The sequence below is a fragment of the Campylobacter sp. CNRCH_2013_0898h genome (assembly GCF_025772965.1).
In the GTDB taxonomy this organism is placed as follows: Bacteria; Campylobacterota; Campylobacteria; order Campylobacterales; family Campylobacteraceae; genus Campylobacter_D; species Campylobacter_D lari_D.
Genome location: NZ_JAKMTD010000003.1, coordinates 57672 through 173014 on the forward strand (window position 1 = coordinate 57672; position 115343 = coordinate 173014).

At 29.1% G+C, this 115343-nt stretch carries 123 protein-coding genes, 1 tRNA gene and 1 other RNA gene (2 of these 125 cut by a window edge); 68 read left to right on the plus strand and 57 right to left on the minus strand.

From position 1 onward, the window contains the following. From L8X50_RS02245 to L8X50_RS02265, 5 genes are all read left to right on the plus strand, one after another. Nucleotides 1-677, plus strand: partial view of a TlyA family RNA methyltransferase gene (locus tag L8X50_RS02245; RefSeq protein WP_263660285.1) — the 3' portion only. It extends 46 nt beyond the left edge of the window; 677 of the gene's 723 nt are visible here — the last part of the coding sequence; the start codon falls outside the window, past its left edge; its stop codon occupies nt 675-677. Beyond that, nucleotides 643-1494: a bifunctional riboflavin kinase/FAD synthetase gene (locus L8X50_RS02250; RefSeq protein WP_263660286.1), complete on the plus strand. Its 852-nt coding sequence runs from the start codon at nt 643-645 to the stop codon at nt 1492-1494. Before L8X50_RS02245 ends, L8X50_RS02250 begins: the two co-directional genes overlap by 35 nt. Then, entirely contained in the window at nt 1484-2188 is a 705-nt protein-coding gene (cmoA, locus tag L8X50_RS02255; RefSeq protein ID WP_220566673.1) for a carboxy-S-adenosyl-L-methionine synthase CmoA, read from the plus strand. The genes L8X50_RS02250 and cmoA overlap by 11 nt, the downstream gene beginning before the upstream one ends. Nucleotides 2189-2377: 189 nt before the next feature. After that, complete coding sequence (locus tag L8X50_RS02260) at nt 2378-6499, plus strand: hypothetical protein (protein ID WP_263660287.1); 4122 nt, start codon at nt 2378-2380, stop codon at nt 6497-6499. A gap of 219 nt (nt 6500-6718) precedes the next feature. Then, complete coding sequence (locus L8X50_RS02265; RefSeq protein ID WP_263660288.1) at nt 6719-8482, plus strand: tetratricopeptide repeat protein; 1764 nt, start codon at nt 6719-6721, stop codon at nt 8480-8482. A gap of 7 nt (nt 8483-8489) precedes the next feature. On the opposite strand, the gene ychF is transcribed toward L8X50_RS02265, so the two are convergent. Genes ychF through rpiB form a run of 6 tightly spaced genes read right to left on the minus strand, consistent with a single transcriptional unit; the run spans nt 8490 to nt 12932 of the window. Continuing rightward, nucleotides 8490-9590 carry a redox-regulated ATPase YchF gene (ychF, locus tag L8X50_RS02270; RefSeq protein WP_263660289.1) on the minus strand — a complete coding sequence of 367 codons (1101 nt, stop codon included), beginning with the start codon at nt 9588-9590 and terminating at the stop codon, nt 8490-8492. Next, complete coding sequence (locus tag L8X50_RS02275) at nt 9587-11038, minus strand: leucyl aminopeptidase (RefSeq protein WP_263660290.1); 1452 nt, start codon at nt 11036-11038, stop codon at nt 9587-9589. The genes ychF and L8X50_RS02275 overlap by 4 nt, the downstream gene beginning before the upstream one ends. Next, nucleotides 11035-11628 carry a DedA family protein gene (locus L8X50_RS02280; RefSeq protein ID WP_220567318.1) on the minus strand — a complete coding sequence of 198 codons (594 nt, stop codon included), beginning with the start codon at nt 11626-11628 and terminating at the stop codon, nt 11035-11037. The genes L8X50_RS02275 and L8X50_RS02280 overlap by 4 nt, the downstream gene beginning before the upstream one ends. 1 nt (nt 11629) lies before the next feature. Further along, entirely contained in the window at nt 11630-12166 is a 537-nt protein-coding gene (gene apt / locus L8X50_RS02285; protein ID WP_263660353.1) for an adenine phosphoribosyltransferase, read from the minus strand. Next, a complete protein-coding gene (locus tag L8X50_RS02290) occupies nt 12166-12498 on the minus strand; it encodes a hypothetical protein (RefSeq protein ID WP_133318965.1) in 333 nt (110 codons plus the stop codon). Before L8X50_RS02290 ends, apt begins: the two co-directional genes overlap by 1 nt. After that, nucleotides 12495-12932, minus strand: coding sequence for a ribose 5-phosphate isomerase B (rpiB, locus tag L8X50_RS02295; RefSeq protein ID WP_263660291.1), 438 nt, complete (start codon nt 12930-12932; stop codon nt 12495-12497). Before rpiB ends, L8X50_RS02290 begins: the two co-directional genes overlap by 4 nt. A 143-nt stretch (nt 12933-13075) precedes the next feature. Here rpiB and L8X50_RS02300 point away from each other — a divergent pair, with 143 nt between their 5' ends. Both L8X50_RS02300 and L8X50_RS02305 read left to right on the plus strand, forming a co-directional pair. Continuing rightward, entirely contained in the window at nt 13076-13627 is a 552-nt protein-coding gene (locus tag L8X50_RS02300) for a CheB methylesterase domain-containing protein (RefSeq protein ID WP_133318963.1), read from the plus strand. Nucleotides 13628-13638: 11 nt separating this feature from the next. Beyond that, nucleotides 13639-14421 (plus strand): CheR family methyltransferase, encoded by a 783-nt coding sequence (locus tag L8X50_RS02305; RefSeq protein WP_133318962.1) that lies wholly within the window; start codon nt 13639-13641, stop codon nt 14419-14421. Here L8X50_RS02305 and L8X50_RS02310 read toward each other — a convergent pair. Continuing rightward, entirely contained in the window at nt 14418-15611 is a 1194-nt protein-coding gene (locus tag L8X50_RS02310; RefSeq protein ID WP_263660292.1) for an MFS transporter, read from the minus strand. The two genes, L8X50_RS02305 and L8X50_RS02310, sit on opposite strands and share 4 nt — an antisense overlap. A 105-nt stretch (nt 15612-15716) precedes the next feature. Between L8X50_RS02310 and L8X50_RS02315 the strand changes: the two genes are divergently transcribed. From L8X50_RS02315 to mog, 18 genes are all read left to right on the plus strand, one after another. Continuing rightward, nucleotides 15717-16763 (plus strand): dehypoxanthine futalosine cyclase, encoded by a 1047-nt coding sequence (locus tag L8X50_RS02315; RefSeq protein WP_133318960.1) that lies wholly within the window; start codon nt 15717-15719, stop codon nt 16761-16763. After that, nucleotides 16763-17983, plus strand: a complete 1221-nt coding sequence (locus L8X50_RS02320) for a M16 family metallopeptidase (protein WP_263660293.1) — start codon at nt 16763-16765, stop codon at nt 17981-17983. Before L8X50_RS02315 ends, L8X50_RS02320 begins: the two co-directional genes overlap by 1 nt. Continuing rightward, entirely contained in the window at nt 17973-19796 is a 1824-nt protein-coding gene (recG, locus tag L8X50_RS02325; protein ID WP_263660294.1) for an ATP-dependent DNA helicase RecG, read from the plus strand. Before L8X50_RS02320 ends, recG begins: the two co-directional genes overlap by 11 nt. Next, nucleotides 19789-20391, plus strand: a complete 603-nt coding sequence (locus L8X50_RS02330) for a Crp/Fnr family transcriptional regulator (protein WP_263660295.1) — start codon at nt 19789-19791, stop codon at nt 20389-20391. Before recG ends, L8X50_RS02330 begins: the two co-directional genes overlap by 8 nt. 44 nt (nt 20392-20435) lie before the next feature. After that, on the plus strand, nt 20436-21083 hold the full coding sequence (locus L8X50_RS02335; protein ID WP_263660296.1) for an amino acid ABC transporter permease: 648 nt from the start codon (nt 20436-20438) through the stop codon (nt 21081-21083). Next, nucleotides 21076-21735: an amino acid ABC transporter permease gene (locus L8X50_RS02340; RefSeq protein ID WP_263660297.1), complete on the plus strand. Its 660-nt coding sequence runs from the start codon at nt 21076-21078 to the stop codon at nt 21733-21735. The genes L8X50_RS02335 and L8X50_RS02340 overlap by 8 nt, the downstream gene beginning before the upstream one ends. 1 nt (nt 21736) lies before the next feature. Further along, complete coding sequence (locus L8X50_RS02345) at nt 21737-22474, plus strand: amino acid ABC transporter ATP-binding protein (protein WP_133318954.1); 738 nt, start codon at nt 21737-21739, stop codon at nt 22472-22474. 108 nt (nt 22475-22582) lie between these two features. Then, entirely contained in the window at nt 22583-23380 is a 798-nt protein-coding gene (locus tag L8X50_RS02350) for a cysteine ABC transporter substrate-binding protein (RefSeq protein WP_375154872.1), read from the plus strand. A gap of 2 nt (nt 23381-23382) precedes the next feature. Then, nucleotides 23383-24597 (plus strand): MFS transporter, encoded by a 1215-nt coding sequence (locus L8X50_RS02355; protein ID WP_263660298.1) that lies wholly within the window; start codon nt 23383-23385, stop codon nt 24595-24597. Nucleotides 24598-24671: 74 nt separating this feature from the next. Then, nucleotides 24672-25184 (plus strand): hemerythrin domain-containing protein, encoded by a 513-nt coding sequence (locus tag L8X50_RS02360; protein WP_263660299.1) that lies wholly within the window; start codon nt 24672-24674, stop codon nt 25182-25184. Between the two features lie 16 nt (nt 25185-25200). Continuing rightward, complete coding sequence (locus L8X50_RS02365) at nt 25201-25386, plus strand: hypothetical protein (RefSeq protein ID WP_263660300.1); 186 nt, start codon at nt 25201-25203, stop codon at nt 25384-25386. Then, nucleotides 25370-25573 carry a hypothetical protein gene (locus tag L8X50_RS02370; protein WP_263660301.1) on the plus strand — a complete coding sequence of 68 codons (204 nt, stop codon included), beginning with the start codon at nt 25370-25372 and terminating at the stop codon, nt 25571-25573. The genes L8X50_RS02365 and L8X50_RS02370 overlap by 17 nt, the downstream gene beginning before the upstream one ends. A gap of 913 nt (nt 25574-26486) precedes the next feature. Continuing rightward, a complete protein-coding gene (locus tag L8X50_RS02375) occupies nt 26487-27893 on the plus strand; it encodes a COG3400 family protein (RefSeq protein WP_263660302.1) in 1407 nt (468 codons plus the stop codon). Between the two features lie 7 nt (nt 27894-27900). Then, nucleotides 27901-28959 carry a 3-dehydroquinate synthase gene (aroB, locus tag L8X50_RS02380; RefSeq protein WP_263660303.1) on the plus strand — a complete coding sequence of 353 codons (1059 nt, stop codon included), beginning with the start codon at nt 27901-27903 and terminating at the stop codon, nt 28957-28959. Further along, nucleotides 28956-30485 carry a mechanosensitive ion channel family protein gene (locus L8X50_RS02385; protein ID WP_263660304.1) on the plus strand — a complete coding sequence of 510 codons (1530 nt, stop codon included), beginning with the start codon at nt 28956-28958 and terminating at the stop codon, nt 30483-30485. Before aroB ends, L8X50_RS02385 begins: the two co-directional genes overlap by 4 nt. Then, the gene (gene mtaB / locus L8X50_RS02390) at nt 30482-31738 is read left to right on the plus strand and encodes a tRNA (N(6)-L-threonylcarbamoyladenosine(37)-C(2))-methylthiotransferase MtaB (RefSeq protein WP_263660305.1); all 1257 of its coding nucleotides are present in this window, start codon (nt 30482-30484) and stop codon (nt 31736-31738) included. Before L8X50_RS02385 ends, mtaB begins: the two co-directional genes overlap by 4 nt. Then, entirely contained in the window at nt 31728-33326 is a 1599-nt protein-coding gene (locus L8X50_RS02395; protein ID WP_220566232.1) for an AAA family ATPase, read from the plus strand. Before mtaB ends, L8X50_RS02395 begins: the two co-directional genes overlap by 11 nt. A 2-nt stretch (nt 33327-33328) precedes the next feature. Next, nucleotides 33329-33856: a molybdopterin adenylyltransferase gene (gene mog / locus L8X50_RS02400; protein ID WP_039618174.1), complete on the plus strand. Its 528-nt coding sequence runs from the start codon at nt 33329-33331 to the stop codon at nt 33854-33856. Nucleotides 33857-33868: 12 nt separating this feature from the next. Here the strand turns inward: mog and L8X50_RS02405 are convergent, their stop codons facing one another. Genes L8X50_RS02405 through L8X50_RS02450 form a run of 10 tightly spaced genes read right to left on the minus strand, consistent with a single transcriptional unit; the run spans nt 33869 to nt 41573 of the window. Next, nucleotides 33869-34246 carry a rhodanese-like domain-containing protein gene (locus L8X50_RS02405; RefSeq protein WP_263660306.1) on the minus strand — a complete coding sequence of 126 codons (378 nt, stop codon included), beginning with the start codon at nt 34244-34246 and terminating at the stop codon, nt 33869-33871. Next, nucleotides 34246-34581 (minus strand): rhodanese-like domain-containing protein, encoded by a 336-nt coding sequence (locus L8X50_RS02410; protein WP_263660307.1) that lies wholly within the window; start codon nt 34579-34581, stop codon nt 34246-34248. Before L8X50_RS02410 ends, L8X50_RS02405 begins: the two co-directional genes overlap by 1 nt. Continuing rightward, nucleotides 34578-36407: a molecular chaperone HtpG gene (gene htpG / locus L8X50_RS02415; RefSeq protein ID WP_263660308.1), complete on the minus strand. Its 1830-nt coding sequence runs from the start codon at nt 36405-36407 to the stop codon at nt 34578-34580. The genes L8X50_RS02410 and htpG overlap by 4 nt, the downstream gene beginning before the upstream one ends. Nucleotides 36408-36418: 11 nt before the next feature. Next, nucleotides 36419-36787 carry a fluoride efflux transporter CrcB gene (crcB, locus tag L8X50_RS02420; RefSeq protein ID WP_220566236.1) on the minus strand — a complete coding sequence of 123 codons (369 nt, stop codon included), beginning with the start codon at nt 36785-36787 and terminating at the stop codon, nt 36419-36421. Further along, entirely contained in the window at nt 36784-37473 is a 690-nt protein-coding gene (locus tag L8X50_RS02425) for a lysophospholipid acyltransferase family protein (RefSeq protein ID WP_263660309.1), read from the minus strand. Before L8X50_RS02425 ends, crcB begins: the two co-directional genes overlap by 4 nt. Beyond that, nucleotides 37451-38656, minus strand: coding sequence for a hypothetical protein (locus tag L8X50_RS02430; protein WP_263660310.1), 1206 nt, complete (start codon nt 38654-38656; stop codon nt 37451-37453). The genes L8X50_RS02425 and L8X50_RS02430 overlap by 23 nt, the downstream gene beginning before the upstream one ends. Next, nucleotides 38650-39300, minus strand: coding sequence for a phosphoribosylformylglycinamidine synthase subunit PurQ (purQ, locus tag L8X50_RS02435; protein WP_263660311.1), 651 nt, complete (start codon nt 39298-39300; stop codon nt 38650-38652). Before purQ ends, L8X50_RS02430 begins: the two co-directional genes overlap by 7 nt. Continuing rightward, nucleotides 39297-39533, minus strand: coding sequence for a phosphoribosylformylglycinamidine synthase subunit PurS (gene purS / locus L8X50_RS02440; RefSeq protein ID WP_263660312.1), 237 nt, complete (start codon nt 39531-39533; stop codon nt 39297-39299). Before purS ends, purQ begins: the two co-directional genes overlap by 4 nt. An 8-nt stretch (nt 39534-39541) precedes the next feature. After that, a complete protein-coding gene (gene purC / locus L8X50_RS02445; protein ID WP_133318981.1) occupies nt 39542-40249 on the minus strand; it encodes a phosphoribosylaminoimidazolesuccinocarboxamide synthase in 708 nt (235 codons plus the stop codon). 7 nt (nt 40250-40256) lie between these two features. Further along, complete coding sequence (locus L8X50_RS02450; RefSeq protein WP_318529583.1) at nt 40257-41573, minus strand: S41 family peptidase; 1317 nt, start codon at nt 41571-41573, stop codon at nt 40257-40259. 206 nt (nt 41574-41779) lie between these two features. Between L8X50_RS02450 and L8X50_RS02455 the strand changes: the two genes are divergently transcribed. The 5 genes from L8X50_RS02455 (at nt 41780) to L8X50_RS02475 (ending at nt 48608) form a co-directional block, all read left to right on the plus strand. Beyond that, a complete protein-coding gene (locus L8X50_RS02455; RefSeq protein WP_263660313.1) occupies nt 41780-44353 on the plus strand; it encodes an ATP-dependent Clp protease ATP-binding subunit in 2574 nt (857 codons plus the stop codon). Nucleotides 44354-44512: 159 nt separating this feature from the next. Beyond that, complete coding sequence (locus tag L8X50_RS02460; RefSeq protein ID WP_133318935.1) at nt 44513-45652, plus strand: hydrogenase small subunit; 1140 nt, start codon at nt 44513-44515, stop codon at nt 45650-45652. Nucleotides 45653-45654: 2 nt separating this feature from the next. After that, nucleotides 45655-47370, plus strand: a complete 1716-nt coding sequence (locus L8X50_RS02465; protein WP_263660314.1) for a nickel-dependent hydrogenase large subunit — start codon at nt 45655-45657, stop codon at nt 47368-47370. 15 nt (nt 47371-47385) lie between these two features. After that, nucleotides 47386-48078, plus strand: a complete 693-nt coding sequence (gene cybH, locus L8X50_RS02470; RefSeq protein WP_258107368.1) for a Ni/Fe-hydrogenase, b-type cytochrome subunit — start codon at nt 47386-47388, stop codon at nt 48076-48078. Then, the gene (locus tag L8X50_RS02475) at nt 48075-48608 is read left to right on the plus strand and encodes a HyaD/HybD family hydrogenase maturation endopeptidase (protein ID WP_258107367.1); all 534 of its coding nucleotides are present in this window, start codon (nt 48075-48077) and stop codon (nt 48606-48608) included. Before cybH ends, L8X50_RS02475 begins: the two co-directional genes overlap by 4 nt. Nucleotides 48609-48630: 22 nt before the next feature. Here the strand turns inward: L8X50_RS02475 and L8X50_RS02480 are convergent, their stop codons facing one another. Further along, nucleotides 48631-49053 carry a PepSY-like domain-containing protein gene (locus tag L8X50_RS02480; protein WP_133318931.1) on the minus strand — a complete coding sequence of 141 codons (423 nt, stop codon included), beginning with the start codon at nt 49051-49053 and terminating at the stop codon, nt 48631-48633. A gap of 126 nt (nt 49054-49179) precedes the next feature. On the opposite strand from L8X50_RS02480, the gene gltX reads away from it, so the two are divergent. The 3 genes from gltX to L8X50_RS02495 are packed head-to-tail and all read left to right on the plus strand — an operon-like array spanning nt 49180 to nt 52402. Then, a complete protein-coding gene (gene gltX / locus L8X50_RS02485) occupies nt 49180-50475 on the plus strand; it encodes a glutamate--tRNA ligase (protein ID WP_133318930.1) in 1296 nt (431 codons plus the stop codon). Nucleotide 50476: 1 nt separating this feature from the next. Further along, nucleotides 50477-50764 (plus strand): YggT family protein, encoded by a 288-nt coding sequence (locus L8X50_RS02490; RefSeq protein ID WP_012661430.1) that lies wholly within the window; start codon nt 50477-50479, stop codon nt 50762-50764. Continuing rightward, nucleotides 50765-52402 (plus strand): lytic transglycosylase domain-containing protein, encoded by a 1638-nt coding sequence (locus tag L8X50_RS02495; RefSeq protein ID WP_263660315.1) that lies wholly within the window; start codon nt 50765-50767, stop codon nt 52400-52402. It begins immediately after the preceding gene. Here L8X50_RS02495 and L8X50_RS02500 read toward each other — a convergent pair. Continuing rightward, nucleotides 52290-52784, minus strand: a complete 495-nt coding sequence (locus tag L8X50_RS02500) for a hypothetical protein (RefSeq protein WP_263660316.1) — start codon at nt 52782-52784, stop codon at nt 52290-52292. The genes L8X50_RS02495 and L8X50_RS02500 overlap by 113 nt on opposite strands. 87 nt (nt 52785-52871) lie before the next feature. On the opposite strand from L8X50_RS02500, the gene mobB reads away from it, so the two are divergent. The 6 genes from mobB (at nt 52872) to L8X50_RS02530 (ending at nt 58050) form a co-directional block, all read left to right on the plus strand. Further along, a complete protein-coding gene (gene mobB / locus L8X50_RS02505; RefSeq protein ID WP_263660317.1) occupies nt 52872-53351 on the plus strand; it encodes a molybdopterin-guanine dinucleotide biosynthesis protein B in 480 nt (159 codons plus the stop codon). Between the two features lie 9 nt (nt 53352-53360). Then, nucleotides 53361-54209 carry a class 1 fructose-bisphosphatase gene (locus L8X50_RS02510; RefSeq protein ID WP_263660318.1) on the plus strand — a complete coding sequence of 283 codons (849 nt, stop codon included), beginning with the start codon at nt 53361-53363 and terminating at the stop codon, nt 54207-54209. Beyond that, complete coding sequence (locus tag L8X50_RS02515; protein WP_263660319.1) at nt 54209-54403, plus strand: hypothetical protein; 195 nt, start codon at nt 54209-54211, stop codon at nt 54401-54403. The genes L8X50_RS02510 and L8X50_RS02515 overlap by 1 nt, the downstream gene beginning before the upstream one ends. 12 nt (nt 54404-54415) lie before the next feature. Next, nucleotides 54416-56302, plus strand: coding sequence for a methionine--tRNA ligase (gene metG, locus L8X50_RS02520; protein WP_263660320.1), 1887 nt, complete (start codon nt 54416-54418; stop codon nt 56300-56302). Then, the gene (locus L8X50_RS02525; protein WP_263660321.1) at nt 56303-57244 is read left to right on the plus strand and encodes a hypothetical protein; all 942 of its coding nucleotides are present in this window, start codon (nt 56303-56305) and stop codon (nt 57242-57244) included. 62 nt (nt 57245-57306) lie between these two features. After that, nucleotides 57307-58050: a substrate-binding domain-containing protein gene (locus L8X50_RS02530; protein ID WP_263660322.1), complete on the plus strand. Its 744-nt coding sequence runs from the start codon at nt 57307-57309 to the stop codon at nt 58048-58050. Nucleotides 58051-58091: 41 nt separating this feature from the next. On the opposite strand, the gene L8X50_RS02535 is transcribed toward L8X50_RS02530, so the two are convergent. Together L8X50_RS02535 and queC are read right to left on the minus strand one after the other, a co-directional pair. Continuing rightward, entirely contained in the window at nt 58092-58664 is a 573-nt protein-coding gene (locus L8X50_RS02535) for a YceI family protein (RefSeq protein ID WP_133318921.1), read from the minus strand. A gap of 62 nt (nt 58665-58726) precedes the next feature. Continuing rightward, entirely contained in the window at nt 58727-59392 is a 666-nt protein-coding gene (gene queC, locus L8X50_RS02540; protein WP_263660323.1) for a 7-cyano-7-deazaguanine synthase QueC, read from the minus strand. Nucleotides 59393-59444: 52 nt separating this feature from the next. Between queC and ybeY the strand changes: the two genes are divergently transcribed. Beyond that, nucleotides 59445-59855, plus strand: coding sequence for an rRNA maturation RNase YbeY (gene ybeY / locus L8X50_RS02545; RefSeq protein ID WP_220566256.1), 411 nt, complete (start codon nt 59445-59447; stop codon nt 59853-59855). A gap of 284 nt (nt 59856-60139) precedes the next feature. Here ybeY and L8X50_RS02550 read toward each other — a convergent pair whose 3' ends face one another. Next, nucleotides 60140-60550 (minus strand): PepSY-like domain-containing protein, encoded by a 411-nt coding sequence (locus tag L8X50_RS02550; protein ID WP_133318918.1) that lies wholly within the window; start codon nt 60548-60550, stop codon nt 60140-60142. 113 nt (nt 60551-60663) lie between these two features. On the opposite strand from L8X50_RS02550, the gene L8X50_RS02555 reads away from it, so the two are divergent. Beyond that, on the plus strand, nt 60664-61194 hold the full coding sequence (locus tag L8X50_RS02555) for a rhomboid family intramembrane serine protease (RefSeq protein ID WP_133318917.1): 531 nt from the start codon (nt 60664-60666) through the stop codon (nt 61192-61194). Next, nucleotides 61191-61682: a SixA phosphatase family protein gene (locus L8X50_RS02560; protein ID WP_133318916.1), complete on the plus strand. Its 492-nt coding sequence runs from the start codon at nt 61191-61193 to the stop codon at nt 61680-61682. Before L8X50_RS02555 ends, L8X50_RS02560 begins: the two co-directional genes overlap by 4 nt. 422 nt (nt 61683-62104) lie before the next feature. Here the strand turns inward: L8X50_RS02560 and L8X50_RS02565 are convergent, their stop codons facing one another. Next, the gene (locus L8X50_RS02565; RefSeq protein ID WP_133318915.1) at nt 62105-62305 is read right to left on the minus strand and encodes a molybdenum cofactor biosynthesis protein; all 201 of its coding nucleotides are present in this window, start codon (nt 62303-62305) and stop codon (nt 62105-62107) included. 93 nt (nt 62306-62398) lie between these two features. On the opposite strand from L8X50_RS02565, the gene L8X50_RS02570 reads away from it, so the two are divergent. Together L8X50_RS02570 and L8X50_RS02575 are read left to right on the plus strand one after the other, a co-directional pair. Further along, nucleotides 62399-63082 carry an aspartate/glutamate racemase family protein gene (locus L8X50_RS02570; protein ID WP_263659688.1) on the plus strand — a complete coding sequence of 228 codons (684 nt, stop codon included), beginning with the start codon at nt 62399-62401 and terminating at the stop codon, nt 63080-63082. Next, nucleotides 63082-64149 (plus strand): tyrosine-type recombinase/integrase, encoded by a 1068-nt coding sequence (locus L8X50_RS02575; protein WP_263659689.1) that lies wholly within the window; start codon nt 63082-63084, stop codon nt 64147-64149. The genes L8X50_RS02570 and L8X50_RS02575 overlap by 1 nt, the downstream gene beginning before the upstream one ends. A 34-nt stretch (nt 64150-64183) precedes the next feature. On the opposite strand, the gene L8X50_RS02580 is transcribed toward L8X50_RS02575, so the two are convergent. After that, the gene (locus L8X50_RS02580; protein WP_263660324.1) at nt 64184-65041 is read right to left on the minus strand and encodes a DMT family transporter; all 858 of its coding nucleotides are present in this window, start codon (nt 65039-65041) and stop codon (nt 64184-64186) included. Between the two features lie 84 nt (nt 65042-65125). On the opposite strand from L8X50_RS02580, the gene murA reads away from it, so the two are divergent. Together murA and L8X50_RS02590 are read left to right on the plus strand one after the other, a co-directional pair. Next, nucleotides 65126-66382, plus strand: coding sequence for a UDP-N-acetylglucosamine 1-carboxyvinyltransferase (gene murA / locus L8X50_RS02585; RefSeq protein ID WP_263660325.1), 1257 nt, complete (start codon nt 65126-65128; stop codon nt 66380-66382). Beyond that, nucleotides 66379-67539 (plus strand): molybdopterin molybdotransferase MoeA, encoded by a 1161-nt coding sequence (locus L8X50_RS02590; protein WP_263660326.1) that lies wholly within the window; start codon nt 66379-66381, stop codon nt 67537-67539. The genes murA and L8X50_RS02590 overlap by 4 nt, the downstream gene beginning before the upstream one ends. Before the next feature lie 30 nt (nt 67540-67569). Here the strand turns inward: L8X50_RS02590 and L8X50_RS02595 are convergent, their stop codons facing one another. Continuing rightward, complete coding sequence (locus L8X50_RS02595; protein ID WP_263660327.1) at nt 67570-67866, minus strand: hypothetical protein; 297 nt, start codon at nt 67864-67866, stop codon at nt 67570-67572. Nucleotides 67867-67974: 108 nt separating this feature from the next. On the opposite strand from L8X50_RS02595, the gene L8X50_RS02600 reads away from it, so the two are divergent. The 9 genes from L8X50_RS02600 (at nt 67975) to L8X50_RS02640 (ending at nt 75091) form a co-directional block, all read left to right on the plus strand. After that, nucleotides 67975-68049, plus strand: a tRNA-Gly gene (locus tag L8X50_RS02600). Nucleotides 68050-68121: 72 nt separating this feature from the next. Beyond that, nucleotides 68122-68790 (plus strand): flagellar basal body P-ring formation chaperone FlgA, encoded by a 669-nt coding sequence (gene flgA / locus L8X50_RS02605; RefSeq protein WP_263660329.1) that lies wholly within the window; start codon nt 68122-68124, stop codon nt 68788-68790. Beyond that, on the plus strand, nt 68787-69365 hold the full coding sequence (locus tag L8X50_RS02610; RefSeq protein ID WP_263660330.1) for a UbiX family flavin prenyltransferase: 579 nt from the start codon (nt 68787-68789) through the stop codon (nt 69363-69365). The genes flgA and L8X50_RS02610 overlap by 4 nt, the downstream gene beginning before the upstream one ends. Beyond that, entirely contained in the window at nt 69362-69844 is a 483-nt protein-coding gene (gene coaD / locus L8X50_RS02615; protein WP_263660331.1) for a pantetheine-phosphate adenylyltransferase, read from the plus strand. The genes L8X50_RS02610 and coaD overlap by 4 nt, the downstream gene beginning before the upstream one ends. Further along, nucleotides 69835-70419 carry a dTMP kinase gene (tmk, locus tag L8X50_RS02620; protein ID WP_263660332.1) on the plus strand — a complete coding sequence of 195 codons (585 nt, stop codon included), beginning with the start codon at nt 69835-69837 and terminating at the stop codon, nt 70417-70419. The genes coaD and tmk overlap by 10 nt, the downstream gene beginning before the upstream one ends. Continuing rightward, nucleotides 70412-71638, plus strand: coding sequence for a histidine--tRNA ligase (hisS, locus tag L8X50_RS02625; protein ID WP_263660333.1), 1227 nt, complete (start codon nt 70412-70414; stop codon nt 71636-71638). The genes tmk and hisS overlap by 8 nt, the downstream gene beginning before the upstream one ends. After that, complete coding sequence (speA, locus tag L8X50_RS02630) at nt 71635-73464, plus strand: biosynthetic arginine decarboxylase (protein WP_263660334.1); 1830 nt, start codon at nt 71635-71637, stop codon at nt 73462-73464. The genes hisS and speA overlap by 4 nt, the downstream gene beginning before the upstream one ends. After that, nucleotides 73461-74063 carry a serine O-acetyltransferase gene (cysE, locus tag L8X50_RS02635; protein ID WP_263660335.1) on the plus strand — a complete coding sequence of 201 codons (603 nt, stop codon included), beginning with the start codon at nt 73461-73463 and terminating at the stop codon, nt 74061-74063. Before speA ends, cysE begins: the two co-directional genes overlap by 4 nt. Next, complete coding sequence (locus L8X50_RS02640; RefSeq protein ID WP_263660336.1) at nt 74060-75091, plus strand: UDP-N-acetylglucosamine--N-acetylmuramyl-(pentapeptide) pyrophosphoryl-undecaprenol N-acetylglucosamine transferase; 1032 nt, start codon at nt 74060-74062, stop codon at nt 75089-75091. Before cysE ends, L8X50_RS02640 begins: the two co-directional genes overlap by 4 nt. Here the strand turns inward: L8X50_RS02640 and L8X50_RS02645 are convergent. From L8X50_RS02645 to L8X50_RS02665, 5 genes are read right to left on the minus strand one after another with little or no spacing between them, the layout of a single operon-like run. Continuing rightward, nucleotides 75084-75701: a YggS family pyridoxal phosphate-dependent enzyme gene (locus L8X50_RS02645; protein WP_263660337.1), complete on the minus strand. Its 618-nt coding sequence runs from the start codon at nt 75699-75701 to the stop codon at nt 75084-75086. The two genes, L8X50_RS02640 and L8X50_RS02645, sit on opposite strands and share 8 nt — an antisense overlap. Nucleotides 75702-75707: 6 nt before the next feature. Continuing rightward, the gene (locus tag L8X50_RS02650) at nt 75708-76955 is read right to left on the minus strand and encodes an RNA polymerase factor sigma-54 (protein WP_133318902.1); all 1248 of its coding nucleotides are present in this window, start codon (nt 76953-76955) and stop codon (nt 75708-75710) included. After that, entirely contained in the window at nt 76955-77680 is a 726-nt protein-coding gene (gene lptB, locus L8X50_RS02655) for an LPS export ABC transporter ATP-binding protein (RefSeq protein WP_039618272.1), read from the minus strand. The genes L8X50_RS02650 and lptB overlap by 1 nt, the downstream gene beginning before the upstream one ends. Further along, nucleotides 77673-78080, minus strand: a complete 408-nt coding sequence (gene tsaE / locus L8X50_RS02660) for a tRNA (adenosine(37)-N6)-threonylcarbamoyltransferase complex ATPase subunit type 1 TsaE (protein WP_133318901.1) — start codon at nt 78078-78080, stop codon at nt 77673-77675. Before tsaE ends, lptB begins: the two co-directional genes overlap by 8 nt. Next, a complete protein-coding gene (locus tag L8X50_RS02665) occupies nt 78077-78325 on the minus strand; it encodes an RNA-binding S4 domain-containing protein (protein WP_066007995.1) in 249 nt (82 codons plus the stop codon). Before L8X50_RS02665 ends, tsaE begins: the two co-directional genes overlap by 4 nt. 115 nt (nt 78326-78440) lie before the next feature. Between L8X50_RS02665 and L8X50_RS02670 the strand changes: the two genes are divergently transcribed. From L8X50_RS02670 to rnpB, 8 genes are all read left to right on the plus strand, one after another. Then, a complete protein-coding gene (locus L8X50_RS02670; RefSeq protein ID WP_220566376.1) occupies nt 78441-79661 on the plus strand; it encodes an argininosuccinate synthase in 1221 nt (406 codons plus the stop codon). Nucleotides 79662-79672: 11 nt separating this feature from the next. Continuing rightward, on the plus strand, nt 79673-80116 hold the full coding sequence (gene rplI / locus L8X50_RS02675; RefSeq protein ID WP_039618280.1) for a 50S ribosomal protein L9: 444 nt from the start codon (nt 79673-79675) through the stop codon (nt 80114-80116). Continuing rightward, nucleotides 80116-80658, plus strand: coding sequence for an ATP-dependent protease subunit HslV (hslV, locus tag L8X50_RS02680; RefSeq protein ID WP_133318899.1), 543 nt, complete (start codon nt 80116-80118; stop codon nt 80656-80658). Before rplI ends, hslV begins: the two co-directional genes overlap by 1 nt. Next, nucleotides 80655-81974: an ATP-dependent protease ATPase subunit HslU gene (hslU, locus tag L8X50_RS02685; protein WP_263660338.1), complete on the plus strand. Its 1320-nt coding sequence runs from the start codon at nt 80655-80657 to the stop codon at nt 81972-81974. Before hslV ends, hslU begins: the two co-directional genes overlap by 4 nt. Continuing rightward, nucleotides 81971-82843 (plus strand): GTPase Era, encoded by an 873-nt coding sequence (gene era / locus L8X50_RS02690; protein ID WP_263660339.1) that lies wholly within the window; start codon nt 81971-81973, stop codon nt 82841-82843. The genes hslU and era overlap by 4 nt, the downstream gene beginning before the upstream one ends. Beyond that, the gene (locus L8X50_RS02695; protein WP_263660340.1) at nt 82833-83843 is read left to right on the plus strand and encodes a hypothetical protein; all 1011 of its coding nucleotides are present in this window, start codon (nt 82833-82835) and stop codon (nt 83841-83843) included. Before era ends, L8X50_RS02695 begins: the two co-directional genes overlap by 11 nt. Further along, nucleotides 83806-84345, plus strand: coding sequence for a hypothetical protein (locus L8X50_RS02700; protein ID WP_263659840.1), 540 nt, complete (start codon nt 83806-83808; stop codon nt 84343-84345). The genes L8X50_RS02695 and L8X50_RS02700 overlap by 38 nt, the downstream gene beginning before the upstream one ends. A gap of 26 nt (nt 84346-84371) precedes the next feature. Further along, an RNA gene (rnpB, locus tag L8X50_RS02705) (RNase P RNA component class A) lies at nt 84372-84693 on the plus strand. Here the strand turns inward: rnpB and L8X50_RS02710 are convergent. From L8X50_RS02710 to L8X50_RS02790, 17 genes are all read right to left on the minus strand, one after another. Further along, nucleotides 84688-84903: a hypothetical protein gene (locus tag L8X50_RS02710; RefSeq protein ID WP_263659841.1), complete on the minus strand. Its 216-nt coding sequence runs from the start codon at nt 84901-84903 to the stop codon at nt 84688-84690. The genes rnpB and L8X50_RS02710 overlap by 6 nt on opposite strands. After that, nucleotides 84900-85271, minus strand: coding sequence for a flagellar export chaperone FliS (gene fliS / locus L8X50_RS02715; protein ID WP_133318893.1), 372 nt, complete (start codon nt 85269-85271; stop codon nt 84900-84902). Before fliS ends, L8X50_RS02710 begins: the two co-directional genes overlap by 4 nt. A gap of 18 nt (nt 85272-85289) precedes the next feature. After that, nucleotides 85290-87590: a flagellar filament capping protein FliD gene (gene fliD, locus L8X50_RS02720; RefSeq protein WP_263659842.1), complete on the minus strand. Its 2301-nt coding sequence runs from the start codon at nt 87588-87590 to the stop codon at nt 85290-85292. 2 nt (nt 87591-87592) lie between these two features. After that, nucleotides 87593-87934, minus strand: coding sequence for a FlaG family protein (locus L8X50_RS02725; RefSeq protein ID WP_133318891.1), 342 nt, complete (start codon nt 87932-87934; stop codon nt 87593-87595). Nucleotides 87935-88053: 119 nt separating this feature from the next. Then, on the minus strand, nt 88054-89847 hold the full coding sequence (locus tag L8X50_RS02730) for a menaquinone biosynthesis decarboxylase (protein ID WP_263659843.1): 1794 nt from the start codon (nt 89845-89847) through the stop codon (nt 88054-88056). Then, nucleotides 89848-90774, minus strand: a complete 927-nt coding sequence (hemC, locus tag L8X50_RS02735) for a hydroxymethylbilane synthase (protein ID WP_263659844.1) — start codon at nt 90772-90774, stop codon at nt 89848-89850. It lies immediately after the preceding gene. Next, a complete protein-coding gene (locus L8X50_RS02740) occupies nt 90765-91160 on the minus strand; it encodes an FxsA family protein (RefSeq protein ID WP_133318888.1) in 396 nt (131 codons plus the stop codon). Before L8X50_RS02740 ends, hemC begins: the two co-directional genes overlap by 10 nt. After that, a complete protein-coding gene (locus tag L8X50_RS02745; RefSeq protein ID WP_263659863.1) occupies nt 91157-92857 on the minus strand; it encodes a proline--tRNA ligase in 1701 nt (566 codons plus the stop codon). Before L8X50_RS02745 ends, L8X50_RS02740 begins: the two co-directional genes overlap by 4 nt. Next, nucleotides 92844-94151 carry a glutamyl-tRNA reductase gene (gene hemA, locus L8X50_RS02750; RefSeq protein WP_263659845.1) on the minus strand — a complete coding sequence of 436 codons (1308 nt, stop codon included), beginning with the start codon at nt 94149-94151 and terminating at the stop codon, nt 92844-92846. The genes L8X50_RS02745 and hemA overlap by 14 nt, the downstream gene beginning before the upstream one ends. Then, nucleotides 94151-95044 carry a polyprenyl synthetase family protein gene (locus L8X50_RS02755; protein ID WP_263659846.1) on the minus strand — a complete coding sequence of 298 codons (894 nt, stop codon included), beginning with the start codon at nt 95042-95044 and terminating at the stop codon, nt 94151-94153. Before L8X50_RS02755 ends, hemA begins: the two co-directional genes overlap by 1 nt. A gap of 47 nt (nt 95045-95091) precedes the next feature. After that, a complete protein-coding gene (locus L8X50_RS02760) occupies nt 95092-95499 on the minus strand; it encodes an exporting protein (protein ID WP_133318977.1) in 408 nt (135 codons plus the stop codon). Nucleotides 95500-95528: 29 nt separating this feature from the next. Further along, complete coding sequence (locus tag L8X50_RS02765) at nt 95529-95792, minus strand: DUF2018 family protein (protein ID WP_258107334.1); 264 nt, start codon at nt 95790-95792, stop codon at nt 95529-95531. 2 nt (nt 95793-95794) lie between these two features. Beyond that, nucleotides 95795-96421: an HAD family hydrolase gene (locus L8X50_RS02770; RefSeq protein ID WP_263659848.1), complete on the minus strand. Its 627-nt coding sequence runs from the start codon at nt 96419-96421 to the stop codon at nt 95795-95797. Beyond that, nucleotides 96418-96750 (minus strand): hypothetical protein, encoded by a 333-nt coding sequence (locus tag L8X50_RS02775; protein ID WP_258107332.1) that lies wholly within the window; start codon nt 96748-96750, stop codon nt 96418-96420. Before L8X50_RS02775 ends, L8X50_RS02770 begins: the two co-directional genes overlap by 4 nt. Further along, nucleotides 96747-98372, minus strand: a complete 1626-nt coding sequence (locus tag L8X50_RS02780) for a cation:proton antiporter (protein WP_263659849.1) — start codon at nt 98370-98372, stop codon at nt 96747-96749. The genes L8X50_RS02775 and L8X50_RS02780 overlap by 4 nt, the downstream gene beginning before the upstream one ends. A gap of 25 nt (nt 98373-98397) precedes the next feature. Next, a complete protein-coding gene (locus L8X50_RS02785) occupies nt 98398-98772 on the minus strand; it encodes a heat shock protein transcriptional repressor HspR (protein WP_039668403.1) in 375 nt (124 codons plus the stop codon). Between the two features lie 12 nt (nt 98773-98784). Then, entirely contained in the window at nt 98785-99657 is an 873-nt protein-coding gene (locus L8X50_RS02790) for a J domain-containing protein (protein ID WP_263659850.1), read from the minus strand. A 152-nt stretch (nt 99658-99809) separates the two neighbouring features. Between L8X50_RS02790 and L8X50_RS02795 the strand changes: the two genes are divergently transcribed. From L8X50_RS02795 to tpx, 5 genes are read left to right on the plus strand one after another with little or no spacing between them, the layout of a single operon-like run. Then, nucleotides 99810-101225, plus strand: a complete 1416-nt coding sequence (locus tag L8X50_RS02795) for a DegQ family serine endoprotease (protein WP_133318880.1) — start codon at nt 99810-99812, stop codon at nt 101223-101225. Between the two features lie 12 nt (nt 101226-101237). Continuing rightward, nucleotides 101238-101912: a response regulator transcription factor gene (locus L8X50_RS02800; RefSeq protein ID WP_039626094.1), complete on the plus strand. Its 675-nt coding sequence runs from the start codon at nt 101238-101240 to the stop codon at nt 101910-101912. Then, nucleotides 101909-103150 carry an ArsS family sensor histidine kinase gene (locus L8X50_RS02805; RefSeq protein WP_263659851.1) on the plus strand — a complete coding sequence of 414 codons (1242 nt, stop codon included), beginning with the start codon at nt 101909-101911 and terminating at the stop codon, nt 103148-103150. The genes L8X50_RS02800 and L8X50_RS02805 overlap by 4 nt, the downstream gene beginning before the upstream one ends. Nucleotides 103151-103157: 7 nt before the next feature. After that, complete coding sequence (locus L8X50_RS02810) at nt 103158-105179, plus strand: ATP-dependent helicase (RefSeq protein ID WP_263659852.1); 2022 nt, start codon at nt 103158-103160, stop codon at nt 105177-105179. Nucleotides 105180-105239: 60 nt separating this feature from the next. Then, nucleotides 105240-105764 (plus strand): thiol peroxidase, encoded by a 525-nt coding sequence (gene tpx, locus L8X50_RS02815; RefSeq protein ID WP_263659853.1) that lies wholly within the window; start codon nt 105240-105242, stop codon nt 105762-105764. A 58-nt stretch (nt 105765-105822) separates the two neighbouring features. Here tpx and msrA read toward each other — a convergent pair whose 3' ends face one another. From msrA to L8X50_RS02865, 10 genes are all read right to left on the minus strand, one after another. Next, complete coding sequence (gene msrA, locus L8X50_RS02820) at nt 105823-106323, minus strand: peptide-methionine (S)-S-oxide reductase MsrA (protein ID WP_263660342.1); 501 nt, start codon at nt 106321-106323, stop codon at nt 105823-105825. Beyond that, the gene (locus tag L8X50_RS02825; protein ID WP_263660343.1) at nt 106313-106678 is read right to left on the minus strand and encodes a hydrogenase maturation nickel metallochaperone HypA; all 366 of its coding nucleotides are present in this window, start codon (nt 106676-106678) and stop codon (nt 106313-106315) included. Before L8X50_RS02825 ends, msrA begins: the two co-directional genes overlap by 11 nt. After that, complete coding sequence (hypE, locus tag L8X50_RS02830) at nt 106678-107649, minus strand: hydrogenase expression/formation protein HypE (protein WP_263660344.1); 972 nt, start codon at nt 107647-107649, stop codon at nt 106678-106680. The genes L8X50_RS02825 and hypE overlap by 1 nt, the downstream gene beginning before the upstream one ends. A gap of 1 nt (nt 107650) precedes the next feature. After that, on the minus strand, nt 107651-108742 hold the full coding sequence (hypD, locus tag L8X50_RS02835) for a hydrogenase formation protein HypD (protein ID WP_263660345.1): 1092 nt from the start codon (nt 108740-108742) through the stop codon (nt 107651-107653). Further along, nucleotides 108729-109010 carry a HypC/HybG/HupF family hydrogenase formation chaperone gene (locus L8X50_RS02840; protein WP_012661500.1) on the minus strand — a complete coding sequence of 94 codons (282 nt, stop codon included), beginning with the start codon at nt 109008-109010 and terminating at the stop codon, nt 108729-108731. The genes hypD and L8X50_RS02840 overlap by 14 nt, the downstream gene beginning before the upstream one ends. After that, nucleotides 109010-109744 carry a hydrogenase nickel incorporation protein HypB gene (gene hypB, locus L8X50_RS02845; protein WP_263660346.1) on the minus strand — a complete coding sequence of 245 codons (735 nt, stop codon included), beginning with the start codon at nt 109742-109744 and terminating at the stop codon, nt 109010-109012. The genes L8X50_RS02840 and hypB overlap by 1 nt, the downstream gene beginning before the upstream one ends. A gap of 63 nt (nt 109745-109807) precedes the next feature. Beyond that, nucleotides 109808-112006: a carbamoyltransferase HypF gene (hypF, locus tag L8X50_RS02850; RefSeq protein ID WP_263660347.1), complete on the minus strand. Its 2199-nt coding sequence runs from the start codon at nt 112004-112006 to the stop codon at nt 109808-109810. Continuing rightward, nucleotides 111987-113501, minus strand: coding sequence for a hypothetical protein (locus L8X50_RS02855; protein WP_263660348.1), 1515 nt, complete (start codon nt 113499-113501; stop codon nt 111987-111989). The genes hypF and L8X50_RS02855 overlap by 20 nt, the downstream gene beginning before the upstream one ends. Before the next feature lie 76 nt (nt 113502-113577). Next, a complete protein-coding gene (locus L8X50_RS02860) occupies nt 113578-114243 on the minus strand; it encodes a M48 family metallopeptidase (RefSeq protein WP_263660349.1) in 666 nt (221 codons plus the stop codon). Beyond that, nucleotides 114219-115343: the 3' portion of an MATE family efflux transporter gene (locus L8X50_RS02865; protein WP_263659861.1), read on the minus strand. The gene runs 192 nt beyond the window's last position; 1125 of the gene's 1317 nt are visible here — the last part of the coding sequence; the start codon falls outside the window, past its right edge; the stop codon is at nt 114219-114221. The genes L8X50_RS02860 and L8X50_RS02865 overlap by 25 nt, the downstream gene beginning before the upstream one ends.

A 115343-nucleotide genomic window follows, 5' to 3' on the forward strand; every position in this document is an offset into this window, starting at 1 on the left:
ATAAAGCTTGCGAGCTTATAGAAAACAAGCAAATTTTACTCAATGGCGAGTTTAAAAAAACCTCTTTTAAAATCACTTGCCAAAATCCTTTAGAAGATGAGAGTTTAAAACTCACGCTTTTAGAAGAGCTTTTTGTAAGCAGGGCTGCTTTTAAGCTCAAGCATTTTTTACAAGAGCATACATTTACCATCAAAGATAAAATTTGTTTAGATATAGGCTCATCGACTGGAGGCTTTGTACAAATTTTACATCAAAACAAGGCTAAACATATTACAGCTTTAGATGTGGGTTCTAACCAACTTCATGAGAGCTTAAGAAATTTAGAAAATATCCAAATTTGCGAAAATACTGATTTGCGTGAGTTTAAAAGTGAAATTTTATATGATGTTATCACTTGTGATGTGAGTTTTATCTCTTTAACGCATTTGATTTATCATATAGATAAACTTGCTAAAGATCTTATCATCTTACTTTTTAAACCTCAATTTGAAGTAGGTAAAAATGCTAAACGCGATAAAAATGGAGTAGTAAAAGATGCCAAAGCTATTAAAACTGCCAAAGAAAGCTTTGAAAAAACTTGTGCAAAGCTTGGCTGGATCTTACAAGTAAGTCAAGAGTCGCACTTAAAAGGAAAAGAAGGTAATGTTGAGTTTTTCTACGCCTATAGAAAAAACTAAAATCACAAATTTAGCCATAGGGCGTTTTGATGGTATGCATTTGGGGCATTTTGAGCTTTTTAAGCATTTAGATGAAAACGGAGCTTTGTTTATCATCACTAAAGAGGAAAAAGAAGCCCTAACGCCTAAGGATTTTAGAGTAAATTTAGTTGATTTTCCTATGATTTTTTGTGATTTTGATAAAATCAAAAACTATAAAGGCGAGGATTTTTTAAAGCTTTTAAAGCAAGAATTTCCCAAGCTAGAAAAAATCATCGTAGGTTATGATTTTAAATTTGGTAAAGAAAGAAAATGCAGTGCCAAAGACATACAAAGCCTTTGTGGTATAAACACCATCATCGTAGATGAGTTTAAAATTCAAAATAAAAGTGTTCATACAAGTATGATTAAAACCTTACTTAAAGAAGCTAAAGTTAAAGAAGCTAAAAATTTTCTAGGTAGGTTTTATACTATACAAGCAAATATCATCAAAGGCCAAGGTATAGGTGCTAAAGAGCTTTTTGCAACTTTAAATTTATATGCAAAAGACTTCTTTTTACCCAAAGATGGCGTATATGCGACTTTAGTAAAGATTGAAAATAAAAGCTATCATAGTGTAAGTTTTATAGGCATAAGATCTACTGATGAAAATTTTGCTTTAGAAACGCATATTTTAGATGAAAATTTCACAAACACAAAAGCAATTTCAGTTGAGTTAAGTTTTATTGACTATATAAGAGCTAATGAGAAATTTAACGACTTAGCCTTATTAAAAGCACAAATTAGTAAAGATATTGACAAAGCAAAAGAAATTTTAGGAAGATTAAATGAAAGATGAAATTTTTAAAAAACCCTTAGAAAAACAATTTGAATTTGATAAAAGCGTAGCAAGTGTTTTTGATGATATGGTGTCAAGATCTGTGCCTTTTTATACGCAAAATTTAAAACTCATAGTCGAACTTATTGATCATTTTGCACCACAAAATGCGAGAATTTGTGATCTTGGTTGCTCTACGGCTAGTTTATTGCTTGCACTTTATGAAAAAAGAAAAGATTTTCTTTTAAGCGGGGTTGATGAAGCTAATGCTATGTTAGAGATCGCCAAAAACAAATGTCAAGCCTTTGGAGCTAGGGTAGAATTTCATCAAAAAAATTTAGATGATTTTGAGTTTTTTAAAAATGATGTTTTTATAGCTACTTATACTTTGCAGTTTATCCGCCCACCTAAAAGACAAGAATTAGTTGATAAAATCTATCAAAACTTAAAAGAAAATGGTATATTTGTGCTTAGTGAAAAAATTCTTTATGAAGATGTAAAAATAGCTAAAAAAATGATACAAATTTATGAGCAATATAAACTAGAGCAAGGTTATAGTAAGCTAGAAATTTCAAGCAAACGAGAAGCCTTAGAAAATGTCCTCATTCCTTATACTCAAAATGAAAACATAGCTATGCTTAAAAAGGCAGGATTTTCTAAAGTAGAAAGTGTTTTTAAATGGGTAAATTTTGAAACTTTCATAGCTTTTAAATGATAAATTTAATAGCTAAATTTTTAAATCGCTTTGTATAATTTTTTATAATTGTTAAAAATATTTATTATTTATAAATTAATAATTATTTATATATTTTAAAATAATTTATTATATAGTGTGATAATAAGTGATATTTTACTAAAAAAAGAGGTGTAATAATGTCTTATTATCGATATGGGGGGGGGTATAATGAATTCCTCTCTAGAAAGATTAAATACAAAGGAAAATTTTAATTATTCTAATACCCAAAGAATTAAAAATATTTTTTTATCTTTGGCAACTATATCTTTTTTAGCAATATGTGCTAATTCTAGTGTTGTTATAAGCGATCCATCTTCTTCTGGTTCTATAGAAATCTCTAAAGCAAGAAAAACAAGAGCTATAGATGATTGTGCAGTAAATAATGGCTGTACTATTATAGAAAGCAATAGCAATAGCGTAACTATATCAAACGCTCAAACAGCGATTATAAAAGAAGGAATAGCTGTTGGTGATGGCAATGGTTATGTTGGGGTAAATATTAATGATGTAAAAGACGGGAAAGTAAATTTAATCAATAATGGAACTATTATAACTCCTTGGGATACAGCTGGAGTAGCAGGTATTGTAAGTAATAATTCCAATATAGGAAGTATTGTTAATAATGGAATGTTTATAAAAGGTGTATGGGCAGGTAGTGATATAATTGCAGACAAAAGCACTATAGATAATATTACTAATAATACCACAATGCAATCGTGGGGTGATAATATAAGACTTAACAGAGGAACTAAAGTAGCTAGTATAATAAACAATGGAACTATGAATGCTTCTTGGAGTAATTGGTATTCTGGTGAAAATATAGTATTACTTGGTAATGATGAAGTAGCTAATATAATCAACTATGGAACTATGCAAGCAATTGGAAATGCCAATATAGTTCTTAGAAAGAATACAAAAGTAGATACTTTTGAAAATTACGGTTTAATGAAAGGTAGTGAAAGTGGCATTGAAGTAGAGAGTTCAAATATGAATACCTTGATTAACTCAGGAACCATACTAGGAATTAATGATACTGGTATTAGTTTTAATAATGCTATAGGTGGCACCCTTACTAATAAAGGAACTATAATAGGTAACAATAAGGGTATAAGTCTTAACACTAATACAACAATAGATACTTTTGAAAATAAAAACTTTATACAAGGCAATCAATACGGCATCAGGTTAGAAAATCAATCAACTTTAACCAATCTTAATAATACAGGAACCATACAAGGAAAACAAGCTGGTATTAGTTTTGATAGTGCTACAGGTGGCACCCTTACTAATGCAGGAAGCATAATAGGCAGTACTAACGGAATAAATCTTAACGCTAATGCAAAAATAAATACTCTCATTAATCAAAAAACCATACAAGGTGCTACTGCTATTGGAGTTAATAATAGCACTATTGTAGATTTTAAAAATTATGGAAGTATTATATCTACTACAGGTCCTAGTATATCTTTAATAAATTCAACTATGTCAAATTTTACTAATATAGCTGGTATTAATTCACAAAAAGAAATTCTCAATTTAAATGATTCAACTATAAAATCTTTTGTTAATTCAGGAGTATTAAATAGCCAAACATCTTCTATAAGTTTAAAAAACTCCACTCTAGAAAATCTAAGCAACTCAGGAACCATACGAGGAAAAGAAGCTGGTATTAGTTTTGAGAATGCTATAGGTGGCACCCTTACTAATACAGGAAGTATAATAGGAAGAGATAATACTTCTAACGGAATAAATATAAAAGGCACTTCTAAAGTAGATTCTATAATATCAACTAGTTCTAATGCTTTAATAGCAGGAGTTAATGCTGGTATTAATAATGAAGGAACTATAGGTAAAAATGATACTTCTAACGCAATCACTTTAAAACAAGGTACTATAACAGCATTGCAATGGAATAATGAACAAATAAATACCACAGGCAATGCTTTAATCAATAATGGAACTATACAAGGAAATATTTTTTTAACTGATAATGCTAAAATAATTGGAACATTAAAAAACACAAAAACTATTACAGGTGGCATTACCTTAAATAATTCCAATATAGCAAACATTAATAATGAAAAAACTTCTAATATACAAGGTAGCATAGAATTAAATTCTAATTCTCAAATAAACACAATTTCTAATGAAGGGACTATAAACAAAGATATTAAGCTAAATCAATCAACTATAGCAAACATCAATAATGCAGGAACTATAACTAATGGTATAAACTTAAGTAATAAAAGTGCTATAGGGGATATCACTAATAGTGGCAATGTAAATTCTATAACTTTAGCTAATAGTGGAATAACTAATATCACTAATAACAATCAAGCAAATTCTATAACTTTAGCTAATAATTCTTTTATTACTTCATTAAAAAACACAAAAACTATTACAGGTAGCATAGAATTAAATTCTAATTCTCAAATAAACACAATTTCTAATGAAGGGACTATAAACAAAGATATTAAGCTAAATCAATCAACTATAGCAAACATCAATAATGCAGGAACTATAACTAATGGTATAAACTTAAGTAATAAAAGTGCTATAGGGGATATAATAAATAATTCAACCATAGGTAAAGAAGCTACAATTTACAGTATGTCTAATGATCAAGTTTATGGTATTAAAAACCATGGTAATATTGGCCAAGTAAATAATAATGCGGTTATTTTCAATGGTATATATAATGCTAATTCTATAACTTCGTTATTAAATAATGGCAATATTTATAGTGGTATTAAAAATACTGGAACTATAGAATCTTTAGTTAATACTAAAAAAGCAATAATTCATGATGATATTGAAAATGATGGCACAATGAAATTAACTAATTATGGAACAATAGGAGGAATTACTAATAGCAATTCTTTCACTCTGATTAATGGTTATGTTCAAGGTTCTGGAAAACATGCAAAATATATTAGTGGTGTTTTAAATAAGAATAAAAATGGATACCATATTGAAAATAATGGCAAAGGTGTTTTTAGTATCAATAGTTGGTATTTTGATGCGCCTGAATTTTTAAATAAAGAAGATAGATTAAAAAATTCGGTTGTATTAGGTGGTAATAATCTTGGTGGTATTAAAGTAGATGAAGTTTATATTAATACTGCAAATTTAGATACTAAAAAAATATATGATAGTAATACTTTTTTTATTGATGAAAAAGGTAATAGTATAGGAAATAATACTAATGATGATAAAGGCATTGATGCAAAAAATATCCATAGTCTAACAGATATTTATTATTTTATGAATGTTCCTTCGGAAAAAGGAAAATATAGAGTTAGTGTAGATATTAATGAGTTAAGTGGTAAAACTTTAGCTAAATCTATGGTATATTCTGCAAGATTAAGAAGCATTAATGTGTCTAATTTGTTAAGAAATGCTGCTGGATTGAATTTGCAATCTGATTTATCTAAAAATAATCGTAAATATCTTGATTCAAATACAACATATTATTTTTTAAATCCATATTATAATCACTCTTCAGCTAAAATTGGAAAAAGTGTAGGGCAATTAAGAATGGATACTGCAGGTTTGATTGGTGGTTCATTTAAGCAATTGCCAAAAGATTATGGTGTTATAGGTTTTTATCTAGGTCATGAGGATAGCTCTAAAAAACAAAACACACAAAGATTAAATTTTGATGATAAAACATATTATGGTGGTTTAACTTATTATAATGTATTAAAAAGAAAAGGATTAGATGAATACTATTTTAGTGCATATTCAAAATTTGATTATACCAAGACAAATATAGAAAAGTCTTATAAAAATAATCCTGCTAGTTCTAAAGCAAATACATTAGTATATGGATATGGCGCTGAGGCAAAAATAGGTGCTAATTATTATAATGCTATAGATGTAGCTAGAGTATCTCCAGAAATTGGACTAAGTTATTATGGTATGAGTAGTAAGAATTTTAGTTTAAATCACTTAGGTGGAACAAAAGAACATTATTTGGCAGGTCAATTTAACTTTGTTGATGCAAGTGCAGCTTTAAAATGGTATAAGCCATGGACTGATAAGTTTAAATCTAATATAACCATAGGATCTATAGTAAATTTATATACTGATGCAAGAGGTAAGTTGAAATTAGATGAAAATACATTAACAGCCGATGTTATTACTTCCAAATACTATGGATTTGGGCAATTTGGATTATCTTATGCTCTTAATAAACATTCTGATATATCATTAAATTATGCGGGTGTGTTTACATTTGATAATACCACTTCTCATACTATGTTTTTAAAACTAGGTTTATGGTGGTAAGTATTTTTACATATCAACTAAAATAGTTGATATGTAATTTTAATTCCCTAGAGCTTACTTGAAATAATGCTAAACAACAAATTTATTTTCGCCTCCTTTAAAAATATTAGTAAGCTCGAACTAAATCATAATAATACAAGTATATAATTGTTATGATTTAGTTTTTAGTAAGTTCTAGGGAATTAAAAAATATATTAATGTAATATCATAGAGGAAATAATGTTAGATAAAATAATATATCATTATTATAATAATAACCATCAAAAGTGTTTAGAATGTAGTGAAGAATATTTGGAGCAAGATCCTAAAAATGCTTTAGAATATGCGATGATGGCTTCTTTTAAAATAGGAGATTATGGTAAAACTTTACATTATGCAAGACAAATTTTTAATTTATATCCTACTAGTTTTAATGGACTAATGCTTGCAAAAGCACTTTTATATAATGGAAATTTTAATGATGGTATTGGATTACTTGAAGAGCTTTTACAAAGACAATGTTTTTTAAAAGATGAGCTTAATTTGGAACTTGCTTTTGCTTATCAAAATACAGGAAGCCTAGAAGAGGCAGAAAAACTGTATAAGCTTGCTTTAGAAAAAGATATGTATAATCTTGATTTGTGGAAAAATTACGCTGAGCTTTATTTTAAAACAAATTTCCAAAAGGCACTTGAAGTACATAATGAACTTTGTGATTTTACACAAATTATGATAGCAAAATTACAAAGTGGGGAGTTAGTAGAAAAAAATTTTACAAATAGTATTAATTTACAAGATAGATTACAAGAGAAAACCCAAGAAAACTTGACTATAGTTAAAATTCATGAGTTTTTAAATACACAAATTTTACCACAAAAAGCATATTTGCTTTTTAAGCTTTTGAGATTGCAAGAGTCATTAGAATTATTTTCGAATTTATGTGAGTATAATCAAAATAATGCTCAATTTTGGCAAAATTATGCAAAAGTATTAGAATTAAGTTCTAATTACCAAGGTGCTTATAATGCATACCAAAAAGCCTTGAGTTTACATCCGCATGCAACTTATCAATTTGATTTGGCATATTTGTTAATGCGTATGGGAGAAAGTGATAATTTTGAAGAAGGTAAAAGAGTATATGAGAGCAGACTTTTTTATGCCCATAATGAAACTTTTTCACCTTATCATTATAATAAAACCATACAAGCCTTTAATAAAGATGGAGTACAGGCTTTTAAAGATAAAGAAATTTTAGTTTTTTGTGAGCAAGGTTTTGGTGATACTATCATGTATGCTAGATGTTTGGAAAAACTTTGTCAAATTGCCTCTAAGGTTTTGTTTGCTCCGCAAAGCGCTATGTATAAAATGTTTAAAAATCAACTCAAAGAGCTTAATAAACAAAATAATTTTTTTTCTAATTTGAAAATTTTAAAAGATTTTCCGAGTGAGTTTGATTATGCTATGCCGATTTGCTCTTTACCTTTGCTTTGTGATATTAAATTAGATGAAATTTCTAAGTTAAGAACGCCTATTATTGCTTTAGAAAAACCAAATAATAAAATTAAAAAAATAGGAATTTTTTGGTTTACTCCTAATGCTATAAATACTGATTTATTGAGAAATGTAGATTTTATATTTTTGTATAATGCATTAAAAGATTTATGTTGTGAGATTATTTCTTTTCAAGTAGATGGGGTAAATAATGTTAATCTACCTCAAGAAATTGAAAATAGGGGAGTAAAGCTAAAAAATTGGAATGATACTTTAGATAACTTAAAAGATATTGATTGTATTGTAAGTATAGATAGTGCTATTGCGCATTTAGCCTTAGCTTTAGATATACCTACAATAGTACTTTTAGCACCTAGGTTTGATTGGCGTTGGGGTAAATTTGAAAATCCTAAAAGTTATTTTTGGCCTAAAGCGAATTTACTTACTTTTTCTAATGAATATGATACTAAGGATAAATTGCAAAGCTTAATTAAAAAACAAATCAATGTTTGATAAATTATCAAACATTGAATCTAAAATGCATTACATCGCCATCTTGTACGATATAATCTTTCCCTTCAAGGCGTAGTTTTCCTGCTTCTTTAGCACCACTTTCGCCTTTGCAAGCGATATAATCCTCATAAGAAATTACTTCAGCTTTGATAAAACCTTTTTCAAAGTCATTATGGATCACGCTTGCTGCTTTTGGTGCTTTCCAACCTCTTTGTATAGTCCATGATCTAACTTCTACTTGACCTGCTGTAAAATAGCTAATCAAGTTTAGCTTTGAAAATGCTGTGCGTATAACTACTTCAAGCCCGCTACTTTCTATACCTAAAGATTTTAAAAATTCATAATTTTCTTCATCGCTTAAAGCTATCATTTCTTCTTCTATTTTAGAGCAAAGTTTGATTACTTCATGGCCTGATTTTGCTGCAAATTCTTTAAGATATTTTACAAATTCATTATCTTCTAAAAGTGAATTCTCATCTACATTTGCTCCATATATTACTTCTTTAGCTGAAAGCAATCTTAGTTCTTTTATAAGAGCATGATAGATTTCATTTTTATTAGCAAAAGAACTTGCACTATTATTTTGATTTAAATGCTCTAAAAGTTCATTAGCTAAAGCTAAACTTTCTTTTGCACCTTTTTCATTGGCCTTTGCACCTTTAGTGAGTTTTTCTATTTTTTTGCTAAGTTGTTCTATATCTGCTAGTATAAGTTCTGTTTCTATGATTTGCACATCACGCACAGGATCAACACTACCTGCAACATGGGTAATATTTTCATCATCAAAACAACGCACAATATGTAAAATCATCTCTGTTTCGCGTATGTTAGATAAAAATTTATTACCCAAGCCCTCGCCTTTGCTAGCTCCTGCTACTAAGCCTGCTATATCAACAAATTCTATATTTGAGCGTATAATTTTTTGTGGATTAACAATTTTTGCTAGTTCTTTTAAGCGATGATCAGGCACAGGTACCACTGCTTTGTTTGGTTCTATGGTGCAAAATGGATAGTTTGCACTTTCAGCATTTTGTGCTCTTGTTAGAGCGTTAAAAGTGGTAGATTTTCCAACATTTGGAAGTCCTACTATACCAACTGATAAACTCATTTTTGTTTCCTTGAAAGATAAAGTAAATATGAAAGGCACATTCTAACACCTGCTCCGGTTGCACCAAAACAGTGATAACCCCAAGCTTTTTCTAAATAAGCTGGTCCTGCAATGTCTAAATGTAGCCATTTGTCTTTGTATTCTTCTCTAATGAAAGAATTTAAAAATAATCCCGCAGTAATGGCCCCGCCATAACGACTTGAAGAGGTATTACTAACATCTGCTATGTTTGATTTTATAAGCTCTTTTAAGTGCGGATTAAAATGTAAAATAGTAGCTAAATCTCCACTTTTTTTACTTATTTTATAAAATTCATTTTGCAAATCTTCATTATTTCCCATGATGGCACTTGTGTATTCTCCAAGTCCTACCACGCAAGCTCCAGTTAAAGTAGCAAGATCTATTAATAAATCAGGTTTTAGATCTTGAGCAAGTGAAAGACAATCTGCTAAAACTAATCTTCCTTCTGCGTCGGTATTTCTAACCTCTATACTCACACCTTCTCTTGAAATAAGCACATCATCAGGCTTGTAAGCATTTCCGCCTATCATGTTTTCAGTAGCGCCAATGATAGAATGAACTTCTATATCAAGGTTTAACTCGCTTGCACCTTTAATAATAGCCATTGCAGCCGCACCGCCGCTTTTATCTGATTTCATCGTTAGCATGTAATCAGCAGGTTTTAAACTAAGTCCACCACTATCATAAGTTAGCCCTTTACCTACAAACACTACTTTCATTTTTGGATTTTGTGGTTTATAAGAAAGATGAATGAGTTTTGGGGGATGAATTGAAGCACGATTTACTGCTAAAAATGCTTGCATTTTTTCTTGCTCTAAGAAATCGCTTTCATAAATTTTACATGAAATATTAGAATTATTTTGGCTCAGTTTAAGCGCATCTTCGGCCATTTTGGCAGGAGTGTAAATTTGTGGGATTTCATTAACGATATTTTTTGCAAAATCACAAGCATTTGAAAAAATTTGACCATAGTTTATACCTATGCAAGCTTCTTCTAGGTTGTATGTTTTATTATTAATTTCATCTTTTGCAATGAAGATATTTTCTAATTTGCTTGGTGCTTTTTCTTTTTTGTATTTGTTAAATTCATAAGCACCAAAAGTAAATCCTTGAATCATAGCATTAAAGCTATTTACTACACATTTTCCTATGACACTTTTTGTTTTTACGCTTTGAATTTCAAGTTTTTTTAAAGCTTTGTATGCATTTGCAAAAGCAAGCCTTATATCTTCATATTCTAAGCTTTTAAGTTCACTATAAAGAATTTTATTTTGCATATCTATGCAAATTCCTTCACCTTTATAGCTTGAAAGCTTGAAAAGTTCTTGACTTTGAGTGTATTTTTCTATTTTTTTATCTTGTATTAAAATGATTTCAAAATCAGCATTTATAGAGCCGATATTTTCTTCTATAAAATTAAAAGTCATTTGCGAGTCCTTTTTGTAAGTATTGATTTTTCTATTTGTTTCATTCCTAAAAATAAAGCTAATAAAAAGCCAGCAATAATTGGTACTGCAAAATACCAATGATTTCCAGCCCATTCTACTGCAAGCCAAATTTCTTTTCCAAAAAACCATGCAAGTAAAATAGTTATAGCAGCCCAAGCCCACGCACTAATAAGATTAATAAACGCAAATTTTTTAGCACTATAGCGAGTTAATCCTATACTCATAGGTATAATAGTTCTAAAACCATACATATATCTTTGTATGAAGATAATAGGCCAACCAAAACGCTGTAAAAGTAAATGTGCTATGGCAAATTTACGCCTTTGGGTGCGAAGTTTTTTCTGAATGTATTTTTTGTTATATCTTCCTATATAAAAGTATATTTGATCGCCTACAAAGCCACCTAAGCCTGCTATAAAGATAATAAGTCCTAAATTTACATGGCCTTCATGTGCAAAAATACCTGCTAAAATAAGTGCAAGTTCTCCTTCAAGTATGCACCATAAAAACACAATAATATAAGCCCAATTTTTATAATCATACAAAAGTTGTTTTAAAAATTCTTCCATTTTATACCTCTAAAACACTATAAACAGAAGTTAATTTAGCTAATTCTTTAGCACCATCTAGATCTTTTAACTCTAGTAAAAAACAAGCTTCAACACATTTTGCATTGAGTTTTTCTATAAGTTTCACAGCAGCGATAGCTGTGCCACCCGTAGCGATAAGATCATCTATAAGTAAAACATTTGCTTTTTGATTATTAAAAGCATCGATATGAATTTCTATAGTATCACTGCCATATTCTAAACTATAAGATTCTTGTAAGCATTTTGAAGGTAGCTTTCCAGGTTTTCTTATGGGTACAAAAGGAAGTCTTAATCTAGCGCTCAAGGCAGCTCCAAAAATAAAACCTCTACTTTCTATACCAACGATATAATCAAGCTTTGTGTTTTGATATTTTTCAACTAAATGATCCATTAAAAACGCAAATGCTTCTTTGTTGTTTAATAAAGTAGTAATATCTCTAAAAACAATCCCTTCTTTTGGAAAGTCCTTAATAGCTCTAATGCTATCTAGTAAATATTTTTTATCTAGCTCTTTTATCATAATAATGCCTCTATTTTTGCTTCTAATTCTTTGATTCTTTGTCTTAGTTTTTCATTTTCAATACGATATTGTGAATTTCTTGTTCTAAGAGAGGTTAAATCTGCTTTGCTTTTGTTTAATTCTTCAGTTAAAATATCAATATTACCCAAACTTCTTTGAAGTTGTACTTGTAGTTTTCTAATAACAATTTCAGTATCATCAAGGTTGTTTTTTATAAATTCTTTTGCCACTTTTTCTTTATGAAGCAGGGTTTTATAATAAAGTAGCATAATAGTCATATAAATACTAATACAAATTAATACAGTTAATACAAGCCAACTTAAGATCATAATCTTTCCTCTATTTTGCTAATTCTTGTGCAATGTCTTCCGCCGCTAAAAGAAGTGTTGATAAAATTTGAGATAATTTCAAAAGCCATATCAACCCCTATTAATCTAGCTCCTAGCGCTAAAACATTTGCGTCATTGTGTTCTCTTGAAAGTTTAGCACTTAAAGATTCATTACACAAAGCACAGCGTATATTTTTATGACGATTTGCTGCTATACTCATACCAATTCCTGATCCGCATACTAAAATTCCAAAACTTTTTTCATTTATTTTAGAGCTTAATAAATGTGCATAATCAGGATAATCACAACGATCCTCACTAAAAGGACCTAAGTCTTCAAAAGTAATATTTTTTTCTTGTAAAAATTTAGTAATTTCTTGCTTTAAAATAAAACCAGCATGATCACTTGCAATATAAATTTTTTCTCTTAACATTTAACATTCACTTTATCATTTTTGAAATTTAAAGTATTAATTTTATCATATTTAATTAAAATTTTTCTTTCTTATATATAATTATTTTTTTATGTTTTCAAATATTTATTTGATATAATAACAATAATTATTTAAGGTAAAAAATGAAGCTTATACTAATTGGTTCTTCAACAGGTGGCCCAAGCCAACTAAAGTTTTTACTAAATGATGTAGAATTGAAAGATTGTGCAGTAGTGATTGCTCAGCATATGAATCCTGCGTTTATTCCTTCTTTTGTAAATCAATTTAACAAAGAAGCATTAAGCGAGGTGATTATACCAAGTGATAAGGAAGTTTTGAAAAATAAAATTTATATTTGTCAAAGAAATATGATTTTAAGTGGCAACAATACCTTAACATTAAATACTACAGACGAAACTAGTAGTTTTAATCCAGGGATTGATGTGCTATTTAATTCTGCTGTTAATCTTTGCAAATATCATAAAATTTTAGCTTTGATTATGACAGGAATGGGCGATGATGGTGCTAAGTCTTTGTTTGAACTTTATAAAGCAGGAGTAAGGTGTTTGTGCGAAAATGAGGCAGATTCTATAGTATATGGTATGCCAAAAAAAGCTAGAGATACTAATCCAAATTTAAAACCTATGAGTTTAATAGAACTCAAAAAAGAAATAACAAATTTCATCAAATCGTAGGACAAAAAAAGATGATAAAGATTACAGAAAATGAAATGAATGATTTTGTAAAAATCGTAGAGCAAATAAGTGGAAATAACTTAAATGCGAAAAAGGATATATTATCTATTAAACTTCCTAAATTTTTACAAGAATTAGGCTTGAGCAGTCTTAGTGAATTAAATGAAAAAGTGCAGTTTCAAAGAAATTTAAAACAAGAAACTATGGATTTTATTACAGTTTGTGAGACTTATTTTTTTAGAGAATTAGAGCAATTAAAAGATGTGATTTTTTATATAAAATCTCTTGATCGCCCTGTAAATGTGCTTTGTGCTCCATGTTCAAGCGGCGAAGAAGTGTATTCTTTAGCTATTTTAGCAAGTGAGAATTTTGTTAAAGGTATGAATATAGTTGGTATAGATATTAATAAAAAAATGATAGATAAATGCAATGAAATGATTTATTCAGAGCGTTCAGTATCTAGATTAAACACTATGCAAAAAACGCGTTATTTTGATGTAAAAGATAGAATGTATCATCTTAAAAAAGAAACCCTAGCTTGCAGATGCCGTTTTGATCTTTGTAATGTCTTTGATGATTCTTTATTTAAATTTGGAAAATTTGATGTAATTTTTTCAAGAAATATGATGATATATTTTGATCAAGATTTTAAAATAAGACTTATGGAGCGTTTTTATAGGATATTGAATAAAGAAGGTAGAATTTACCCAGGAAAGTCAGATCTTGTGCCTGAAACAGCTTATTTTGAAAAAAACTTTTCAGCAGGTGGAGTTTATTATTCTAAGGTGGATTAATTATATTTTTTATTAAACCACCACCAATAAATTGCTGCAAAGATAAAACATACTCCTAAGCCAAAAGTAAAATGACTTAGTTTTATTCCATAAAATTCAAATAAATATCCTGTTGAAAAAGCAATGATTGCACTAAAGGTTAAATATACCATATCATTGTAAGCAATCACTCTGCCATAATATCTTTTGTCGCAATTATTTTGTAAAAGTGTATAGGTATAGCTCCATAAAGATGAAGTGCAAAAACCAGCCATTACCAAGCCTACAAAAGCAAGATAAAAGTTAAATTGCAAGCAAGCCCAAAGCATTATACCTACACCTTGCGCTAAGTATAAATATACCAAAGTGTTTTTATTAATATAAGGACTAAGCACATAAGGGCCTATAAGTAAAGATATGGCTCTTATGGCATTAGAAAGCCCTATGGCTAGAGGTATGGAAATAACTTTTGCGTATTCATATTCTGCTAAAAGAGTGATTAAAACATCATAAGCAGTTATCCCTACAACCCCATGAAGTAAAATCAAATGAATGATTTTTTTATTATTAAATACATAAACTAAGCCTTCTTTGATTAATATAAAAAGATTATTTTGTGTGGTATTTTTTTCATTAGGTAAAATCAAAGTTTTGAGTATAAGCATAGCACAAAATAGCATTAAAGTATCAGCTATAAAGGCTGGCTTTACTCCAAAAAGATCTATAAAAAGCCCTGCTGCACCCATACCCAAAGCATATGATACAGCCCATATGATACTATGAAGCTCATTGCCTAGTTTTAATTCTTGTGGGGTTAAAATTTTAGGTAAAACCGACATTTCTGTTTGAAAATACATACTTGCAACTGCCATACGAACAAAGGTTAAAAAGTATAACAACCAAAGCATGGCTAAAGAATTTACAAAAATTAACATAAAAATAGAAATCATCTCAATGCTAATCATTGTTAGCAATAAATTTTTAGGTTTAAATCTATCCACTATAACTCCATTTATAGGTGCAAGTATAATAGAAGGTAAAAAAACAAAAATAGCTGAAAAACCTATGATATTTGCAGGTGCACCGAGTTCTTTAGTTAAAAGAGTAAAAACACCTACTTGAGAAAACCACGCACCAAAATAACTTATAAATTGTACTATTGCTAAAAGGCGAAAAGTTTTATTATTTTTAAGTAAAGACCTATAAGTCATGAGTATCCTATGAATATATGAAATTAAAGGGCTTGATTATATCGTCTTTAAGATTATTTTACATTTAAATGTTATAATAATCCTTTTTTATAAAAAGGTTTAAGAATGAGTAGATTAAGTAAAAAAGAAGCGTTAAATTTGCTCCAAAATGCACCTTTATATGAACTAGGTGCAATGGCTTATGAAAGAAAATTAGAGCTTCATCCTGAAAAAATAACTACTTTTGTGGTAGATAGAAATATAAATTATACAAATATTTGCTGTATTGATTGTGATTTTTGTGCTTTTTGCAGAAAAGAAAAAGATGATGATTCCTATATTTTAAAATATGAAGAAATAGGGCAAAAAATAGAAGAATTACAAGCTATAGGCGGAACGCAAATTTTATTTCAAGGCGGGGTGCATCCAAAACTTAAAATAGAATGGTATGAAGATTTGCTTTCTTATATAAAAACTAATTATCCAACTATTACCGTGCATGGTTTTTCAGCAGTAGAGATAGCTTATATAGCAAGAGTTTCTAAAATTTCTATAGAAGAGGTTTTAAAAAGATTACAAGTCAAAGGACTTTTTTCTATACCTGGAGCGGGTGCTGAAGTATTAAGCGATAGGGTGAGAGATATTATAGCACCACACAAATGTGACACAGCTACTTGGCTTAGGGTACATGAGAGTGCGCATAATATAGGTATGAAAAGTACTGCTACAATGATGTTTGGTACGGTTGAAAATGATGAGGAGATCATCGAACATTTTGATCATTTAAGAAATTTGCAAGATAAAACAAATGGCTTTAGAGCTTTTATTTTATGGTCATTTCAAAGTGAAAATACTCCTTTAATCAAAAAACACCCTGAAATCATCAAGCAAAGCTCTAATAGATATTTAAGATTGCTAGCTTTGGCAAGATTATATTTGGATAATTTTAAAAATTTACAAAGTTCATGGGTAACGCAAGGCTCTTTAATAGGCCAACTTGCTTTAAAATTTGGTGCAAATGATTTAGGTTCAACTATGATGGAAGAAAATGTTGTAGCCGCAGCTGGTGCAAAATACAGAATGAATCAAGAACAAATGATAGAACTTATTAAAGATATAGGGGAATTACCTGCCAAACGCGATACAGCTTATAATATTTTAGAAAGGTTTTAATGTTAAATTTAGACTTTAATGAAACTAAAATAGACATAATATATGAGTATGAAAATGAGCTTCCTGTAGTATTTTTTAAGCTCATTTTTAAAAATAGTGGAAAAATAGCAGAAAAACACAATAGAGGTTGTGCAAGTATGCTTGCTAGGCTTTTAAATGAAGGAAGTAATGATGAGTTTTTTAAAAGCTTAGAATACCGTGCTATAGAGCTTTATGCTAAGGCTAGTTTTGAACATTTTCAAATTAGTATTAAATGCTTGAAAGAACATTTTGATTTTGCTTTAGAAAAATTACAAGAATTATTTTTAAATGTGCGTTTTGATGAAAAAATCTTACAAAGATTAAAAACTTTAGCTTTGGGTGAACTTGCAAGTTTAAATACTGATTATGATTATCAAGCAAAAAGACTTTTGAATAAGAATGTTTTTAAAGATGAAATTTTTGCTAGTGGTCTTGATGGGACTAAAGAAAGCATAGAAAAGATTAGTTTAAAAGAATTACAAGATTTTATGAGTGAAAATTTAGTACTTGATAATGCTTTATTTGTTTTTGGTGGAGATATTAAAGAAGATGAAGTAAAGATTAAAGTAGAAAAAATTTGCCAAATTCTAAAAAGAAATGCCCCAAATCAAAACAAAAGCTACAAGCTCGTTGATGAGAGTATAGAAGTAAGTGAGCAAAAAAGCACTGAGCAAGCTTATATATACTTTTGCTCTCCATTTAATATACAAATTAATGATGAGAAAATGTATTTAGCTAAACTTGCTTTGTTTATTTTAGGTCAAGGTGGTTTTGGTTCGCGTTTGATGGAAGAAGTGCGTGTAAAAAGAGGCTTGGCGTATTCAGCATATGCTATGCTTGATGTAAATTTAAATTATAGTAGAGTTTTTGGGTATTTGCAAACTAAAAATGAAAGTTCTAATGAGGCTAAAGCTTTAGTTAAGGAAGTTTTTGAAAATTTTGTCCAAAATGGAGTCAATGAAAAAGAATTTCAACTAGCTAAACAATTTTTAGTAGGCTCTATGCCTTTAAGGTATGAAAACTTGGCTAAAAGACTAGATATAATGCTAAATGAATATTTGCATGGTTTAAAACTTGGAAATTTAAAAGAAGAAATGCAAAAGATTAAAAACACTACTTTAAATGAGTTAAATGACTTTATCAAAGCACATAGTGAAATTACCAAAGTGAGTTTTGCAAGCATAGAAAATGAAAGTTGAAGAAAAGGATTTAAAACTACTTCATGCTTTAGGGGTTAAAAATTGTATCGATTTGGCTTTGATTTTACCTAAAAAATTTGATGATTTTAGAATTTCAAAGTTTCCAAAAGATACATTTTGCACTCAAAATGTAAAAATTATTAGCACACAAAATCATCACTCCCAGCTTTTTATGCTTTGTGAGTGTTTAGAATGGGGTATAAAAGCAAATATAGTGATCTTTCATCCTAATAAGTGGCATTTTAAAATTTTTAAACATAATGCTTTGGTTTGTATCCATGCAAAGATGAATTTTTTTAATGGAATTTGGCAGTTTATAAACCCAAAAATAGTAAAAAACATAGGTCAAATAGTCCCTAAATACCAAATTAGTTCTATTAAAGATGAAAGCATAAAAAAACTTATTTTAAAATATGTCAATGAAGCTAACTTAAAAGCGCTAAATTTAGAACAAAAATACATTAATTTACTTTTAAATTTACACAATTATGATGATTTAACTCTTTATGAAAATTTTAATGCCATAGTTAAAGATTTAAAATATATAGAAATTTTTAATCATTTAAGGCGTTTAAAGGGTAAAAAAATATCACAAAATGCTTATAAAATAGAACTTTTTGATATAAGCTCTTGGCTTAAGGGTTTAGAATTTAACCCTACAAATGATCAGCTTTTAGCGATAGAAGATATTAAAAAAGACTTACAAAGTAAAGTTGCAAAAAGGCGTGTGGTAATGGGTGATGTGGGTTGTGGTAAGACTTTGGTTATACTTGCTGCAAGTTTGCTAGTGTATCCTAAAAAGGCCATTTTAATGGCTCCAACTAGTATATTAGCAGAGCAAATTTATCATGAAGCAAAAAGACTTTTGCCTGATTTTGTTAATGTATTGCTTTTAAAAGGTGGAAAAAAAGATAAAGATTTAGCAAAATTAAAAGAACAAGCCCATTTTATCATAGGTACACATGCGCTCATTCATCAAGAAGAATTTGAAGCAGTTTTAGTGATGATAGATGAGCAACACCGTTTTGGTTCTAATCAAAGACAAAAAATAAGTGAGCTTAGCAAAAACTCTCAATATGCTCCGCATATCGTGCAATTTTCTGCTACACCCATACCAAGAACACTTTCTATGATACAAAGTGAGCTTGTAAATTTTAGTTTTATTAAACAAATGCCTTTTAAAAAAGACATTAATACTTTTTGTATACAAGATAAAGATTTTAAATATTTGCTTAAAAAAATCGATGATGAGCTAGCTAAAAATCATCAAGTAATCATCATTTATCCTTTGGTAAATGAAAGTGAAAATATAGATTATTTATCACTAGAACAAGCACAAGGATACTGGATAAACAAATACAAAAATGTTTATGTAACCCATGGAAAAGATAAAAATAAAGATCAAATTTTGCAAGAATTTAGAGAAAAAGGCACGATTTTGCTTTCTACAACGGTGGTTGAAGTGGGGATTTCTTTACCAAGACTTAGTGTGATTGTTATTGTTGGAGCTGAAAGACTTGGGCTTGCTACCTTACATCAGCTTCGAGGTAGGGTGGGTAGAGTAGGGCTTGAGAGTTTTTGTTATTTATATACTAAGCAAAAAGAAATTCCAAGTCGTTTGCTTGAATTTGTTAAAACTTTAGATGGATTTAAAATAGCTGAGCTTGATTTAAAAAACAGACTAAGCGGGGATTTACTAGATGGTAGAGTACAACATGGCAATCATTTTAAATTTTTTGATTTTGCAGATGATGAAGAATTAGTTTTAAAAGCAAAAGAAAGTATCAAAAATATGGAAAAAGAAAATGGATAAACACTTTGAAATTTTAATTTCTAAAGGAAAGAAAAAACATTTTAACAAAGGGAATATTTTATTTTTTCAAGGTGAAAAAGCAAATAAAATTTACATTTTACTAAGTGGAAAAGTGCGTATATATAAGGTGAATGCAAAAGGTTTTGAGCTAACACTACACACTCTAACTCCGGTAAATTTTATAGCTGAAATGCCTGTGTTTGAGGGTATTGATTACCCAGCCAATGCAATTTGTGAGCAAGATTGTGAAATTAGTGTTTTTGATTTTAATGAATTTAAAAAATTATGCTTAGAAAATGGAGAATTTAGTTTTTTACTTTTGACTTCTTTAATCGGTAAAATTCGAATTTTAGAAAATTTTATCAGACAAAAATCTTTGGATTTAAAGTCAAGATTAGTCAGCTTTTTACTAGAAAATGAAGAAAAGCTACAAAATTTAAAACAAAAAGAAATCGCTGTGATTTTAAATTTACCCCCAGAATCTTTATCGCGTTTTTTAAAAGAATTAAAACAAAATGAGCTTATTTGCACAAATAAAGGTAAAATAGTAATTTTAAATAAAGAAAAAATGCAAAATTTAATTAAGTCTTTTTAAGTCTTATTTGTTACAATATTATATTTTAAAGTATGGATGGTTTCATGGATTTTGATTTTTTAGTCAAGTTTAGCCCTATGTTTATACAAGCTTCTTGGCTTACATTAAAACTTGCTATTTATGGGGTGTTTTTTTCATTTTTAGTAGGTTTATTTTGTGTGGGAGTAAGTTATTTTAAATTTTCCTTTTTAAACACAATTTGTAAAATTTATATAGAATTTTCAAGAAACACACCTTTGCTAATCCAACTTTTCTTTTTATATTATGCTTTACCTGAGTTTGGGATACACCTTAGTTCTTTTGCTTGTGCTGTGATAGGACTTAGTTTTTTAGGTGGTTCTTATATGGCTGAGAGTTTAAGAGCGGGTATGGAAGCGGTTAAAAAACAACAATATGAATCAGGACTTTCTTTGGGTTTGAGTAAATGGCAAAATTTCCGTTATATTATTATGCCTCAAGCTTTGGGTATAGCTATGCCAAGCATTAGTGCAAATATCATTTTTTTACTTAAAGAAACTTCAGTAGTAAGCATTATTGCTTTAGCAGATTTAGTATATGTGGCTAAAGATCTTATAGGGCTTTATTATAAAAGTAACGAAGCATTATTTGCTTTGGTGCTTTGTTATTTGATCTTGATTTTACCTTTATCTTTAGTGTTAAACCGTATAGAAAAAAGGTTAAATTATGTTTGAAATTTTAAATCAAGATACCTTTTTTAGACTAGCGCAAGGTTTAAAGGTTACTTTAGAGCTTTCATTGATTAGCGTTTTGATTTCACTCATAGGAGGAGTATTTTTTGGAATTTTAATGCATTCTAAAAACAAATTCCTTTATGTTTTTTGTCGTTTTATGCTTGAGTTTGTGCGTATTATGCCTTTGATTGTTTGGCTTTTTATAGTGCATTTTGGCTTGGCGAAATGGTTTGGATGGCATTTGAGTGCTTTGGGTTCAAGTATTATTGTTTTTAGTATTTGGGGTGTGTTTGAGATGATGGATTTGGTTAGATCATCTTTAGCAAGTATACCAAGACATCAGTATGAGTCAGGACTTTCACTAGGTTTTAATAAATTTGAAGTTTATCTTTTTATCATTATACCTTTATCTTTGAGAAGATTATTACCAATGAGTATTAATCTTTTTACAAGAATTATTAAAAGCACTTCAGTGATTTATCTAATCGGTGGTATAGAGCTTATTAAAGTAGGTCAACAAGTGATTGAGCTTAATTTATTTCAAAATTCTTATGCGGCTTTTGTGATTTATGGTTTGATTTTATTGATTTATTTTATACTTTGTTATCCTTTGTCAGTATATTCAAAGTTTTTAGAGAAAAAATGGAGCTAATATGAGCATTTTAAAAATACAAAATTTACAAAAATATTATGATGATCATCATGTTTTAAAAGATATTAATTTAGAAGTAAATCAAAAAGAAGTAGTAGTTATACTAGGTCCAAGTGGTTGTGGGAAATCTACACTTTTAAGATGTATTAATGGCTTAGAAGAAATGGCTGATGGAGCTATTTTAGTAGATGATGAGAAAATTGATAAAAATTATAAAAAATGGACTCAAATTCGTCAAAAAATAGGTATGGTGTTTCAATCTTATGAGCTTTTTGATCATTTAAATGTTGAGCAAAATATACTTTTAGGACCTTTAAAGGTGCAAAAAAGAAAAAAAGAAGAGGTTTTAGAAGAAGCAAAATACTGGCTTGATAGAGTAGGACTTTTGCATAAAATAAAAGCTTATCCTAAAGAATTAAGCGGTGGACAAAAGCAACGCATAGCCATAGTTAGAAGTCTTTGTATGAACCCTGAAATCATGCTTTTTGATGAAGTTACAGCAGCGCTTGATCCTGAAATCGTGCGTGAAGTTTTAGATGTGATTTTAAATTTGGCAAAAGATGGTATGACTATGCTTATAGTTACACATGAAATGGGTTTTGCAAGAGCAGTTGCTGATAAAATAGTTTTTATGGATGATGGTAAAATAGTAGAAATTTCAAATCCTGATGAATTTTTTGAAAATCCAAAGACAGATCGTGCGAAAAAATTTCTCAATTTGTTTGATTTTCATCGTTAATTTTATTTTTTTAAAATATTTATTTAAAAAAATAATATAAGGTTTAAAAATTTAAATTTTTAATCATAAGGATAAAACATGAAAAAAATTTTTCTTTTATCATTTTTGATGGCACTTTTTTTTAGTGCATGCTCAAATTCAAGCTCTAATGAAAATTCCATAGAGAAAATCAAACAGCAAGGTGTAATCCGTATAGGTGTATTTGGTGATAAACCTCCATTTGGCTACCTAGATGCACAAGGGAAAAATCAAGGTTATGATGTATATTTTGCTAAACGCATAGCAAAAGAGCTTTTAGGAGATGAGTCTAAAGTGCAATTTGTACTTGTTGAAGCAGCAAATAGAGTAGAATTTTTAGAATCAAATAAAGTAGATTTAATCTTAGCAAATTTTACAAAAACCCCAGAAAGAGAAGCTGTGGTTGATTTTGCATTACCTTATATGAAAGTTGCTCTTGGGGTGGTGGCTCCTAAAGGGTCAGATATTGAAACTTTAGATGATTTAAAAAATAAAACTTTAATTTTAAATAAAGGCACAACAGCTGATGCGTATTTTACAAAAAATATGCCAGATATTAAAACGATTAAATTTGATCAAAATACAGAAACTTTTGCAGCTTTAATTGGTAAAAGAGGTGATGCGTTAAGTCATGATAATGCATTGCTTTTTGCCTGGGCTAAAGAAAATCCAAATTTTGAAGTAGTGATTAAAGAACTTGGAAATCATGATGTTATAGCTCCTGCTGTAAAAAAAGGTGACGAAGCTATGTTAAATTTTATCAATGATTTGATTTTAAAATTACAAAATGAACAATTTTTCCACAAAGCTTATGATGAAACTTTAAAGCCGTTTTTTAGTGATGATATAAAAGCTGATGATGTAGTAATCGAAGGTGGCAAAATTTAATAATGCAAAAAGCTTTTAAAAATACCATCTATGCTTCTTTAGGTGGTATTTTAGAATTTTATGATTTTGTTTTATTTATCTTCTTTGCAAGTGTTTTTGCAAAAATTTTCTTTCCTCAAAATGATGATTTTTGGCCATTAATCTATACTTATGTAGCCTTTGGGGCAGGGTATTTAGCCAGACCTTTTGGTGCTGTTGTTTTAGCGCATTTTGCAGATATAAAAGGGCGTAAGAATGTTTTTTATATTAGTATGCTTTTAATGGTTGTACCAAGTTTTGTTTTGGCCTTTTTACCTACTTATGAAAGCATAGGGCTTTTGGCTACTTTTATGCTTTTTGTTATTAGGATAGCCCAAGGATTAGCCATAGGAGCTGAAGTTAGTGGTGCTTGGATTTTTGTGAGTGAATTTGTGAGTAAAAAAAGACTTGGTTTGGCACTTGGTTTTATTTCAGCAACTTTGACTTTAGGTTTATTGCTTGGAAATTTAGCGACTTTGACTATATATGCGTATTTTGATAAAGAAGAAGTAGAAAGCTTTGCTTGGAGAATTCCTTTTTTTATAGGAGGATTTTTTGGTATATTGGCTTTATTTTTACGCACGAAATTGAATGAAACACCAGCTTTTAAAAATATAAAAGCAAAAGAAAAAATTTTAAATTTCCCACTTTTGCAGGCTTTAAAAACACATAAAAAAAGTATGTTAATATGCGCTTTACTTACTGTGGTTTTAACAAGTGGGGTGGCTACTTTAATGATACTGCCACAATATTTTGAAAGCTTATTAGGAGTTAGCAAAACTACTGCTTTGTTATATCAAAATTTGGCCATAGTGATGATCATACTAGGAAGTTTAGCACAAGGATATTTAGCAGATTTTTTAGGACATTTTAAAATTTGTTTTATTTTTACTTTGCTTTTTGGAATTTTTGGCATTAGTTTTAGCTTTTATAATGAGTGGTTTTTGTTATTTTATTTGCTTGCTTGTTTTGCACAAGGTATTATAGCTTTTGCTCCTATTTTTATGACTCAAATTTTTACCACAGAGTTAAGATCGAGTGGTCTTTCTTTTGCTTATAATATTTCTTATGCGATTTTGGGTTTTATAACCCCTTTTATTGTTAATTTTGTATATAAGGAGTATTTTTATATTTATATTATTTTTATAATTATTGCTAGTTTGCTAAGTTGTTTTTTAAATAAATTTCTTATTAAATAATTATATATATATTTTTTAATATTTATTTTATAGATAATACTATTATATATACTACAAAATAAGGAATATTATATATGAAAATATGGACTCAAAAATATACCGCTTGGAATAGTATTATTGATATACAACATAAAAGCTTATTTGATTTAGCTAAAGAAATTTATTTTATAAAAAATAATCATGTAAATATTAATGAAGTTAGAATGCTTTCGATTGAATTTTTAAAACAACTTAAAGATCATGCAAAATATGAAGAAAAATATATGAAAAGGATTGCTTACCCATATATCGATATACATATAAAAGAGCATAAAAAAATTATGTCTTCATTAGCTTCTTTAGTTAAAAACACATCAAACATAAATGAATTTAAAACAAAATTTAGTGATTTTATAGATGATAATATTATTAAGCATATTTTAGAGGAAGATATAAAATATGCTAATTTTAAGAAAAAAGAATATGTTCTTTATACTTGTGGATGCTTAAATAAAAAATATAAAATTTCACATAATATGCATCTTAAAATTTTTAATGGTGCTAAGTATGATTGTAAAATTTGTCAGCAAAATATTCGATTGATTTAATCGGCGGCGGGGGTATATGGTAAATAATTTTCCCTCTTGGAGTGATGAATATTATTTAGGCAATGAAAAAATAGATTTACAGCATCAGAGATTTTTTGCTTTAACTTTAGAAGTTTTTAGACTTTCAAATAGACATATTTATAAAACAGAATTAAAAAAAAGTATTAATGGAGTTATTTTCATATATGAAAAATCATTTTGATGATGAAGAGGAATATATGAGAGAAATTAAATATCCATATTTAGATGAGCATATAATAATGCATAAAAATATTGTAAAATCTATGAAAAGTCTATTATATGAGTGTCGTAGTACTAATGAACTTAAAAATGAACTTTATAATAAGTATCATCATGGTTTTTTAATCATTTTAGTATACATGATATGAAAATAAGAGATTATGTTTAAAATTCATCTAATCAAAATTTATCAAAACAAAACGAGATGATAAAAAGCGAAGAAATATTTGAGTATATATGTGATTGTATTGGTGTTATCCATAAAGTGAATTATGATTTATATATGAAAATAAATTATTTAAATATATCTTATAAGTGCAGCAAATGCTCAAAAAAGTTGGAATTAAAATCAAACGCATAGAAAGTTATCTAGTTGATTTTTAAGTTAAATAGTATATCTAACATAGTAGTTTATTAATTCATTATCTTTTTCCGAGGTATGTTGTAGTAGAATTTATAGTTTGAAGCAACATAAACTACCGTCCGCTAAACTATTTTTTTGTTAAATTTATTAAAATTTATATTTTATTGCAATTACTATTTGTATATCAATAGCATTATTTTACAAAAATTTCTCTCTTTTTGATATTTTTATTTCACTTAAATAGTTGATTCTTGTAAGTTTTATTTTTATTTTGTCTTTAAATATTGTTTTTTATAAAAATTGTTTTATTTAAATGATATAATTTTTATTTTTAAATCTTTAAAGTAGTTTTAGGCAAAATGAACTTTTTCTTGTTGATATATTTTAATTTTAAGATGCTAAATTATTTCTAAATTTGTGATAATTTTATCCAAAAAATATATTATACAGTTTTTTAAGTAGATTTTAATTGACATGTGAGAAATATTTTATTATATCTCTTTAACTTTAAAATCCTTTTATAAGCTAAATACTAAAATAAGTATCCATCAATATTAAGATTTTTACTGAATGAAAAATAATAATTTTTGTTAATTTAAAAAGATATATTAGTAGTGGAATATATTTTGAAAAAATAAAAACTTTAAAATATAAACTATAACTTTGCTATAATTATACTTTATATTTTAGAGGTGTGAATGAATAAGATTTTACTACTAGCTGATGGACCTTTTGCGAAAGATTTTTTAAAGAAAATTTATAATAACAAAACCTTCAAAGAGTCTTTGAGTGTTGTGTATTATAATGATGATAGCGTAGACTTAGACTTAGAGAATGAACAAATTTCTTTTTTTAAATTTGATCCTACGAGTTTGATTAAGCTAGAAAATTTATTAAAAGAAAATTTTCATCAAGCTATTATTTATATGCAAGAAGAAGCAGATACATTAGCTTGCTATCAAAATTTAAGAAAATTACATCCAAGATTAAATATAGTTATTATGGATTTGTGGAATAGCCAAATTGATGATAATTTTTGTGAAGTAATTAATATTTATGATACTTTAAGTACAAGATTGACAGGTTGTTTGGATAATATGCCTTCAATGGCACAATTTATAGGGCTTGGACAAGGTGAGATTATGGAAGTTAAAATTCCTGCAGGATCAAGCTTTGCTTATAGGCACATAAGCTCTATTAGCCAAAAACGCTTTAAAATCGTAATGGTTTATAGAAATAATGAATTTATTCTGGCAAGACCTGGGCTTATTTTAATGCCAAATGATAGCATTTTAATCGTAGGTGATCCTAAAGTTTTGCAAAGTGTTTTTACTAATGTTAAAACAAGCTTAGGACGCTTTCCATCGCCTTTTGGAGATAATATACTTTGTATTATAGATATGAAAAAAATGAGTGAGTTTGCTATAGAAAAGCTTATTTTTGCAAGCTTGCTTTTGCATGTAAGAATCAATAGCAAAAAACTTTATTTTAAGGTGATTAATCCTACCTTAACTCCTATGTATTATAAACTTAAATCCTTGCATAAAAATAGCACTGAAGTGATATTTGACTTTGAAAGCACAAATATAAAAAACATTAAACCTTTTGTGGAAAATACTAGTATAGGTTTGCTAGTGGTGGAGGATTATCTTTTTGAAAAAGAAAAAAGTTTTCTTTTTACTTTAAAACTTCCTGTGTTAAAAACAGGTAAAGGGGATTTTGCAGATTTAAAATCTTCTGTAGTTTTAAGTTCAAATTTTGAAGATGTAGAGGGTATTGCTTCTATTATGCTTGATTTTAACAAGCAAATTCAACTAGGCCTTGCCTTGTATTATTATGCTTTAAAATTAAATAAAGCCGAAATTTTTGAATATCATCAGTATTTTGAAAGCCTTTCAAAACTTCATGATGAAAAATTACTTTTGATAGAAGAAAAAGAACATAATCCTATCAATAAATTTTCTTACAAACAAAATATATTGCATTTTGTACCATTTAATGAAAAAATTTTAGGAAACAATTTCAATAAAATTTTAAAAACGGATTTAAATACGATATATTATAAGATGAATAAAAATTATCAATTGTTTATACCATCATTGTGAGAAAATAATGCAAGTTAAGGTAAATTTAGATAAAAATACAAGTTATAATGTCTATATAAATGAGCTAGAAAAATTAAATTTTGATACTAAAGTAGTGATTTTAACTAATGAATTAGTAGCAAAATTACATTTAGATACACTTTTGAAAAAAATTCAAGCTAAAGAACTTTTTGTTATAAAAATCAAAGATGGTGAAGAGTATAAAAATTTACAAACTATAGAATATATCTTAGATCAAATGTGTACCTATAAGCTAGATAGAAAAAGTCTGCTTATAAGCTTTGGTGGTGGGGTGATCTCTGATATGGGTGGTTTTGTAGCAAGTATATATCAAAGAGGGATAGAATTTATCAATATTCCCACAACTTTACTAGCTTGTGTGGATGCAAGTGTGGGTGGTAAAACCGGGGTGAATAATAAATTTGGTAAAAATCTAATAGGCACTTTTTATCAGCCAAAAGCGGTGTATTGTGAGAGTGAGTTTTTAAAAACCTTACCTTCAAGAGAACTAGCTGCAGGTATGGCTGAATTTATCAAAATGGCTGTGGTTTTTGATGAAAAAATTTTATCTTTTTTAGAAAATTTAGACGAGGATAAATTTTTAAACGCTAAATTAGATGATATTATTTTAGCTCAAATCATCCAAAAAAGTATAGAACTTAAAGCTAATGTGGTTTCACAAGATGAAAAAGAAAGTGGCTTAAGAATGCTTTTAAATTATGGTCATACTTTTGCTCATGTTATAGAAAATCAAACAGGATATAAAAAGTACTTACATGGTGAAGCCGTGGCTATAGGTATGAACATGGCAAATATTCTAGCTTTAAATTTGGGGTTATTAAGCGAGCAAGAATGCCAAAGAGTACAAAAATTGCTTGTGAAATTTAAATTACCCATATCTTATAAAATTTCAAATATAGAAGAGTTTTATAATGCCTTTTTCTTAGATAAAAAAACACATTTTCAAAAGATTAATTTTGTTTTAGCTTGTGGTTTAGGAAAAGCTTGTATAAAAAATGATATATCCAAAGAAGATATTTTACACACTTTAGAGGTGTTTGCATGAAAAAAATTATATTGATTTTGCTCTTACCCTTTACATTACTTTTAGCGCAAGATGATATAGAGCATTTAGAACAAAAATTAAATGAATTACATAATAATTTAGCATATAATACTTGGATAATTAAATATAATAATTTTAACATTTACAGAAAAACTCAAGATGAAATTTTGGCTTTAGAAAAAGAAAGTTTAAAAGCTAATGAACGCAATAAAAGTATTATAGAAAGACAAATTTTAATTTTAAAAGAAAGACTAGAGCTTTTAAGTGAGTATAAAAGTGCAAATTTTTCTAAGATGGTTTTGGCACCTGAAGAAGTTGATAAAATAGATAAGCTAACTAATCCTTTAGCTATTATTTCAGCATACTCACATATAAAAAAATTAAGACGCGACAAAGAAGAATATGTCAATCTTTTAAATAGTTTTAAGCAAACTTTAGATGAGCTTATAAAAGAAAATGTTTTAGTAGCTGAAATAGCTAAATTATCTTCTAATAAAGAGCATGATGAATATTTAAAAATATCCAATCAAATGGTTAGAGATTTTTCACAAACTTTGCGTTTTGGAGAAATTTCTTATTCTGTGTATGAGAAAAAAATTCAAGAAGAGATTGAAAAAACAACAGCTTCAATTAAAATTCAGGGTGTAAGAGCTTTCAATATAGTTTTGGCTATTGTTATAGTTGTAGCCATAGCATTTTTACTCAAATTTATAGCTAGAAAATATATAGGTGATAATGATCGCTTTTATACAGCAAATAAAATCATTAATTTTATTAATATCAATGTAATTGTTTTAATCTTGCTTTTTGGATATATTGAAAATATTAGCTATTTAGTTACTGTGCTTGGTTTTGCTTCTGCTGGTTTGGCTATTGCTATGAAAGATATGTTTATGTCTATGCTTGGTTGGTGTGTGATAGTTTTTGGTGGAAGTTTTAGAGTGGGCGATAGGGTGAGAGTTTTTCAAAACAATACACATTATATCGGCGATATAATTGATATTTCGTTTTTAAGAATAACTTTGTATGAAGATATATCTTTACTAACTTATACAGATAATCGAAGAAGTGGTAGGATAATTTTCATACCAAATAACTTTATTTTTACCAATCTTATATCAAATTATACTCATCATGGGATGAAAACAATTTGGGATGGGCTTGATATTACTTTAACTTTTGATTCAAATCATCAAAAAGCCTTAGATATAGTAGAAGAAATCGTTATAAAAGCTTCCAAAGGCTATACAAAAATTGCAAAAGAATCCATGAATAAATTAAGAAATGAATATAGCATTAGAAATCCTAAAGTAGAACCTAGGTTTTTTACATTTTTAGAAGGTTATGGTATGAGAATTTCTGCTTGGTATATGACAAATTCTTATGCGGCCTTGGTTTTAAGAAGTAATATAAGTAAAGAAATTATCAATGAATTTAATAAACATGATGATATAAAAATAGCCTATCCATCACAAAATTTATATGTGGCAAAACATGAATTTATAGAAAATAAGGAAGATATTTGAAAAAAAAGGTATATTTTAAAACTTTTGGTTGTAGAACTAATATTTATGATACGCAATTATTAAAAACTTATATTAAAGATCATATTGTCACACAAAATGAACAAGAAGCTGATGTGATAGTGATAAATTCTTGCACGGTTACAAATGGTGCTGATAGTGGGCTTAGAAGTTATATTAATAGTGTAAAAAAAAATGGAGTTAAGGTTATACTTACAGGCTGTGGTGCTGTAAGCAAGGGAAAGGATTTTTTTGATAAAAAAGAAATTTTTGGAGTTTTAGGAGCTTCTAATAAAGATAAAATTAACGAGTTAATCTCACAAGATAAAGCCTTTTATGAGCTTGGAAATTTACGCTTTATTGATACAAAAATCGTAAGTAATTATGAAAATCACACTAAAGCTTTTGTAAAAATTCAAGAAGGATGTGACTTTGCTTGTAGTTATTGCATAATCCCAAGTGTTAGAGGTAAATCAAGAAGCATGCCAAGCGAGGAAATAATAAAACAAATCAAACTTTTGGCTCAAAATGGTTATAGTGAAGTAGTTTTAACGGGTACTAATATAGGAAGTTATGGTTTAAAAGATAAAACTACACTTGGAAAGTTACTGCAAGAAATAGGCAAGATTAATGGTATAAAAAGAGTAAGACTTGGGAGTTTAGAGCCTGCTCAAATTGATGAGAGTTTTAAAGAAATTTTAGATGAACCTTGGCTTGAAAAGCATTTGCATATTGCTCTGCAACACACTCATGAAAAAATGCTACGCATTATGCGTAGAAGATCACACACGCAAAATGATTTAGCATTGTTTAATGAGTTAAATCAAAAAGGTTTTGCTTTAGGAACAGACTTTATCGTGGCGCATCCTGGGGAAAGTGAGTTGATATGGCAAGAAGCTTTAGAAAATTTCAAACAATTTAAACTCACACATATCCATGCTTTTATTTTCTCACCACGCGATGGAACGCATTCTGCTTCTATGAGTGAGCGAATTAATGGTGATATAGCCAAAGAAAGATTAAATATTTTAAAAGATATAGTCGCACAAAATAATTATGAGTTTAGAAAAAACCAAAAAAATATTTTAGAAATTTTAGTCGAGAGTAAAAAAGATGGTTTTTATGAAGGCTATGATCAATTTTTTAATAAAATCAAAATTACAAGCAAAGAAGATATTGCTAAACAATGGATAAGTATTGAAAAATATGAATGCAAAGAAGATTGTAACTATATAAGGTTAGAGGATGAAAAATAAAAAGATTATCTTAGCTTCATTTTTATTGCTTTGTGTTTTTATATTGATTGCATTTTTAAAAAATCAACCAGATTATATTAGCAAGGCTGCTTATGAAGAGCTTTTAGAACAAAATTTAATCCAAAAGGCTATAGTAGAAAATAATGAAATATTATTAAAAAGCAAAGAAGGAAATTTTTTAATCGCTAAAGATGTAGTGGATTTAAATGCTTTGTGGCAAAAAATTCCCTTAGAATATGCTAAAGATTATGATTTGAGTGAGTTTTTTTTGATATTTATTTTACTTGCTTTTCTCATAAGCTTTTTACTCTTTCTTAATAAAAAAAACAAAGATAGGCAAAATTTACTTTCTTTGGAAAAAAATATTTTAGAAAAAAATGAACAAAATAACACCATACAAGATGTAGTAAGTGAAGTTAAATTTAAAGATGTAGCAGGGGTTGATGAGGCTAAGGTGGAGCTTTTGGAAATCGTTGATTTTTTAAAAAATCCTCAAAAATATAAAGATTTTGGCGTGAAAATGCCAAAAGGCGTTTTGCTAGTAGGCCCTCCTGGAGTAGGTAAAACCTTGATAGCAAAAGCAGTAGCAGGTGAAGCTGGGGTGCCATTTTTTTATCAAAGCGGGGCTAGTTTTGTAGAAATTTATGTAGGTATGGGCGCAAAAAGAGTAAGAGAGCTTTTTTTAAAAGCTAAATCAAAAGCTCCAAGTATTATTTTTATAGATGAAATTGACGCAGTTGGTAAAAGTAGAGGGGATTTTTCCAATGTAGAAAGAGATAATACTCTAAATCAACTTTTAACTCAAATGGATGGATTTGAAGATAATAGTGGTGTTATAGTGATGGCTGCTACAAATAAAATCGATCTTATGGATAATGCGTTATTAAGATCAGGGCGTTTTGATAGAAGAATTTTTATATCTTTGCCTGATTTTAAAGATAGAATGCATATTTTGCAAAATTATATGAAAGAAAAAAAATCTAGCGTAGATTTAGAAAAAATTGCAAAAGCTAGTGTGGGTTTTAGTGGAGCTGCCTTGGAGACTTTAGTTAATGAAGCGGCTATTAATGCTATAAGAAGAAAATCAGATTTAATAGAAGAAAATGATTTTTTTGCAGTGCTTAATAAAGTTTTAATGGGTAAAAAAAAGATTTTTTCTCTAAGCGACAAGGAAAGAAAAATTCAAGCCACATATCAAGCAGCTAAAGCCTTGTGTGCTTTTTATTTTGATGTTAAATTTGAAAAAATTACCCTAATTGAAGATAGGTTTAAAGAATATGAAAATACTATCAAATCAAAATCAGAATTATTAAATAAAATAAAAGTTTTTTTAGCAGGTTCAGTTGCTATGGAGCTTATTTTTAATGAAAGTTACACTAATGCACAAAGTGATCTTTTAAAGGTTAAAGAATTGCTCGTTTTTATGGAAACTTTCGCTATGGCAAATGAGGGTTTATTACAAGAGCAAAAGCAAGAAGTGAAAGAATTTTTAGAATTAATGAAAGAAAAAGTAGTGAGATTAGCTAGTATTCTTTTAGAAAATGAAAAAATAGAAAAACAAGATATAGAAAAAATCATAATGGAGTGAAAATGGTAAAAATAGGAATTTTAGTACTTTCAGATAGAGCAAGTAGCGGAGTTTATGAGGATAAATCCGGAGTAGAGATAGAAAAAATTTTAGATTCTTATATAAAAAATGAAAAAAGCTTTTATTATGAGCTAATTCCTGATGAGTATGATTTAATCATAGAAAAATTAGCTTATTTGGCAGATGAAGTAAAATGTGATTTGATTTTTACTACAGGAGGTACAGGGCCTGCTTTGCGTGATGTGACACCAGAAGCAACACAAGCAGTGTGTGATAAAATGCTTCCAGGTTTTGGGGAGTTAATGCGTGCAAAAAGCTTAGAATATGTGCCAACGGCTATACTTTCAAGACAAAGCGCAGGTATAAAAGGAAAATCATTAATTATTAACTTACCGGGTAATCCAAAAGCTATAAGAGAATGTATTGAGCCTATATTTCCTGCTATTCCTTATTGTGTAGATTTGATAGGTGGAGCTTATATTGAAAATAATGAAGAAGTAATTTCTGTGTTTAGACCAAAGAAAAAATAAGTCTAGTTAGACTTATTTTGAGGTTTCATAACCTTGTGATAAAAGTGCATTCATACCACCTTTTAAATTAGTAACTTCTATGTCATTTTGATCTAGTAAAGCAGAAGCTTTAGCACTTCTTGCTCCACTTCTGCAAACTATAGCGATAGGTTTTTTACTTGAAATCTTTTTAATTTCCTCGACGAAATTTTTATTTATACTGCCATCTTCATTGTAAAAGCTAATTTTAATGGCATTTTTTATAGTACCAGTTTGTACCCATTCACTAGGTTTTCTAACATCAATTACTTGATAATTTTCCAAAATATCCGCATTAATATCGATATTTTTAACTTCTGCTAAAACAAAACTAGCACAAAGCATTAAAGATAAAAGTATTTTTTTTATCATTAATTTTCCTTTTTTGTAGCTTCATAACCTTGTGATAAAAGTGCAACCATGCCACCATCTAAATTAGTGCATTCTATACCTAGAGCATCTTCTATCATCATAGCAGTATGTTTGCTTCTTGAGCCTGTAGCGCACACAAAGGCTATGTTTTTATTTTGATAATCTACTTTTTCTTTAAACTCTTGGATAAAGTTTTCATTCATAAAGCCATTATCATCGCAAAGTGCGATGAGTATAGCTTCTTTTATAACCCCATTTTTCCATTCGCTTGGGGTTCTTACATCTATAATGCAAAATTCGTGCAAAATATCTTTAGAAATAGCTATATTTTTCATTTTTCTAAAGCCTTGGAAACGATTTTGCTTAAGGCATTGTTAAATTCGCTAGGGTTATCTATACCCATACCTTCACTAAGTTTAGCCATATTTAGAAGAATATGTGCCATTTCATTAGCTAAGGTATCATTTTCTTTTAAGGCTTTTAAAATTTCATGATTAGGATTGATTTCAAGTATAGGTTTAACTTGCTGTTCTTGCCCCATTTGTTTAAGAATTTGTTGCATAGCAAAATCAGGTTTATTTTGATCATAAACAATACAACTTGGACTATTTGAAAGTCTTTGGCTAAGTTTTACCTCTTCAACTTCATCTTTTAAAACTTCTTTTATTTTGATGAGTAAGCTTGCAAATTCAGCCTTTTGTTCTTCGCTAGTTTCTTCACTAGCTAGATGGTTAATAGCGCTAAATTTTAAACCTTCAAATTCATTCATCATAGGCATAACTATGGTATCAATTTCCTCATCAAGCAATAAAACATTGATATTTTTTTGTTTATAGCTTTCAAGTAATGGAGAATTTCTTAAAAGTTTTTCATTTTTTCCACTAATATAAAAAATTTCATTTTGACCTTCAGCTAGGTTTTGTTTATACTCTTCAAGATCAATTAATTCTTCTTTGTTTGAGTTTTTAAAGTATAAAAGCTTAGCTATAGCGTCTTTATTTTCGCTAAAACCATATAAACCCTCTTTTAAAACTTTTCCAAAATTTTCATGGAATTTAAGATAATTTTCTTTATCTTTCTCTTTGAATTTTTTAAGTTCAGCTAGGATTTTTTTAACACTTGCTTCTTGAACGCTTTTTAAGATTTTATTTTCTTGTAAGATTTCACGACTAACATTAAGCGGTAAATCTTCTACATCAATAATCCCACGCACAAATCTTAGATAAGTTGGTAATAATTCTTTATCATCATCACTTATAAAAACTCTTTTAACATAAAGTTTTAAACCACTTTTATAATCTACTCTATAAAGATCAAATGGAGCTTGTGCAGGTATAAAGAATAAAGAATTATACTCTATAGAACCTTCGGCTTTTGTGTGGATATAAAGCATAGGTTTGTTTGAATCATGGAAGTTTTGTTCATAAAATCTTTCATAATCCTCAGCTTTTAAACTTGCTTTATTTTGTCTCCATAAGGCACTTGCTGTATTAATTTGAGTGTTTTTTAATTCTTTTTTAGGTTCTTTTTCGCCTTCTTCTAGTGGTAAATATTCTTCTTTTTCCATGAAAATAGGAAATTGTATATGATTTGAATATTTTTCTACTATGCTTTCAATGCGGTATGAGTTTAAAAACTCTTCATCTTTTAAATGCAAGGTTATGCAAGTGCCTTGTTCATCTTTATTTGCATCTTCTATTTCATAACCACTAGCATCAGAAGTCCAAAGATAAGCTTTGTCATCTAATGCTTTTTTGCTTAAAACTTCTATTTTAGAAGCTACCATAAAAGCAGAGTAAAAACCTACACCAAATTGTCCTATAAGTTGAGAGTCTTTTTTGGCATCACCACTTAAGTTCTCTAAAAAGCTTTTTGTGCCACTTTTAGCAATGGTTCCAAGATGATTGATTAAATCGTCTTTATTCATACCTATACCATTATCACTTATAGTTAAGGTTTTTGCTTCTTGATTGAAATTAATTTGAATTTTTGGCTCAAATTTTAAATTTTTATAAGCATCATCACTCACGCTTAAATAACTAAGTTTATCAAGTGCATCACTTGCATTAGAAATAAGCTCTCTTAAAAAAATTTCTTTGTTAGAATACAAAGAATGAATCATAAGTTGTAAAAGTTGATTAACTTCAGTTTGAAATTGCATTTATATCTCCTTTATTTAAAAATTAAAAAACCAATCCATACTGCCAAAAGACAAAGGATAACATTTAAAATAATATTTATAAAAAAGTGAAAATAATCACCATTTTGCAAAAATAACAAATTTTCATAAGAAAAAGTTGAAAAAGTTGTAAAGGCACCCAAAAAACCAGTGCTAATTAAATTTTTAGTAAAAATATGCACACCTTTAGAATTTACATAAGAAAAAAATAAACCTATTAAAAATGATCCTATTATATTGACCATTAATGTCCCATAAGGAAAGTTATGAGGAATGATTTTATTAAAAAAGTTGCTAGTAAGCATTCTGGATATGGCCCCTAAAAAGCCTCCAAAACCTACAGCTAAAATCGTACCAATCAAGCTTGTGACCTTTCGCTATCTAAGATTGTTTGCATTTTTTCTCTAGTTTGCTCAAGCCAATCATCTTTACTTGTATCAACAAGATCCAGAAATACCACTTTTAAAACACCACTATTTGCGCTAAAATTTTGGGTATCTAAAATTTTAGCTGAATCAACAATTACCACAGGCTGGACTTTTAACTTAAGCTTTTCACTTAAAATTTTAGCTCCGACTTTAAATTTTAAAAGTTTTTGTGTTTTAGATCTTGTGCCTTCTGGAAAAATGGCTAAAATTCTATCCTCGTTTAATCTTTCTTTGGCTTCTTTTAAAAGCTTTACTAGGCCTTTTGGACTTCTATCTATACAAATAATTTTTGGTTTTTTAATCAAAGTTTTAAAAACAGGGAGTTCGCCTAGTTCTTTTTTAGCTATCCAAGATATATTTTTTGGGCATAAATCTTCCAAAATAACTATATCTAGCAAGCTTTGATGATTGATTAAAAGCAAATTAGCTTGAGGGTGTATAGAACCTTGGGTTTGAATTTTATAGTTTATTACATATTTTTGCAGTTTTGACCATACTTTTCTGATTTTCCAAATTTTTTCTTGCGATTGCAATAATAAAAAGGCAATACATAAAAATATAATAGATAAAATAAATTCTACCCAAAATATTAAAGCTTTAAATCTTTGATAAATCTTCACTTTTCACCCAGCCTATTTTTCCATTATTAAATAAAATTTTTCTGTATTCATCTCTTGAATCTAACACTTCTACTTCTTGTTTGTATTTCCCAGAATAAAAATGAGTTGAGTTTAGAGTTGGTAAAATTTGTACTTTACTTTCAGCTTTTAATATAGCTTTATATATGTTATTTTGAGCTAAAAAACTTGCTATTAGAGCCAAAATTGCCAAACCTAAAGCCGTATAGCTTTTTTTAAATACAAACCATAAAGCGAAAATACCACACAAGCTCCATAAAAAAACTTGTTTGTAAAAATTAAAATCATTAGTTTTTGGATTTAAATCACTTTGTGTACTTATGCTATCTTCTTTAAGTTCTATTTTTAAGGAAAAATCTTTTAATTCTTTAGAATTTAAATTAAAGTAAGAAAAATCAAAACGCGTTTTACTTTTATCTAAAATAGCATAATAAAATCCACTTTGTTTTTCAAAATCGCCTTTAATAGCCTCTACACCTTGTTTTTGAATATCTTTTATGTTAAAACTTGCTAGATTTGTGTTTTCACCTGCAAGTTCTATAAATAAAATTATACTATCATTATCAAAACTACTCGCTTTTACTTGTTTAACTTCCAAATTGCTTGCAACTATATGTGAGTATTTATTAGAAGGAGCATCGATTTTTTTAAGTTTAATGGGCTTTATAATTAATGATGAGCTTTGAAAAATATGATCATTTCTGCTTAATGAAACGATGATTTTGTTTAAACTAGCATTTAAACTTTTAGCTTCAAACCATAATTTTGTATGATATGAATTAGCCTTTTGTTCCCAAATAGGATTAGGATTTATCCAAAGCATATCATCACTTTTTTCAAAACTCACATTTAAATCAAAACTCACATTAGTTGTGGTAATAACCTCAAGATCTATAGTAAAAGCCTCATCTATATAGGCTTCATCGGTGTATTCTTTTGCGTTTAATACTAAAGAACCTTGAGGGATGAAATTTTCATCATCGATTTTACTTTCATAATTACTCTCATCACTTGGAGCGATGGTTTGATAAATTTGCTTAGCTTGATCATCTAATTGATTGTAATTTTTTTCTAAAGTGTTATAATCTTCAAAAACACTATTTTCTTGAGCATATAAGTTAAAAGTTAGTAAAAAAAGACAAAAAAATTTGAAGGTTTTTAGCAATTTAAAAATCCTTCAAACATTTTAAGTCCTACTTTTGATCCAAGAATATCATCGCACATTCTTTCAGGATGTGGCATTAATCCAAAGACTTTTTTATTTTCATCGCAAATTCCTGCTATATCACTTAAAGATCCATTTGGATTGTTGATATATCTTAGTAAGATCATATCTTTATCTTCTAGCATTTTAATACCATCTTCGCTATTAAAATAATTTCCTTCTCCATGGGCAATAGGTAATTCTATGATATCATTTTTTTGAAAATTTTTCAAAAAAGCATTATTATTTGATACTACTTGCAATGCTTGCATCTTAGAAATAAAACTTAAACTATTGTTATGTTTCATAGCTCCTTTTAAAAGTCCAAGTTCTAATAAAATTTGAAAGCCGTTGCATATACCTAGAACATATCCACCTTTTTGAACATGCTCTTTAAGTGTTTTTATAGCAGGAGCAAGTTTTGCAATAGCAGCACATCTTAAATAATCTCCATAAGAAAAACCTCCAGGTAATACGATTAAATCTGCACTAAAATCTTGTCTTTCATGCCAAATGATTTCAGTTTTTACCCCTAATTTTTCAAAGGCATAAGCTGTATCAAACTCACAATTAGTTCCAGGAAAACGAATAATAGCTACTTTCATAATATTATCTCATAATCTTCTATCACAGTATTTGCAAGTAATTCTTTACACATTAAATCAACTTGTTTAAAAGCTTCTTCTTCATCATCACAAGCTATATCAAAACTAATTTGTTTTGAGGTTTTAACATTTGCAATATTATTAAAATCCAAAGAATGCAAAGCCTTTTCTATGGCTTTGCCTTGAGGATCTAAAACCCCATTTTTGAGTGTGATATTTATAGTTACTTTCATTATTTTTCCTAACTTAAAATTCTTTTTAAGACTTCTTCGTAAGCCATTTTTACATTACCTAAGTCTTGTCTAAAGCGATCTTTGTCTAATTTTTCATTAGTTTTGCTATCCCAAAATCTACAGCTATCAGGACTAATTTCATCAGCTAAGATCATATTTCCTTCATTATCAATACCAAATTCTAATTTAAAGTCAATCAATCTTAAGCCTTTAGATTCAAAGAATTTTACTAGAATAGAATTGATATGTCTTGCGGTATTTTTGATTAATTCTAAATCTTTTTCACTTTTTACTAGATTTAAAATCAAACAATGCTCATCATTGATGATAGGATCACCTAAATCATCATTTTTATAACAAAACTCAACTACAGCAAAAGGTAAAATCGTGCCTTCTTTAATGCCTAATCTTTTTGTTAAAGATCCTGTAGCTACATTTCTAGTAATAACTTCAATGGGTATAATATTACATTTTTTAACAATTTGTTCTTTTTCGCTGATGGTTTCTACTAGATGGGTTTTAATGCCTTCTTTTTCTAAGAGATGAAAAATTTCAGTACTAATTTTACAATTTAATGCACCTTTTCCTGCTTCATTACCCTTTTTTTCTGCATTAAAAGCTGTTAAATCATCTTTAAATTCTGTGATGAGTAAATTCTCATCATCAGTTTTAAACATTTTTTTACCTTTTCCTTCATATAAAAGATCTAATTTCATAGCCATTTTACTCTCCTTTTGTAATGTTTAAAATTTTAATTGCATCTATTGCGGTTTTTAGTTGTATGTCATTATTAATTTGTTCTTTGGTAATGATATTTTTATCTTCTTTGTTGTCTTTTTTCTTTTCTTGATGTCCGATTTTATCTAGTTCAGCTTGTAAGTGTTTTTTAAGATCACTTTCTTTGATTTCAAAGCCGTGATTTTCTTCTTTACTTACTTTTCCTGGAAATACTTCTATATCAGGATTAACTCCAACAGCTTGTATAGTTCTACCACTTGGTAAATAATATTTTGCTATAGTAAGTCTCAAGCCTTCTTTACCTTTTTCATCCATAGGTAATATAAGTTGCACACTACCTTTTCCAAAGGTTTTTTCTCCTATGATAATAGCGCGTTTAAAATCCTGCAAAGCCCCACTTACAATCTCGCTCGCACTTGCACTGCCACCATTTACAAGCACTACTAAAGGTGCATTAGTGATTTTTTTACTAGGATTTGCTTTAAATTCTACATTCTCGCTTTCAATTTTACCTTTTTGTGAAACGATTACTCCTTTATCTACAAAAAGATTTACTAAACCCACTGCTTGATTTAAAATACCGCCTGGATTGGTTCTAAGATCTAGTATAATTCCTTTTGTATCAGAATGTTTTTTGATCGCTTTACTAGCTTCATCTACAACATTTTTATCAAAATTAGTCACTCTTAAATAAAGTAAATTTTCATTTTCAATTAATTTTGTATAAACACTATCTACTTTTATGATATCTCTTTTTAAATTTACATCAAATGGCTTTGCATCGCCTTTTCTATAAATAGTTAGAGTAACCTTTGTTTTAGGCTCTCCACGCATTTTAGAAACAGCTTCATTTAAAGTCATACCTAAAGTTGATTCGTTATTAATTCTTAAGATAATATCATCAGTTTTAATACCTGCCTTATCCGCTGGACTTCCTTCTATAGGAGCTACAACACTAATTGCTCCATCTTTTTGGGTAATAGTAAAGCCAAGTCCACCAAATTCCCCATTAGTTTGTTCTTTAAGCTCTTTATAACCTTTTTCATCTAAGAAGGAAGAGTGGGCATCTAAATTTGTAAGTAAACCTGCTATGGATTTATCAACCAAATCTGTATAATTAACATCATCAACATAATATTGTTCTATGATAGACATAGTTCTTGTAAGTTTAGATAAAGCTTCTATTTTTTTTTCTGCTTCGCTAGGAGCAGGATTTTTAGCTTGCAAGTTAGTAAAAATAAAAGAAGCGGTTATTAAACTACAAATGCTAGCTGCGATAATAAGATTTCTTTTTGTCTTCAAAGGAAAAACTCCAAAATAAATATGAATTCATAAAATAATTATCTAATTTTAGTTATTTTTGCTTAAAAAATCGTAAATAAAGTAAATATTTTTATGATATTAGCGTGTATATATAAAAAATTATTTATAAATATAACTAAATAAACTTGACAATAATAGACTAAAGTTATATAATACACTTCATATAAAAGTAAAAAGGAGTAAAAATGGCAAATATACAAGATTTTTTAACAGATTCTATGCTTTCAAATATAGAAAGTACAATTTCTTTGGCCATTCATTCTAAGAATAGCGAAATAAAACCTTTGCATTTATTATGGGCTTTAAGTGTTGATAGCTCCAGTTTGCTTAATCAAGTTTTTAATAAATTAAATGTTTCTAAAGAGGCATTTGAGTTAGAAGTAAAAAGTAAAATTTCATCTTTTCCTACTAGCTCAAATGTAAATAAAGACAATATTAAATTTTCAAATGAATTTATTAATTCTTTAGAAAAAGCAAAAGGCTTGGCTTTAGAAAATAAAGATAGTTATTTAGCTGTGGATATGTGGCTTGTTTCAGAAAGTGCTAGCGGGGTTATTAAGGAACTTTTGTCTAAATTTGTAGATTTAAATGAGTTTAAAAAAGAATTGGAATTTATTAGAGCAGGAGCTAAAATAGAAACTAAAACAAGTGATGAAACACTTGATTCTTTATCTAAATTTGGTATTGATTTGACTATGAAAGCTAAAAACAATGAGCTTGATCCTGTTATAGGTAGGGAAGAAGAAATTCAAAGATTAATGCAAATTTTAATCAGAAAAACTAAAAATAATCCTATTTTATTAGGTGAGCCAGGGGTAGGAAAAACTGCTGTGGTGGAAGCTTTAGCACAAAGGATAGTAAAAAAAGATGTTCCTACTTCATTGCAAAATAAAAAAGTTATAGCTTTAGATATGAGTGCTTTAATAGCAGGAGCAAAATACAGAGGTGAATTTGAAGATAGATTAAAAGCTGTTGTAAATGAAGTAATAAAACATAAGAATGTAATTTTATTTATAGATGAAATTCACACCATTGTAGGTGCAGGTGCAAATGAAGGGAGCATGGATGCAGCAAATATTTTAAAACCTGCTTTAGCAAGAGGTGAACTCCATACTATAGGTGCTACAACCTTAAAAGAATATAGAAAATATTTTGAAAAAGATGCAGCTTTACAAAGAAGATTTCAGCCTGTAAATGTAGCTGAACCTAGTGTAAATGAAGCTTTGGCTATGCTTAGAGGTATAAAAGAAAAATTAGAAATTCATCATAATGTAACTATTAATGATAGTGCTTTAGTGGCAGCTGCAAAGCTATCTAAGCGTTATATAGCTAATAGATTTTTACCTGATAAAGCGATTGATTTAATTGATGAGGCTGCAGCGGAATTAAAAATGCAAATAGAAAGTGAGCCAAATTCTTTAAGAAAGGTTAGAAAGCAAATTGAAAGTTTGGAAGTAGAAAATGAAGCTTTAAAAATGGAAGAAAATGAAGCTAATGAAAAAAGATTGGAAGAGATTAAAAAAGAATTAGCAAATTTAAAAGAAGAGCAAATCAAACTTAATGCCAAATTTGAAAATGAAAAAGCAGTATTTAATGGCATAAGTGCAAAGAAAAAAGAAATCGATACTTTAAAAAATGAAGCTATTTTGGCTAAAAATAAAGGAGATTTTCAAAAGGCTGCTGAAATAGAATATGGCAAAATTTTAGAGTGCGAAAAAGAGGTTTTAAATTTAGAAGAAAAATGGAAACAAATGACCCAAGAAGGAGTTTTGCTTAAAAATCAAGTAGATGAGGATTTAGTAGCTGGTATTTTAAGTAAATGGACAGGCATTAGTGTGCAAAAAATGCTCACTTCTGAAAAACAAAAATATTTACATATTCAAGAGTATTTACAAGAAAGCGTCATAGGGCAAGATGAGGCTTTGAGTGCTTTAGCTAAAGCTATTAAGCGTAACAAAGCAGGGTTAAATCAAGCAACTAAGCCTATAGGAAGCTTTTTATTTTTAGGGCCAACTGGAGTAGGTAAAACAGAAAGTGCGAAGGCTTTGGCTAAATTTTTATTTGATGATGAAAAAGCTATGGTGCGTTTTGATATGAGTGAATTTATGGAAAAACACAGTGTATCAAGACTTTTAGGTGCACCTCCAGGATATATAGGGCATGAAGAAGGTGGGGAATTAACTGAAGCTGTTAGAAGAAAGCCTTATAGTGTGATTTTATTTGATGAAGTAGAAAAAGCCCATAAAGATGTATTTAATATACTTTTGGGAATTTTAGATGATGGTAGGGCTACAGATAGTAAAGGCGTAACGATTGATTTTACTAATACTATCATTATCTTAACTTCTAATATAGGTGCAAATTTTATTATGGAGTTAAAGGGCGAAGAAAAAGAAAAAGCTATCAAAGAAGCTCTTAGAAACTTTTTTAGACCGGAGTTTTTAAATCGTTTAGATGATATTATCACTTTTAACCCTTTGGGAGAAAGTGAAGCTAAAAAAATAGTTAAATTGCTTTTTAATACCTTGCAAAAAAGTCTTGAAAATAGGGGTATTAAAGCAAGCTTGAGTGATAATGCTGCTAGTTTAATAGCAAAAGTTGGTTTTGATGTAGATTTTGGCGCAAGACCATTAAAAAGAGCTTTGTATGATATGGTAGAAGATAAATTAAGTGATATGATATTATCGGATGAATTAAATGAAAATGATGAGATTATTATAGATTCTAAAGATGATGAAATCATCATTGTTAAACAATAAGCAAGTGTAATACTTGCTTATTTAGAGTAAAATTATCTTAATAATACTAAATTGTAAATACTTCGTATATTTGATTAAAAAATTATCATTTTTTATCTATTCTTAACAATAAATATTTTAAAATCTTTAATGATATTTCTATAATTTAAGGAACAACAAATGAGTGATTTAGATATTTTTAATCGCCGTTTAGACGCATTAGAAAAACTTCCTCTTTTGAAAAATGAGATTTCTATCTCTAAAGCCTTAGAGCAATCAGGTTTTTCAAGAAGAGATTTTATGAAATGGGCTAGTGCTATGACTGCATTTTTAGCATTACCTGCTAGCTTTACTCCAGTAGTTGCAAGAGCTGCTGAGCTCAGTGATAGACTTCCAGTGATTTGGCTTCATATGGCTGAATGTACAGGATGTTCTGAAAGTTTATTAAGAAGTGATGCTCCTACCATTGATAGTTTGATTTTTGATCATATTTCTTTAGAATATCATGAAACTATAATGGGTGCTGCAGGTTGGCAAGCTGAACATAATCTTGAAGCTGCTATGGAAAAATATAAAGGTAGATATATCTTAATGGTAGAAGGTGGTATACCAACAGGTGCTACAGAAAACTTTTTAACTATAGGACCACATGGAAAAACAGGAAGACAATTAGCAGAACAAGCCTGTAATGATGCTTTAGCTATTTTTGCTATAGGTACTTGTTCAGCTTTTGGTGGTATCCAAGCTGCTAGACCTAATCCAAGCAATGCTGTAAGCTTAAGTAAAGTAACAAATAAAACAGTTATCAATGTACCAGGTTGTCCTCCAAGTGAAAAAAATATTATAGGTAATGTGATTCATTACATATTGTATCAAACATTGCCAGCACTTGATGCCTATAATAGACCAAAATGGGCTTATGGGTTAAGAATTCATGATCTTTGTGAAAGAAGAGGACGCTTTGATGCGGGTGAATTTGTGCAACAATTTGGTGATGAGGGAGCAAAAAAAGGATATTGTCTTTATAAAGTAGGTTGTAAAGGCCCTTATACTTTTAATAATTGCTCAAGAGAGAGATTTAATCAACATACTTCATGGCCAATCCAAGCAGGACATGGTTGTATAGGCTGTTCTGAACCTGATTTTTGGGATACTATGGGACCTTTTGAAGAAGTGATGGCAGGAAGATTATTTGATACTGTTTATGGCTTGGGTGCTGATAGCATTTCAGATAAAATTGGTATAGGTGTGCTTTGTGTAACAGGCGTAGCTGTTGCTGCGCATGCTGTAATTGCTTCATTAGAAAAAAATAAGGATTAAAAATGTCAAAAAGAATTATTATAGATCCACTTACTAGAATAGAAGGACATTTAAGAGTTGAAGTAGTGGTTGATGAAAATAATGTCATTAAAGAAGCATATTCAGGATCGACTTTATGGAGAGGGATTGAAACTATTGTAAAAGGTCGTGATCCAAGAGATGCAGGCTTTTTAACTCAAAGAATTTGTGGTGTTTGTACTTTTTCACATTATAGAGCAGGGATTATCGCAGTAGAAAATGCTTTAGGTATTACTCCGCCACTAAATGCAGTTTTAACTAGAACTTTAATGAATGCAGCTTTATACATGCATGATCATCCTGTACATTTTTATCAACTTCATGGTCTTGATTTTGTTGATGTTGTAAGTGCTTTAAGTGCTGATGTAAAAAAAGCAAGTGATGAAGCATTTAAATATACTGATATGCCTTATGCAACAGGTGCAGATAAGCTTTTAGAAGTTCAGCAAAGACTAAAAACCTTTGTAGATAAAGGAAATCTTGGACCATTTGCAAATGCTTATTATGGACACGCAACTTATCGCTTTACTCCTGAGCAAAACCTTATTGCACTTTCGCATTATTTAGAATGTTTAAGAATTCAAAGAACAATAGCTCAAGCTATGGCGATTTTTGGTGCTAAAAATCCTCATCCACAAAGTTTAACAGTAGGTGGTGTAACTTGTGTTATGGATCTTTTAAACCCATCAAGAATGGCTGAATATATGACTAAATTCCAAGAAGTAGCTGATTTTATTAATCGTGCTTATTATCCGGATTTAATCATGGCAGCTAAAGCTTACTCTAAAGAAGCAAGTGTATTAAATGATGTAGGGGTAAATAACTTTTATACTGAGAGAGAATTCCAAATTTCAAGTGATGAATGGTTGTTTGAAGGTGGTATTATTAGAAATGGTGATTTGAGTAAGGTTGAAGAAGTAGATGAAGCTAAAATCACCGAAGAAGCTACAAGATCATGGTATGCAGACAATGAAGCTTTACATCCTTATGATGGTAAAACTAATCCAAACTATACAGGCTTAATTGATGGTGAAAGCATTGATGATAAAGGCAATATGGTTCATAGTAAGGTATTTGATATTAAAGGCAAATATAGCTGGATTAAAGCTCCAAGATATGAAAATTTACCTATGCAAGTTGGACCATTAGCAAATATTTTAGTAAATTATGCTAAGGGTAATAAAATTGTAGTAGAAGCGGTTGATTCTTTCTTAAAAGCTACGAATTTACCAGTTCAAGCACTTATGAGCACTTTAGGAAGAACAGGAGCTAGAGCAATTGAAGCTAAAATTATTGCTGATCATGGTTTAAAAGCATTTGATTCTTTGGTTGAAAATTTAAAAACAGATGAAAGCACTTGTACTACTTATGTAATTGATAAAAACAAAGAATACAAAGGTAGATTTATGGGAAGTGCACCTCGTGGTGCGTTAAGCCATTGGTGTAGGATTAAAAATGGTGTAATTGAAAATTGGCAAGCAGTAGTTCCTTCTACTTGGAATGCAAGTCCAAAAGATGCAAATGGAGTAGGTGGTAGCTATGAACAATGTCTTATTGGTATGAAACTAGCTGATGTTAAACAGCCTTTAGAAGTAATAAGAGCTATTCACTCTTATGATCCTTGTATAGCATGTGCAGTACATGTAATGGATACTAAAGGTAATAATCTTAGCGAGTATAAAGTTAATGTAAATTTATAAGGAAAGGACTTTAGTATGGATTCTAAACATTCCTTAAAATCAAACAGAAAGGCTGAATACGAATTTAGTATCGGTCTTCGTTTTACACATTGGTTAAGAGCGGTTGCAATCGTGATTTTAGTGGGGACTGGGTATTATATTTCTTATGTATTTCAATCTCCATCTATTTCATCTGAACCGACTTTATTTATGCAGGCAAAATATCGCATGGTGCACCAAATTTTTGGTTTTATCTTAATAGCTTGTGTGATTTTTAAAACATATTTGTTCTTTTTTGATTCAAAAAGTGATGGTGAGAGAAAGAGTATAAAAGATATTTTTAATGTAAAATTATGGATAGAGCAGATTAAATTTTACATTTTCCTAGGAAAGCACCCGCATTTACAAGGTGTATACAATCCTTTGCAATTTGTAACTTACCTTTTCTTTTATCTTGTTATGTTTGGGCTTATTTTGACAGGATTAATCCTTTATATGCATGTATATCATGAAGGCTTGGGTGGATTTTTATATAATATCTTAAGACCTATTGAGGTAATGTTAGGTGGATTGGCTGATGTTAGAACCTATCATAGAATTTTAATGTGGGTTGTGTTGATTTTTGTTCCAGTGCATATTTATATGGCTGTATTTAACTCAGTTAAAGGTAAAGATGGTGCTTTAGATGCTATCTTTAGTGGTTATAAATTTGTAAGAGAAAATCGTTGAAACTTCTAGTTTTAGGTATTGGTAATATTATGTTTGCAGATGAAGGCTTAGGCGTTCATCTTTGCAAACTTTTAGAAAAAAATTATAAGTTTTATCATGAAAAAGACTCGGTGAGTTTTGTAGATGGTGGAACTTTGGCTTTACAACTTAGCTATATTATAGCCGAATATGATGAAATGATTGTGATTGATTGTATTGCAGCAGATGATGCTAAGATTGGAGATATTTTTTTCTTTCCTTATGATGCAATGCCAAAAAAAGTTAATTGGAGTGGTAGTGCGCATGAGGTTGAAATGCTTCAAACTTTACAATACATGGAACTTATGGGAGATTTACCTAAAACTCAAATTTTAGCTTGCGTGCCAAAGCGTATAGAGCCATTGAGTTTTGAACTTTCAAAAGAAGTCTTAAATGCTTTAGAAAAAATGGAGAAAATTTTACTTGATTTTTTAGAGAAAAAAGGCTTTACTTACAAGAGAGTTGCTAATTATAGTATACAAGAGCTTGCTCTAAATTCTTATAAAAGCTAAGCAAAAAAGCTTAGCTTAAATTCTAATCATCAAATTTTTGTCCTAAGAAATTTCCATTTACATCAGTATAAATTTCCATCATATTATTAAGTTTAAATTTATAACCTTGAATTTCTTTTTCAACTTTAATTATACTTGCATTTGGGTGCATTTTTTTAATCGTTGCTAAAACATTTGGACTTAAAAAAGAAGTATCAATTGGTCTGTATTTTGCATCGATTTCTTTCCAATCTCCATTGATAAAAAACTCAAGCTCAGTTCCATTGTCTAAATAAACATCAAAGCTATCAATATCTTGTTTAACTAAAGCAATGTTTGAACCTGTAAAATGTTTTTGTATGAAATTTTTAGAATTTGCTGGTAAAGCATTAACTCCTACAATCATATCTTGTGCAAAAACAAAACCTGCAGTAACTAATGTTGCTAAAGCTATTTTTAATTTCATTTTTTATCCTTTATGTTGAATTATTTATGAAATCATATTGCTATTGAGTGAATTTTGTGTGAACTTAAAAGAAATAGCAAGTATTTAATTGTATAATGATAAAAAAGTTTTTTAAAAGGATAAATAATGTATAGGTTTGCACCATCGCCTACTGGAGATATGCATATTGGAAATTTAAGAGCAGCTTTATTTAATTATATTAAAGCAAGACAAGAAAATTCTGATTTTATTTTGCGTATTGAAGATACGGATAATGCTAGAAATATAGCTGGAAAAGAAGAAGAAATAAAAGCTATTTTAAAAGAATTTGGTATAACTTGGCAGCATTATTATGTACAAAGTGAGAATTTGAAATTTCATCGTCAAATGGCTTTAAAGCTAGTAAGTGAAAAAAAAGCTTTTGCTTGTTTTTGCACTGAGGATGAATTAGCTCATAAAAAAGAACTAGCTAAAAGTAAAAATCAAGCATATAGATACGATGGTACTTGTGAAAAACTTGCAGATATTGATGTATTAAATTGTGAAAAACCTTTCGTAATCCGTCTTAAAAAACCTCAATCGCAAATGAAATTTATAGACTATATTAAAGGTGAGATTGGTTTTAATCCTGAAGATATTGATAGTTTTGTGATTATGAGGGCTGATAAAACCCCAACTTATAATTTTGCTTGTGCGGTTGATGATATGCTAGAAGGTGTTACTTGTATTATAAGGGGCGAAGATCATGTTTCAAATACTCCTAAGCAAGAACATATTAGAGCAAGTTTGGGTTATGATAAAAGCATGACTTATGCACATTTGCCTATCATTTTAAATGAAGAAGGTGTTAAAATGAGCAAAAGAGAGGCTCATTCTAGTGTAAAATGGATGCTTGATAATGGATATTTAGCAAGTGCTATTGCAAATTATTTAATACTTTTAGGTAATAAAACTCCAAAAGAGATTTTTACTTTAGAAGAAGCCATAGAATGGTTTGATTTGAAAAAAGTTTCAAAATCTCCTGCAAGATTTGATACTAAGCGTTTAATGCAAATTAACCGTGAGCATATAAAAATGCTTGATAATGATAAATTAAATTCTTTATTAAATTTAGGTAAGGATGTAGCTGAGCTTGCAAAATTTTATACTCAAGAAGCTAGCACGCTAAATGAGATAAGAGAAAAAATACAAGCAATTTTTGCAGTTAAAAATTATAATGAATTTGAAAAAGAATGTAAGTTGATTAAAGAAGTTTTAAAAGATTTAGATCTACCTCAAGAATATGATGAGTTTAAAAAGATTTTGATGGAAAAAACAAATTTAAAAGGTAAAAATTTCTTTATGCCTTTGCGTTTGGTATTAACAGGAGTTACTCACGGACCTGAAATGAGTGAAATTTATACTCTAATCAAGCCTTTTGTTAAAGAAATTATAAAGGAGTAAAATGGGAGTTGGAACAAGTTTGATTGTATCTTTGGTGCAAATTTTTTCTTTAGTTATTGAAATTTACGTATGGATTATAATCATTGCCGCATTGATTTCTTGGGTAAGGCCTGATCCATATAATCCTATAGTGCAAATTTTATATCGTTTAACTAATCCTGCTTATGCTTTTGTAAGAAGGTTTATTCCTACTACTATAGGGAGTATTGATTTAGCACCTTTGATTATTATTTTAGGATTAAAATTTATCCAAATATTTTTATCAAATTTAATTTTAGGAAGTTTATAAGTGTTGAAAAAAAGTGTAGTGTTACTTTTAGCTGGAGTGGTTTTTGCAAATAGTGCGATGTATTCTTATAAAGAATTAGAGCAAAGACCAAATTCTTTAGCTAAGGATTATTATTTATATCGTTTATTAGAAAAAAATGAATTTAAAAAAGAAGAAGTTGAAGGTTTAAAAGAACATATTTATCGTTATGCAGGGCGTATTAAAAATGCCATTGAAGCTATTATTCCGCCTTTGGGGTATAATAAAGAATATGAAGCTTGTTATAAATTTAATACGCAAAATATCTTAGATGCTAATGCTACTTGTCAGCTTATAAGATTAAATAGTTTAACTTTTATACAAGATCTTAATGCTTCAGTGCGTAATGAGATGAAAAAAAATATCCCACAGGATAATCCAAATTTAACAAAACTTTTAGAAGCTTTTGATGCTAAAGATCCTCTAAGTTATGCGGTTTTAAATTATGATAGTGCTAATTTTTATAAAATCTATAATTTCTTAAAAGATAAAAAAGATTTTTTCTTAGAAAAAGATTTTGTAAATGAATTAGCTAAAGAAAAAGAATTTACAAATTTTGTAAAAGAAATTATCATTAAGAAAAAAAGTCCATTGATAAGAAAATCTCTAGTCAATGTAGATGCAAATTTAACTTTTCAAGATAATGCTTTTTATCTAGGTGTAAATGCTATTTTAGAAAATGACGATAAAAAAGCATTGGAATTTTTTCAAGTAGCAAAAGATACTTTTAAAAGCAAACCTTTAGTAGATAATGCAAATTTTTGGCTATATTTGATCACTCAAGATAAAAAGTACATTGATGAGCTTGCTCAAAGTGATTCTTTAAATATTTATAGTCTTTATGCAAGAGAGTTAAAAGGCTTGCCTTTACCTAAAATAGAAGAATTAAAGCCAAAAAAACAAAAAAATAATTTTGATATGAAAGATCCTTTTGCTTGGCAAAAGCTCGCAAAAGAAATTACAAAAGGCACTCCTAATGAGCTAGAAAAACTTGCAAAAGATTTTTATACCAAGGAAAATATCGCTATTTATGCCTATATTAAAGAAAGGGCCGAAGGTTTTAAAAAACATTATTTTATTATGCCTTATTTTGAATATTTAAAAGATTATTCTACGCAAAGAAAAGCTATGATTTTAGCTTTAGCTAGACAAGAAAGTCGTTTTATACCAACAGCCATTTCAACTTCTTATGCTTTGGGTATTATGCAATTTATCCCATTTTTAGCTAATCATATAGGCAATAAAGAACTGCAAATTCCAAATTTTGATCAAGATATGCTTTTTGAACCAAAAACAGCTTATACTTTTGCAAATCATCATTTAGATTATTTAGAATCTAAACTTAATTCCCCGGTTTTTGTGGCTTATGCTTATAATGGAGGTATAGGATTTACCACTAGAATGCTCAAAAGAGAAGATATGTTTAGAGTGGGAAAATATGAGCCATTTTTATCAATGGAGCTTGTTCCTTATGCAGAAAGCAGGGTATATGCTAAGAAAGTTTTAGCTAATTATGTTGTTTATTTGCATCTTCTGAACGATAATACACCGATTTCGAAATTTTTTGAAACTTTAACTCAAAACACTGATTCTCAAAACACAAATCAAGTTTTAAAATAGGTTTTTGCACTAATTCATCAAGAGTGATTTTGTAATAACTTGCATAATCACTCTTAATGATATATTTAAATAATTTATCATTTTGATCTAAGGTTTTTATATTAGTTTTTTCTCCATCTATGAGTATTGAAATTTGTTCTTGTTTGATGTTGATATTTGGTAAAAAACTAAGTATAAAAACTTCTTTTTGACTTTTTTCATCTAATACAGGGTTTAAATAGCTCAATAAAGCAACTACTCTATTATCTTTATAATTAAAATTAATTTTTTGTGCATACATTAGAGTTTGGCTTTTTAAATTAATTTCACTTTGCTCTTGGGTTTTATTAGAGCATGCGGTAAAAATAAGTGTTAAAAAAATAATCATATAAGCTTTTTTCATATTTTTGTTCCTAATTTTTTTATAATTATAAGCTTTTAACTTTTAAAAAGATATAATTTCATTTATTTTATTTGATTTAAGGAAGTTATGAAAAGATTAGCAATGGCTTTTAGCGGGCCTTCCAATTCAGGTAAAACGACTTTGATTACTCAAGTTGCTAAGTATTTTATGGAACAAAATTATAAAGTATGCATTATAAAACATGATCCAAAGGATAAAGCAAGCTTTGATATAGCAAAAAAAGATAGTTTTAAATTTTTTCAAAGTGGTGCTGATGTAATGGTTTTAAGTCCTACAAGGACAACTTTATTTGCACATTCTCCAAGTACTTTAGATGAAGCTATTTCTAAACTAGGAGAATTTGATTTTTTATTTATAGAGGGCTTAAAAACCTTAGATATGCCAAGAATTAGCGTTTTTTGTAAAGAAGTAGATGAGAGCTATTTTGCTTATTCTAAGGCTATTGCAAGCTATGAGAAAATTGAAAATAAAAATTTAACTTGGCTTTATTTGGATGATTTGGAAAGTATTTGTGATTTTATATTAAAAAATTCAAAAAAAGTATAGAGGTAAAATATGCAAGAATTAATTGACGATATACAAAAAGCAGTGATTGAAATTTCAAAAGAACTTAGATATTTAAAAGATTTTGATTATACCACTTCTCAAAATGCCACAGGAGATAATCAATTAAAACTTGATGTGAAAAGCGATGAGATTATCACTAGAATTTTAAAGCAAAGCAAAGGTTTAAAAAGCTTAATTAGCGAGGAAAAACAAGAGCAATTGCTAATCAATGAAAATGAAAAATATGTTGTTGCTTATGATCCTTTAGATGGTTCTTCTTTAGTAGATGTGAATTTTGCTATAGGTTCTATTTTTGCTATTTATGAGCAAAAGGCTAATGCAAAAAATCTAAAAGCAGCAATTTATGCTATTTATGGCGTGCGTTTAGAGCTTATAGTGTGTATAGACACTCCTAAGCTTTATAGATTAAATGAAAAAGATGAATTTGTTTTTGTTAAGGATTTAAAATTAAATGAAAAAGGCAAATTAAATGCAAGCGGTGGGACACAAAAAAATTGGTCAAATACTCATAGAGCTTTTATAAAAGCTTTATTTGATGAGGGTTATCGCTTGAGATATTCTGGTGCTATGGTGAGTGATTTGCACCAAATTTTACTCAAAGGTGGAGGGTTGTTTTCATATCCTGCAACAAGCGATGCACCAAATGGAAAATTAAGAGCATATTTTGAGGTGTTTCCTTTTGCTTTTATTTTTGAAAAAGCAGGAGGATTTTCTACCAATGGAGAAAATGATTCTTTACTTGATTTAGAATTTGAAAAAATTCATGCAAGTACGCCATGCTTTTTGGGTTCTAAATATGAAATTGAAAAACTAAAACAAGCTTATAAAGGTTTTTAATGGCTGAAGTTAAAGATGAATTTGAGTTGGCTTTAGAAGTTAAAAAAAATGAACTTCAAGCTTGTCAAAACGAAAAAAAATTAAAATCTTGTTTACCTTGCTCTATGATTTTTGAGTGTTCTTTAAGAAAAGAGTATATAGAAGCAGTTTATAAGAGTATGTCTAAAGGTAAAGAAGGTGGATTTGATTTTTAATAAAGGTTGAAAATGCGTTATATTACTACCCCGATATATTATGTAAATGATGTGGCTCATATTGGTCATGCTTACACTACGATTATAGCAGATACTTTGGCTAGATTTTATCGCTTACAGGGAGAAAAAACATTCTTTTTAACAGGCACAGATGAACATGGTCAAAAAATAGAGCAAGCTGCTAGCGTTAGAAATTTTACCCCTAAAGAATATGCAGATGAAATTAGTGCTAAGTTTAAAAAACTTTGGGATGAGTTTGAAATTTCTTATGATTATTTCATTAGAACTACGGATGAAAATCACAAATTAAGCGTTCAAAAAGCATTTAAAAAAATGTATGATAAAGGTGATATTTACAAAGGAACTTATGAAGGCTTTTATTGTGTTTCTTGTGAGAGTTATTTTACCCAAACTCAGCTTGTAAATGAGTGTCATTGTCCAGATTGTGGTAAGAAAACACAGCTTTTAAAAGAAGAAAGTTATTTTTTCAAGCTTTCTAAATATCAAGATCAAATTCTTAAATGGTACAAAGAAAAAGAGCCGATTTTACCTAAAAATAAGGCTAATGAGTTGATTTATTTTGTAGAAGGTGGCTTAAAAGATCTTTCCATTACAAGAACGAGTTTTGAATGGGGTATAAAGCTTCCAAAAGAACTAAATGATGAAAAACATGTGGTGTATGTTTGGCTTGATGCTTTGATGAATTATGTGAGTGCTTTGGGCTATGGACTTGATGATGAAAATATGGATCTTTGGCCTGCTCATATACACTTTGTAGGCAAAGATATTTTGCGTTTTCATGCAGTGTATTGGCCTGCGTTTTTGATGAGTTTAGAACTTCCTTTACCTAAATTTATAGCAGCACATGGTTGGTGGACTAAAGATGGTGAAAAAATGAGCAAATCTAAAGGCAATGTAGTAGCGCCTAAAGAAGTAGCAGATACTTTTGGTTTAGAAGCTTTTAGATATTTTTTACTCAGAGAAGTTCCTTTTGGTAATGATGGGGATTTTTCGCAAAAAGCATTAGTCACTAGAATCAATGCAGAATTAAGCAATGAGCTTGGAAATTTATTAAATAGAATTATCGGTATGAGTGCTAAGTATTCTCAAAATATTATTGAGTGTAAAGATGTGAATTTGTATTTTAATCAAGAATTAAATGAATGCAAAGAGTATTTAGATAATGCAATCAATGCTTTGGAAAATATCCAGCCAAATCGCTATTTAGAGGAACTTTTCAAGGCTTTATCTTTAGCAAATTTAAGTATTAGTAAATATGAGCCTTGGAATTTGATTAAAAATAATCAAACGCAAAAAGCTAATGCTTTAGTGGCTTTATGTGCTAATATTTTAACAAAAGCAACTATTTTACTTTCAGCTGCTATGCCAAAGACAGCATTAAAAATTGCAAAGGCTTTAAATTTTGAAATATCAAACGAAAATTATCAAAAACTAATTTTAAATAATCAATTATGTGATTTAAAATCAAGTGCATGTGAAGCTTTGTTTCTAAAAGTTGAATTAACCCAAGAAAACAAAAAAGAAGAAAAATTAGAAGAGAAGTCAAATTTAGCTCAAATTAAAATAGATGATTTTAAAAAAATCGAAATCAAAGTAGCATTAGTAAAAGATTGTCAGAATATAGAAGGCAGTGAAAAGCTTTTAAAATTTCAACTTGAACTTGAAAATGGCGAACTAAGACAAGTGCTTTCAGGTATTGCTAAATTTTATAAAGCTAGTGAGTTAATAGGCAAGCAAGTTTGCGTAATTACAAATCTAAAAAAAGCTAAAATTTTTGGTCATGAAAGCCAAGGTATGATTTTAAGTGCTCAAAAAGATGAAAAATTAGTTTTGATAAGCCCGCAAGGCTTTATCGAAAATGGAGCTTTAATAGGCTAGATGAATATTTCTAACTTTATCGAACTTATTAATGCTCGAGTTTTAAATTATGGAGCAACTTCTAGTGTTTATGATTTTAGTATAGATTTAAATAAAGTCAAACAAGCAAGTGTTTTTTTTGCTAAAAATAATGAACAAGCAAGCTTTGCTATAAAACTTGGTGCTTATGTTATAGTAAGTGAGGAAAGATTAAAACTTGAAGATAAAGATGTGTTTTATCTTCAAGTTGATGATTTAGAAGCAACTATTTTTAGACTTTTTAGATTTTTAAGTGAAGAAAAATCTTATGAATTTATATATTGCAATCATGTAGAATTAAAATTTGCAAAGGCATTTAATTTTAAAGTCTTAAATTCAAATATTTTATTAGATTTTGATCTTTTAAAAAATTCAAAAGAAAAAACTTTCTTTTGCTCTGATGATGAAAAATTTATTTTAAAACTTAAATCAAATTTTCATACTTTAAAAGCATGTAAATACGAAATTTTAGGCTCTAAATCTTTATTTCAAACGAGTTTGCTTTGTAAAAATTTGTATTTTAAAGATTTAAAATTTGCATTTTTTTATGCAGATATTTTTGCTAGATTTATTGATTTTGCTGAAAAGCAAAATCTATCTTTTAATTTTAATGAAAAAAAGTTAGATCTTTTTAAGGCATATTTTTTAAACTCAAAAAATGAAATTTGTGCTTTTGGTGGAAGTTCTAGAGTAATTTTACTTGTGGAAAATGAAAAAGATTTTGAATTTATATGCCAAAAGCTCCAAGGCATTAAAGATTTCAAAATAGCATTAAAAAATTCATTATTTTGCGATTTTTCTTATATAAATTTGAGTGAATTAAAGAATTTTTTTGATTTTAAATATTGCCTAATCAAAGAAAGCGAAGAAGAGTTTTTGGAATATTTTTTAGCACAAGAGAAAAAAATTAGTTTATTTGATTAAAAAAATATCAACTTTAAAAAGATATATTTACGATTTTATTTTATTAATTTAAGGAAAAAAATATGAAAAAATTTTTATTTTTAAGTTTATTTGCTGCAGCTGCATTAAATGCTGAAATTTTAGTTTATGGTCCAGGTGGTCCTGCTCCTGTTTTGAAAGAGCTTGCTAAGCAATTTGAAGAAAAACATGGAGAAAAAGTTATTATTAATGCAGGACCAACACCTAAATGGATAAAAAAAGCAAAAACAGATGCTGATATTATTTATTCAGGTAATACTTCTATGATGGATGGTTTTGTTAAAGCAATGCCAAAACAAATCAAAATACAAGATGTTCAAGTTTTAAATGCTAGAGGCTCGGGTATGATTGTAAGAGCAAATAATCCAAAAAAAATTAAAAAATTTGAAGATCTTTTAAAAGATGGTGTTAATGTTATGGTGGTTGATGGAGCAGGGCAGGTTGGCTTATATGAGGATATGGCTTTAAAAACAGGAAAAATTGAAAACCTAGAAAAATTAAGAAAAAACATTAAAGTATATGCTAAAAATTCAAAAGCAGCGGTTGATGAGTGGAAAAATAATCAAAATATCGATGCTTTAATCATTTGGACACATTGGATTAAAGCAGTTGGAGAGAAAGAAAATAAATTTATTTTAGCGGATAAAAATTCAATCATTTACAGAGCGGCTGAAATAGTTCCAACGCAAAAAGGTTTAAAAAATCCAAAAGTAGCTGAATTCATCAAATTTACACAAAGTAAAGAAGCTCAAAAAATTTGGAAAAAAGAAGGTTGGGTAGCTAAATAAAAATCAAAGCATTTTACAAAAAGTAAAATGCTTTTATAGTATTATTTTTCGTTAATTTCTGCTTCGATGCTAATTTGTACTTCATCGCTAAGTGTTAAGCTAGAAGTATCAGGAGCAAATTTGAAATCACTTCTTTTAATTTGTCCTTGTAGAGTAAAACCTGCTTTTTCTTTGCCACTATCTGTTTTAATAACGCCGCCAATTTCAGTATCTAAAACAACATCTTTGCTTACTCCAGCAATGCTTAATGAGCCATACATTTTACCTTTTTCATTAGAGATTTTTTCATATTTACTCATAGTAAAAGTAATGTTTGGATGAGTTTTTGCTTTAAAAAAATCATCTTGTTGTAAATGCGCATCTCTTGCTTTATTTTCTGTGTTTATAGAAGCAACTTTTATATTTGCTTGAAGTTTGTTAAATTCAAATTTAGCACTATCAAAATCAATTACTGCATCATAATCTTTAAAATTTCCATTTACATTACTAATTTGTAAATGTTTGATTTTAAAAGCTACATTTGTGTGTGCTTTATCTAAACTAAATTCTTTACTCAAAGCACTACTTGCCAAAATCGAAGCAGCTAAAAATGAACCAAATAATATTTTTTTCATGTTTTCTCCTTAATGTTTAAAAAAGCAAATTATACAAACTAAAATAAAATGAAAGTAAATTTTTAAACATATTCTATAAAATCTTTTACATTAGCCTCTTTAAAGCCTTTTAGTCTTAATAAACAACTATCACATTTACCACAAGCTTTATCTCCTCTTTCATAGCAAGACCAAGTATATTCTAAGGCTACCTTTTCTTTTAGGGCTAATTCAACTATTTGTCCTTTACTTAGATGAACTAATGGGGTTTTTATTTGTACTTTGCAAGTTTTTGTTGTACCTTTATTAATAAATTCATTGGCTTTTTGTATAAATTTCGCACTGCAATCAGGATAACCACTGCTATCTTCTTGTACCACTCCTATAAAAATACTTTCACAATTTTCCTTTTCAGCTATAGCACCTGCGATAGATAAAAAAATACCATTTCTAAAAGGAACATAGGTGTTTGGGACTTCTTTTTCATGTAGTTTTTCTTTGGGAATTTCTAAATTTAAATCTGTTAATGAGTTTCCTCCAATATTTGCTATAAATGACACATCTAAAATATATTTTGTTTTTATGTTAAGTTTTTCACAAATTTTATTAAAACATTCCCTTTCTTTAAGCATGGTGCGTTGGTTATAGTCAAAATGTAAAGCAATGATCTCATATTCTTCTTTTTTAGCTAAATATGCACATAAAGTACTATCCATACCACCACTTATAATACAAAGAGCTTTTTTCATGCTTTTCCTTAATTTTGATATAATTTGAAATTATAAAATCAAAAGGATAATAATGATTTTTTGTGAAGAAGAAATGGATATTTCTTTTCTTGAAAAAATAGCCCAGAAAATGAGCGATCAAAATATAGAGCTTGTTTTGGTAGATGAAAGAGTTATGCGTGAGATTAATTTTAGTCAAAGAGGTATAGATAAAACTACAGATGTGTTATCTTTTCCTTTGATACAAAATTGTGAAAATTTACTTGGCAGTATTGTGATAAATTTAGATGAAGTAAGTAAAAAAGCAATGGAGTATAAACACAGTAATGAAGAAGAGATGGCATTACTTTTTATACATGCTATGCTTCATTTACAAGGATATGATCATGAGGTAGATCAAGGACAAATGAGACAAAAAGAACAAGAATGGATTGAATATTTTAAGCTACCAAAAAGCCTGATAGTAAGAGTGCAAGAGGAGTAAATATTTAAAAAATTTTAGCTTATGTGTGGGTTATATACCTATAATGAAAATACATTTATGCTAAATATTTTAGGAAAAATTTGATATTTGTTTATCTAATTTGACAAAGAGTAGTACTAATTTTGATTTTGTCCAAACAAAGTAAAAGAGCAATATTTAAGGTGAGAAAATCAATACGGAGCCTATGATAAAGCTCCTTATTTTAAAATTTTTATAAGTTTTGATAAGGGTTAAAGCCTTTTTAGAATAAAATTTAAAACTTGCTTATTTGATCTTAAGCAATTTTAATCGTCAAATTTTTGTCTTAAAATAGTTCCATTATCATCAATATAAAGTTTCATTTGATTATTAAGTTCTATTTTGTAATATGAAATTTTTCTTTCTATTTCAATAATCGCTGCATTTGGATAGGTATTTTTAATGGTGTTTTGTATTGCTAAAGGTAAAATAGCATAATTTAAAGATCTGAAATTTTCGGCTTCTTTAAATTCTCCATTGAGTGAAAACTCAATTTCACTTCCATCACTTAAATAAATTTCGTAAGAATATCCATCTTGTTCTACTAGACCAATCTCTGCATTAAAGTAATCTTTAATAAATTGTTTGATATTTACCGGCAAAGAATCAGGTGCTATGACTATACCAGCATTAAGAGTATTTAAACTAATCAAAAAAGCTAAAGCTAGTTTTTTCATTTTTAACCTTATTGTATTTTTGACGATATTGTATCTTATTAATGTGAATTTTATGTGTAAGCTAGAATTTAAATAGCTTTTTGTTATAATTATCAAAAATACAAAGTAGGGCAATGGTAGCTTCATTTTTAATCGCTTTTAATGTTATTGTATTTATTTTTGTAAATTATCTTTATTTTGGTTCTTTAAATTTAGATACTATTTTGGGTTTAAATTTATTTTTTTTTCAAGGATTTTACTGGCAAATTTTAAGCTCAATATTTATGCATGGAAATTGGCCTCATTTGATTTTAAATATGATAGTGCTTTTTCAATTTGGTTCTATGCTTGAAAAATACTTAAAAAGTTTTAAATTTGCCCTGCTTTATTTAATCGGTGGAATTCTTTGCTCTTTGCTTAGTGCTTTTTATGTGTATTTAAGTTTTGATGGTAGTTTTGTAAATGTAGTGGGTGCAAGTGGTGCTATATGTGTTTTAATGGGGTATTATGCATATTTGGATAAAACCGCCACCAAAGGACTTATTGTGGCTATATTGTTAATGAGTTTTGTGCCTATTTTTATGGGTGTTAATATAGCTTGGTATGCACATATTTTTGGCTTTATATGTGGATATGCTTTGGGTAAATTTAAGGTTATAAGATGAAATATATCTATTTTATTCGTCATGCTAAAGCTCAAAAAGAAAATTACGATCAAGATTTACAACGAGAACTTAGTTCTAGTGGAAAAGATGATTTAAAAACTATGATTTATAGGATTAAGGATTTAGAATTTAAAGCTCAAAGCATTATCTCAAGTCCTGCTAAGCGCTGTATAAAAACAGCACAAAAACTCTGCAAAAGCTTTTCTTTAAAAGAAAAAGATATCAAGATAGAAAAAAGCTTTTATGATGGTAATTTAAAGGATGTGTTAAATTTTATAAAAGAATCAAAAGAGAGTAGGGTAGTGCTAATTATGCACAATCCTTTATTGCAAGAACTTTGTGAGTATCTAGCTCATATAGATTTAGAAAACTTTCCAACTTCTGCTATTTTATGTATGCAATTTGATATAAAAGAATTTAAAGATATAAAAGAACACAGCGGGGAAGTTGTGTTTTTTGATTATCCTAAAAGTCAAGAAAATAACTAATCTACATTTTTAAACTTCAAATTTATTTAAGCAAAAATATAAACTAAAATTTAGTTGAAATGAAAAATATACATCTTTAGTCTTTTATAGCTGCATAAAATAACTTATAATATTTTTCAAAAAATTATACTTATTTTTTTATGGATAAATTATTTTCATCCAAAAAATAAAATGCTTTAAAATACTATATTATAGGTATTTTTAAATATATTTTACTTATGTATAAACAGATAAATATAAAAGTTTGAAAATTATAGTTTTCAATACAAAATATATATAATTTCAATATTTTACTATTTATCATATAATTTTACATATATATTAAGTTTAAGTTAAAATATTTTTATAGACTAAAAAAGTTAAAATGATGAGTAAAAAAAAGAAATTAATACAAAAGTTTAACTTGTGTGGAGTTTTTGATTTTATTTGGATTTTTGAATTAATCTTGAAAGTTGTTTTGCTAAAAGTTTAGCACTATTTTCATTTTTGCTAAGTTTTTTCATATTTTCTCTAAATTCGTAAAGTCTTTTTTCTTGTGCAAAGTCGTTATTTAAAGTATTATCTTGTTTTGAAATATTGTTTTGTTTTACTTGCTTTTGCGCGGTTTTTTTCTTAAAAAACATATCATCACCCTATTTTGTTTTTATAATTATAGCTTGATATTTTTTAAGTAAGATTTTTTTATAATTTTTATATTAATTTTAAAAGGAAAAAAATTGAAAACCATAGGTTTAATAGGCGGAATGAGCTATGAAAGCACACTTAGTTATTATGAAATTATCAATAAATTAACAAATGAAAAATTAGGAAAATTACATAGTGCCAAGATAGTTTTAACTAGCGTTGATTTTGAAGAAATAGAAGAATGTCAACGAAAGAATGATTGGCAAAAAGCAAGTGAAATTTTAACCCAACATGCCCTACTTTTGCAAAAAAGTGGAGTTGATTTTATATTAATTTGCACTAATACTATGCATAAATGTTATGAAAATATACAAAAAAACATTCAAATTCCTATCTTACATATAGCTAAAGCTATGCTTTTAGAACTTCAAGAGCAAAATATCGATAAAGTGTTGTTATTAGGGACAAAATACACTATGCAAGAAGATTTTTATAAACAACTTTTAATTAACTCAAAGATTGAAGTTTTTATTCCCAAAAATGATGATATTTTAAAGCTTAATGACATTATTTTTAATGAACTTTGTAAAGGTATTATAAATGAAAAATCAAAAAGATATTTATGTGATTTGATTGCTCAATTTTCGGAGGTTCAAGGAGTGATTTTGGGTTGTACTGAACTTGGTTTGATTATAAAAGAAAACTCTAAAAAGCTATTTGATAGTGCATATATTCATGCAAAAATGGCTACTTTGAAAGCTTTGGAGAATGAGTGATGAAATATCCTCTAGATTGTGAAGAAAATTTTGAAAAGTCATTTTTATTTTGGCTTTGTAGATATGTGAAATTTAAACTTAATTCTTTATCAAATAAAGAATTAAAAGACCCTCAAGCCTTGGCTGTAGTAAATTTAGCCTTAAGTAAGGGTGTTAAAAATATACAAGAGCTTGATGCTTATGTAAAAAAAGCAAGAAATGCAGGACTTAGCGGTGTAAATACATATTTTAATCCTTTGAAAAAACTTTATGAGTATTTGTTATTTTATAAGCTTTATTCACTAAAACAAATCGATGAAGAGCTTTTAGTAGAAATTTTAGCAAGTATTAGTGCTTCTTTGTCTGATGCGAGTAAGAAAAACTACCGTATAGCTGTGATTAATTTTTTTGCATTTTTAGATAAACAAAACGAAGAAGATCAAAAGGCGCACATTTTTGATATTAATCTTAAAAACTGGGCGGGTATAAGTGGTTCTAAGGGAGTTAAGCTACCTGAGTATATGAGTGAAGATGAAGTGAGTAAATTTTTAGATGCTATTGATAATACAGATTTTAAAAGTAATACCATACGCAATCGTTTGATTATTAAAATTATCATTTTTACAGGAATTAGGGTTAGTGAAGCTATTAATATAAAATTAAAAGATATTAGCGAAGAAAATGATCTTTATATTATACGCATTAGAGCTAAAGGTAATAAATACCGCGTTGTGATGATTAAAAAAGAGCTTATAGAACATCTTTTAAAAGATGTAAGGGTAAATTATCTTTCTTATGATGGACTTTTATTTGTCAATCGCAATGGCAAAGCCCTAACCCAAGCTTATGTTTCGCGTATAGTAGAACAAATTTTATTTAAAGCAGGAATTCGCAAGCAAAAAAACGGAGCTCATATGTTAAGACATACTTTTGCTACCCTACTTTATAAAAAACAAAAAGATTTAGTTTTAGTCCAAGAAGCACTAGGGCATGCGAGTTTAAATACTTCAAGAATTTATACGCACTTTGATAATGAAAAGCTAAAATTAGCTGCAGAGGTAGCCAAAAAACTTCACGATAGAACCTAGATAGTTTTATCTAGTATTTTTTAATCACTTATTCTTAGTGTTTTTTGGCATTTAAAAACACACTAAGAATGATTAAGGCAAAAGCAAAAAGATCAATCACACTATAAATAGTTCCTAAAAATAAAAAACTCATAAAAGCAGCAGCCACGGGTTCTATACAAGCTATCATACTAGCTTTAAAAGCCCCTATTAATTCAACTCCTTTTAAATATAAACAAAAAGCCCCTATTGTGCCTATAAATACAATCGCGCTCATAGCCAAAAAGGAATTTAAAGAAAAATCATGTTTTGGGATATTTCCTTGCAATAATACAAAAAGCAAAAAAGAAGCAAATAAACTAGCCAAACCCATAATTAAAAATAAGCCATATTTTGCTATGATAAGCCTAGCACTCAAAGAATAAAACGCTACTCCAAGAGCTCCAAAAAAAGCCCAAATAATACCTCTTATATCAAGTTTTAATGTATTAATATCTCCATTTGTTATAAGTAAAAATAAAGCAAAAAGTATTAAAAACAAAGCGATTAGTTCTACTTTTTTAGGAAAAATTTTATTTTTAAAACACATAAAAAGCATTATGATTAATGGTGCGTTGTATTGTATCATCGTGGCAGTTCCTGCATCGGTATAATAAATAGCTTTAAAATAACCATATTGAGTTATCAATAAACCAAAGATAGAAAAAATTAAAAGAGAGCTAAGTTCTTCTTTTTGCTTTAGTAATTTTAGTTTGAAATTTTTTACACCCAAAATTATTAAAATAACACCAGTAAAAAGCAAACGATAAAAACTTACCCATTCAGCAGAATAATGATTTTTAAACAAATACTCAGCCAAAACCCCACTTATGGCCCAAAATATCCCACCAAGTATGACTAGAAAAACTCCCAAAAAACACCTTTAATCTTATTAATTTATATAATATTTGTAGTAAAATATTATTATATCATTATGTATATATTTTAAGGAAAATTAATGACTTATTTAGAGATTGATGGTGTTGAAAAGTTAAATGGAGAAGTGATAATAAGTGGTGCAAAAAACGCTGCACTTCCTTTGATAGCTTCAAGTATTTTAGCTAAAAATGAAGTGCAAATTTCAAATTTACCAAATGTAGCAGATATTTGTACCCTACTTTCTTTACTTGAAAATTTAGGAGCAAATTATACTTTTAAAGACAATTTTGCAAAAATAAATACAAAACATTTAAATAAAACCATAGCAAAATACGACATCGTGCGTAAAATGCGTGCTTCTATACTTACCTTAGGGCCTTTACTAGCTAGATTTGGAAATTGTGAAGTTTCTTTACCGGGAGGTTGTGCTATAGGCCAACGCCCTATTGATTTACACCTTTTAGCTTTAGAAAAAATGGGAGCTAATATTGAGATTAAACAAGGCTATGTAGTAGCTAGTGGAGGGCTTAGGGGTGCTGATGTGATGTTTGATAAAATCACTGTTACAGGCAGTGAAAATATCATTATGGCAGCAGCCCTAGCTCATGGTAAAACTAGACTTTTAAATGTTGCTAAAGAGCCTGAAGTGGTGCAACTTTGTGAGGTTTTAGCTAGAGCCGGGCTTGATATACAAGGCATAGGATCTTCTGAACTTGAAATTTATGGCACAAGTGGAGAACTTTTAGAATTTAAACCTTTTGAAATTATTCCTGATCGTATTGAAGCAGGAACTTATCTGTGTGCAGGAGCTATCACTAACTCAAAAATCACTCTAAAAAAAGTCAATGCAAGCCATCTTAGTGCAGTTTTGGCAAAGCTAGGGCAAATGGGTTTTAGCTTTGATATTAATGAAGATAGTATTAGTATAAATCCTGCTAAAGAAATCAAACCAGTTGAAATTTTAACTAGCGAATACCCAGGCTTTCCAACGGATATGCAAGCACAATTTATGGCTTTAGCTTTAAAAGCAAATGGTACAAGTATTATTGATGAAAGATTATTTGAAAATCGTTTTATGCATGTAAGTGAGCTTTTAAGAATGGGAGCTGATATAAGATTAAACGGGCATATTGCTACTATAAATGGCACTAAAGAGCTTTTGGGAGCTGATGTTATGGCTACTGATTTGCGTGCATCTTCTGCTTTGATTTTAGCAGCTTTAGCAGCTAAAGGCACAAGTAAAATTCATAGAATTTATCATCTTGATAGAGGATATGAAAATTTAGAAGAAAAATTTAAAAAACTAGGCGCAAGTATAAGAAGGCTTGAAGAATGAGAGATATTTTTGCAACTTTAGATTTTTTAAAAGAACAAATTAAAGCAAAAAATGAATTTCAAAGAGTAAATTTAAAACAGGCTTTGGGGTGTATTTTATATGAAGATGTTTTTGTGAAAAAAAACCTACCCGCTTTTGATAATTCTGCCCTAGATGGTTATGCATTAAATTATACACATAAGAATGAATTGCTAGAAATTAAAGGAAGTATTTTAGCAGGCGATAAAAATGATTATATTATAGAAAAAAATGAATGCTATAAGATTATGACAGGAGCTAAAATTCCTCAAAATGCAAACACCATTTTAATGCTTGAAGAAGCTTTGCTTGAAGATGAAAAGCTCAATGCTAAAAACGCTAAAGAAAACAATGCCATCCGTTTTAAAGGCGAGGAAGCAAAGCTTGGAGAGCTTTTGTTTAAAAAGGGACAAAAAATCACTTCAGGTATGATAGCTATGCTTGCTGCTCAAGGAATTTATGAGTTAAATGTCGTTAAAAAATTGCGTGTTGGGATTTTTTCAAGTGGAGATGAGCTTGTAGAACCTTGGGAAAATGCTGATGAATATAGCATATATAATGCAAATGCTTTTGGAATTTATGCTATTTTGCAAGATTATGCTGATGTTGAGTATTTAGGACTTATAAAAGATGATTTAAATGCATATAAAAAGCTTTTAGAAAATAAAGAATTTGATATGCTTATAAGCAGTGGTGGAGCTAGCGCGGGTGAGGCTGATTTTATCAAACAAGCTTTGCTTGAGTGTGATTTTAGCCCTATTTTTGAAAAAGTAAATGCTAAACTTTGTAAGCATGTAAAACTTTTTAGCAAAAGCGATATGCTTTTTCTAGCCCTACCAGGAAATCCTTTAGCCTCTTTAGTTTCAACGCATATTTTTGCAAAAAATATACTCAATTTACTTTATGGTAAAGAACTTTTGGAATTTGATAAAGCAAGATTGACTAAAGATTTAAATTTCAAAGGTCAAAGAAATGATTTTGCTTTTGGAAAATTAGTCGATGGATATTTTAAACCAAGTGAAGCTAAATTTGGCTCAGGTATGCTAAAACCTTTATGTGAAAACACGCATATTTTAATCACGCAAATTGATGATACAAAATTAGTAAAAGATCAAGAAGTTAAAGTTTTAAAAATTTAATAGGGTATTGCACTACCCTATTTTGAATGATTAACTTCTTGCTTTATCTAAAGTTTTAAAAAGATTGTTTAAGATATTTTCTTCATTTTTTTGGTATTTGCTTTGGCGTAATTTCTCCCAAGCATATACGCTATAATCTTTAGAAATTGAACCTATATTTAAATCTGTATTACTAAAAGCATTGTTGCTATCTTTTTTATACTTTTTTTCCTCTTTGTCTTTAAGTGCATTAAGTGTAGCTTGAAATTCATCTGAAGATGTGTTTTTTTCTTTGATTTTTGTCATATTGTTTAGGGCTAGTGGACTATTTTTATCATTTACTTGCATGAGTTGCTCCTTTTAAAATTTAATAACTACAAGCAAAAAACATTCCTTAATTTTAAAAACTTGACAATAAAATAAAGTTTTGATAAAATCACACTCTACTTTCAAAATGCGGGAATAGCTCAGGGGTAGAGCACAACCTTGCCAAGGTTGGGGTCGCGAGTTCGAATCTCGTTTCCCGCTCCACTTCTTTTAACCAAAATCAAACTTTTTTGATGTATTATATAATTAATATATTTTATATAAGAGGTTGCTGTATTGTTTTTTAAACAAATCATTCTAGTTTTATTTTTCTATACTTTAAGTTTTGCTTCGAATTTTGATGAAGTAAAATTAGCTTTGATTAAAGAATTTAAAATAAATTATCCGCAGTTAGAAATCATTTCTTTAGAACTTAACACTCAATCCAGTTTGCCTGCTGATTTTAATCAATATATTTTTTTAAAGCTAGGTAATCATAATTTTGATAGAGCCGATGGCTTTATAAAGGCTGAATTTAAAACTCCAGAGCAGTTTAAAAAAAATATATTTTTTAAGTATTTTTTAAAGGCAAAATTAGAAGTTTTACAAACCACGCGTCCTATTGCGCGTAATGAAAATTTAAGTCCTGCTAGTTTTAAAATTTTAAAAATTCCTTTTGATAAAGCTCCCCAAGGTGTATTAAAAAAAGATGAAATCGCAAATTTAATAGCCAAAAGCAATATAAGAGAAAATATGATTTTAAAATATAATATGTTTAAAACCAAAACCCTTATACAAAGAAATGATTCTGTTTATGGTATTATCAAAGATGGGGATTTAAGCATGATGATAGAATTAAAAGCCTTGCAAAGTGGGAATTTAAACCAAAGAATTCGCCTTAAAAATAAAGATGGAAAAGTCGTGCATGGTAAAGTTATTAGTAAAAATTATGTGGAGCTAAAATGAGAAAAATTTTAGTAGGTATTAGCGGAGCTAGTTCTTGCGAGCTTGGCTTTTTATTATTAAAACATTTAAAAGAAAAAGGACAAATTTATGCTATTGTGAGTAAAAATGCAAAAATAAGCTTTATAAAAGAAAATTTCCTTTTGCAAAATATAGACTTTTTGCAACACATAAAAGATAAATTTGAGCTTGAGCATGTAAATTTTTTAGATAATGAAGACATTAGTCAATGCGTAGCAAGCGGATCTTTTGGCATAGAAACGACTTTTATCACACCTTGCTCGATTAATACTTTAGCAAAAATTGCTTGCGGTATAAATGATACTTTACTTACAAGAGCTGCAGGAGTGGCTTTAAAAGAACGCAAAAAGCTCATACTTGGAGTAAGAGAAATGCCCTATTCTACTTTAAATTTAGAACAAATGGCTAAACTTTCTAGCTATGGAGTTATCATCTCTCCTCCTGTAATGGCAAGTTATGCTAAGATTGATAATTTAGAAAAATTATATGAATTTATCATAGGAAAATGGCTTGATTTAGCAAATATCGAGCATAATTTATACCAAAGGTGGCAATGATGGCTAGTTGTGTGTATCCAGGAACATTTGATCCTATCACTAATGGACATTTAGATGTTATCATTAGAGCTAGCAAGATGTTTGAAGAGGTGGTAGTTGCTATAGCTAAAAGTGAAAGCAAAAAGCCTATGTTTAGTCTAGAGCATAGAGAAAAAATGGTAAAAATTGCTACAAAAGACTTAAAAAATGTTAAAATTACAACTTTTGATAACTTACTAGTAGATCTTGCTAAAAATTTGCAAATAAATATCATTATAAGAGGCTTAAGAGCGGTGAGTGATTTTGAGTATGAATTACAACTTGGCTATGCAAATCACATGCTTTGGGAAGATTTTGAAACTATATATCTTATGCCAAATTTAAAAAATTCTTTTATTTCAAGCTCCATAGTAAGATCAATTTGTGCTCATAATGGCGATGTGAGCAAGCTTGTGCCAAAAGAAATTATATCTTTATTAAAGGAGAGAGATTGTATATAGCTTTTGAAGGGGTTGATTGTGTGGGTAAAAGCACACAGATAGAACTTTTAAAAAAATATTTTCATAATGCATTTTTTACTAAAGAACCAGGTGGAAGTGAGCTTGGAGTGCATTTGAGAAAAATTTTATTAGAAAGCAAAATACATTTTTCTAAAAAAGCTGAGCTTTTGCTTTTTTTAGCAGATAGAGCAAATTTAATCGACATGCATTTAGCACAAAATAAAAACAAACTTATCATTTCAGATCGTAGTTTTATTTCTAATATGGCTTATGCAAGATGTGATTTTGATCAAAATATTTTATTTGAGTTAAATTCTTTCGCCACAGGTGGACTTTTTCCACAAAAGGTTGTGTTTTTGCATGGCTCTAAAGAGCTTATTGAACAAAGACTTTCTAAAAAAGATCTAGATAGTATTGAAAAAAGAGGGGTTGAATATTTTTTAAATATACAAAATGCCCTAGAAGAAACTTTAGAGTTTTTAAAAACTAAGATAGATATAAAAATTTTAAAATTAGATGCTTCTTTGAGTATTGAAATTTTACATGAAAAAATTAAGGAATTTATAGATGATTAATGCTTTAAAAGGAATGAAAGATTTACAAGATGATCAAGCTACTCTTTATGAAAAAGTGGTAAAAACTTGTGAAGAAGTAGCTAAAAACTATGGTTTTACTTTTATTAATTGTCCGCATTTAGAACTTACTAAGCTTTTTAAAAGAAGTGTTGGAGAAAGCTCTGATATAGTTGGCAAAGAAATGTATGAATTTGTTGATAAAGCAGGCAATGAAGTGTGTTTAAGGCCTGAAGGGACAGCTGGGGTGGTAAGATCATACATAGAAGCTAAAATGGACAAGGCTCAAAGTGTTAAAAGATGGTTTTACCATGGCTCTATGTTTCGCTATGAAAGGCCACAAAAAGGAAGATTGCGTGAATTTCATCAATTTGGAGTAGAAAGCTTTGGTGTGGCAAGTGTATATGAGGATGCGAGTATTATTTTAATGCTAAATGAAATTTTTAAACACTTAGAAATTCACACAAGTTTGAAGATTAATTCTTTAGGCTGTAAAGAATGTATGGGGGTATATAAAGAAAAACTCATAGCTTTTTTAAATTCTAAAGAAGGTTTTTGCGAAGATTGCTTAAGAAGAAAAGACTTAAATCCTATTAGAGTGCTTGATTGCAAAAATGATCATTGTCAAAGTTTAATCGAAAATGCACCAAAACTAAGTGAAAATTTATGCTCATGTTGTAAGAAAGATTATGAAAAATTACAAAAACTTTTAAAAGAAAACAATGTTGAATTTGAATGTGATGAAAAATTAGTGCGTGGGCTTGATTATTATTCTAAAAGTGCATTTGAGTTTGTTAGTGATGAAATCGGAGCAAAGGCTGCTGTGGCAGGTGGTGGAAGATATGATAGATTGATTGAATATTTAGATGGTAAAAGTGGCTATGGCGTGGGTTTTGCTATGGGTATAGAAAGGATTATGGCTATTTTAGAGCAAAAACAAAGCGTAAAATCAAGAGAAGGAATTTATCTTTGTGCCATGGATGAAGCTTATATAGATACTATTTTTAAACTAGCAAATACTTTAAGAAAAAAACATAAAGTATATTTAAGCTATGAAGCAAAAAAACTTGCAAAGCATTTAAACCAAGCAGATAATGCTAATGCTGAAATCTTTTTGTGTATAGGCGAAGATGAAATGCAAAAAGAAGAGATTTTTTATAAAAATTTAGAAAATAAAGATACTAAAAATATAAAATTAGTAAATTTGGAGAATGAGTTATGATTGATTATGGTATTAATATTTGGGGTGCAAATAATTTTATCATTGAAAATGGCAAAGTATGTGTAAATCATGGTAAAAAACCTGCCATTATAGATATAGTAAATACTTTGCGTGACGATGGTTATAAAGGGCCATTGTTGCTTCGTTTTCCTCATTTAATCCATAAGCAAATTGAGCAAATTTATAATAAATTTGCTAAAGCAAAAAAAGAATTTAACTATAAAGGTTCTTTTAACGCTGTATATCCTTTAAAAGTCAATCAATATCCAGGTTTTGTAAAAAATTTAGTCAATCTAGGCAAAGAATACAACTATGGCTTAGAGGCAGGAAGTAAGGCTGAGCTTTTACTAGCTATGGCTTATAATAATGAAAGTGCTCCTATAACAGTTAATGGTTTTAAAGATAAAGAACTCATAAATATGGGCTTTATAGCGTGTGAAATGGGTCATAATATCACTTTAACTATGGAAGGACTTAATGAGCTTGAAGCGATGATTGAAATTGCTAAAAATCGTTTTAAGCCAAAGCCAAATATAGGTTTAAGGGTGCGTTTGCATTCAGCTGGAGTAGGAATTTGGGCAAAAAGTGGTGGTATAAATTCAAAATTTGGTTTAACATCCACTGAGCTTATTGAAGCGGTAAATCTTTTAAAAGCTAATAAACTTTTAGAGCAATTTACTATGATACATTTTCATTTAGGCTCACAAATTACTGAAATTCATCCTTTGAAAAAAGCTCTAAATGAAGCGGGTAATATCTACACTGAGCTTAGAAAAATGGGGGCAAAAAATTTAAAAGCTATTAATCTTGGTGGAGGTTTAGCGGTAGAATACTCTCAGTTTAAAAACGAAACAAGCAGAAATTACACCTTAAGTGAGTATGCAAACGATGTTGTGTTTATTTTAAAAGGTATTGCAGAACAAAAAAAAGATTTAGAGCCTGATATTTTTATAGAAAGTGGGCGTTTTGTAGCAGCTAATCATGCTGTTTTAGTAGCGCCTGTTTTAGAGCTTTTTTCTCAAGAATACACAGAAAGCAAGCTTTTATTAAAAGATAAAAACCCAAAACTTATTGATGAACTTTATGATTTGTATAAAAACATTAAAGCTTCTAATGCGCTTGAGTATTTACATGATAGCATTGATCATATGGAGAGTATTTTAACCTTGTTTGATTTGGGTTATGTGGATTTACAAGATCGCTCTAATAGTGAAATTTTAGTGCATTTGATTATGAGAAAAGCCATTTCTTTGGTGGGTGATCAAGCTGATTTATCGAGTTTGCAAAATGAAGTGCAAGAAAAATATTTAGTGAATTTTTCAGTATTTCAGTCTTTGCCTGATTTTTGGGGTTTAGAGCAAAATTTCCCTATCATGCCACTTGATAGACTCAATAAAAAGCCAACTAGAAGTGCAAGTATATGGGATATAACTTGTGATAGCGATGGAGAAATTTCTTATTCCAAAGATAATCCTTTGTTTTTACATGATATTGATGTAGAAGCTGAAGATTATTTTTTAGGATTTTTCCTAGTGGGAGCTTATCAAGAAGTGCTTGGTATGAAGCATAATCTTTTTACACATCCAACCGAAGCTTGTATAAGTATTAATGAAAAGGGTTTTGAAGTAGAAAGCGTGCTAGAGGCTCAATCTATTTTAGATACCTTAGAAGATCTTGATTATGATGTGCATGCAATTATGGACAATATTAATGAAAAAATTTATGCTTCAAAACTTGTAAATGAAAGTCAAAAAAAACATATTTTGGGTGAAATTTATTTATTTTTAAATGATAATGGATACTTAAAAAGTATAGGTTCTAAATGAGTATTTTTAAACTAATCAAAGAAGATTTTTCTATGCCAAAGCAAAAAGATCCTGCATATAGATCTTGGGTGGAATTAGTTTTTAACTATCCTGGTGTTTGGGCTGTGGTAAATTATCGTTTTGCGCATTTTTTTTATATCAAAAATTATAAACGCATAGCAAGAATGATTAGTGGAATTTCTCAGTTTTTAACAGGGGTTGATTTGCATCCTGGAGCTACGCTAGGTAGAAGGATATTCATAGATCATGCAATAGGTGTGGTAGTAGGTGAAACAGCTATAATTGGTAATGATGTGATTATCTATCAAGGAGTAACCTTAGGTGGCACAAGTTTAGATAAAAATACCAAAAGACATCCTACTATAGAAGATGGTGTGATCATAGGCTCTGGAGCTAAAATTTTAGGTAATATTACCATAGGTAAAAATGCAAAAATAGGTTCAAATGCAGTTGTATTAAAAGATGTTGAGCCAAATTTAACAGCTATTGGTATACCTGCTTATATTAAAGAATTTCAAATAAGCCAAAAAGAGAGAATTCAAAAACTAGAGGAAAGAATTAAATTTTTAGAAGAAAAACTAAATAAAGAGGACAAATGATAGCAATTACAGGTGGAGGCACGGGAGGGCATTTGGCTATAGCTAGATGTTTATTGCAAAGTGCAAGAAAACAAGGCATAGAATGTATTTACATAGGAAGTGAAAATGGCCAAGATAGACTTTGGTTTGAAAATGAAAATGGTTTTTATAAAAAATATTTTCTAAGCTCTCAAGGTGTTGTTAATAAAAAAGGCTTAGCTAAAGTTCAATCATTTTTGCATATTTTAAAACTTGCAAGAAAAACAAAACAAAATTTAAAAGAACATAATATTAAAGCAGTTTTTAGCGTGGGTGGATATAGCAGTGCTCCAGGCGCTTTTGGTGCTTTAATGGCAAATATCCCACTTTTAATCCATGAGCAAAATTCAAAAATGGGAAGTTTAAATTTACTTTTGAAACCTTTTTCTAAAGCTTTTTTTACTGCTTTTGATGATCAAATTAACAAAGCAAATACTTTCTTTTGTCCTTATCCTATTAGCGAGATTTTTTCTCAAAAAGCAAGAGTGAGAAAAGAATTAAAAAATATTATTTTTCTTGGTGGCTCTCAAGGGGCTAAATTTATTAATGACCTTGCTTTAGAAAATGCTTTATACTTTAAAGAAAAAGGTATAAATATCATTCATCAATGTGGTAAGAATGATTATGAAAGATGTAAAAAAGCTTATGAGAATTTAAATGTCAAAGTAGAGCTTTTTGATTTTGATAAAAACATTATAGATAAAATTTCTAAAGCAGATTTAGCTATATCAAGATCAGGTGCAAGTAGTCTTTTTGAGCTTAGTGCAAATTTACTTCCTTGTATTTTTATTCCTTATCCATATGCGGCTAAAAATCATCAATATTTTAATGCTTTGTATTTAAAAGAGCGTAATTTATGTGAAATTTTAACCCAAGAAGAAAAACATCAATTTTTAAATTTAGTAGAAAATTTCTCATTAGAAGAAAAATCTTTAGCCTTGCAAGGATTAAAAAGCGAAAATGGCGCAGATTTTATGATAGAAAAAGCAAAACAAATGGGGTTTATTTAAATAAAATACTCCCCAAACGCACCATATTTGAACCACATTTTATAGCTAGTTCAAAATCCCCACTCATACCCATGGAGCAAATTTTTGCCCCGTGTTTTTGTAAAATTTCATAGATTTTAAAAGTTTGCTCAAAGCTTTCTTGAACTTTTTCCTCATCCATAGAGCCTATACACATAATGCCTGTAAGGTTTAAATTTTTACACTCTTCTTGTATTTGTAAATACTCTTCTATGGCCTTATTTTGCTCTATACCACTTTTAGAACTTTCATTGGCAGTATTAATTTCTAATAAAGTATCTAATTTATAATCAAGTCTTTTATCTACGGCTTTGGCGATTTTTAAGCCATTGCAAGATTGCCAAAGTAATGGGTTTTGTTTGATTAAAAGATTGATTTTGTTACTTTGAAGATTGCCTATAAAATGCCATTTGATTTCTAAATCTTGAAGTTTTTCTTTTTTTAAAGCTAAAGCTTGGACTTGATTTTCTCCAAACTCTACAACACCTTGCTTAAAAAGCTCTCGAATTTGTTCATCTTGAACATACTTGCTAGCTGCTACTAAACGCACATTTTGTTTTATGGTTTTTTCAAAAATACTTTTTAAATTCATCTTTTCCTACATCAATTCATATAATTTTTTACGCTCACTTGAGCTTCCTATACCAAGTTGCATACGATATTTAGTGATAGTCCTACGCCCTAGTTGCACACTTGGGAATTCTTTTTGAGTGAGTTCAAGAATTTTCAAATCACTCAAAGGTTTTTTAGGATTTTCTTTTTTAATTAAATTACTAAGAAAATCTTTGATTGTAGCATTAGAAGTTTCGCCATCATCAACTGCGGTGGTAAAGAAAGATTTTAAAGGTATTAAACCTCTATCACAACTTAAGTATTTGTTTGCAATTGCCCTTGAAATAGTAGAAGCATTTCTTTCAAGATCTTGTGCTAAATCTTTAAGCTGCATAGGTTTGATGTCCCCACCCATGAAAAAATCATATTGATATTCTATAATCATAAGCCCTAGTTTATAAAGGGTAGCTTTACGCATAGCTAGCGCATCGATTAAATTTTTTGCATCTTTTAAATAAGCACTTAAAAACTCATGATCTAAACCATCTGCTTCAAAAGCAATTTCAGGATAATAATCATCATTAATTTTAATTTTAATTTCACCATTTTCTTGATAAATAAATATATCAGGAATGATTTCCATGCTCTCTTCAAAATACTCCAAAAAAGGTGGAATGGAGATTTTTTTAATTATAGCTATAGCCTTTTTATACAAAGGATCTTTGATAAAATCTTTTGCATTTTCTAAATTTAAAATTAACATTTTGCAAAACTCATAAAGCTCATCATCTAAGTCAAAATGTTCTAGTGCAAAAATAAAAGCTTCTTGATTGTCTTTTGCACCTACTCCAATAGGCTCAAGATACTTAAATCTTTGTCTGATTTTTTCTACTTCTAAAGGATCAAATTCACCTAAAATTTCTTCATCATATTCAAAATAACCTTCATGATTTAAACATTCTATGATTTTTTCAGCAATGGTTTGGGATTTTTTAGTAGGAAAAAATGGTGGTATGATTTGCTCGCTTAAAAGTTCATATACATTTTTTACTTCCAAGCTTTTTGCATCAATCATTTGCGTGGTGGTATTTTTACTAAAATACTCTTGATAATACTTGTTTTGATTGTTTGTAATGCTTGAGTTTTCTTTGATCTCTATAAAAGGATTTTCTTTAGCAAATTCATCTAAACTTTCTTTTAGATCTTCAATATTAGCTTGCAATATAGGAAGCCAAGATCTTAAGGTTTGTGATAGTTTTGCTTTTTGTGTTATAGAGGTTTTTTGTTTAAGCATTATTCAAGTCTAAACTCACTTCCAAGATAATATTTTTTAACATCTTCATTATGCGCAATTTCATTAGCATTACCACTAGCTAGCAACCTTCCGCTTCTAATCACATAAGCTCTATCGCAAATTGCTAAAGTTTCTCTTACATTATGATCAGTGATTAAAACACCTATATTCATAGCTTTTAAATCATTAATCAAACTTTGAATTTCACTCACTGCGATAGGATCAACCCCAGCAAATGGTTCATCAAGAAGTAAAAATTTAGGATCACACATAAGTGATCTTGCGATTTCACAACGCCTTCTTTCGCCCCCGCTTAAGCTCATACCTTTTCTGTGCCTAATAGGCTCTATGCTAAGTAATTCTAGCATTTGTTCTATCTTTTGTTCTAATAAATTTTTATCCTTATATATTACTTGGGCGGCTAAAAGTAAATTTTCTTCTACGCTTAAGTCTTTAAAAACACTACTTTCTTGAGGCAAATACCCAATGCCAAGCTTTGCTCTTTTATTAAGCGGTTCTTTTGTGATATCTTGTGAGTCTAAAAACACCTGTCCGCTTGTTGGTAAAATAAGCCCACATATCATATAAAAACTCGTAGTTTTTCCTGCTCCATTAGGCCCTAAAAGTCCTACAACTTCTCCACTTTGCACTTCTAGCGAAACATCGTGTATGATTTTTGTTTTTTTAATGATTTTTTCTAAATTTCTAGCTTCTAGCTTACTCATGTATTATATACTTTCTTTTATTTTCATAAGGAATGATTTGTAAAATTATATTAAAAATTTGATATTTATCTAAATATTTTTTTAATTTTTCATCACCCCACTCTACCAAATGCAAACCTTCTTCAAAAAAATTTTCAATCAAGCCATTTTTTAAAAGTCCATCAAAACCTTCTTGATAAATATCATAATGATACATTTTACCTTGTTGAAAATCATACTCTTGCATGATAGAAAATGTAGGAGAATTAAGCGTTTTTTCTACTCCAAGAAATTGAGCATAATTTTGCACTAAAGTAGTTTTACCGCTTGCTAAATCCCCTTGAAGTAAAATAACTCCATTTTTAGGTAAAATTTCACAAAGCTTATAAAGCTCATTTTGGCTTAAAATCATTTCTTTCATTGGATTTTTACCACATATTTTTCTTGCATAGCTTTTGGTATGCTTTTGGTTGTTGGTATATCTAAGACTTTATAGGTATTGGTATATTCTATAAATTTAATGCTTATTTCATCGCCAATTTTTACTTCTTTACTAGCTTTAACTACTTGATTGTTTATGCTTACTACACCACTTTTACACATATCTTCTGAAATAGCACGACGCTTAGTAATATTAACTACATTTAAAAATTTATCTATTCTCATAAAAATATTTTATCAAAAAATACAAGAAAATGTTATAAAATGTCTAAATATTTTACATTATATTAAGCTAAATTCGTTAAATTTTACAATCATTTTTTTACAAAGAGGAAAGACAATGAAAAAAGATATTAAAAAAGTAGTTTTAGCATATTCTGGCGGACTTGATACAAGTATAATTTTAAAATGGCTACAAGATGAGTATAAATGTGAAGTAGTAACTTTCACAGCAGATATTGGACAAGGCGAAGAGCTTGAACCTGCTAGAAAAAAAGCGCTTTCTTTGGGTGTAAAAGAAGAAAATATTTTTATTCAAGATTTAAAAGATGAATTTGTAAAAGATTATGTGTTTCCTATGTTTAGAGCAAATGCTATTTATGAAGGAGAATATTTACTAGGTACAAGTATAGCAAGACCTTTGATAGCAAAAGCTTTAGTAGAAATAGCAAATAAAACTAATGCAGATGCTATTAGTCATGGAGCAACAGGTAAAGGAAATGATCAAGTGCGTTTTGAATTAGGTGCTTTGGCGCTAAATCCAAATTTAGCCATTATTGCTCCTTGGAGAGAATGGGATTTAAATAGCCGTGAAAAACTTTTAGCTTATGCGCAAAAACATGGTATTGATATAGCTAAAAAGCCAGGTAAGTCACCTTATTCTATGGATGCAAATTTATTGCATATTTCTTATGAGGGTTTAGTACTTGAAGATCCCGCTGCTAAACCTGAAGCGGATATGTGGCGTTGGGTGAAAGATTTAAAAGAAACTCCAAATGAAAGCGAAGTGATAGAGCTTGAGTTTAGTAAAGGCGATTTATGTGCTATTAATGGAGAAAAAATGTCTCCCGCACAACTTTTGGCAAAACTTAATGAGCTTGGTGCAAAACATGGTATAGGTCGTCTTGATATTGTTGAAAATCGCTATGTGGGTATGAAAAGTAGAGGTTGTTATGAAACTCCGGGGGGAAGCATACTTTTAAAAGCACACCGTGCTATAGAAAGTATCACTCTTGATAGAGAAGCAGCACATTTAAAAGATGAATTAATGCCAAAATATGCAAGTTTAATTTATAATGGCTATTGGTTCTCGCCTGAAAGATTAATGCTTCAAGCCTTAATTGATGAGTCACAAAAATATGTAAATGGCAAAGTTAAACTTGAATTATATAAAGGCAATGTAATGGTAATAGGCAGAGAAAGTGCGAATGATAGTTTATTTAGTGAGGCTTATTGTACTTTTGAAGAAGATGTTGTGTATGATCAAAAAGATGCAGCAGGCTTTATAAGATTAAATGCTTTGAGATTTATCATCGCAGGTAAAAATGGAAGAAAATTTTAAAAAGGAAAACAATGAAAGTATTATTAATTAAAGATGTAAAAAGCTTAGGAAAAGCAGGAGAGGTTAAAGAAGTAAAAGATGGATATGGACAAAATTTTTTAATTGCCAAAGGTTTTGCTAAAGCTGCTACGCATGAAGTTTTAAAACAATATGAAGCAGAGCAAAAGAAAAAGGCTGAAAATTTAAGATTTGAACTTGCAAATTTGGAAAAATTAAAAGAGGAATTATCTAAAATCACTATTTGTATAGCCAAGCCTGTAGGAGCTAATGGAAGCTTATTTGGTGGGGTTACTAAAGATGAAATCGCACATGCATTAAAAGATCAAAAAGGTATAGAGCTTGATAAAAAAAGCTTAGAATGTGATACTATAAAAGAGCTTGGTGTGCATGAAATTTCAGCAAAATTAGGCCATGCAATTCACGCTGTATTTAAGCTAGAAGTTAAAGGAGAATAATGTTTCACGCAACTACAATTTTAGCTTATAAAGGTAAAAATAAATCTGTAATTGGTGGAGATGGACAAGTAAGTTTTGGAAACACTGTTTTAAAAAACAATGCAGTTAAAATTAGAAAATTAAACAATGGAAAAGTATTAGCAGGTTTTGCAGGAAGCACCGCTGATGCTTTTAATCTTTTTGACATGTTTGAAAAACTACTTTCTAGTTCTAAGGGTGATTTATTAAAAGCTGCAATAGATTTTTCAAAAGAATGGCGTAAGGATAAATACCTAAGAAAACTTGAAGCAATGATGTTGGTATTAGATAGAGATCATATATTTTTACTTTCAGGAACTGGAGATGTAGTTGAGCCTGAAGATGGTGCTATAGCCGCTATTGGTAGTGGGGGTAATTATGCACTTTCTGCTGCAAGAGCTTTAGCCAAACATTCAAATTTAGATGAAGAAGAATTAGTCAAAGAAAGCTTGCAAATAGCTGGTGAAATTTGCATTTATACTAATACAAATATTAAAACTTATGTAATTGAGGATGATAAATGAATTTAACTCCAAAAGAGATTGTAAAATTTTTAGATGATTATGTAATTGGACAAAAAAACGCCAAAAAAATCATAGCAATTGCTTTAAGAAATCGTTATAGAAGAATGCAGCTTAGTCCCGAACTTCAAGATGATATCATGCCAAAAAATATTTTAATGATAGGATCAACTGGGGTTGGTAAAACAGAGATTGCAAGACGCCTTGCTAAGATGATGGGACTTCCTTTTTTAAAAGTTGAAGCAAGTAAATATACCGAAGTTGGTTTTGTTGGACGTGATGTAGAAAGCATGGTTAGAGATTTAGCTAATGCTGCTTTAAATTTAGTAAAAAACGAAGAAAAAGAAAAAAATAAAGACAAAATTAATGAATTTATAGAAAATAAAATTTTAGAAAAACTTTTACCGCCTTTACCAAAGGGTGTTAGTGAAGAAAAACAAGAAGAGTATCAAAATTCTTTAGAAAAAATGCGCGTGAAATTAAAAGCTGGTGATTTAGATGATAGCACAATAGAAGTTGAAATTTCACAAAGCGTGTTTGATACTAATCCAAATTTACCACCTGAAATGGGTGCTATGCAAGATATAGTAAAAGTTATTGGTGTGGGTAATAAAAAAGTTAAAAAAGAAATGAAAGTAAAAGATGCAAGAATAGCTCTAGCTCAAGAAGCAAGTGAAAAAATTCTTGATATGGAAAGCATTAAAGGCGAGGCTTTAAGAAGAGCTGAAAATGAAGGGATTATTTTTATCGATGAGATAGATAAAGTAGCAGTTTCAAGCTCAAATTCAAACCGCCAAGATCCAAGCAAAGAAGGGGTGCAAAGAGATTTGCTTCCTATAGTTGAAGGTAGTACTATACAAACTAAATTTGGACCTTTAAAAACTGATCATATTTTATTTATCGCAGCAGGTGCTTTTCATTTAAGCAAGCCAAGTGATTTAATCCCTGAACTTCAAGGGCGTTTTCCTTTAAGGGTTGAGCTTGATTCGCTAGATGAGGATGCTTTATATGCTATTTTAACAAGACCTAAAAATTCATTACTAACACAATACATTGAGCTTTTAAAAACTGAAAATGTAGAGCTTGTTTTTGAAGATGAGGCTATTAGAGAAATAGCAAAAATAGCAAGCAAGGCTAACGAAGAAATGCAAGATATTGGCGCAAGACGCTTACACACGGTGGTGGAAAAACTTTTGGAAGATATTAGTTTTGAAGCAGATGAATATGCTGGAAAAGTTTATAAAATAGATGATTTTAAAGTGCAAGTTAAACTTGGAGATATCATAGAAAATAAAGATTTAGCTAGGTATATCTTGTGAAAAGTGGCTTTATAAGCATAGTGGGTAGAACTAATGCGGGAAAAAGTTCTATCCTTAATTCTTTATTAGAAGAAAAAGTGGCTATGGTTTCTCATAAGCAAAATGCTACAAGAAGAAAGATTAATGCAATTATAATGCATGAGAATCATCAGCTTATTTTTATAGATACACCAGGCTTGCATGCAAGCTCTAAAGCTATGAATCAGCTTATGATTGATTTGGCGATTAAAAGCATTGTAGATTGTGATGTGATTTTATTTGTAGCTAGTATTTATGATGATATTAAAGATTATGAAAATTTTTTAAGTTTAAATCCTAAAGCGCCGCATATTGTATTAATCAATAAGGTTGATTTGGTAAAAAAAGAAGTCTTACTTAAAAAATTAAGCGAGTATTCTCAGTTTAACTCACATTTTAGCGCCATTATCCCCTATTCTGCTAAGCAAAAATTTTATAAAAAAATTCTCTTAGATGAGATGATTAAGTATTTGCCTGAACATCCGTATTATTTTGATCCTGAGTTTATTACTACCACAAATGAAAAGGATATCTATAGAGATTTTATTTTAGAAGCCATATATGAAAATTTAAGTGATGAAATTCCTTATAGCACTGAAGTAAAAATAGAAAAAATCAAAGAGCTTGAGCAAATTTATTATATTAACGCTATCATCATTACAGATAGTAATTCTCATAAAGGAATGATACTAGGTAAAGATGGAACTACAATTAAGCGTATAGGTAAAGAAGCTAGGATGAAAATAGAAAAATTAGCGCAAAAAAAGGTAATGCTAAAATTGTTCGTTCAATTAGAAAAAAATTGGCATAAAAACGAGCAAAATCTCAAAAAAATCCTTTATGATGAGTAAAAAAATCATCAAAAAAGATTTTCTTACTTATGAAAAACTTTTATATGTAAAACTTACAAATCCTATTAGTGAAGATGAAATCTTAAAAAAGAGCTTTGAGGAACTTGGTCTTAAAGATGATTTTTCATATGAGCTAAAGTATTTTCAAGATAAATCTTTTACTCATGTATTTTTGTGTAAATATGAAGATATTTTAGATGTTGATTATGTAATCCCAGAACCCCTGCTCTTTGAAGTGTATTTTAGGAATGATACAAATAGTGAAAATCTTGCATTATTATTTAAGAAAAAATACATAGTTTTAGTGGAGTATTTGGGATGTAAATTTCAAAATTGCAAAGTTATGCCATTAAATACTTATAGTAAAATATATGATGAAAAATTAAAAAATACATATAAAAACATCATAAGCATAGACGATACTCAAAATCTTAGCAGTTTTGATAAATTTAATAGTAATATTTTCTATCAAAAATTATTAAAAAAATGTGATCGAGTTAAAATTAATTTTGCCAATAAAGCAAAAATAAATCATTTAAAATCTTTTAGTTTTAAAATTTTATTAGCTTTTACATGCGGGATTTTACTAGCCTTAGTTTATCCCTTGTATTTATATACGCAAAAATCATCTTATGAAAAAGAAAAAATAAAATATGAAAATTTAATCAAAAACCAAGATGATATCTTAGAGCAAGCAAAAATAAATCAAAAACAAAATCAAGAAGTTGAAAAATTACAAGAAAAAAATAAACAAAAAGTTGATTTGTTACAAAAATTTTATGCAAATACGCTCTGCTATAAGGATTTTTATAATTTTTTAAAAGTCTTAAATTCTCATCAAAGTTATATAGAAGCTTTATATATAAAAAATAATGATTTTATCATAAAGCTTAATAAAGATTATGATTTTTATGATGATTTTAAAAAATATCATTTTGTGTTAAAAAATAAAGAGATTAACGATGAAAAAATTACTCTTGTTTTTGAAAAATCTTTATGAAAATTTAGAAAATATCTTTACGAGATTATCTAAACGCGAATTTATATTGACTTTGATAATGGCTTTTGTATTTGGTTTTTTTATAATCTATATGAGTATTTTTGAGTATTTTGAAAAACAAATGAAATTATCAAAAGATGAGTTATTTATTTTACAAGCAAAATATAAGCAAAAACAAGAATTGATTTCTGATTTTAAAGATGAAAAATTGCAATCTTTTGATAATGAAATATCCTTAGAAGAAAATAAAGATTATCAAAGTGTTTTAAAAAATATAGAAAAAAATCTCACTAAAGTAAGGTTTTTACAAATCCAAAGTCATGAAAGTCAAGATCAGTATTTTACTTATTATGATTTAAGATTGAGTTTTAATGGTGATTTTTATTTCTTAATGCAATTTTTGCAAGAACTAGATCCTTATATAAAAGTCAAAAATTTAGAGCTTGTAAAATATGAAAATGAATTAAAAATTACATTAAATCTTATTTTTACTCTAGTATAAAAATGATTTTTTTGATAAAATTTATCTAAACATGGCAAGCGATCGCTTCTTTTGAAGAGGAAAGTCCGAGCTGCAATAAGACAAGGATTCCATCTAATGGATGGCTAGGGTAACCTAAGGGAAAGTGCAACAGAAAGAAAACTACCATATTATATGGAAAAGGTGAAACGGTAGAGTAAGAGCCTACCAGTAGCTTTGGTAACAAAGCTAGCTATGTAAACCCAATCCGCAGCAAGAAGGGGTGGTTTTAGTCTTATAATATAACCCTTCGCTTGAACTTGTTTGCAAAAACAAGTCTAGATAAATGATCGCTCTTGACAGAACTCGGCTTATCGCCATGTTTTATTTTATATAAGCAGATGCTTTTTTGAGTTTTTGTAAATTTTTTGCTACTTCATCTTGCTTTTTTTTCATAAAAGCTATTGCCTCATTAGTAAGAGCCAAAGCCTCATTGGGACAATCTTTAAAGTCAGGTTTTTCTATGAGTTTAACTATTTTTTCCACATCTTCAGTATATACAGCTAGTTTAAACTCATCTATCCATTTTTTTTCACTCATTTTTGATGAACTTCTCTCCAAGCCTCTAACAAGCCTTTGACTACATTGATAACTTCATCTACTCTTGCTTCACTATTTTCTATATTTGCCAAAGAAAGAAGTTGTAATTCTCTAGTGTATAGGCCACTTAAGTAGTGTGCTATTTCCCCACCTTTTTCATAATCAAGGCAATTTAACAATTCTATAAAAATAGCACTAGCTCTTTTTACATAATACACTCTTTCTTCTATATTTCCATTTTGAATAGCTATTTTTATCCTACTTGCAAAGCGTAAAATCCCGCTATATAACATCTCTATAAGTTTTTCTTGGGATTCTACACCAGTTTGATTTTGTGAATACGCATTATATACTGCACTATTTAGCATTTAAATCCTCTCTATTTTTTAAGAATTTTGATTATTTGCTGCATTAATCATATTTGTAATAACACTTGCTTGGTTATTTAATTTTGCAATTATACCATCATATGCAGCCCATCTTGACCACATTGTGTCATATCTGCTTTCTATGGATTTTTTAGTATTTTCTATAGTTTCGTTTAGATTTTTTGATTCTTTGGTTAAAGAGTCTTTATAACCCCCAAAAGAACCATCAGAGCTCATCATCTCACCCATAGTGTTTTTTAATACCCCAAAGGTTCCAGTTTCTTCTTTGTAAACTGAATATATAGTTTTTGGACTTAAGCCAAATTTTTTCAAAAAGTCTTTATCGCCTTGAATTTCTAGATTACTTCCTGATGTTCCTTTGATTCTAAATTGGATTTGCTGATTATTGTTACCTTGATTAATGATTTCAAAACTAGCTTCTAAACCTTCTAAGCCAAAACTATTTATATGATCAACTAAATTTTTAGCTTTTTCTATATCATCTTTTCCTGTTAGTTTAAAAGGATCTCCATTGGCAGTTTTACTTAAATCTATAGTTTCATCATTATAAGTAATGGTAAAATTACCTTCTTTGAATTCTATATCGCCACTATCAAGCTTACTTACTCTATCTCCTGTTAGATCAATGTCTTCAAAGCCATTGTGTCCTACGAAAAATTTCTCAGCCATTTCAGGATCTTCATTAAACTTAGCATTAAATTTTCCAGAGTCAAAGGTTAAAACCCCATCATTTAAAGTCAAACCATAATCAGCTAAAGATAAACTTACTTTTGAAGAAACTTTAACACCATCTGAAGTATCACTATCTCCAACTGTGATTGTTCCATCTACTGTGATAGTTTGAAGCAAAATATTGTTAATTTGTGATTTTATATTATAAATCGAGCTTACACCTACGAAATTTCCTTTTGTCCCTGCATCAGGATCGTATTTTGTCGCTGCATTAAGATTGATCATCAAATCATTATAAGCAGTAGCTAAGCTTTCTAAAGATTGTGCTATGGCTTCAGTATCTTGAGTAACATTGAAACTAATTTCACCCTTTTGTTTAAGCTCTAGGGTAATATCAGGTCCTATATCTGTGATGGTATTAGTTGATCTAATCATCTTAACGCCATCTACACTAAAGATAGCATCCATACCTTTTTGGATATGGTTTTCATTGTCTTTGGAAACATTGTAGCCTTGTGGTGTGCTATAATCTAAATCAATTCCAAATTTTTTACTTAGTAAATTTTTGGCATTTGGATCTCTAGTATAATTTGCTTGATCTATATTGCCATCAGCATCAGTTGCATAACCACCATCAAAAAGACTTAATTCACCACCATTAGTAGCTCTAAAAGTAAAAGACTTTTTATCTTCGCTAAAGCTTAATTCTACTTTTCCATTAGTTTGTTTTTTTAAATCCTCTGCTAAACTTTCATAGGTTGTTTGATCATTTATATCTATAGTAAATCTATCATATCTTTCACCATTTTTTATAACAAAAGTAAAAGAAGTGTTTTGACCTGATTCAAGTAATTTATCAGAAGTGCTTCCAACAACTTTTCCGGTTATTTTATCTTTTTCATTTCCAGCATTTTGAGGTCTAAAACCATACAAACCACCTGCACTAATGCTATCTTTATCAAGTTTCCAGCCCATAGCTTCTAAAAGTTTATCATCGCCTGAAAAAGAGATATTGTTTTTAGTTCCTGTTTCAGTGCTTTGCACTACTAAACGATAAGGATTGTCTCTATCTCCGGTATTTACTAGCTTAGCTTCTATTTTACCACCTGTGGCGGAATTGATTTTTTCAGCAAGTTGAGCTACGGTTGTACTTTTATCAATTTCTATTTTATAGTCTTTTCCATCTTGGGTAATAGTAAAAGAAGCTTTGCCATTTTCATCACCTTCTATACCTAAACTGCCCATGACGGTAGAGGTTTTGTCTTTAAAACCATTGCTTTGATAAACATCTTTTTGAGCAAGTTGATCGACTATGACTTTCATATTTGAAAGATTAGATAAAGAGCCTACAACCAAGCTAGCAGCAGCGCTATCGCCACTTACACTAGGAGAAACTTTCTTTTTGTTAAATTGAGAAGTATCGCCAAGACTATTTACAGCAGTTTGAAAAGCAAGTAGTTTAGCTTCAAGCTCTGCTAAGTCTTTTTGTCTTGAAGTGTTAGTTTCAAGTTGTGTGTTATAAAGCTTTAAGTGAGCATTCATTTCTGCTTCTTTAAGCTTATTAAGTGTATCGCTTGTTAAAACTCCCGAACCTATACCTAAACTTCCTAAACTACCTACTGCCATGATTAACTCTCCTTATCAAAAATGGTGCCAATAACACCTTTAAAATGTTCTATTAATTTCATAACTTCTTCACTAGGAATTTTGCGTATTAATCTACCTGTGTCTTTTTCGGTGACATTTACATACATTTCGTTTATTTTATCATTATACGCAAAACGCACATTTGTTTCCAATGTCTCCATTTGTCTATTAAGTTTTTCTGTTGCGTTTTTTAATTTTTCATTTAAATTCTCATCTTGATCATTTAAATCAACTTGTTGCTTATTCTCTTGAGATGGCTTTTCAACACTTTTTGTGTTAAAATGAGTTATATTTGTATCCCTTTGAATATTGCTAATGTCCATTTTAAACTCCTTTTTAAAAGACTCTAAAACACACTATCGACACAATTTTAAAAAACTTAATATTTAAATTAAAAATATATATATTTAATAAGCAAAAAGTGTTCTCAAAAAGTTTAAAATTAAAAAATTTCAAACTTTTTGAAGAATTTTTCATCATTTACAAGTAATTTTTTTGCAATAAGTCTGTCTATAACTTCTTTGGAGCAATTTGTCATTAAAGGCCACTCTTTATGATAATCTTCTAATGATCCTTTATTTGTCGCATCAATTGCAACACAATCTTTTTTGATAAATATATCTCTTTTTGCATCGATATTATTTACCACACGCCAAATTAACATATAAGGATTTTCCAAAATAGCATCTGAATCTAAAAAAACTAAAATTCTAAAATGTTTTTTATAAATTTGTAGTTTTTCAAAAATTTGAGCAATTTTTTCTTTTTTATCAATTAAGATCACACAAATTGGAGCAAAGGTTTGGGTGTAAAATTGTTTTAATTTTAAAATATTTTGATCTTTTTCTTTAAAAAGTGAAAACAAAGCTTCATCACTTAGAATTTCAAGTTCAACTTTTTTCTCATCACCACACGCATCAAGTCCTGCTTTACCACCGTAACAATAAGTGCTTGAAGCATGATCGAGTTGATCGCAAATTCCTTCACTAATAAGTAATTTTTCTTCATCAAAGCGATTAAGTATATAAGGTATGAGCTTGTCATAATCTTGCAAGCAAGGTGCATTTTCATCGACAAAAATAGCATGTTTTGCAAAACTCATTTGCCCTACTCCCCAAAAAGTATGCATTACTTGTTTTGCATGAGCTGGATATTTTGCTTCTATTTTGGCTAAGATTAAATTATGAAAAACTCCATTTTCAGGCATGTTATAATCTATCAAATCAGGTGCGTTAGTTTGAAGTAAAGGTAGAAAAACTCTTTCTGTGCCAAGCCCCATGTATTTATCTTCTAAAGGCGGTTTTCCTACAACCGTAGCTTGATAAATCGCATTTTTTTTAGCAAAGATTTTTTCTACTTTTAAGACAGGACAAAGTTCAACAGGAGTATAAAAGCCTGTATGATCTCCAAAAGGTCCCTCGGGTGCAAATTCATTTGGATTTACAAAACCTTCAATCACAAAATCACTATCATAAGGCACATAGAGGTGATTGCTTTTGCATTTTGCCAAAATAGCAGGTTTTTTCTTAATAAAACCATAAAGTAAAAGTTCAAAAATACCTTTTGGTAAAGGCGCTTGAGCACACCAAATATATAAAGGATCTCCACCTATGGCTATACTTACTGGCATTTTTTGATTTGCTTTTTTATACTCATGAAAAAAATGGCTCGCGTCTTTGTGAATTTGCCAATGCATAAGCAAGGTTTTTTCATCAACTACTTGCAAGCGATACATTCCAAGATTATTTTGTTTTCCATTTATGCTTTGAGTATAAACTTGCCCCATAGTGATAAAAGGTGCAGCGTCTTTTTCCCAAGTTTTTAAAATAGGTATTTCATATAAAGAATTTAAGCTTTTGTAGTTAAATTCTCCATCTTTTTTGATGCGTTTTGGTGGGATATTTTTTAAATCAAGCAAGGTTTTGAAAAAATTTAATTTCGCACCAAAGCTTTGCGGTATGTGCATTTTAAGTAAAGAGCTAATTTCTTTAGCTACATCTTCATAATCTTTTCCAAATGCTAAATTTAAAGCTTTTTTACTGCAAAAAGTATTTAATAATACAGGATAATCGTATTTTTTACCATTTTTTACTGCATTAGTAAAAAGCAAGGCTTTAGAGTCTTCTTTTTTAACTTCTATATAAGCTAAATGTGCCATTTCAAGTTCTACATCTACTGGCTCATGGATGGTTTTTAATAAATTATTTTTTTCTAAAAGCTCTACGAATTTTTGCATTTATATCATACTCTCTGCTTCTTTTAAAATTTCTTTTGCACCTTTTGCTATCATTTCTTTGGCTAAAAGCTCGCCTGCATTTGAGTAATTTTGCTTATCAATCACTCTTTTTTCTTTTAAAATTTTACTTGCATCGGGTAAGCCCACTATGGCGCGAATTTCTATTTTTTCATCAATGATTTTTGCATTAATTCCTATAGGTACTTGACAACCACCTTCTAGGGTTTTTATAAAATCTCTTTCTATATAAGTTTCTACAAAGGCATTTTTATCGTTTAAGCATTCAAGGTATTTTAAAATTTGTTTATCATCAATGCTTTCTATACCTAAAGCTCCTTGAGAAGCTGCAGGTATCATCTCATCAAGCTCAAAAGCCCTAATGTACTTTATTTCTTTATCTAAACCCAAGCGTTTAATGCCAGCTAGAGCTAAAATAATAGCATCAAATTCCTTAGCTTTAAGTTTTTCTAAGCGTGAGTTGATATTACCTCTTAGAGAAATGATATTTAAATCAGGTCTTAACGCTAAAAGCTGCATTCTTCTTCTAAGACTTGTAGTGCCTACTTTTGCACCTTTTGGAAGAGCATTTAAGTTTTCATAATATTCACTTAAAAAAGCATCATTTACCACTTCTCTTTTTGAAATAGCAGCTAAAACTAAGCCATCAGGAAAGAAGCTTGGCACATCTTTTAAGCTATGCACAGCTAAGTGTGAATCACCTCTTAACATACTTTCTTCAAGTTCTTTTGTAAAAAGTCCTTTTCCACCTATTTTAGCTAAAGGAGAATCAAGTAAAACATCACCTTTAGTTTTAAAACCCTCTAAAGAAATTTCTAAATCAGAATGTGTTTGTAATAATTTATTTTTTATATACTCACTTTGCCATAATGCAAGTTGGCTTTTTCTTGTTGCGATGATTAATTGCATTTTTTATGCTCCTGTATGATTTCTACATCTATGATTTCTTCTTCGTTGTTTGTTTGATGATATTTTCTTTTTTGTTTTGTAAATAATTTTAATATCATCATAAAAAATAAGAGTAAAATTCCCAAAAATGTGCTTAAAATTCCTGGTATTAAAAGTAAAATTCCAACTATAGTTAAGGAAAATAATTTAATCATACCAAATAAATTAGTATTGGCATTTTGCATAGTTATGAGATTTGTCCAAGTCTTTGCTAAAAACATTGCTCCTAAAAACATACTTGCAAAAACTATCATAAAAAAATTTAAAAAACCAAAAAAGACTATAAATAAAATACTAGCAATCAATTCTAAAATCAAAAAAGCACTTAAATTTGTTTTTGCTATCATAAAATTTTCTCTAAGTGTGAAATTACTTCTTGGGTTTTTAAAACTTGTTTTTCTAGAGTATTTCTATGGATTAACTCTACTTCATCGCTTTCTAAACCCTTACCTATAACTAAAGCATAAGGAAAGCCCATTAATTCAAAATCATTAATCTTTACACCAAAACGCTCATTTCTATCATCAAACAAAATTTCTTTATCTTTAAAATGAGTATAAATTTGCTCGGCAAATTCCATAGCTTTTGTATCTTTTATATTAGAAACGATAATATCTAAAACAAAAGGAGCTAGAGTTTTATTCCAAATACAACCTTTTTCATCATGGCTTGCTTCTATGGCAACAGCTACTAAACGGCTCACCCCCATACCATAACAACCCATAGTGAAAAATTGAGCTTTACCATTTTCATCTAAATAGCTTGCATTCATTGCTTTTGAGTATTTATTTCCAAGTTTAAAAATATGTCCTACTTCAATACCTTTGCTTTGCTTAAGCTTGTGCTGACATTTTGGACAAAGATCATGCTCTTTAACTGCGGCAAGATCTTTAAAGCGTTCTTTGTTTAAATTTACAACATTGATTCCAACCAAATGATAATCTTTTTTATTTGCTCCAATAATCATATTTGTTTCATTTTCAAGCTCATGATCAATATAAAAATCAACTCCATTTAATCCTACAAAACCAATAAATCCTGGTACTAAACCTGCTTTTTCTAATTCTTCTTCACTTACATCGGCCAATTCTAATGCATTTGCTGCATTTAGTGCTTTAACTTCTTGCAGTTCATCATCGCCGCGTATAAAAAATACTACAATTTTTTCTTCATTTTCATAAATAGCTTTTTTAGCAATAGCTTTAACAGTATAGTAAGGATTAATTTTAAAAAATTCTGCTAATTCTTCTATAGTTTTTACATTTGGAGTGTGAAATTGTGTAGCAAAGTCAGCTTCTGGTCTTTCATCTTCGCAACTTTTTTTAGCTCTTTTTGCTGCTTCGATATTTGCAGCATAATCACAATGCTCACATAATAATATATCATCTTCGCCATTTTTAGCCAAAACCATAAATTCTTTTGAACCACTTCCGCCAATAGCCCCGCTATCAGCTTCAACAGCTCTAAAATCAAGCCCTAATCTTGTAAGAATTTTACTATAAGTTTCATGCATAAGATTAAATTCTTTATCTAAATCAGCTTCATTGCTATGAAAACTATAGCCATCTTTCATTAAAAATTCTCTACATCTTAAAAGCCCAAATCTAGGTCTAGCTTCATCTCTAAATTTAAGTCCTATTTGATATAAATGCAAAGGAAGTTGCTTGTAAGAATTTACTTTATTTCTAACCAAAGCTACTATGGCTTCTTCATGAGTTGGTCCTAAGACAAAATCATTTTCTTTTCTATCTTTAAAGCGTAAAAGCTCTTTACCAAAAACATTAAATCTCCCACTTTCTTTCCAAAGTTCAGCTGGGGTATTAAAGCTTAAATTTACTTCCAAAGCTCCCGCTTTATCCATTTCTTCTTTGATGATATTTTTAATCTTATCTAAAACTCTTTTTCCTAAAGGTAAAAAATTATACAAACCACTTCCAATTTGTTCTACAAAAGCACCCTTAACTAAAAATATATGACTTGGCAGGGTAGCATCTTTTGGATTTTCTTTTGTGCTTATGGCATAAAATTTACTAAATTTCATGATTATTCTCCAAATTAAATTCACATTTATAGAAGTTTAAACCTTCCATGCTTTCATTTTTTAAATCAAACACATAACGCATGGCATTTACAACAGAGTCATTTTGCATAGTTCCACTTAGTTTTTTTAAATTTACACTAGGATGATGTAAAAATGCATTCATCACCTGTCTTATAAGCTTTCTTGCTTCTTCATGATTTGAGTGTTTTAAATATCCTTTATCTATGGCCTTTTGTAATTGTTCTTTAGCGATTTCATCAGCTTGCAAGCGTAATTGCTTAACCAAAGGTAAGGTTGCTAGTTTGCTTAGATGTTGGAAAAACTCATTTGTTATAGCACCTACTATAGAATAAGCAATCTGGGCTTGATGTTCTCTTAGTGTTAAATTTTTTCTTACAACTTCTTCTAAATCATCAACAGCATAAACTATATTTTTTTCATTTGCTTTTACATCAATATCCCTAGGCACTGCTATATCAAAAAAATATCTTTTATAATCTTTTTCTTCTAATATGTCATTAGTTATGATAGCATGTGGAGCATTTGTGGCGCTAAAAAATATCTCATATTTATTTAATGCTTCTTTTAAATTTGCGATACTTTCACAACTTGCATTTTCACCCAAATCCTCACAAAGCTTTTGGGCATTTTGTATATCTCTATTTAATATCAATACTTTGGCCTTAGCATTTAATAAATGCTTACAGGCTAACTCGCTCATTTCCCCTGCACCTACTACAACTGCAGTTTTATTTTCTAAATTTATAAGCTCTTTAGCTTTTGCTACCGCTACTGAAGCAACTGAAATAGGATTTTTGGAAATTTCAGTTTGATTTCTAATATTTGCTGCACATTTAAAAGCATAATGGACTGCTCTAGTTAAATGCACACCACATCTTTGTTCTTGTAGAGCAAATTTATAAGCATCTTTTAATTGTCCAGCAATTTGTGTTTCTCCAATAACTAAACTATCAAGTGAGCTTGCCACAGAAAATAAATGATGGATAGCCCCACTATCTTCATAAAAATCAGCTTTTGCGCTTAAATTTTCTTTATCAACCCCACAAAGTAAACTAAGTGTTTTTAAAATATGTTCATTGATACTTTCAATTTCTCCGATAAAAAGAAAAATTTCAACTCTATTGCAAGTGCTAAGCACTAAACTTTCTAGAATTTTATTATTAGTATGGATTAATCTTAATAATTCTCTTTTTTTATCTTCATTGGAAAAGGAAAGTTTTTCTCTAGTAGCAATATCTGTATTTTTGTGCGTAAAACTGATACAATAATAATGCATTAAAATTCCCTTTCTATCATACTTTTAATAATATCTTCTAAATCTTTTATATTGTATTTTTCTATGGCTTTTAAGGCATTATTTGCATAGGTGTTTAATTCTTGACCAATTTGATTAAAAATTTCATGCTCTTGCATTTTATTTTTAATCCAAGTAAGTTCATCTATGTTTAAATCTTTCTTGTAATAAGACTTAAGTATTTCTTGATCTTGTGGATTTAATTTTCCATATAAATACATATAAGCAAGGGTGGTTTTACCTTCTTTAAAATCATTCATGGCGGGTTTGCCTAAGGTTTGTTCATCGCCTTTGATATCTAAAATATCATCTACAATTTGAAAAGCCAAGCCCAAGTTTTTACCATATTCTGCAAAATCATCTTCATTTAAATTAGCAAGTATAGCCCCACATCTTGCACTAGCTTCGATTAAAACGGCTGTTTTGTTATATATCATTTGCAAATAAGCGTTTTTATCGGTATTGAAAGTTTCGCTTAAATTTACATCCATTAATTCACCAATGGAAAGCTTTACAACAGCATTGGAGATGATTTTTGCTAATTTTAAATCTATTAAAGAAAGTTCATAGAAGGCTTTTGAGTATAAAATATCTCCAAGCATGATAGCATTTTTGGCTCCAAATTGTTCATTGATAGATTTTACACCTCTTCTTAATTTTGCTTCATCAATCACATCATCATGCAATAAGCTTGCAGCATGGATTAATTCTATAATGGCACAAATTTTATAACTAATATCGTTTTCACTAGCTATTTTTAAAAGTAATTTTGAGCGTAATTTTTTACCGCCTTGAAGTTTTGAACTCATTGTTAAAATAGGCTTGTAATTTAATTCAGATAAAAATTCATGCATATATTGATCTATCTTTTGCACCATGCTTTCCTTAATTTTCTTATAATTATATTTTATTAAATTTTACTTTAGTTTTGATTAAGAGTGACTTTTCTAGGATCTAAAAATTCCACTTCTAATCTTTTATCTCTATCTTCTATGTAGATAGTGAAAATAGCCTCACCTTTTTTAAAATCACTAAATTCAAGTATTAATCTTGCTCTATCTATGTGTGGATTTTTATAATCAGGCACTAAAGTTTGATCTACCCAATTTAAATTTCTTCTTAAAGACATCACAAATTGCCTAGGGTATTTTTTATACCTTGAATGAACGATGATATTAGTTTGATCAAATAAAGTCCATGAAAAGTCAAAATAATAAATCTCATCAGGATAGTCAATTTCTTTTATTTTTACACTTGCTTTTTCATCTTTACTTAAGGTAAATTTATAAGTATAATCAAAAAATACTTCAGCTTTTAAAAAATTAAACATCAAAAATAAAGATAAGAATAAACGCAAAATCAACCCTCATGCCCTAAAATTTCAGCACTTAAGCCTATATAAAAATCATTTTTTCTCTCATCTATTAAGAGTGAATTTTCCATTTGAAATTGTGCTACATCATTTTCATTTAAATTATTTTTTTCTAAAAGCTCTATCATAGCGATATGATCGGCTAATAATTTTTCTAAAACATTTTCTAATGCACCTAAATTTGCATATTTTATTGTTTCAATAAATTTTTCTTTAGGGCTTTTTGCAAACATTTCATCAAAAATATCCATTTTTATCCTTTTATGTAAGTTTGAATTTTTTCTATTAAAGTAGTTTTATCGTTAGCTTCATCTAAGTCTTTAATTTCTTTTTGCCAAGAAATATGTATATAATCCATCTTAGCATTTTTAGCACAAAGTCTGTCTTTTAAGCTATCGCCTATGAAAATACTTTTTTCATATTTTGCTTCATCTGCGATTAATCTTAGCATCATAGGATCAGGCTTAGCTTCTATACCATAACTAACACCTAGTATTTTATCAAAATATGAAAGAATGTTTTGTTTTTTTAAAATAGGTACCAAGCTTTCTTGAGGTGCATTTGTGGCTATAGCTAAATAGCAATCATTTTTTTTACAAAATTCCAAAACCTCAAGCACACCATCAAAAAGCACCACGCTTTGATCATAATGCTTAATAAAATACTTCTCATAACCTTCTTTAAAGCTAGTATGTGAGTAAGTATCAACCCCGTAAAAAATCTTAGCATAATTTTGCCCAGGAGTATTGATAGTATCTAAAATAAACTCTCTTTTTAAAGGTTCTAAATTTAAATCCGCTCTTATTTCATTTACCGCACATACTATAGCATTAGCACTATCTATAAGCGTGCCATCCATATCAAAAATTACATTTATCAATATTCATCCTTAAATTTAATTTTATGTTTGTCTTTTTTATAACTTTGATTATTTTTTAGCTTATATAAGGCATTGGCTTTTGAAGCTAAGGTTTTTTGGTCTAAACTTTCATCTAAACACTCATTTACAAAAATCTCCAAAGCCTTAGTATAAGTAGAATCTAAAAACACTGCTTGAATTTTCTCAAAGATTTTAGCATTTTTTTGCATTCTTTCCCTAAAAAGAGTTAAATCAAAATCTTCTCTTTTTAAAGCACTCACAGCAGAATTAGTAAATTTTTCTAAAGCTCTTACATATTTTACCCTTAAAGCTTTTTCATCATTTTTCATTCTGCTGCACTTGTATTGATTCTACATTGTAATGCTTCTTGTACTAAATTTCTTGCTATTGAAGCTTCAGCATCTACAATGTGTAAATGTTTATCAGTATGTGGGAAAATGATCTTAGCACCTGTACCACTTGTTTTTAAAACCGTTTGTATGGGTTTGTTAAAGCTAGAAAGCACTTGATAGAGCATATCAAGCTTAGCTTCATTACTTATAGTTATAATAGCAACTGAGCATTCTTCTATATTTGCTACTTTTAATGTTTCTACTTGGGCTACATTTGCAAAAAAGATATTTTCATTTCTACTGCGGCCAAGTTCAACTAAATTTAAATCACTTTCTAAAATCAAATATGGGATACCTGTTTTTTTGATCTTTTGCACCACTTCTTGACCTAATCTTGTATAACCAAAAATGATAAAATGATCTTTCATTTTTTGATCACATAAATAAAATTTAGCCATATCATTTTGCTCACCTTCGGCTGCGTTGGCTATTTTTCTAAGATTATTTAAAATAAAAGGCGTTGCAACCATAGTGACGATAGAAACTATAATAAAAATTTGTGCTGTTTTTTCATCTATAAGTGAATTTACTTGCATTAGCGAAAATACTGCTAGCGCAAATTCTCCAATTTGAGAAATACTCAAAGCAGTTTTTAACGCTACTCTTTTTCTTGTATAAAGGATTAAAAGACCGTAGATTACTACAAATTTTATCAATAAAACCAAGCTTACAAAAACAAAAATCAAAAACCAATTTTCAAAAACTATATGAAAATCAATTTGCAAACCAACACTGATAAAGAAAAATCCTAAAAGCAAATCTCTAAAAGGAACCAAATCTGCTTCTATTTTATGTTTATATTTAGTTTCAGCTATCAAAGCTCCAGCTATGAATGCTCCAAGTGAGTATGAAAAGCCAAAAGAATGAGCCAAAAAACTTGCTCCTATTACAGTAAAAAGTATGGTAGCGATGAAAATTTCATTTGCATTAGTTTTAATGATGAATTTTAAAACATAAGTAAAAAGGTATTTGCCTATAAAATAAAGCAAAACAAGTAAAATTACAGCACTGACTAAAGTTGTAAGTAAAAGTTTTGAAATATCAGCATTTTGAGAACTAAATATATCAATCATTAATAGCAGTGGTATCACAGCAATATCTTGAAAAAGTAAAATTCCTAAAGCTTTTCTGCCGTATTCTTCGTTGATATCGCCATTATCATTAAGTATTTTTAAAACTATAGCAGTGGAAGATAAGGCTAGAGCAAAACCTGCTATCATTGCGATATGGCTTGCTATACCTAAAATATAAGTTACAAGTAAAGTACAAACCAAACCACAAGTTAGCATTTGCAAACTTCCATTTAAAAATACTTCTTTTTTCATTGCCAAAAGATGTTTAAATGAAAATTCAAGCCCTATGGTAAACATTAAAAAAACTATGCCAAATTCAGCTACATGTATAACAAATTCATTAGTGCTAAAACCATAAAATTCACGCACAAATAAACCTGTAGCTATATAACCTATAATAGTTGGAATACCAAATTTTTTAAGTATAACATTAAGTATGACAGCAACTGCTACTGCAGTTAAAAATAAAGTTATAAAAGCATCCACTCACCAACCTTTTGTAATGTTTTTATTATTTTATTTTTTCTAAAAAAATTAAATCAAAATTACTTCTATGTTTAACTACTGCTCTTGATTTTGAAGGATTATCTCTTCTATCAAGTTCTAATCTTAACTCTTCAATAGTGTTTTCAAACTCATCAATTTTTGTTTTTAGTTTTAAAATCACATCAACACCAGCTAAATTAACCCCAAGATCTCTTGTTAAGCGTAAAATCATTTTGATTCTATCTATATCTTTTTGAGAATAAAGTCTCATTTTACCATCGGTTCTACTTGGCTCAACTAAACCTTCTTTTTCGTATTGTCTTAGAGTTTGTGGGTGTATACTTAAAACTTTTGCAACAACACTTATAAGATACACCGGTTCATCATAACTATGCTCCATTACTTACTCCTTTCAAGGTAATTTTTCTTCTAAAATTTTTACAAATTCAGGATCAAGGCTATTAATATCAGGTATTTTTACATTCAAAATTAAATACATATCCCCATAAAGATCTGTTTTTCTATTTTGCACTCCATAGCCTTTAAGTCTAATTTTTTGATTGTTTTTAGAATTTGGCGGTATGGTAATTTTAACTTCTTTTCTTGGGGTATGCACACTGATTTTATCTCCAAAAAGCGCTGTTTTTAAGCTAATTTCAACCTTTTTGTACAAATCATCATCTTCTCTTTCATATTCATCGCTTTTTTCAAGTTCAACTTTTAAAATCAAATCCCCTCTTTGCCCTTGAAAGCTTTTTCCTTTACCTCGTATGCGTAGCTTTTCGCCATCTTTTATGCCATGTGGAATTTTGATTTTAACTTGCTCGTTATTTATATTTACCAAATGCTCACCACCTAAAATTCCTTTTTCAAAAGGAATTTTAACACTTGCTTGCAAGTCTAAATCTTCTTCAAATCCTCCAAATCCTCCAAAGCCACTTCTAAAATTATTACTAGAACTAAAACCGCCACTAAATCCTCCAAAGCCTCCGCCAAAAATATTTTTTAAAATATCATTGATGTCAGCTCCACCTGCATTTCTTGAAAAATCATGAAAACTTTGCCCACCAAACATAGAATCGCCATATCTATCATACTGAGCTCTTTTTTTCTCATCACTTAAAATTTCATAAGCGGCGTTAATTTCTTTGAATTTTTCCTCAGCACCATTTTCTTTGTTAATATCAGGATGATATTGTCTTGCTAATTTTCTATAAGCTTTTTTTATCTCATCTGCACTAGCGTTTTGCGAAACTCCTAGTGTTTCATATAAACTATTACTCATTTTTATTATTCCTTAATTTTTTATAAGATTATATCAAAAACTTTAGTCTTAGTCAATCAACTTTTATAAGTTTTAAAACTAAAGGTTTTATTTACAATTGTGTAAAAATAAAATTTTATACTTGCATTAAATGATTTTACAAAGGATAAAACATGAAAAAAACTATGATTCTTTCTTTGGCATTGGCAACTAGTCTTTTTAGTGCTAGTATTGATTTTAAACAAGCAGATGATAATGTAAAAAGAACTTTACCAACTGATAATCAAAATACTATACTTTCTTATCATGATTCCATACAAAAAGTTAAAAATTCAGTTGTAAATATCTCAACTTCTAAAACTGTTCAAAGTAGTTCATTTGGAATTGATGATTTTTTCAATGACCCTTATTTTAGACAATTTTTTGGTTTTGATTTCCCACAAGCTCCAAAAAATAAAAAAAATAAAGAAGTTGTAAGTTCATTGGGTTCTGGTGTAATTATTTCAAGCGATGGTTATATTATAACAAATAATCATGTTATAGAAGATGCTGAAAAAATCACTGTAAATTTACCTGATTCTAGCACTGAATATAAAGCTAAATTAATCGGAGCTGATCCTAAAACAGATTTAGCAGTGATAAAAATAGAAGCAAAAAACTTACCCGCAGTAGTTTTTGCTGATTCAGATAAATTACTAGAAGGTGATGTAGTGTTTGCTTTGGGTAATCCTTTTGGTGTTGGAAGTAGTGTTACAAGTGGGATTATTTCGGCCTTAAATAAAAACAATATAGGTCTAAATCAATATGAAAATTTCATCCAAACTGATGCTTCTATTAATCCTGGAAATTCAGGCGGAGCTTTGGTAGATAGTAGAGGAGCTTTAGTTGGGATAAATTCAGCCATACTTTCAAGAAGTGGTGGAAATAATGGCATAGGTTTTGCAATCCCTTCTAATATGGCAAAATCTATTGCACAAAAACTTATTGAGCATGGAAAAATTGAAAGAGGATATTTAGGCGTAGTCATAGGAGCTTTAACTCAAGATATTAAAAAAGCCTATACTAATCAAGAAGGTGCTTTAATCACTGAAGTACAAAAAGATTCAGCAGCTTATAATGCAGGGTTAAAAAGAGGAGATTTGATTATAAAAGTAGATAAAACTGTGATTAAAAGCCCTATGGATTTAAAAAACTACATAGGAAGTATTGATCCAAAACAAGCAGTAGAAGTAACTTATGAAAGAGATAATAAAGTCAAAACAGCTAAATTTATGTTAAAAACAGATGAAAAGTCGCTACAATATGAAAAAGGTTATATTGATGGTCTAAAATTAGTGGAACTTGACTCTAAGAATAGACAGCAATACCGCATACCTGAAAGTATTAGTGGTATTTTAATTACCGAAGTTACTCCAAAATCAAAAGCTGAAAAAATAGGTTTTGAGCAAGGTGATATTATTATAGGTGTTGATCAGTATGAAATTTCAAATTTTAAAGAATTATCTAAGGCTTTAGAATTAAATAAAGGTAAAGAGTATGTTAAAATTTGGATTAATAGAGGCGGATTTGTAAGAGCTTTACTTTTTTAAGAAAGGAAAAAAATGACAAATATTTTAATGATAGAAGATGATTTAGAATTAGCAGAGATTATAGCTGAATATTTAGAGCAATTTGATATGAAAGTAGATATTGCTCATGAGCCTTATATAGGTCTTTCAAGACTTGCTTTAAATCCTTATGATTTAATCATTTTGGATTTAAGCTTACCTGGACTTGATGGACTTGAAGTATGCGAGGAAATTCGTAAAAAATATGATACACCTATTATCATTTCAAGTGCAAGGCATGATATTAGCGATAAGGTTGCAGCACTTGATTTGGGTGCAGATGATTATTTACCAAAACCATATAATCCTCAAGAACTTCAAGCAAGAATTAAAAGTCATTTAAGAAGAATTTCAAACACAAAAACTGCTCAAGCTCAAGTTAAAAAAGATCTTGTATATGATAAATATAAACATACTATCACTATGAAAGATCAAGAAATTAGCTTTACTAATGCTGAATTTGATATTTTGAGTTATTTAATTAAAAAAGAAGGTGGAGTGGTAAGCCGCGAAGAGCTTGTGTATAATTGTAGCTCTATTAGTGAAGATTCTAGTAATAAAAGTATAGATGTAATCATTAGTAGAATCAGACAAAAAATCGGAGATGATCCTAAAACTCCAAAATACATTCATTCAATCAGAGGTATAGGATATAAATTAACTCAATGAATAAATCATCAATTTTTTATACTATAACCTTTGTTTTTTTACTTGCAAGCGTTAGTGTAATTTTAGCTTTTTTATGGCTTATAAAATATGATCAACAAAATTACACTAATGAGCTTAATGCAAAATATTCTTTTATAGCTAATGCAAGATTATTATATTTTAATCATGTGATTAGTGAAAGAGAATTTTATGAGCAAACAAAAAATTACAAAATGATAGAATTAACAACTCCATCAGACATAAGACAAATCATCTATAAAGCTGAAACTATAGCACGGGCTCAAACTAGCACAGGTGTAGTTGAAATCATTACTTTAGAAGATAATGTGTATTTAAAAATCATTTTTGATGGTAAGCTTTATTTGTACAAAGATTTAGAATATCAAGGTTATCGTTATTTTGTGATTAAGCTTATTGCTAGTATAGTAGTAATGGTTTTATTGATTTTATATATTTTTATCATTAGAAAATTAAAACCACTTAGAGCTTTAAAAAGACAAATAGATAAATTTGGCGAAAACAAACTCAATGAAATTCAAAATGTCAGTAAAGGCAATGATGAAATTTCTCAAGTAGCAACAGCCTTTTATGAGTCTATTTTAAGAATTCAAAAACTAAATACTTCAAGGCAGTTTTTCTTAAGAAATATTATGCATGAGCTAAAAACCCCAATTACTAAAGGTTTAATTACTTTAGAAATGCTTGAAGATAGCAAATATAAAGAAAGATTAGTGGGTGCTTTTAATCGTTTAGAGATTTTGATTAATGAATTTGCAGCCATTGAGCAAATTACTTCGGGTGCTGGTTTGATTAATTTAAAAAAATACAATATCTTAGATCTTTTAGATGAAGCTAAAGATATAGCTATGAGTGATGATGAAAAGGTAAAAATTAGTATAAAAGAAAGTTTTAGTGTTAATGTAGATTTTAAACTTTTTACCACTGCAATGAAAAATATGATAGATAATGCGACAAAATACTCTGATGAAAATTGCGTTACTATAGAAATAACTAAAGATTATCTTTGCTTTAAAAACAAAGGAAAAGCCTTAGATAAAGACTTGAAATACTATACTCAAGCCTTTACGCAAGGCAAGAAAAATAAAGATAGTTTTGGACTTGGATTATACATTGTTAAGACTATTTTAGATTCTCATAAACTCACGCTTTATTATGAATATAAAGATGGTGTTAATCATTTTTATTTTAATGATATACAAAATATAATTTTAAACTAGGAAATTCATGCCCTTATCGCGTTTAAATGAAGAACAATATAAAGCCGCTAGTGCTCCTTTTGGACATAATCTAATTATAGCAAGTGCAGGCACGGGTAAAACTTCAACTATAGTTGCAAGAATAGCTTTTTTACTTCAAAATGGTATAAAGCCTGAAAAAATTATGCTTCTAACCTTTACAAACAAAGCTAGTAAAGAGATGATTGAAAGACTTAGTAAGTATTTTGATAAAAGCATTACTTCAAAAATCACAGCAGGAACTTTTCATAGTACTGCTTATTCTCTACTTAAAGAGTTAAATCACGATATTATTTTAAAACCTGCGAGTGAGCTTAAAATTCTTTTGCGTTCTATTTTTGAAAAACGCACTTTTCATCATTTAAGCGATACTAAACCTTATATGCCAAGCTATTTGTATGATGTGTATTCTTTATTTCAAAATACTAATGCAAACTTAGATGAATTTTATAATTGGTTTTGTCAAAATTATGATGAACAAGCTGTTTATGCTGAAATTTATGAAGATATTTTAAAAGAATACGAAGAAGAAAAAATGCGTTTTAACTATGTGGATTTTAATGATTTATTGATCAAATTAAAACATGTTTTAGCTTCACATCATTTTGAATTTGATGAGATTTTAGTAGATGAATACCAAGATACTAACACCTTGCAAGGCTCGTTAATTGATGCTTTTAAAAGTAAAAGTTTGTTTTGTGTGGGTGATTATGATCAAAGTATTTATGCTTTTAATGGGGCTGATATTTCTATTATAGGAAGTTTTAAAGATAGATTTGTCGATGCAAATATTTTTACTTTAAATAAAAACTATCGTTCTAGTAAAAATATACTTGCGTTAGCTAATAAGGTTATTTTAAACAATGAAAGATTATATCCTAAAGAATTAATTGTAACTAGAGAAGGAGATTTTAAAGCGCCAAGTTTGCTAACTTTTAATGAATTATTTGATCAATACTCTACCATAGCAAAAATAATCTTACAAAGCGGGGTTAATCTTGATGAAATTGCTGTGATTTTTAGAAACAATTCTAGTGCAGATGGAGTAGAAGTAGCCTTAAGAGAACTTGGCATAGCAAGCAAAAGAAAAGGTGGAGGAAGTTTTTTTGAAAGCTTGGAAGTTAAAAACTTTTGCTCTATGCTTGCAATCGTGCTTAATCCAAAAGATATCATGGCTTTTATACATTTACTTGAATACACCAAAGGAGTTGGTGGGGTTTTGGCAAAAGATATTTTTGATGCTTTATTAAAATTAGGACATTCTAGTTTAATTAAAGGCTTTTTAAATCCTGATAGTAGCGTAAATTTAAAAAAATACAAAAAACAAAGTTACCAACTAGGACTTTTTGATGATATTGAGGAGCTAGCCTCGCCTTCAAGATTTAACTTAGAAAGCGAATTTAACACCCACCCTATTTTAAGCTTACCCAAAATCAACGAGCTTTGTGCAAAAAATCTTGAAAAAATTTATCTTTTTATTAAAAAAGCAAGTGAGTGTAAAATCTCAACCCAGCTTGTAGATTTGATTTTAGAAAATGATTATTTTAAAGAAATTTGTGATATTTTGGCAACTAAAAGAGCGACTAATAAAAATTCCAATGTTGATTTAAATAAAAAAAATGAAATTTTAGAAAAAATCAACGCGAAAATGTTTGTATTAAAAGAACTTGCTAAAAATTATAGTGATAATTATAAATACTATAACTTTCTTACTCTTGGTGCTAGTGAAATGAGTAGTGGTAGTGGGGTTAATCTTTTAAGTATACATGCAAGTAAGGGGCTTGAGTTTGAACTTGTATTTATAATTGATCTTGCACAAGGAAGATTTCCCAACCAAAAACTCATGAGCATGGGCGGAAGTTTAGAAGAAGAAAGAAGGCTTTTTTATGTAGCTGTAACTAGAGCTAAAGATACTTTATACTTAAGCTATGCAAAATATGATAAGATTAAAAAAAGCAATTATCAACCCTCGTGTTTTCTAATCGAAGCAGGTATGTGCAAAGAAGAATAAAAATAAGACTTTATTAATCTTTTTATATTATGATTAATAAAAATCATTCAAGGAGAAAAAATGAATAGTGTATTATTCAAAGGAAATAAAGTAAATTTAAAAGGAAACAACATCCAAATTGGCGACATGGCTCCAAATATCACTTTAAAAGCCAAAGATCTTTCAGGTGTTGAAATTGCTCCAAAAGGTAAAACTCAAATTATTATCAGCGTACCAAGCCTTGATACTCCAGTATGTGCAACTGAAGCTAGAGAATTTAATAAAAAAGCAGCAGCAAGTGGTGTAGAAGTAATCGTAGTTAGTATGGACTTACCATTTGCTATGGGTCGTTTTTGCTCAACTGAAGGTATAGATAATTTAACTGTTGCGAGTGATTTTGTTTCTAAAGAATTTGGTGAAAAATATGGTGTTTTAATGGCTGATGGTCCACTTGAGGGAATTTTAGCTAGAGCAGTGTTTGTAATTAAAGATGGTGTAGTTGCTTATAAAGAATTAGTAAATGAAGTAACAGAACTTCCTAATATGCAAGCTTTAGAAAATTTCTTTAGTCAAAGTTGTGGATGTGGTGGTTGTGGTTGCCACTAAATTTTAAAAGCCTGCAAAAGGCTTTTAAATCTAACTGCAAAAATACTTAAAAACAATATTAGCAATTAACCTTTTCTAATTTTGGAGCAATAACAAATCTACAATAAGCTTGGCTAGGATTATTTTTAAAATATTTTTGATGATAGTTTTCAGCCTTATAAAATTTTTCTAGTTTTAAAACTTGTGTAACTATGTCTTTAGTGTAATATTTTTGTGCTTTTTGTAAAAAATTGCTAATAATTTTTAACTCCTCATTAGTTTGATAAAAAATAACTGATCTATATTGTATCCCCTCATCAGCTCCTTGTTTATCTAAGCTTGTTGGATCGTGCATTTTGAGAAAAATTTCTAAGATTTTTTCTAATGAAATTTGTTTTTCATCATAAATTATCTTAGCTACTTCTATATTCCCATCACCATTTACCACGCTTTCATAACTTGGATTTGGCTTACCACCGCTATAACCTACTTCTGTATAAACTACGCCTTTGATTTCATCAAACACAGCTTGAGTACACCAAAAACAACCCGCACCTAAGATAATTTCCTTATTTGTCATTATTTTCCAAATCCTCATTTTCTTTTAAAACAAGTTGCATAAGATAAAGCTCTTCCCCATCTATGATTTTTAAATCTTTATCTTCGCATTTTGGGCACCAAAAGATATTATTTTTAAGCACTCCACTAAAATGACATTTTTGACACTCAACTACTACTTCTTGAATATGTATAATAAATTTAGCATTCTTACATAAGGGACTATTTTCTTTAAAAGTTTCAAAGCTTCTTTGCAAAAGTGGAGGTTCAACCCCACTTAAACGCCCTATTTTAACATGCACTTCTTCAATAACTTTTCCTTGGGCATATTCTTCACAAAGTTCTAGCAAAGATTCTGTAATACTTAACTCATGCATTAGCAAATTCTTGGTAAAAGCTCGCCTTTTGGAGCTTCTAAAATGCGTTTTGCTCCATAAGCATTTTCTAAAACCACTCTTGCTTTTTTATTAGTTGTGATTTCACCTATAATAGCTGCATTAGTATTAAATTGTTTTAAAATTTCTAATGCTTTTTGTTCATCTTTTTTATCTACACAAATAATAAAAGTTCCTTCATTTGCAAGCTCATAAGGCTCATACCCAAAAAGCTCACAAACCCCCAAAACTTCATCGCAAACTGGGATTTTTTCTTCAAATATTAAAAGCTCTAAATTACTTAATTTAGTCCATTCATTTAAAACTGCACTAAGCCCACCACGCGTAGCATCACGCATTGCTTTTATGGAAATATTTGCATTTAAAAGTGTTAAAACTTCATCTTTTAAGCTTTTACAATCACTTTGGATATTTGCCTCTAAATTATTTCTTTCAATCAAAACCGCACAACCATGAGCTCCAATATCCCTTGAAACTAAGATACTACAACCACTTTTTAAGTTTTTGGTATTGATTTTTTGTATATTTTTACCTATACATGAAGTATTAATGTATATTTCATCGCCTTTATTTTTAGGAACAACTTTAGTATCCCCACAAACTAACTTTACTCCCGCTTTATCGCATTCTTCTTTTATAGATTTTAGTATAATTTTTAACTTTTCTAGCTCAAAACCCTCTTCTAAAATTAAAGCTAATGATAAATATAGCGGTTTTGCTCCCACCATTAATACATCATTTACGCTACCGCAAACTGCTAATTTTCCTATATTTATATCTTTTAAAAAGATAGGATTTAATACAAAAGAATCAGTACTAAAAGCCAAATCATCTAAAATTGCAGCATCATTTGCCTCTTTTAAAACATCATTTTCAAAAATAGAAAAAATTTCACTTATCAAAGCATTCATTTCTTCGCCACCGCCACCATGGGCTAAAGTAATTTGCTTCATTTTATGCCTTATCTTGATAGTATTTATAATAAGCTGCGCAAGCTCCTTCACTAGAAACCATACAGCTACCTATGGGATTTTTTGGAGTGCAAGCTTTTGCAAACACCTTACAATCGTAAGGCTTAGCTAAGCCTCTTAAAATTTGACCACAAATACAAGCCTTGCTTTCGTTTTTACTTTGTACTTTACAATCAAACACTTTGCTAGCATCTAAGTGTGCAAATTCATCTTTTAGACAAAGTCCGCCATTTACAATCACTCCAAGACCTCTAAATTCAAAATCACAAGGTTTAAAGTATTTTTCCACTAAAGCCTTAGCTTTTAAATTTCCTTCTTTGCTAACTACTCTGTGATATTCATTATAAACTTCAAAAGTATTTGCATTCATTTGCTCTACTATATTTAACACACTAAGCATTATATCAACTGGCTCAAAACCACTCACTGCTATAGGAGTTTTGTATTTTTTAGCAATAGGTTCATAAATGCTTGATCCTGTGATAACGCTTACATGGGAAGGTCCTAAAAAGGCGTCAATTTTTACATTTTCATCTTGCATGATAGCTTCTACCGCGGGTGGAACCAACACATGATTAATATGAAAAAATAAATTTTTTAAATTTAAAGCTATACCTTTTTCTATAATCACCCCACTCATAGGTGTAGTTGTCTCAAAACCTATGGTAAAAAAGATTATATTTTTTTCAGGGTTTTTTAAAGCTATATCTATCACATCCAAAGGTGTATAAAGCGCTCTAATATCAGCTCCTTTAGCTCTAAGATCAATTAAGCTTTCATAACTTCCTGGCACTTTAAGCATATCGCCTAATACACAAAAGATAGTATTTGGCATACTTGCAAGCTTTAAAGCTACATCAATACGCTCTCTTGGCATAACACACACAGGACAGCCTGGGCCATGAACAAAATTAATTTCTTTTGGCAATAAATCAGGCAAACCAAATTTCATAATACTATGCGTATGTCCACCGCAAATTTCCATGATATTAATAGGCTTAGTAATTTTAGAAGCAATAAGTTCTTTTAGGGCTAAAATTCTTTCTTTATCTCTAAAATCATTAATTAAATCCATTTTTTAGCCCCATATCGCCTTCATTTTCATCGATTTGTCCATTTTGCATTTTCTCTGCTATATCAGCATAAATTTTTAAACTCTCTTGTGCAGCTTGAGTGTCGATTTTTTCCATAGCAAAACCCACATGTATAAGCACATAATCGCCTACTTTTAAAGGCTCGCTTATTAAATCCAAACTTACTCTTCTTTTAACCCCTAAAGTTTCTACTATGGCTGAATTTAGCTCATCAATTTCTAAAATTTTAGAAGGTATAGAAAGACACATTAGTTAAGCTCCTTTTTCATTTTTAGATAATTTATCCAAAGATCAAATCCTGTTTTTGTTTTACTATCTAAAATCATAATATCTATTTTAGGATTTAGCCTTTTAGCTGCCATAGAAGCTGCTTTGAAATCAAAGTCAAAATGTTGAGCCAAATCGGCTTTAGTAATGACTAATAAATCAGCCTTTCTAAACATCACTGGATATTTTTCCACCTTATCGCTACCTTCTGTTACTGAAAGTAAAACTACATTTAAATGTTCACCCAAATCATAACTTGCAGGACATACCAAATTTCCCACATTTTCAACAAAAACTATATCAAGTTTGCTAAGTTTAAAATGATGTAAAGCTTCATGCACCATAAAAGCATCTAAATGACAAGTTTGTCCTGTAGTAATTTGATGAGCTAAGCCTCCTGCTTTGATAATGCGATTTGCATCATTATTAGTTTCTAAATCTCCTTCAACCACAGCTATTTTTAAATCATCTTTTAAAGTTTTTATAGTTTCTTCTAAAAGCGTTGTTTTACCGCTTCCTGGGGAACTCATTAAATTAATACAAAGAGTATTATACTCATTAAAATGCTCTCTATTATGAGCTGCTTGATGATCATTTTTTGATAAAATTTTACTAATAACATTAATAGTTTTTTCATCTTTTAAAACTGGATTTTCATGATGGTGATCATGATGATGTTCATGTCCATTAATAGAACAACCGCAATCTTTACACATAATCTTTCCTTTATATTTTTATTTTATTGTATATAAAAAAGTATTAAAAAAATATGAGTTTTATTAAGTTTTTAAAGATAAATAATGCACAAGTTGCCCAAGTGCGATAGAACTATCATTGCAAGGAAATTGCAAAGAAGTTTTATAAGCAAAATTTTTTCGATCTAAAATTTCAAGCAAGGTTTTATTTTGAAATACCCCACCACATAAAAGCACTTCTTCTTTAAATTTTTTTGAATATTCTATAATTAAATTTGCAATGCCATTTAGCAAACCTGTGCTAATTTTAACTTTATCTTTATCTTCTAAAGCTTGCAAAAAAGCATTTTTAAAGCAAATTTCTTTTTCTTTGATGTCAAATTTGTAACTATAATCAAGATTTTTATCATAATATTTTTCCATCAAAAGTCCAATTTGCGCTTCATAATCAAGCTTTTGTATATCAAAAGCAAAAGCGCCAAAAGCATCAATAATCCTACCAAGAGAACTTGTATATAAAGAGCTTTGAGTGTGAATTTTTTTAAGATTGTTTAATTTTACTTGAGAAAATTTAGCTAAAAACTCGCTAGCTTTGCTTTCTAAATTAAAATCAAAAATTAAAGCTAAAGCTAAATTTGCGATATTTTTAATATCTGCATTAATTAGTTTGAAATTTTTAAAATGATTTAGCCTTTCATAGTTTTTTAAATTCGCTCTAAAAATCTCCCCACCCCAAATTTTTCCATCATCTCCATAACCTGTTCCATCAAAAACAAAGGCTAAAACATCATTTTTGTAAATTTTGTGTTCAAATAAACAAGCACACAAATGTGCATAGTGATGTTGCACGCGAAAATTTTTATAATCTTTAAATTCTTTTACATAGTTAAATTGTGGGTGTTTATCGCTTAAAATCTGATCAAAATTTAGTTTATAAGAGTTTTGAAAGAAAGTTAAAATTTTAAAAAATCTCTCTTGTATGTCTAAACTTTTCATATCGCCTATATAAGGAGAAATGAAAATTTGATTTTTAAAAAAACATGCAAATTCGTTTTTTAACTCACTTCCTAGAGCTAGAATATTTTCTTTTGTATTAAAAATATCTGCTGTATTGATATAAAGTGGGTTAAGACCCCTTGAAGTCCTTAAAAATATAATTTTTTCGCTAATAACTTGAGCAATACTATCATCGCTTGAATTGTGTATTGCTCTATCATAATCAAGATAAAAATCAAACACATCACTAAGTTGCTCTAAAAGTTTTGTTTCTTCATAAATAATGCTTTGTGAACTTAAATTAGCACTTGTTGCAATGATAGGTTTTTTAAAATGTTCAAAAAGCATTAAATGCGTTCCCATATAAGCTAACATAATACCTATTTTATTGGTATCTGGTGCTAAGCTTTTATGGATATTTTTGCTATTTAAAATAACTATGGGTTTTAAATTTGAAGTTAAAAGTTTTGCTTCAGCTTCATTAATAAAAGCTAATTCTTGAGCCATTTTAAGATCTTTTACCATGATAGCAAAAGGCTTTTTAGGGCGATTTTTGCGTATTCTAAGTTCATTTATAGCATTTTTATTTGTGCTATCACAAATTAAATGAAACCCACCCATACCTTTAAAAGCTATGATTTTACCTTCTTCTAAAAGCTTTGCAAGCAAGATAAAAGCTTTTTCATCTTTGGCTAAAATATTTTGATTTTTATCTTTTAAAAAAATAGTAATTTTACATTTTGGGCATGAGAGTGGTTGGGCATGAAAACGACGATTAGTAGGATCTTCATACTCGCTTTGACAAAAAGAACACATTTTAAACTCATCCATAGTCGTATTAACTCTATCATATGGGAGTTTTTTTATAATAGAAAATCTTGGTCCACAATTTGTACAAGTGATGAATGGATATTTAAATCGCGGATTTTTCTCATCGTAAAATTCATTATAGCAATCCTCACAAAGAGCAAAATCACTTAAAATCGGGCTAAATTTTTCACTATCTTGTGAAGTACTTATGATAAATTCATTATAAGTTTTTTGAAGTTTTTTATAAGAAAAATTAAAATCATCTATCCTAGCTAAAGGTGGTAAATTAGCAAAAAGTTTTTCTTTAAAAATTTTTAATTCATCATTGCTACACTCAAGGATTATAACAACACCTAAGCTATTATTATAAACTTCACCTTTTAAATTAAGCTCTTTAGCTATGTTAAAAACAAAAGGACGAAAGCCAACGCCTTGCACTAACCCTTTAATATGAATTTCATATCCAAAGTGGGACATCACTTAACTTAAAAAATGGTATGTGTTTAAATACATTTTTACTAAGGCTTTTATGCTCAAACAAGCTCCCACTAAGCACGGCACAATCAACTTGTTCTTTAGCCCTTAAATCATCAAATAAATCCCTTAAAAAATACGCCAAACTCTCAACAACACCTAAGGCTATGATTTGATTTTCTACTCCAGCAAGCTTAAAACTCATCACGCTTCTTAAGGTTTTAGTGTAATCAAATTCTTTTTGCTCATTAAGCTTAAAGTCTATCCTAACACCTTTTGCCATTTTACTCTCATCTGCTAAGGTCAAAAGTGCCAATGCTGCTTTTTTCTCGTCTTCATCAAGCTCTAAAATCATCCCTACCATGCCAAAAAGATTAAAAAAATTATTAGCCATATTTAGTTCTTTTCGCACAAGAATAAATTCTTTTTCGTAATTAGCTAATAATCTCTTAGCAACATCATCTTGACTTATAGTTTCATAAAACTCATCAAAGCTTTTTGGTAAGCAAAGTTTTAAAAGATTTAGCTCTTTATCAAGTAAGATAATATCATCATTTCTTTTGCTAAGTTCTAAAAGCAAAGGCTTTTTGTCTTTAAAATCAGACAATATACAAGAAATTCTTGCAAAATTTTTATCTTCTTTTTGAAAAATCAAATTTTTAAACTCGGGTAAAATATAATCATAACCCCTACAAACTACTAGTTCATTTTCGATTAAAGCTACTTCAAAATCATCTTCAAAATGTTCTAGCTTTTTAAAATTTAAAAACTTAATTCCTTCTTTTTCAAGTTCAAAACATAAAGCAAACAAGAAAAGATTATCATATATTTTGATTTTAAAATATTCATGATTTAATTGATGATTTTGTCTAAAAATAGCATTAAATTTAAGTTTCATTAGAGGCTTTTCAACCCCTGCTAAGATTTTAAATTGCTCGTTATTACAAGAAAAAAATGCATTGATATGTTTTGGGTCACAAGGTATTAAAAAATCATCCAATGCTTCATTAAAAATTTCAAAAGCATATATTCCTTTTGGACTTTTAAAATGCATTTTTTCTTTGTTTTTTAATTTTTCCAAGGCTTTTTTTAAATTATCGTAGAAATTTTCTTTAGTGATTTTTATAAATTCTTCTTCTATTTTAAATTCTTCTTCTACAAAAATACCCCATTCATTTTCTAAAAGCTCGCCATTAATATAAGCATTTGCATTGAGTCTTGTTAAAAAACTTCTTTGAGTAAAAGCTTTTTCTTTTTTTATAGGTGTAAAATCTTCTTCTATAACTTTTAAGTCAAATTTGTTTAAAAAAACACTATGGCTGATATTTTCTAAATTAGAACAAAAGGCTTGAATTTCATCTTTTTCGCCTTTAATCTTAATGATGATTTTTTCATCTTTTTGCTCATAATCATACACATAATCTTTAGCATAATAAGCTAACAAATACTCAAAAATATCATTTTTAGATTTATAATCAAAAGTAATTTCTAAAAGCAAGTTTAAAACCTTAAAATTAAATTTTTAAAAATATAAATATAACAATTTTAATTCTAAGGAAAGCTTAAAAATATACTTAAAAAATAAGACTTTTTAAAAAAACTTCTCTTGCTTTATAATCAGGCATAAATTTATATAAAAAATCATAAAATTCTTTTTGATGATGTGGGTAGATTAAATGTGTAAGTTCATGTAAAATCACATATTCTATAGCTTTTATAGGTTTTTGCATAAGTTTTAAATTTAAGTTTATGTATGCTTTTTGATGATTACAAGAACCCCATCTTGAAATCATTTCTTTAATGCAAATTCTTTGCACTTTTCTCTTGTGGACAAATTGCCATTTTTTTACAAAATACTCAAAAATCACCCTAGCACTACGCCTTAAGAAAAGATCTAAGGACTTTTGATTTTTTGCAAAAATTTTATCTTTTTTTATAAGAACTTTTTTATGATTTTCGTTAAAAACTAGCTTGTATTTTTTACCTAAAAAATACATTTCATCACTTGCTAAAACTACTCTTTTTAAAGAAAGTTCTTTTTCTTTGGCTCTAATCCAGCTTTCATTTTTTTCTAAAAATCTTAAAACATCTCTTTGCTCATAATATAGCGGTATGCTAAGCTTGAAAGTTAAATCCCTATCTACCCTAAGTCTTAAGTATTTAAGTTTTTTCTTTTCAAAAGCAAAACGAAATTCTTTAAATTCTAAAATTCCTTTTATACTAGTGCTTTGCCTTGCCATTTTTTACTTTTCCATCTATATGAATTTACTATACCGCGTAAAAACTCATCTGCACAAAAACCTATCCAAACTCCCAAAATTCCAAGTCCAGCATAAAAACAAAACACATAACCAACCGGTAAAGAAACTCCAAGCATAAACACCACTCCACTTAAAAATGGAAATCTCGCATCACCACTTGCTCTTAGTGAATTCACCATGACTATATTAAAAGTTCTTGAGATTTCTAAGAAAATTGAAAGAGTAAAAAGTGGTATCATAAGTTCTTTTAAACTCTCTTCAAGCTTTACTACATCCATGGTAAAATCTTGCAAAACATAATTAAGTAAAGCTACAAAAGCACTTGCTACCACGCTAAAATATAAAGCTATCCATGTATGTTTATAGGCCACATTTAAGTATTTTGCGCCGACTAATTTACCTATGATAATTTCATTGGCTACGCTTATAGCTTGCCCTACTAGCATGATGAGCAAAGAAATTTGAAAATAAATCGTTTGAACGCTTAAATTTTCTTTACCCAAACTTGCTACAAAAGCAAAAGCTATGGTGTATTGTATAAACCATATCAAATGCTCTCCTGCTGCAAAACCACCGATGTTAAAAATCTTTTTAAGCACAGCTTTTTCAAGACTTATCATCTCTTTAATTTTAAGATGAATTTTAAGTTTAAAACTAAGTATTGCTACAAGCATACCAAAGGCGACCAAACGCCCAAGTATATTACTAAGCCCTACTCCAAAAAGCTCTAGTTTGGTAAAATGTAATACATAAAAATTTCCTATAAATATCACAACATTCATCAATAAGGTAGTAAACATAACCCAATAAGCCATATTATACACCCTAATAATAGCAGCCAAAACTATACCCATGGCGTCAAAAAACAAGCAAATTCCAAGCATGTGTAAGTAAATCGCACTATCTTTTAAAAGCTCATTTGGAATTTGTAAAAGATAAAGCAAAAACTCTCCATGCCATAAAATCAAACTTCCGCACACAAAACCAAGCAAAGCATTTAAAAATAAACTTTGATGAATTGCCTTTCTTGCTAGAGTGTAATCTTTAGCCCCTAAAGCTTGAGCAATCACTACGCTACA

Bases quoted from the DNA above. Each gene is read 5' to 3' on its own strand.
- L8X50_RS02250 (WP_263660286.1), top strand. From the start codon at position 643: ATGTTGAGTTTTTCTACGCCTATAGAAAAAACTAAAATCACAAATTTA.
- cmoA (WP_220566673.1), top strand. From the start codon at position 1,484: ATGAAAGATGAAATTTTTAAAAAACCCTTAGAAAAACAATTTGAATTT.
- L8X50_RS02260 (WP_263660287.1), top strand. From the start codon at position 2,378: ATGAATTCCTCTCTAGAAAGATTAAATACAAAGGAAAATTTTAATTAT.
- L8X50_RS02265 (WP_263660288.1), top strand. From the start codon at position 6,719: ATGTTAGATAAAATAATATATCATTATTATAATAATAACCATCAAAAG.
- ychF (WP_263660289.1), bottom strand. From the start codon at position 9,590: ATGAGTTTATCAGTTGGTATAGTAGGACTTCCAAATGTTGGAAAATCT.
- L8X50_RS02275 (WP_263660290.1), bottom strand. From the start codon at position 11,038: ATGACTTTTAATTTTATAGAAGAAAATATCGGCTCTATAAATGCTGAT.
- L8X50_RS02280 (WP_220567318.1), bottom strand. From the start codon at position 11,628: ATGGAAGAATTTTTAAAACAACTTTTGTATGATTATAAAAATTGGGCT.
- L8X50_RS02290 (WP_133318965.1), bottom strand. From the start codon at position 12,498: ATGATCTTAAGTTGGCTTGTATTAACTGTATTAATTTGTATTAGTATT.
- rpiB (WP_263660291.1), bottom strand. From the start codon at position 12,932: ATGTTAAGAGAAAAAATTTATATTGCAAGTGATCATGCTGGTTTTATT.
- L8X50_RS02300 (WP_133318963.1), top strand. From the start codon at position 13,076: ATGAAGCTTATACTAATTGGTTCTTCAACAGGTGGCCCAAGCCAACTA.
- L8X50_RS02305 (WP_133318962.1), top strand. From the start codon at position 13,639: ATGATAAAGATTACAGAAAATGAAATGAATGATTTTGTAAAAATCGTA.
- L8X50_RS02310 (WP_263660292.1), bottom strand. From the start codon at position 15,611: ATGACTTATAGGTCTTTACTTAAAAATAATAAAACTTTTCGCCTTTTA.
- L8X50_RS02315 (WP_133318960.1), top strand. From the start codon at position 15,717: ATGAGTAGATTAAGTAAAAAAGAAGCGTTAAATTTGCTCCAAAATGCA.
- L8X50_RS02320 (WP_263660293.1), top strand. From the start codon at position 16,763: ATGTTAAATTTAGACTTTAATGAAACTAAAATAGACATAATATATGAG.
- recG (WP_263660294.1), top strand. From the start codon at position 17,973: ATGAAAGTTGAAGAAAAGGATTTAAAACTACTTCATGCTTTAGGGGTT.
- L8X50_RS02330 (WP_263660295.1), top strand. From the start codon at position 19,789: ATGGATAAACACTTTGAAATTTTAATTTCTAAAGGAAAGAAAAAACAT.
- L8X50_RS02335 (WP_263660296.1), top strand. From the start codon at position 20,436: ATGGATTTTGATTTTTTAGTCAAGTTTAGCCCTATGTTTATACAAGCT.
- L8X50_RS02340 (WP_263660297.1), top strand. From the start codon at position 21,076: ATGTTTGAAATTTTAAATCAAGATACCTTTTTTAGACTAGCGCAAGGT.
- L8X50_RS02345 (WP_133318954.1), top strand. From the start codon at position 21,737: ATGAGCATTTTAAAAATACAAAATTTACAAAAATATTATGATGATCAT.
- L8X50_RS02350 (WP_375154872.1), top strand. From the start codon at position 22,583: ATGGCACTTTTTTTTAGTGCATGCTCAAATTCAAGCTCTAATGAAAAT.
- L8X50_RS02355 (WP_263660298.1), top strand. From the start codon at position 23,383: ATGCAAAAAGCTTTTAAAAATACCATCTATGCTTCTTTAGGTGGTATT.
- L8X50_RS02360 (WP_263660299.1), top strand. From the start codon at position 24,672: ATGAAAATATGGACTCAAAAATATACCGCTTGGAATAGTATTATTGAT.
- L8X50_RS02365 (WP_263660300.1), top strand. From the start codon at position 25,201: ATGGTAAATAATTTTCCCTCTTGGAGTGATGAATATTATTTAGGCAAT.
- L8X50_RS02370 (WP_263660301.1), top strand. From the start codon at position 25,370: ATGAAAAATCATTTTGATGATGAAGAGGAATATATGAGAGAAATTAAA.
- L8X50_RS02375 (WP_263660302.1), top strand. From the start codon at position 26,487: ATGAATAAGATTTTACTACTAGCTGATGGACCTTTTGCGAAAGATTTT.
- aroB (WP_263660303.1), top strand. From the start codon at position 27,901: ATGCAAGTTAAGGTAAATTTAGATAAAAATACAAGTTATAATGTCTAT.
- L8X50_RS02385 (WP_263660304.1), top strand. From the start codon at position 28,956: ATGAAAAAAATTATATTGATTTTGCTCTTACCCTTTACATTACTTTTA.
- L8X50_RS02395 (WP_220566232.1), top strand. From the start codon at position 31,728: ATGAAAAATAAAAAGATTATCTTAGCTTCATTTTTATTGCTTTGTGTT.
- mog (WP_039618174.1), top strand. From the start codon at position 33,329: ATGGTAAAAATAGGAATTTTAGTACTTTCAGATAGAGCAAGTAGCGGA.
- L8X50_RS02405 (WP_263660306.1), bottom strand. From the start codon at position 34,246: ATGATAAAAAAAATACTTTTATCTTTAATGCTTTGTGCTAGTTTTGTT.
- L8X50_RS02410 (WP_263660307.1), bottom strand. From the start codon at position 34,581: ATGAAAAATATAGCTATTTCTAAAGATATTTTGCACGAATTTTGCATT.
- htpG (WP_263660308.1), bottom strand. From the start codon at position 36,407: ATGCAATTTCAAACTGAAGTTAATCAACTTTTACAACTTATGATTCAT.
- purQ (WP_263660311.1), bottom strand. From the start codon at position 39,300: ATGAAAGTAGCTATTATTCGTTTTCCTGGAACTAATTGTGAGTTTGAT.
- purS (WP_263660312.1), bottom strand. From the start codon at position 39,533: ATGAAAGTAACTATAAATATCACACTCAAAAATGGGGTTTTAGATCCT.
- purC (WP_133318981.1), bottom strand. From the start codon at position 40,249: ATGAAATTAGATCTTTTATATGAAGGAAAAGGTAAAAAAATGTTTAAA.
- L8X50_RS02455 (WP_263660313.1), top strand. From the start codon at position 41,780: ATGGCAAATATACAAGATTTTTTAACAGATTCTATGCTTTCAAATATA.
- L8X50_RS02460 (WP_133318935.1), top strand. From the start codon at position 44,513: ATGAGTGATTTAGATATTTTTAATCGCCGTTTAGACGCATTAGAAAAA.
- L8X50_RS02465 (WP_263660314.1), top strand. From the start codon at position 45,655: ATGTCAAAAAGAATTATTATAGATCCACTTACTAGAATAGAAGGACAT.
- cybH (WP_258107368.1), top strand. From the start codon at position 47,386: ATGGATTCTAAACATTCCTTAAAATCAAACAGAAAGGCTGAATACGAA.
- L8X50_RS02480 (WP_133318931.1), bottom strand. From the start codon at position 49,053: ATGAAATTAAAAATAGCTTTAGCAACATTAGTTACTGCAGGTTTTGTT.
- gltX (WP_133318930.1), top strand. From the start codon at position 49,180: ATGTATAGGTTTGCACCATCGCCTACTGGAGATATGCATATTGGAAAT.
- L8X50_RS02490 (WP_012661430.1), top strand. From the start codon at position 50,477: ATGGGAGTTGGAACAAGTTTGATTGTATCTTTGGTGCAAATTTTTTCT.
- L8X50_RS02500 (WP_263660316.1), bottom strand. From the start codon at position 52,784: ATGAAAAAAGCTTATATGATTATTTTTTTAACACTTATTTTTACCGCA.
- mobB (WP_263660317.1), top strand. From the start codon at position 52,872: ATGAAAAGATTAGCAATGGCTTTTAGCGGGCCTTCCAATTCAGGTAAA.
- L8X50_RS02510 (WP_263660318.1), top strand. From the start codon at position 53,361: ATGCAAGAATTAATTGACGATATACAAAAAGCAGTGATTGAAATTTCA.
- L8X50_RS02515 (WP_263660319.1), top strand. From the start codon at position 54,209: ATGGCTGAAGTTAAAGATGAATTTGAGTTGGCTTTAGAAGTTAAAAAA.
- metG (WP_263660320.1), top strand. From the start codon at position 54,416: ATGCGTTATATTACTACCCCGATATATTATGTAAATGATGTGGCTCAT.
- L8X50_RS02525 (WP_263660321.1), top strand. From the start codon at position 56,303: ATGAATATTTCTAACTTTATCGAACTTATTAATGCTCGAGTTTTAAAT.
- L8X50_RS02530 (WP_263660322.1), top strand. From the start codon at position 57,307: ATGAAAAAATTTTTATTTTTAAGTTTATTTGCTGCAGCTGCATTAAAT.
- L8X50_RS02535 (WP_133318921.1), bottom strand. From the start codon at position 58,664: ATGAAAAAAATATTATTTGGTTCATTTTTAGCTGCTTCGATTTTGGCA.
- queC (WP_263660323.1), bottom strand. From the start codon at position 59,392: ATGAAAAAAGCTCTTTGTATTATAAGTGGTGGTATGGATAGTACTTTA.
- ybeY (WP_220566256.1), top strand. From the start codon at position 59,445: ATGATTTTTTGTGAAGAAGAAATGGATATTTCTTTTCTTGAAAAAATA.
- L8X50_RS02550 (WP_133318918.1), bottom strand. From the start codon at position 60,550: ATGAAAAAACTAGCTTTAGCTTTTTTGATTAGTTTAAATACTCTTAAT.
- L8X50_RS02555 (WP_133318917.1), top strand. From the start codon at position 60,664: ATGGTAGCTTCATTTTTAATCGCTTTTAATGTTATTGTATTTATTTTT.
- L8X50_RS02560 (WP_133318916.1), top strand. From the start codon at position 61,191: ATGAAATATATCTATTTTATTCGTCATGCTAAAGCTCAAAAAGAAAAT.
- L8X50_RS02565 (WP_133318915.1), bottom strand. From the start codon at position 62,305: ATGTTTTTTAAGAAAAAAACCGCGCAAAAGCAAGTAAAACAAAACAAT.
- L8X50_RS02575 (WP_263659689.1), top strand. From the start codon at position 63,082: ATGAAATATCCTCTAGATTGTGAAGAAAATTTTGAAAAGTCATTTTTA.
- murA (WP_263660325.1), top strand. From the start codon at position 65,126: ATGACTTATTTAGAGATTGATGGTGTTGAAAAGTTAAATGGAGAAGTG.
- L8X50_RS02590 (WP_263660326.1), top strand. From the start codon at position 66,379: ATGAGAGATATTTTTGCAACTTTAGATTTTTTAAAAGAACAAATTAAA.
- L8X50_RS02595 (WP_263660327.1), bottom strand. From the start codon at position 67,866: ATGCAAGTAAATGATAAAAATAGTCCACTAGCCCTAAACAATATGACA.
- L8X50_RS02610 (WP_263660330.1), top strand. From the start codon at position 68,787: ATGAGAAAAATTTTAGTAGGTATTAGCGGAGCTAGTTCTTGCGAGCTT.
- coaD (WP_263660331.1), top strand. From the start codon at position 69,362: ATGATGGCTAGTTGTGTGTATCCAGGAACATTTGATCCTATCACTAAT.
- hisS (WP_263660333.1), top strand. From the start codon at position 70,412: ATGATTAATGCTTTAAAAGGAATGAAAGATTTACAAGATGATCAAGCT.
- speA (WP_263660334.1), top strand. From the start codon at position 71,635: ATGATTGATTATGGTATTAATATTTGGGGTGCAAATAATTTTATCATT.
- cysE (WP_263660335.1), top strand. From the start codon at position 73,461: ATGAGTATTTTTAAACTAATCAAAGAAGATTTTTCTATGCCAAAGCAA.
- L8X50_RS02640 (WP_263660336.1), top strand. From the start codon at position 74,060: ATGATAGCAATTACAGGTGGAGGCACGGGAGGGCATTTGGCTATAGCT.
- L8X50_RS02645 (WP_263660337.1), bottom strand. From the start codon at position 75,701: ATGAATTTAAAAAGTATTTTTGAAAAAACCATAAAACAAAATGTGCGT.
- L8X50_RS02650 (WP_133318902.1), bottom strand. From the start codon at position 76,955: ATGCTTAAACAAAAAACCTCTATAACACAAAAAGCAAAACTATCACAA.
- lptB (WP_039618272.1), bottom strand. From the start codon at position 77,680: ATGAGTAAGCTAGAAGCTAGAAATTTAGAAAAAATCATTAAAAAAACA.
- tsaE (WP_133318901.1), bottom strand. From the start codon at position 78,080: ATGAAAGAAATGATTTTAAGCCAAAATGAGCTTTATAAGCTTTGTGAA.
- L8X50_RS02665 (WP_066007995.1), bottom strand. From the start codon at position 78,325: ATGAGAATAGATAAATTTTTAAATGTAGTTAATATTACTAAGCGTCGT.
- L8X50_RS02670 (WP_220566376.1), top strand. From the start codon at position 78,441: ATGAAAAAAGATATTAAAAAAGTAGTTTTAGCATATTCTGGCGGACTT.
- rplI (WP_039618280.1), top strand. From the start codon at position 79,673: ATGAAAGTATTATTAATTAAAGATGTAAAAAGCTTAGGAAAAGCAGGA.
- hslV (WP_133318899.1), top strand. From the start codon at position 80,116: ATGTTTCACGCAACTACAATTTTAGCTTATAAAGGTAAAAATAAATCT.
- hslU (WP_263660338.1), top strand. From the start codon at position 80,655: ATGAATTTAACTCCAAAAGAGATTGTAAAATTTTTAGATGATTATGTA.
- L8X50_RS02695 (WP_263660340.1), top strand. From the start codon at position 82,833: ATGATGAGTAAAAAAATCATCAAAAAAGATTTTCTTACTTATGAAAAA.
- L8X50_RS02700 (WP_263659840.1), top strand. From the start codon at position 83,806: ATGAAAAAATTACTCTTGTTTTTGAAAAATCTTTATGAAAATTTAGAA.
- L8X50_RS02710 (WP_263659841.1), bottom strand. From the start codon at position 84,903: ATGAGTGAAAAAAAATGGATAGATGAGTTTAAACTAGCTGTATATACT.
- fliS (WP_133318893.1), bottom strand. From the start codon at position 85,271: ATGCTAAATAGTGCAGTATATAATGCGTATTCACAAAATCAAACTGGT.
- fliD (WP_263659842.1), bottom strand. From the start codon at position 87,590: ATGGCAGTAGGTAGTTTAGGAAGTTTAGGTATAGGTTCGGGAGTTTTA.
- L8X50_RS02725 (WP_133318891.1), bottom strand. From the start codon at position 87,934: ATGGACATTAGCAATATTCAAAGGGATACAAATATAACTCATTTTAAC.
- L8X50_RS02730 (WP_263659843.1), bottom strand. From the start codon at position 89,847: ATGCAAAAATTCGTAGAGCTTTTAGAAAAAAATAATTTATTAAAAACC.
- hemC (WP_263659844.1), bottom strand. From the start codon at position 90,774: ATGCAATTAATCATCGCAACAAGAAAAAGCCAACTTGCATTATGGCAA.
- L8X50_RS02740 (WP_133318888.1), bottom strand. From the start codon at position 91,160: ATGATAGCAAAAACAAATTTAAGTGCTTTTTTGATTTTAGAATTGATT.
- hemA (WP_263659845.1), bottom strand. From the start codon at position 94,151: ATGCATTATTATTGTATCAGTTTTACGCACAAAAATACAGATATTGCT.
- L8X50_RS02760 (WP_133318977.1), bottom strand. From the start codon at position 95,499: ATGTTTAATTTTTTAAAAGCTGAAGTATTTTTTGATTATACTTATAAA.
- L8X50_RS02765 (WP_258107334.1), bottom strand. From the start codon at position 95,792: ATGGATATTTTTGATGAAATGTTTGCAAAAAGCCCTAAAGAAAAATTT.
- L8X50_RS02775 (WP_258107332.1), bottom strand. From the start codon at position 96,750: ATGAAAAATGATGAAAAAGCTTTAAGGGTAAAATATGTAAGAGCTTTA.
- L8X50_RS02785 (WP_039668403.1), bottom strand. From the start codon at position 98,772: ATGGAGCATAGTTATGATGAACCGGTGTATCTTATAAGTGTTGTTGCA.
- L8X50_RS02790 (WP_263659850.1), bottom strand. From the start codon at position 99,657: ATGAGTAATAGTTTATATGAAACACTAGGAGTTTCGCAAAACGCTAGT.
- L8X50_RS02795 (WP_133318880.1), top strand. From the start codon at position 99,810: ATGAAAAAAACTATGATTCTTTCTTTGGCATTGGCAACTAGTCTTTTT.
- L8X50_RS02800 (WP_039626094.1), top strand. From the start codon at position 101,238: ATGACAAATATTTTAATGATAGAAGATGATTTAGAATTAGCAGAGATT.
- L8X50_RS02805 (WP_263659851.1), top strand. From the start codon at position 101,909: ATGAATAAATCATCAATTTTTTATACTATAACCTTTGTTTTTTTACTT.
- L8X50_RS02810 (WP_263659852.1), top strand. From the start codon at position 103,158: ATGCCCTTATCGCGTTTAAATGAAGAACAATATAAAGCCGCTAGTGCT.
- tpx (WP_263659853.1), top strand. From the start codon at position 105,240: ATGAATAGTGTATTATTCAAAGGAAATAAAGTAAATTTAAAAGGAAAC.
- msrA (WP_263660342.1), bottom strand. From the start codon at position 106,323: ATGACAAATAAGGAAATTATCTTAGGTGCGGGTTGTTTTTGGTGTACT.
- L8X50_RS02825 (WP_263660343.1), bottom strand. From the start codon at position 106,678: ATGCATGAGTTAAGTATTACAGAATCTTTGCTAGAACTTTGTGAAGAA.
- hypE (WP_263660344.1), bottom strand. From the start codon at position 107,649: ATGAAGCAAATTACTTTAGCCCATGGTGGCGGTGGCGAAGAAATGAAT.
- hypD (WP_263660345.1), bottom strand. From the start codon at position 108,742: ATGGATTTAATTAATGATTTTAGAGATAAAGAAAGAATTTTAGCCCTA.
- L8X50_RS02840 (WP_012661500.1), bottom strand. From the start codon at position 109,010: ATGTGTCTTTCTATACCTTCTAAAATTTTAGAAATTGATGAGCTAAAT.
- hypB (WP_263660346.1), bottom strand. From the start codon at position 109,744: ATGTGTAAAGATTGCGGTTGTTCTATTAATGGACATGAACATCATCAT.
- hypF (WP_263660347.1), bottom strand. From the start codon at position 112,006: ATGTCCCACTTTGGATATGAAATTCATATTAAAGGGTTAGTGCAAGGC.
- L8X50_RS02860 (WP_263660349.1), bottom strand. From the start codon at position 114,243: ATGGCAAGGCAAAGCACTAGTATAAAAGGAATTTTAGAATTTAAAGAA.